This window comes from Chryseobacterium sp. CFS15 (genome assembly GCF_031118795.1).
Classification (GTDB): domain Bacteria; phylum Bacteroidota; class Bacteroidia; order Flavobacteriales; family Weeksellaceae; genus Chryseobacterium; species Chryseobacterium indoltheticum.
Genome location: NZ_JAVHYL010000009.1, coordinates 57672 through 173014, shown reverse-complemented (window position 1 = coordinate 173014; position 115343 = coordinate 57672). Strand labels below are relative to the sequence as shown.

At 34.4% G+C, this 115343-nt stretch carries 124 protein-coding genes (2 of these 124 cut by a window edge); 68 read left to right on the top strand and 56 right to left on the bottom strand.

Annotated elements, in window-relative coordinates; genetic code table 11:
* The 8 genes from OH814_RS15095 to OH814_RS15065 all read right to left on the bottom strand — a co-directional run.
* A protein-coding gene (locus OH814_RS15095; protein WP_308828731.1) for a porin crosses the window boundary here: on the bottom strand, positions 1 to 788 show its 5' portion. 292 nt of this gene lie to the left of the window's left edge; only the first 788 of its 1080 coding nucleotides appear in the window; it begins with the start codon at positions 786 to 788; its stop codon lies off the left edge, out of view.
* 326 nt (positions 789 to 1114) lie between these two features.
* Positions 1115 to 1681 (bottom strand): K(+)-transporting ATPase subunit C, encoded by a 567-nt coding sequence (locus OH814_RS15090; RefSeq protein ID WP_308828730.1) that lies wholly within the window; start codon positions 1679 to 1681, stop codon positions 1115 to 1117.
* Positions 1682 to 1786: 105 nt separating this feature from the next.
* Positions 1787 to 3796, bottom strand: a complete 2010-nt coding sequence (kdpB, locus tag OH814_RS15085) for a potassium-transporting ATPase subunit KdpB (RefSeq protein ID WP_308828729.1) — start codon at positions 3794 to 3796, stop codon at positions 1787 to 1789.
* 15 nt (positions 3797 to 3811) lie between these two features.
* Complete coding sequence (gene kdpA, locus OH814_RS15080) at positions 3812 to 5503, bottom strand: potassium-transporting ATPase subunit KdpA (RefSeq protein ID WP_308828728.1); 1692 nt, start codon at positions 5501 to 5503, stop codon at positions 3812 to 3814.
* A gap of 143 nt (positions 5504 to 5646) precedes the next feature.
* Positions 5647 to 5724, bottom strand: a complete 78-nt coding sequence (locus OH814_RS20680) for a potassium-transporting ATPase subunit F (RefSeq protein ID WP_374990583.1) — start codon at positions 5722 to 5724, stop codon at positions 5647 to 5649.
* Between the two features lie 106 nt (positions 5725 to 5830).
* Positions 5831 to 5971 carry a hypothetical protein gene (locus OH814_RS15075; RefSeq protein WP_308828727.1) on the bottom strand — a complete coding sequence of 47 codons (141 nt, stop codon included), beginning with the start codon at positions 5969 to 5971 and terminating at the stop codon, positions 5831 to 5833.
* Between the two features lie 100 nt (positions 5972 to 6071).
* Positions 6072 to 6431: a hypothetical protein gene (locus tag OH814_RS15070; RefSeq protein ID WP_308828726.1), complete on the bottom strand. Its 360-nt coding sequence runs from the start codon at positions 6429 to 6431 to the stop codon at positions 6072 to 6074.
* A 160-nt stretch (positions 6432 to 6591) separates the two neighbouring features.
* Complete coding sequence (locus OH814_RS15065; RefSeq protein WP_308828725.1) at positions 6592 to 7944, bottom strand: sigma-54 dependent transcriptional regulator; 1353 nt, start codon at positions 7942 to 7944, stop codon at positions 6592 to 6594.
* Positions 7945 to 8313: 369 nt separating this feature from the next.
* Here OH814_RS15065 and OH814_RS15060 point away from each other — a divergent pair, with 369 nt between their 5' ends.
* The gene (locus tag OH814_RS15060; RefSeq protein ID WP_308828724.1) at positions 8314 to 9336 is read left to right on the top strand and encodes a YncE family protein; all 1023 of its coding nucleotides are present in this window, start codon (positions 8314 to 8316) and stop codon (positions 9334 to 9336) included.
* Positions 9337 to 9495: 159 nt separating this feature from the next.
* Here OH814_RS15060 and OH814_RS15055 read toward each other — a convergent pair whose 3' ends face one another.
* From OH814_RS15055 to OH814_RS15045, 3 genes are all read right to left on the bottom strand, one after another.
* A complete protein-coding gene (locus tag OH814_RS15055) occupies positions 9496 to 10953 on the bottom strand; it encodes an OmpA family protein (protein ID WP_308828723.1) in 1458 nt (485 codons plus the stop codon).
* Positions 10954 to 11616: 663 nt separating this feature from the next.
* Positions 11617 to 12000, bottom strand: a complete 384-nt coding sequence (locus tag OH814_RS15050) for a hypothetical protein (protein WP_201134551.1) — start codon at positions 11998 to 12000, stop codon at positions 11617 to 11619.
* A 180-nt stretch (positions 12001 to 12180) separates the two neighbouring features.
* A complete protein-coding gene (locus tag OH814_RS15045) occupies positions 12181 to 12366 on the bottom strand; it encodes a hypothetical protein (RefSeq protein WP_115619208.1) in 186 nt (61 codons plus the stop codon).
* Between the two features lie 197 nt (positions 12367 to 12563).
* Here OH814_RS15045 and OH814_RS15040 point away from each other — a divergent pair, with 197 nt between their 5' ends.
* Positions 12564 to 15593: a hypothetical protein gene (locus tag OH814_RS15040; protein ID WP_308828722.1), complete on the top strand. Its 3030-nt coding sequence runs from the start codon at positions 12564 to 12566 to the stop codon at positions 15591 to 15593.
* Positions 15594 to 15600: 7 nt separating this feature from the next.
* On the opposite strand, the gene OH814_RS15035 is transcribed toward OH814_RS15040, so the two are convergent.
* Positions 15601 to 15936, bottom strand: a complete 336-nt coding sequence (locus OH814_RS15035; RefSeq protein WP_308828721.1) for a helix-turn-helix domain-containing protein — start codon at positions 15934 to 15936, stop codon at positions 15601 to 15603.
* Positions 15937 to 16095: 159 nt separating this feature from the next.
* Here OH814_RS15035 and OH814_RS15030 point away from each other — a divergent pair, with 159 nt between their 5' ends.
* The 17 genes from OH814_RS15030 to OH814_RS14950 all read left to right on the top strand — a co-directional run bounded on the left by OH814_RS15030 (position 16096) and on the right by OH814_RS14950 (position 32787).
* Positions 16096 to 16899, top strand: a complete 804-nt coding sequence (locus OH814_RS15030; RefSeq protein ID WP_308828720.1) for a DNA alkylation repair protein — start codon at positions 16096 to 16098, stop codon at positions 16897 to 16899.
* 213 nt (positions 16900 to 17112) lie between these two features.
* Positions 17113 to 17400 (top strand): DUF3817 domain-containing protein, encoded by a 288-nt coding sequence (locus OH814_RS15025; protein ID WP_115619212.1) that lies wholly within the window; start codon positions 17113 to 17115, stop codon positions 17398 to 17400.
* A gap of 193 nt (positions 17401 to 17593) precedes the next feature.
* On the top strand, positions 17594 to 19684 hold the full coding sequence (locus OH814_RS15020; RefSeq protein WP_308828719.1) for an outer membrane beta-barrel protein: 2091 nt from the start codon (positions 17594 to 17596) through the stop codon (positions 19682 to 19684).
* Between the two features lie 168 nt (positions 19685 to 19852).
* Positions 19853 to 20602: an AraC family transcriptional regulator gene (locus OH814_RS15015; protein ID WP_308828718.1), complete on the top strand. Its 750-nt coding sequence runs from the start codon at positions 19853 to 19855 to the stop codon at positions 20600 to 20602.
* Between the two features lie 25 nt (positions 20603 to 20627).
* Positions 20628 to 21797 (top strand): NAD(P)/FAD-dependent oxidoreductase, encoded by a 1170-nt coding sequence (locus OH814_RS15010; protein ID WP_308828717.1) that lies wholly within the window; start codon positions 20628 to 20630, stop codon positions 21795 to 21797.
* Positions 21798 to 21883: 86 nt separating this feature from the next.
* Entirely contained in the window at positions 21884 to 22270 is a 387-nt protein-coding gene (locus OH814_RS15005; RefSeq protein ID WP_308828716.1) for a hypothetical protein, read from the top strand.
* 104 nt (positions 22271 to 22374) lie between these two features.
* On the top strand, positions 22375 to 23790 hold the full coding sequence (locus tag OH814_RS15000; RefSeq protein WP_308828715.1) for a PLP-dependent aminotransferase family protein: 1416 nt from the start codon (positions 22375 to 22377) through the stop codon (positions 23788 to 23790).
* Between the two features lie 170 nt (positions 23791 to 23960).
* The gene (locus OH814_RS14995; RefSeq protein ID WP_308828714.1) at positions 23961 to 24446 is read left to right on the top strand and encodes a hypothetical protein; all 486 of its coding nucleotides are present in this window, start codon (positions 23961 to 23963) and stop codon (positions 24444 to 24446) included.
* Between the two features lie 291 nt (positions 24447 to 24737).
* On the top strand, positions 24738 to 26576 hold the full coding sequence (locus OH814_RS14990; protein ID WP_201134561.1) for a chloride channel protein: 1839 nt from the start codon (positions 24738 to 24740) through the stop codon (positions 26574 to 26576).
* Positions 26577 to 26771: 195 nt separating this feature from the next.
* A complete protein-coding gene (locus OH814_RS14985) occupies positions 26772 to 27680 on the top strand; it encodes a universal stress protein (RefSeq protein WP_308828713.1) in 909 nt (302 codons plus the stop codon).
* 10 nt (positions 27681 to 27690) lie between these two features.
* The gene (locus tag OH814_RS14980) at positions 27691 to 28137 is read left to right on the top strand and encodes a GNAT family N-acetyltransferase (RefSeq protein WP_308828712.1); all 447 of its coding nucleotides are present in this window, start codon (positions 27691 to 27693) and stop codon (positions 28135 to 28137) included.
* Between the two features lies 1 nt (position 28138).
* Entirely contained in the window at positions 28139 to 29254 is a 1116-nt protein-coding gene (locus OH814_RS14975; protein ID WP_308828711.1) for an alanine/ornithine racemase family PLP-dependent enzyme, read from the top strand.
* A gap of 82 nt (positions 29255 to 29336) precedes the next feature.
* Complete coding sequence (locus OH814_RS14970; protein WP_308828710.1) at positions 29337 to 30233, top strand: helix-turn-helix domain-containing protein; 897 nt, start codon at positions 29337 to 29339, stop codon at positions 30231 to 30233.
* A 92-nt stretch (positions 30234 to 30325) separates the two neighbouring features.
* Positions 30326 to 30583, top strand: a complete 258-nt coding sequence (locus tag OH814_RS14965; protein WP_308828709.1) for a hypothetical protein — start codon at positions 30326 to 30328, stop codon at positions 30581 to 30583.
* Between the two features lie 320 nt (positions 30584 to 30903).
* Entirely contained in the window at positions 30904 to 31509 is a 606-nt protein-coding gene (locus tag OH814_RS14960; RefSeq protein WP_308828708.1) for a hypothetical protein, read from the top strand.
* 4 nt (positions 31510 to 31513) lie between these two features.
* The gene (locus OH814_RS14955) at positions 31514 to 32137 is read left to right on the top strand and encodes a hypothetical protein (RefSeq protein ID WP_308828707.1); all 624 of its coding nucleotides are present in this window, start codon (positions 31514 to 31516) and stop codon (positions 32135 to 32137) included.
* A gap of 5 nt (positions 32138 to 32142) precedes the next feature.
* Positions 32143 to 32787, top strand: coding sequence for a hypothetical protein (locus OH814_RS14950; RefSeq protein WP_308828706.1), 645 nt, complete (start codon positions 32143 to 32145; stop codon positions 32785 to 32787).
* A 72-nt stretch (positions 32788 to 32859) separates the two neighbouring features.
* On the opposite strand, the gene OH814_RS14945 is transcribed toward OH814_RS14950, so the two are convergent.
* Positions 32860 to 33456, bottom strand: coding sequence for a Crp/Fnr family transcriptional regulator (locus OH814_RS14945; RefSeq protein ID WP_308828705.1), 597 nt, complete (start codon positions 33454 to 33456; stop codon positions 32860 to 32862).
* A 616-nt stretch (positions 33457 to 34072) separates the two neighbouring features.
* Between OH814_RS14945 and OH814_RS14940 the strand changes: the two genes are divergently transcribed.
* A complete protein-coding gene (locus OH814_RS14940) occupies positions 34073 to 34666 on the top strand; it encodes a Crp/Fnr family transcriptional regulator (RefSeq protein WP_308828704.1) in 594 nt (197 codons plus the stop codon).
* Positions 34667 to 34815: 149 nt separating this feature from the next.
* Here the strand turns inward: OH814_RS14940 and OH814_RS14935 are convergent, their stop codons facing one another.
* The 3 genes from OH814_RS14935 to OH814_RS14925 form a co-directional block, all read right to left on the bottom strand.
* Positions 34816 to 35982 carry a zinc-dependent alcohol dehydrogenase gene (locus tag OH814_RS14935; protein WP_308828703.1) on the bottom strand — a complete coding sequence of 389 codons (1167 nt, stop codon included), beginning with the start codon at positions 35980 to 35982 and terminating at the stop codon, positions 34816 to 34818.
* An 11-nt stretch (positions 35983 to 35993) separates the two neighbouring features.
* Positions 35994 to 38153: a catalase gene (locus OH814_RS14930; RefSeq protein ID WP_308828702.1), complete on the bottom strand. Its 2160-nt coding sequence runs from the start codon at positions 38151 to 38153 to the stop codon at positions 35994 to 35996.
* A gap of 160 nt (positions 38154 to 38313) precedes the next feature.
* The gene (locus tag OH814_RS14925; RefSeq protein WP_308828701.1) at positions 38314 to 38535 is read right to left on the bottom strand and encodes a hypothetical protein; all 222 of its coding nucleotides are present in this window, start codon (positions 38533 to 38535) and stop codon (positions 38314 to 38316) included.
* A gap of 175 nt (positions 38536 to 38710) precedes the next feature.
* Between OH814_RS14925 and OH814_RS14920 the strand changes: the two genes are divergently transcribed.
* Positions 38711 to 39985: an NAD(P)/FAD-dependent oxidoreductase gene (locus OH814_RS14920; RefSeq protein ID WP_308828700.1), complete on the top strand. Its 1275-nt coding sequence runs from the start codon at positions 38711 to 38713 to the stop codon at positions 39983 to 39985.
* Between the two features lie 18 nt (positions 39986 to 40003).
* Positions 40004 to 40411 carry a hypothetical protein gene (locus OH814_RS14915; protein WP_308828699.1) on the top strand — a complete coding sequence of 136 codons (408 nt, stop codon included), beginning with the start codon at positions 40004 to 40006 and terminating at the stop codon, positions 40409 to 40411.
* A 36-nt stretch (positions 40412 to 40447) separates the two neighbouring features.
* On the opposite strand, the gene OH814_RS14910 is transcribed toward OH814_RS14915, so the two are convergent.
* Positions 40448 to 41044 (bottom strand): Crp/Fnr family transcriptional regulator, encoded by a 597-nt coding sequence (locus tag OH814_RS14910; RefSeq protein ID WP_115619233.1) that lies wholly within the window; start codon positions 41042 to 41044, stop codon positions 40448 to 40450.
* 299 nt (positions 41045 to 41343) lie between these two features.
* Here OH814_RS14910 and OH814_RS14905 point away from each other — a divergent pair, with 299 nt between their 5' ends.
* From OH814_RS14905 to OH814_RS14895, 3 genes are all read left to right on the top strand, one after another.
* Entirely contained in the window at positions 41344 to 41811 is a 468-nt protein-coding gene (locus OH814_RS14905; RefSeq protein WP_308828698.1) for a PA2169 family four-helix-bundle protein, read from the top strand.
* Between the two features lie 17 nt (positions 41812 to 41828).
* A complete protein-coding gene (locus OH814_RS14900) occupies positions 41829 to 42056 on the top strand; it encodes a hypothetical protein (RefSeq protein ID WP_115619235.1) in 228 nt (75 codons plus the stop codon).
* Between the two features lie 123 nt (positions 42057 to 42179).
* Positions 42180 to 42761 carry a ferritin-like domain-containing protein gene (locus OH814_RS14895; protein WP_201134578.1) on the top strand — a complete coding sequence of 194 codons (582 nt, stop codon included), beginning with the start codon at positions 42180 to 42182 and terminating at the stop codon, positions 42759 to 42761.
* Between the two features lie 98 nt (positions 42762 to 42859).
* On the opposite strand, the gene OH814_RS14890 is transcribed toward OH814_RS14895, so the two are convergent.
* From OH814_RS14890 to OH814_RS14870, 5 genes are all read right to left on the bottom strand, one after another.
* A complete protein-coding gene (locus OH814_RS14890) occupies positions 42860 to 43462 on the bottom strand; it encodes a hypothetical protein (protein WP_308828697.1) in 603 nt (200 codons plus the stop codon).
* 25 nt (positions 43463 to 43487) lie between these two features.
* Complete coding sequence (locus tag OH814_RS14885) at positions 43488 to 44153, bottom strand: DUF6766 family protein (RefSeq protein WP_308828696.1); 666 nt, start codon at positions 44151 to 44153, stop codon at positions 43488 to 43490.
* 394 nt (positions 44154 to 44547) lie between these two features.
* Complete coding sequence (locus tag OH814_RS14880; protein ID WP_308828695.1) at positions 44548 to 44919, bottom strand: response regulator; 372 nt, start codon at positions 44917 to 44919, stop codon at positions 44548 to 44550.
* A gap of 221 nt (positions 44920 to 45140) precedes the next feature.
* On the bottom strand, positions 45141 to 45593 hold the full coding sequence (locus tag OH814_RS14875; RefSeq protein ID WP_115622028.1) for a PA2169 family four-helix-bundle protein: 453 nt from the start codon (positions 45591 to 45593) through the stop codon (positions 45141 to 45143).
* A 119-nt stretch (positions 45594 to 45712) separates the two neighbouring features.
* On the bottom strand, positions 45713 to 46681 hold the full coding sequence (locus tag OH814_RS14870; RefSeq protein ID WP_308828694.1) for an SDR family oxidoreductase: 969 nt from the start codon (positions 46679 to 46681) through the stop codon (positions 45713 to 45715).
* 277 nt (positions 46682 to 46958) lie between these two features.
* Here OH814_RS14870 and OH814_RS14865 point away from each other — a divergent pair, with 277 nt between their 5' ends.
* On the top strand, positions 46959 to 48095 hold the full coding sequence (locus OH814_RS14865) for a serine hydrolase (RefSeq protein ID WP_308828693.1): 1137 nt from the start codon (positions 46959 to 46961) through the stop codon (positions 48093 to 48095).
* 22 nt (positions 48096 to 48117) lie between these two features.
* Here the strand turns inward: OH814_RS14865 and OH814_RS14860 are convergent, their stop codons facing one another.
* From OH814_RS14860 to OH814_RS14835, 6 genes are read right to left on the bottom strand one after another with little or no spacing between them, the layout of a single operon-like run.
* Positions 48118 to 48819, bottom strand: coding sequence for a lycopene cyclase domain-containing protein (locus OH814_RS14860; protein WP_308828692.1), 702 nt, complete (start codon positions 48817 to 48819; stop codon positions 48118 to 48120).
* Entirely contained in the window at positions 48820 to 49281 is a 462-nt protein-coding gene (locus tag OH814_RS14855; RefSeq protein WP_115619242.1) for a sterol desaturase family protein, read from the bottom strand.
* Complete coding sequence (locus tag OH814_RS14850; protein ID WP_115619243.1) at positions 49281 to 49748, bottom strand: SRPBCC family protein; 468 nt, start codon at positions 49746 to 49748, stop codon at positions 49281 to 49283. Before OH814_RS14850 ends, OH814_RS14855 begins: the two co-directional genes overlap by 1 nt.
* Before the next feature lie 24 nt (positions 49749 to 49772).
* Positions 49773 to 50609, bottom strand: coding sequence for a phytoene/squalene synthase family protein (locus OH814_RS14845; RefSeq protein WP_115619244.1), 837 nt, complete (start codon positions 50607 to 50609; stop codon positions 49773 to 49775).
* A 1-nt stretch (position 50610) separates the two neighbouring features.
* The gene (locus OH814_RS14840; protein WP_308828691.1) at positions 50611 to 52083 is read right to left on the bottom strand and encodes a phytoene desaturase family protein; all 1473 of its coding nucleotides are present in this window, start codon (positions 52081 to 52083) and stop codon (positions 50611 to 50613) included.
* A gap of 2 nt (positions 52084 to 52085) precedes the next feature.
* Complete coding sequence (locus OH814_RS14835) at positions 52086 to 52760, bottom strand: MarR family transcriptional regulator (RefSeq protein WP_308828690.1); 675 nt, start codon at positions 52758 to 52760, stop codon at positions 52086 to 52088.
* A 330-nt stretch (positions 52761 to 53090) separates the two neighbouring features.
* Between OH814_RS14835 and OH814_RS20675 the strand changes: the two genes are divergently transcribed.
* From OH814_RS20675 to ccoG, 6 genes are all read left to right on the top strand, one after another.
* Positions 53091 to 53279: a low affinity iron permease family protein gene (locus OH814_RS20675; protein WP_374990580.1), complete on the top strand. Its 189-nt coding sequence runs from the start codon at positions 53091 to 53093 to the stop codon at positions 53277 to 53279.
* Between the two features lie 185 nt (positions 53280 to 53464).
* Positions 53465 to 54040: a CinA family protein gene (locus OH814_RS14830; protein WP_201134590.1), complete on the top strand. Its 576-nt coding sequence runs from the start codon at positions 53465 to 53467 to the stop codon at positions 54038 to 54040.
* A 24-nt stretch (positions 54041 to 54064) separates the two neighbouring features.
* A complete protein-coding gene (locus OH814_RS14825) occupies positions 54065 to 54817 on the top strand; it encodes an SDR family oxidoreductase (RefSeq protein WP_115619249.1) in 753 nt (250 codons plus the stop codon).
* A gap of 15 nt (positions 54818 to 54832) precedes the next feature.
* Positions 54833 to 56290 (top strand): alpha-amylase, encoded by a 1458-nt coding sequence (locus tag OH814_RS14820; protein ID WP_308828689.1) that lies wholly within the window; start codon positions 54833 to 54835, stop codon positions 56288 to 56290.
* 101 nt (positions 56291 to 56391) lie between these two features.
* Complete coding sequence (locus OH814_RS14815) at positions 56392 to 57903, top strand: FAD-dependent oxidoreductase (protein ID WP_308828688.1); 1512 nt, start codon at positions 56392 to 56394, stop codon at positions 57901 to 57903.
* Positions 57904 to 57968: 65 nt separating this feature from the next.
* A complete protein-coding gene (gene ccoG / locus OH814_RS14810) occupies positions 57969 to 59423 on the top strand; it encodes a cytochrome c oxidase accessory protein CcoG (RefSeq protein WP_115619252.1) in 1455 nt (484 codons plus the stop codon).
* A gap of 18 nt (positions 59424 to 59441) precedes the next feature.
* Here ccoG and OH814_RS14805 read toward each other — a convergent pair whose 3' ends face one another.
* On the bottom strand, positions 59442 to 59996 hold the full coding sequence (locus OH814_RS14805) for an HD domain-containing protein (protein WP_308828687.1): 555 nt from the start codon (positions 59994 to 59996) through the stop codon (positions 59442 to 59444).
* Positions 59997 to 60552: 556 nt separating this feature from the next.
* Between OH814_RS14805 and OH814_RS14800 the strand changes: the two genes are divergently transcribed.
* Together OH814_RS14800 and OH814_RS14795 are read left to right on the top strand one after the other, a co-directional pair.
* Entirely contained in the window at positions 60553 to 61149 is a 597-nt protein-coding gene (locus tag OH814_RS14800; RefSeq protein ID WP_115619254.1) for a Crp/Fnr family transcriptional regulator, read from the top strand.
* Between the two features lie 96 nt (positions 61150 to 61245).
* Positions 61246 to 62319: an NAD-dependent epimerase/dehydratase family protein gene (locus OH814_RS14795; RefSeq protein WP_115619255.1), complete on the top strand. Its 1074-nt coding sequence runs from the start codon at positions 61246 to 61248 to the stop codon at positions 62317 to 62319.
* 372 nt (positions 62320 to 62691) lie between these two features.
* On the opposite strand, the gene OH814_RS14790 is transcribed toward OH814_RS14795, so the two are convergent.
* The 9 genes from OH814_RS14790 to OH814_RS14750 all read right to left on the bottom strand — a co-directional run bounded on the left by OH814_RS14790 (position 62692) and on the right by OH814_RS14750 (position 68351).
* Entirely contained in the window at positions 62692 to 62868 is a 177-nt protein-coding gene (locus tag OH814_RS14790) for a hypothetical protein (RefSeq protein WP_181898818.1), read from the bottom strand.
* A gap of 67 nt (positions 62869 to 62935) precedes the next feature.
* Positions 62936 to 63700 (bottom strand): succinate dehydrogenase/fumarate reductase iron-sulfur subunit, encoded by a 765-nt coding sequence (locus OH814_RS14785; RefSeq protein ID WP_201134599.1) that lies wholly within the window; start codon positions 63698 to 63700, stop codon positions 62936 to 62938.
* Between the two features lie 126 nt (positions 63701 to 63826).
* The gene (locus tag OH814_RS14780) at positions 63827 to 64348 is read right to left on the bottom strand and encodes a CinA family protein (RefSeq protein WP_115622029.1); all 522 of its coding nucleotides are present in this window, start codon (positions 64346 to 64348) and stop codon (positions 63827 to 63829) included.
* 45 nt (positions 64349 to 64393) lie between these two features.
* Positions 64394 to 64732, bottom strand: a complete 339-nt coding sequence (locus tag OH814_RS14775) for a CCC motif membrane protein (RefSeq protein WP_115619257.1) — start codon at positions 64730 to 64732, stop codon at positions 64394 to 64396.
* A gap of 47 nt (positions 64733 to 64779) precedes the next feature.
* On the bottom strand, positions 64780 to 65193 hold the full coding sequence (locus OH814_RS14770) for a DCC1-like thiol-disulfide oxidoreductase family protein (protein ID WP_308828686.1): 414 nt from the start codon (positions 65191 to 65193) through the stop codon (positions 64780 to 64782).
* Between the two features lie 106 nt (positions 65194 to 65299).
* A complete protein-coding gene (locus OH814_RS14765; RefSeq protein WP_181898819.1) occupies positions 65300 to 65470 on the bottom strand; it encodes a hypothetical protein in 171 nt (56 codons plus the stop codon).
* Between the two features lie 229 nt (positions 65471 to 65699).
* Complete coding sequence (locus OH814_RS14760; protein ID WP_308828685.1) at positions 65700 to 66314, bottom strand: DUF4142 domain-containing protein; 615 nt, start codon at positions 66312 to 66314, stop codon at positions 65700 to 65702.
* A 121-nt stretch (positions 66315 to 66435) separates the two neighbouring features.
* The gene (locus OH814_RS14755; RefSeq protein WP_201134605.1) at positions 66436 to 67239 is read right to left on the bottom strand and encodes an SDR family oxidoreductase; all 804 of its coding nucleotides are present in this window, start codon (positions 67237 to 67239) and stop codon (positions 66436 to 66438) included.
* A gap of 515 nt (positions 67240 to 67754) precedes the next feature.
* The gene (locus tag OH814_RS14750; protein WP_308828684.1) at positions 67755 to 68351 is read right to left on the bottom strand and encodes a Crp/Fnr family transcriptional regulator; all 597 of its coding nucleotides are present in this window, start codon (positions 68349 to 68351) and stop codon (positions 67755 to 67757) included.
* Positions 68352 to 68679: 328 nt separating this feature from the next.
* Between OH814_RS14750 and OH814_RS14745 the strand changes: the two genes are divergently transcribed.
* From OH814_RS14745 to OH814_RS14730, 4 genes are all read left to right on the top strand, one after another.
* A complete protein-coding gene (locus OH814_RS14745) occupies positions 68680 to 69279 on the top strand; it encodes a Crp/Fnr family transcriptional regulator (protein ID WP_115619262.1) in 600 nt (199 codons plus the stop codon).
* Between the two features lie 43 nt (positions 69280 to 69322).
* The gene (locus OH814_RS14740; RefSeq protein WP_115619263.1) at positions 69323 to 69544 is read left to right on the top strand and encodes a hypothetical protein; all 222 of its coding nucleotides are present in this window, start codon (positions 69323 to 69325) and stop codon (positions 69542 to 69544) included.
* A gap of 263 nt (positions 69545 to 69807) precedes the next feature.
* Positions 69808 to 70191 (top strand): hypothetical protein, encoded by a 384-nt coding sequence (locus OH814_RS14735; RefSeq protein ID WP_115619264.1) that lies wholly within the window; start codon positions 69808 to 69810, stop codon positions 70189 to 70191.
* 86 nt (positions 70192 to 70277) lie between these two features.
* Positions 70278 to 70874, top strand: a complete 597-nt coding sequence (locus OH814_RS14730) for a Crp/Fnr family transcriptional regulator (protein ID WP_115619265.1) — start codon at positions 70278 to 70280, stop codon at positions 70872 to 70874.
* A gap of 114 nt (positions 70875 to 70988) precedes the next feature.
* Here OH814_RS14730 and OH814_RS14725 read toward each other — a convergent pair whose 3' ends face one another.
* The 7 genes from OH814_RS14725 to OH814_RS14695 form a co-directional block, all read right to left on the bottom strand.
* Positions 70989 to 71993: an SDR family oxidoreductase gene (locus OH814_RS14725; RefSeq protein WP_115619266.1), complete on the bottom strand. Its 1005-nt coding sequence runs from the start codon at positions 71991 to 71993 to the stop codon at positions 70989 to 70991.
* Between the two features lie 66 nt (positions 71994 to 72059).
* The gene (locus tag OH814_RS14720) at positions 72060 to 72314 is read right to left on the bottom strand and encodes a GlsB/YeaQ/YmgE family stress response membrane protein (protein ID WP_115619267.1); all 255 of its coding nucleotides are present in this window, start codon (positions 72312 to 72314) and stop codon (positions 72060 to 72062) included.
* Between the two features lie 43 nt (positions 72315 to 72357).
* A complete protein-coding gene (locus OH814_RS14715; protein ID WP_308828683.1) occupies positions 72358 to 72813 on the bottom strand; it encodes a hypothetical protein in 456 nt (151 codons plus the stop codon).
* Between the two features lie 160 nt (positions 72814 to 72973).
* Positions 72974 to 73561, bottom strand: coding sequence for a ferritin-like domain-containing protein (locus OH814_RS14710; RefSeq protein ID WP_115619269.1), 588 nt, complete (start codon positions 73559 to 73561; stop codon positions 72974 to 72976).
* Positions 73562 to 73631: 70 nt separating this feature from the next.
* Positions 73632 to 74471 carry a KGG domain-containing protein gene (locus OH814_RS14705; protein ID WP_308828682.1) on the bottom strand — a complete coding sequence of 280 codons (840 nt, stop codon included), beginning with the start codon at positions 74469 to 74471 and terminating at the stop codon, positions 73632 to 73634.
* Between the two features lie 172 nt (positions 74472 to 74643).
* Complete coding sequence (locus OH814_RS14700; protein WP_308828681.1) at positions 74644 to 74844, bottom strand: hypothetical protein; 201 nt, start codon at positions 74842 to 74844, stop codon at positions 74644 to 74646.
* 614 nt (positions 74845 to 75458) lie between these two features.
* A complete protein-coding gene (locus OH814_RS14695) occupies positions 75459 to 76199 on the bottom strand; it encodes a sulfite exporter TauE/SafE family protein (RefSeq protein ID WP_308828680.1) in 741 nt (246 codons plus the stop codon).
* Positions 76200 to 76448: 249 nt separating this feature from the next.
* Between OH814_RS14695 and OH814_RS14690 the strand changes: the two genes are divergently transcribed.
* Genes OH814_RS14690 through uraH form a run of 3 tightly spaced genes read left to right on the top strand, consistent with a single transcriptional unit; the run spans position 76449 to position 78037 of the window.
* Positions 76449 to 77018 (top strand): Crp/Fnr family transcriptional regulator, encoded by a 570-nt coding sequence (locus tag OH814_RS14690; protein WP_308828679.1) that lies wholly within the window; start codon positions 76449 to 76451, stop codon positions 77016 to 77018.
* Positions 77019 to 77068: 50 nt separating this feature from the next.
* Positions 77069 to 77611 (top strand): heme-binding protein, encoded by a 543-nt coding sequence (locus tag OH814_RS14685; RefSeq protein WP_308828678.1) that lies wholly within the window; start codon positions 77069 to 77071, stop codon positions 77609 to 77611.
* Positions 77612 to 77629: 18 nt separating this feature from the next.
* Complete coding sequence (gene uraH / locus OH814_RS14680; protein ID WP_308828677.1) at positions 77630 to 78037, top strand: hydroxyisourate hydrolase; 408 nt, start codon at positions 77630 to 77632, stop codon at positions 78035 to 78037.
* Between the two features lie 111 nt (positions 78038 to 78148).
* Here the strand turns inward: uraH and OH814_RS14675 are convergent, their stop codons facing one another.
* Positions 78149 to 78985, bottom strand: coding sequence for a GNAT family N-acetyltransferase (locus OH814_RS14675; RefSeq protein WP_308828676.1), 837 nt, complete (start codon positions 78983 to 78985; stop codon positions 78149 to 78151).
* Between the two features lie 153 nt (positions 78986 to 79138).
* Positions 79139 to 79834, bottom strand: a complete 696-nt coding sequence (locus tag OH814_RS14670) for an NAD(P)-binding domain-containing protein (protein WP_308828753.1) — start codon at positions 79832 to 79834, stop codon at positions 79139 to 79141.
* A 209-nt stretch (positions 79835 to 80043) separates the two neighbouring features.
* Here OH814_RS14670 and OH814_RS14665 point away from each other — a divergent pair, with 209 nt between their 5' ends.
* From OH814_RS14665 to OH814_RS14630, 8 genes are all read left to right on the top strand, one after another.
* On the top strand, positions 80044 to 80391 hold the full coding sequence (locus OH814_RS14665; protein ID WP_308828675.1) for a helix-turn-helix domain-containing protein: 348 nt from the start codon (positions 80044 to 80046) through the stop codon (positions 80389 to 80391).
* Positions 80392 to 80451: 60 nt separating this feature from the next.
* Positions 80452 to 81321, top strand: coding sequence for a helix-turn-helix transcriptional regulator (locus tag OH814_RS14660; protein ID WP_308828674.1), 870 nt, complete (start codon positions 80452 to 80454; stop codon positions 81319 to 81321).
* A gap of 66 nt (positions 81322 to 81387) precedes the next feature.
* Positions 81388 to 81933, top strand: a complete 546-nt coding sequence (locus OH814_RS14655) for a cysteine hydrolase family protein (RefSeq protein WP_308828673.1) — start codon at positions 81388 to 81390, stop codon at positions 81931 to 81933.
* 175 nt (positions 81934 to 82108) lie between these two features.
* Positions 82109 to 82876, top strand: a complete 768-nt coding sequence (locus OH814_RS14650) for a LexA family transcriptional regulator (RefSeq protein WP_308828672.1) — start codon at positions 82109 to 82111, stop codon at positions 82874 to 82876.
* Positions 82877 to 82936: 60 nt separating this feature from the next.
* Positions 82937 to 83548: an alpha-ketoglutarate-dependent dioxygenase AlkB gene (locus OH814_RS14645; RefSeq protein WP_308828671.1), complete on the top strand. Its 612-nt coding sequence runs from the start codon at positions 82937 to 82939 to the stop codon at positions 83546 to 83548.
* A 140-nt stretch (positions 83549 to 83688) separates the two neighbouring features.
* Complete coding sequence (locus OH814_RS14640) at positions 83689 to 83859, top strand: lmo0937 family membrane protein (RefSeq protein ID WP_115619281.1); 171 nt, start codon at positions 83689 to 83691, stop codon at positions 83857 to 83859.
* Between the two features lie 75 nt (positions 83860 to 83934).
* Positions 83935 to 84708: an exodeoxyribonuclease III gene (xth, locus tag OH814_RS14635; protein WP_308828670.1), complete on the top strand. Its 774-nt coding sequence runs from the start codon at positions 83935 to 83937 to the stop codon at positions 84706 to 84708.
* A 49-nt stretch (positions 84709 to 84757) separates the two neighbouring features.
* Positions 84758 to 85444, top strand: a complete 687-nt coding sequence (locus OH814_RS14630) for a YetF domain-containing protein (RefSeq protein WP_308828669.1) — start codon at positions 84758 to 84760, stop codon at positions 85442 to 85444.
* Positions 85445 to 85523: 79 nt separating this feature from the next.
* On the opposite strand, the gene OH814_RS14625 is transcribed toward OH814_RS14630, so the two are convergent.
* Positions 85524 to 85940: a hypothetical protein gene (locus tag OH814_RS14625; RefSeq protein WP_308828668.1), complete on the bottom strand. Its 417-nt coding sequence runs from the start codon at positions 85938 to 85940 to the stop codon at positions 85524 to 85526.
* Positions 85941 to 86212: 272 nt separating this feature from the next.
* Between OH814_RS14625 and OH814_RS14620 the strand changes: the two genes are divergently transcribed.
* Together OH814_RS14620 and OH814_RS14615 are read left to right on the top strand one after the other, a co-directional pair.
* A complete protein-coding gene (locus OH814_RS14620; RefSeq protein WP_308828667.1) occupies positions 86213 to 87988 on the top strand; it encodes an FAD/NAD(P)-binding protein in 1776 nt (591 codons plus the stop codon).
* 164 nt (positions 87989 to 88152) lie between these two features.
* Positions 88153 to 88509, top strand: a complete 357-nt coding sequence (locus OH814_RS14615) for a two-component system response regulator (RefSeq protein ID WP_115619286.1) — start codon at positions 88153 to 88155, stop codon at positions 88507 to 88509.
* A gap of 301 nt (positions 88510 to 88810) precedes the next feature.
* On the opposite strand, the gene OH814_RS14610 is transcribed toward OH814_RS14615, so the two are convergent.
* The gene (locus OH814_RS14610; RefSeq protein ID WP_308828666.1) at positions 88811 to 89488 is read right to left on the bottom strand and encodes a type 1 glutamine amidotransferase domain-containing protein; all 678 of its coding nucleotides are present in this window, start codon (positions 89486 to 89488) and stop codon (positions 88811 to 88813) included.
* A gap of 502 nt (positions 89489 to 89990) precedes the next feature.
* Between OH814_RS14610 and OH814_RS14605 the strand changes: the two genes are divergently transcribed.
* The gene (locus OH814_RS14605) at positions 89991 to 90380 is read left to right on the top strand and encodes a response regulator transcription factor (protein ID WP_181898821.1); all 390 of its coding nucleotides are present in this window, start codon (positions 89991 to 89993) and stop codon (positions 90378 to 90380) included.
* Between the two features lie 646 nt (positions 90381 to 91026).
* Positions 91027 to 92559, top strand: a complete 1533-nt coding sequence (locus tag OH814_RS14600; protein ID WP_308828665.1) for an ATP-binding protein — start codon at positions 91027 to 91029, stop codon at positions 92557 to 92559.
* Between the two features lie 428 nt (positions 92560 to 92987).
* On the opposite strand, the gene OH814_RS14595 is transcribed toward OH814_RS14600, so the two are convergent.
* Positions 92988 to 93212: a hypothetical protein gene (locus tag OH814_RS14595; RefSeq protein ID WP_115619290.1), complete on the bottom strand. Its 225-nt coding sequence runs from the start codon at positions 93210 to 93212 to the stop codon at positions 92988 to 92990.
* Positions 93213 to 93686: 474 nt separating this feature from the next.
* Here OH814_RS14595 and OH814_RS14590 point away from each other — a divergent pair, with 474 nt between their 5' ends.
* On the top strand, positions 93687 to 94100 hold the full coding sequence (locus tag OH814_RS14590; RefSeq protein WP_308828664.1) for a cupin domain-containing protein: 414 nt from the start codon (positions 93687 to 93689) through the stop codon (positions 94098 to 94100).
* 10 nt (positions 94101 to 94110) lie between these two features.
* Here the strand turns inward: OH814_RS14590 and OH814_RS14585 are convergent, their stop codons facing one another.
* Complete coding sequence (locus OH814_RS14585; RefSeq protein ID WP_181898822.1) at positions 94111 to 94272, bottom strand: hypothetical protein; 162 nt, start codon at positions 94270 to 94272, stop codon at positions 94111 to 94113.
* 576 nt (positions 94273 to 94848) lie between these two features.
* On the opposite strand from OH814_RS14585, the gene OH814_RS14580 reads away from it, so the two are divergent.
* Together OH814_RS14580 and OH814_RS14575 are read left to right on the top strand one after the other, a co-directional pair.
* Positions 94849 to 95022 carry a hypothetical protein gene (locus OH814_RS14580; RefSeq protein ID WP_181898823.1) on the top strand — a complete coding sequence of 58 codons (174 nt, stop codon included), beginning with the start codon at positions 94849 to 94851 and terminating at the stop codon, positions 95020 to 95022.
* The gene (locus OH814_RS14575) at positions 94997 to 95464 is read left to right on the top strand and encodes a response regulator transcription factor (RefSeq protein WP_308828663.1); all 468 of its coding nucleotides are present in this window, start codon (positions 94997 to 94999) and stop codon (positions 95462 to 95464) included. The genes OH814_RS14580 and OH814_RS14575 overlap by 26 nt, the downstream gene beginning before the upstream one ends.
* Before the next feature lie 114 nt (positions 95465 to 95578).
* Here OH814_RS14575 and OH814_RS14570 read toward each other — a convergent pair whose 3' ends face one another.
* Positions 95579 to 96127: an NAD(P)H-dependent oxidoreductase gene (locus tag OH814_RS14570; protein ID WP_308828662.1), complete on the bottom strand. Its 549-nt coding sequence runs from the start codon at positions 96125 to 96127 to the stop codon at positions 95579 to 95581.
* A gap of 95 nt (positions 96128 to 96222) precedes the next feature.
* Here OH814_RS14570 and OH814_RS14565 point away from each other — a divergent pair, with 95 nt between their 5' ends.
* Positions 96223 to 96600: a helix-turn-helix domain-containing protein gene (locus tag OH814_RS14565; protein WP_115619293.1), complete on the top strand. Its 378-nt coding sequence runs from the start codon at positions 96223 to 96225 to the stop codon at positions 96598 to 96600.
* A gap of 200 nt (positions 96601 to 96800) precedes the next feature.
* Here OH814_RS14565 and OH814_RS14560 read toward each other — a convergent pair whose 3' ends face one another.
* On the bottom strand, positions 96801 to 97397 hold the full coding sequence (locus tag OH814_RS14560) for a HEAT repeat domain-containing protein (RefSeq protein ID WP_115619294.1): 597 nt from the start codon (positions 97395 to 97397) through the stop codon (positions 96801 to 96803).
* Positions 97398 to 98028: 631 nt separating this feature from the next.
* On the opposite strand from OH814_RS14560, the gene OH814_RS14555 reads away from it, so the two are divergent.
* From OH814_RS14555 to OH814_RS14545, 3 genes are all read left to right on the top strand, one after another.
* Positions 98029 to 98835, top strand: a complete 807-nt coding sequence (locus OH814_RS14555) for a phosphatase PAP2 family protein (protein WP_308828661.1) — start codon at positions 98029 to 98031, stop codon at positions 98833 to 98835.
* A 163-nt stretch (positions 98836 to 98998) separates the two neighbouring features.
* Entirely contained in the window at positions 98999 to 99376 is a 378-nt protein-coding gene (locus OH814_RS14550) for an STAS/SEC14 domain-containing protein (RefSeq protein ID WP_308828660.1), read from the top strand.
* 304 nt (positions 99377 to 99680) lie between these two features.
* The gene (locus OH814_RS14545; protein ID WP_308828659.1) at positions 99681 to 100241 is read left to right on the top strand and encodes a sugar O-acetyltransferase; all 561 of its coding nucleotides are present in this window, start codon (positions 99681 to 99683) and stop codon (positions 100239 to 100241) included.
* A 259-nt stretch (positions 100242 to 100500) separates the two neighbouring features.
* Here the strand turns inward: OH814_RS14545 and OH814_RS14540 are convergent, their stop codons facing one another.
* Together OH814_RS14540 and OH814_RS14535 are read right to left on the bottom strand one after the other, a co-directional pair.
* The gene (locus OH814_RS14540; protein WP_308828658.1) at positions 100501 to 101208 is read right to left on the bottom strand and encodes a hypothetical protein; all 708 of its coding nucleotides are present in this window, start codon (positions 101206 to 101208) and stop codon (positions 100501 to 100503) included.
* The gene (locus OH814_RS14535; RefSeq protein ID WP_308828657.1) at positions 101201 to 101896 is read right to left on the bottom strand and encodes a hypothetical protein; all 696 of its coding nucleotides are present in this window, start codon (positions 101894 to 101896) and stop codon (positions 101201 to 101203) included. Before OH814_RS14535 ends, OH814_RS14540 begins: the two co-directional genes overlap by 8 nt.
* 367 nt (positions 101897 to 102263) lie before the next feature.
* Between OH814_RS14535 and OH814_RS14530 the strand changes: the two genes are divergently transcribed.
* The 3 genes from OH814_RS14530 (at position 102264) to OH814_RS14520 (ending at position 105010) form a co-directional block, all read left to right on the top strand.
* Positions 102264 to 103688: an SDR family oxidoreductase gene (locus tag OH814_RS14530; protein ID WP_308828656.1), complete on the top strand. Its 1425-nt coding sequence runs from the start codon at positions 102264 to 102266 to the stop codon at positions 103686 to 103688.
* Positions 103689 to 104156: 468 nt separating this feature from the next.
* Positions 104157 to 104615 (top strand): Hsp20/alpha crystallin family protein, encoded by a 459-nt coding sequence (locus OH814_RS14525; protein WP_308828655.1) that lies wholly within the window; start codon positions 104157 to 104159, stop codon positions 104613 to 104615.
* A gap of 137 nt (positions 104616 to 104752) precedes the next feature.
* Positions 104753 to 105010: a hypothetical protein gene (locus OH814_RS14520; protein WP_308828654.1), complete on the top strand. Its 258-nt coding sequence runs from the start codon at positions 104753 to 104755 to the stop codon at positions 105008 to 105010.
* A 705-nt stretch (positions 105011 to 105715) separates the two neighbouring features.
* On the opposite strand, the gene OH814_RS14515 is transcribed toward OH814_RS14520, so the two are convergent.
* Positions 105716 to 107308, bottom strand: a complete 1593-nt coding sequence (locus OH814_RS14515; RefSeq protein WP_308828653.1) for a helix-turn-helix domain-containing protein — start codon at positions 107306 to 107308, stop codon at positions 105716 to 105718.
* A 465-nt stretch (positions 107309 to 107773) separates the two neighbouring features.
* On the opposite strand from OH814_RS14515, the gene OH814_RS14510 reads away from it, so the two are divergent.
* From OH814_RS14510 to OH814_RS14490, 5 genes are all read left to right on the top strand, one after another.
* The gene (locus tag OH814_RS14510; protein ID WP_308828652.1) at positions 107774 to 110032 is read left to right on the top strand and encodes a hypothetical protein; all 2259 of its coding nucleotides are present in this window, start codon (positions 107774 to 107776) and stop codon (positions 110030 to 110032) included.
* A gap of 22 nt (positions 110033 to 110054) precedes the next feature.
* Positions 110055 to 110585, top strand: a complete 531-nt coding sequence (locus OH814_RS14505) for a hypothetical protein (RefSeq protein ID WP_308828651.1) — start codon at positions 110055 to 110057, stop codon at positions 110583 to 110585.
* Between the two features lie 583 nt (positions 110586 to 111168).
* Positions 111169 to 111657 carry an RNA polymerase sigma factor gene (locus tag OH814_RS14500; protein WP_076562903.1) on the top strand — a complete coding sequence of 163 codons (489 nt, stop codon included), beginning with the start codon at positions 111169 to 111171 and terminating at the stop codon, positions 111655 to 111657.
* Positions 111658 to 111740: 83 nt separating this feature from the next.
* On the top strand, positions 111741 to 112571 hold the full coding sequence (locus OH814_RS14495) for a FecR family protein (RefSeq protein ID WP_308828650.1): 831 nt from the start codon (positions 111741 to 111743) through the stop codon (positions 112569 to 112571).
* Between the two features lie 89 nt (positions 112572 to 112660).
* Positions 112661 to 115343 carry the 5' portion of a TonB-dependent receptor gene (locus tag OH814_RS14490; RefSeq protein WP_308828649.1) on the top strand. It continues 443 nt past the right edge of the window, so the window shows 2683 of its 3126 coding nt (coding positions 1–2683); the start codon lies at positions 112661 to 112663; its stop codon lies off the right edge, out of view.

Sequence of the window (115343 nt, the reverse complement as noted above, 5' to 3'; positions counted from 1 at the left end):
ATATTATATTGTTCGCTCCCTTTTGATTTTTGTTCGGCTCCAATGTCGAAACCTGCAGTAATTCCCAACTTTTTATTGATTTGATAGACCGCATACAGATTGTGGAAATATCGCATCTGGCGAATACTGTCGGGTTTGTCATTTCCTATAAACGAACTGCTGTTAATGGTTAATTTTTCGTTTGGTTTAAATATTAACTGATGTCCAAATGCAGGCGTAGAATTTCCATCAACTCTCTGTATGCGTTGCCAACCGTTGAGGACCAAACCACTTACAAACCACTTTCCACTTTCTGAAGTATAAGAAATTTTCGCACCGGTTTCGAAATATGGAGAATTATCGGCAAAAAGACTTCTGGTAAGTGTCCAATTGTCCTTTCCGATAGCACTTTCAAATCCTAAATGGGAAGGAAAAATTCCGGCATCAATCCACAAATTATGTTTTTTGGAGATTTTCAAACCTGCATTGGCTTCATAAACATTTTTCATCACGCCTTGTTCGGCCGCATAATTGGCATTCATATAAGTTCCTGCTGCTAAAGCCAGATTTACTCTGACATTTTCTGTATTGTACGCCGTTTTTATATAAGCTAAATTGACATTAATTTCATTATTTCTATTGTGACTGTACACAAATCCCGGTCGGTTATTATTTTTAGGATTATTAAAATCTGCTGTATAATAAACTTCAGCGTATCCGCTTATTGTAAGTGGTTTATTGATTGAATCGTTTTGTGCAGATGCAGTAATTCCGCATACAGCCAACAAAACAAAAAGTATTTTTTTCATTTATTTTAAATTTAAAAAGTGTGGGAGAATTTCATTAAGAAAAATCATTGTTGTCCGATGAAAAACATAAACAAATTGATGAATAATATATTCATAGATAAATTAACAGCACGCTCCTCCGGAGCTTCGTTTTTTAGGAAATTCATTTTGTCTATTTACAGTAAATCCCGATGGGATAAAATACAGCTCCAATAGGAGCGAACTGTTAATAGCAAATATTAGTTTATAGAATTAGAGCTCCAGTGGAGCGACCTGCTAATTGCATTTAATTTTTATCAGACAAATTTTAAAAAAAATTCACGTTGATAATACGATTTTTTTTAAAATTATTTTCTACTCAATTGGTCGAGCGCTACATTCAATTTTAGAACATTTATTTTTTCAGGACCAAACAAGCCAATCAAAGGTGTTTCTGTATTTTGATCGATCAGGTTATTGATTTCTCTTTCATACAGATTTCTGTTTTTAGCAATTCTTTTTGTCTGAATTTTTGCAGCCTGTACTGAGATATTAGGATCTAGTCCACTTCCACTTGCCGTCACCAGATCTGCAGGAATTTCTAACTTTGTTATTCCCGGATTTTTCATCATAAAAGTGTCGATACGAGCTTCAACTTGTTTTAAATATTCTTCATTTGACGGACCTTTGTTACTTCCTCCCGAGCCTGTAGCATTGTAATCTACCGCAGAAGGTCTAGACCAAAAATATCTATCGCTGGTAAACGACTGCCCAACATTTGCATAAAAGGTTTTGTTATTGTGTTTGATTAAATCTCCCTTTCCTTGATTGGTCGAAAATTGAGCAATTCCTAAAATTGATATTGGATAAACAATTGCAAGAAGGATGATGCATAAAGCTGTCAGTTTTATTGCGGGCAAAATATGTGTTTTCATTTGTAATGATTTTATTAAGGCAAATGGCAAGAAGAATTATAATTGTTAAAAAAGGAATAAATGTGAGTTGATGATAAAGTTTCTTCTTGCCAAGCCATTAGATATTTAGAAAAATAATGAAACGATAATGTCTATAATTTTAATTCCGACAAATGGAATCAGTACTCCACCCAATCCGAAGATGAATAAATTACGTCTCAGCAAAGCAGATGCACCGATAGGTTTATAAGCAACCCCTTTCAATGCCAACGGAATTAATATCGGAATGATGATCGCGTTGAAAATGACCGCCGATAAAATTGCACTTTCGGGACTGTGAAGATTCATAATATTTAAACCTTGCAACGCAGGAACTGCGGTGATAAACAATGCCGGAATAATGGCAAAATATTTGGCAACATCATTGGCGATACTGAATGTCGTCAGCGTTCCTCTTGTCATCAGCAGCTGTTTACCGATTTCCACAACTTCAATTAATTTCGTAGGATCATTGTCAAGGTCGACCATATTTCCGGCTTCTTTAGCAGCCTGAGTTCCACTGTTCATTGCAACACCTACATCTGCCTGAGCTAAAGCCGGAGCATCATTAGTCCCGTCACCCATCATGGCAACCAGACGACCATCCTGCTGTTCTTTTTTGATGTAATTCATTTTATCTTCCGGTTTTGCTTCGGCAATAAAATCATCAACTCCAGCTTTTTCGGCAATAAATTTTGCAGTAAGCGGATTATCTCCTGTAACCATTACGGTTTTAATACCCATTTTTCTTAGACGATCAAAACGCTCACTAATCCCGGGTTTAATAATATCCTGAAGCTCAATAACTCCTAAAACTTTTTCATTTTCTGAAACTACCAAAGGAGTTCCTCCGTTTTGAGAAATTTCTTTTACTTTTAAATCTATTTCTTGTGGGAAAATATTTCCAGCAGCTTCAGATATTTTTCTGATGGCGTCGGTTGCTCCTTTTCGGATGCGGTTTCCGTCGTAATCAATTCCTGAACTTCTGGTTTCTGCGGTAAATTTGATAAACTGAGGATTACTAATTTCATAGCTTAAAGGATTGATTCCGGCAAGCTCAATGATTGATTTTCCTTCAGGAGTTTCATCTGCCATTGAACTTAAAACCGCTGCTTTTATCAATTGCTTTTCATCAATTTGATGAGCCGGATAAAAACTTGTTGCCTTACGGTTTCCGATGGTAATTGTCCCTGTTTTATCTAAAAGTAAAACATCGATATCACCAGCCGTTTCCACTGCTCTACCGCTTTTTGTGATGACATTGGCTCGTAATGCTCTATCCATTCCGGCAATACCAATTGCAGATAATAATCCGCCAATCGTTGTTGGAATTAAACAAACAAAAAGCGATATAAATGAAGCAATCGTAATGGTTACATTAGAATAATCTGCAAATGGTTTTAAGGTCACACAAACGATGATGAAAACCAATGTAAAACCTGCCAATAAAATCGTTAAGGCAATTTCGTTCGGTGTTTTCTGTCTGGAAGCACCTTCTACCAAAGCAATCATTTTATCTAAAAAGCTTTCGCCGGGTTGTGTCGTAACCTGTACAACAATTTTATCCGACAAAACTTTTGTACCTCCAGTAACCGAACTTTTATCGCCGCCCGCTTCACGGATGACAGGAGCAGATTCTCCGGTAATTGCACTTTCATCTATTGTGGCAAGACCTTCAATGATTTCTCCATCAGAAGGAATAATGTCTCCGGCTTCACAAACAAAAACATCTCCTTTTTGTAATTTTGATGAAGAAATTGTTTCACCATTTTGAAGTTTTGCAGGCGTTTCTTCTCTGGTTTTACGCAAGCTGTCTGCCTGCGCCTTTCCTCTTGCTTCGGCGATTGCTTCAGCAAAGTTCCCGAATAAAACGGTGAGTAAAAGAATGATGAAAACCGTGAAATTGTATGCAAAACTTCCCTGAGATTTCTCTCCAGTCAGCGTCCAGATGCTCACGAAAAACATCACTAATGTACCGAGCCATACAAGAAACATGACCGGGTTTTTAAACATCAGTTTAGGATTCAGTTTCACAAAAGACTGTTTCAATGCTTCCTGAACCAATTCTTTTTGAAACAAAGATTTATTTTGAGTCATTTTAATTTCTTTTATTTAAATTTTCATTGAAAAATATTCTGCGATCGGACCCAATGCCAATGCCGGGAAGAAAGCCAATGCTGCAATAATTGCAATCACCGCAAAAGTCATCAGTCCAAACGTGGAAGTATCTGTTTTCAGCGTTCCTTCACCTTCCGGAATGTATTTTTTCTTGGCCAGTAACCCTGCAATTGCTAACGGACCTATTATTGGTAAGAATCGACCGAGCAACAAAACAATTCCTGTAGAAATATTCCAGAAAAGATTATTATCACCCAAACCTTCGAAACCGCTTCCGTTGTTGGCCGCTGACGAAGTATATTCATACAAAACTTCACTGAAACCGTGGAATCCGGGATTATTGAGTGTAGAAGTTCCTACTTCCGGGAAATAAGTAGCTATTGCAGCTCCAACCAAAATAAGAAACGGATGGAAAAGTGCTACGATCATTGCAATTTTCATTTCGCGGGCTTCGATCTTTTTACCCATAAATTCGGGCGTACGGCCAACCATTAATCCGCTGATGAAAACGGCAAGGATGATGTAGATAAAAATATTGAGAATTCCCACACCGTCACCGCCATAGAAAGCGTTCACCATCATGGCAAGCATTTGAGTCATTCCTGAAAGCGGCATTGCGCTGTCATGCATAGAATTGACAGATCCGGTAGAAATTACAGTCGTTACAATACTCCAAAAACCTGATGCGGCAGATCCGAAACGTATTTCTTTGCCTTCCATTGCGCCCAATGACTGATCAATTCCCAGCTGGCTGATGGCAGGATTACCATTCATTTCCATGATAACAGTTGGTACTGCGAGCAATAGAAAACCAATAGTCATGACTCCAAAAATCATATATCCGAATTTCTTTCTTCGTATAAAATATCCGAATGCAAAAACCATCGCCATTGGAATGATCAATTGAGCAAACATTTCAACCATATTGATAAAGTATGTTGGGTTTTCTAACGGATGCGCAGAATTTACTCCGAAGAAACCTCCACCATTGGTTCCCACATGTTTTATAGGTACAAATGCGGCAACCGGTCCTGTAGAAATTTCTACATTTTTTCCTTCAAGGGTTATCATTTTATCTTTTCCGGTGAAAGTCATTGGCATCCCCTGAAAAACCAATACTGTAGCCATTAAAAATGAAAGTGGCAATAGAATTCTGGTTGTAGATTTAAGGAAATAGTCGTAAAAATTCCCTAATTTTTCTGTAGATTTTTCTCTGAAAGCTTTAAAAATAACAATTGCAGCAGCTATTCCCGTTGCAGCGGAAACGAACTGAAGAAACATCAGCCACATTTGCCCCAAATAACTCAGCCCTGTTTCACCTGAATAATGCTGTAAATTACAGTTGACAAGGAAAGAAATTGTTGTATTAAAAGCTAAATCCGGTGACATGTCGGGATTTCCGTCGGGATTGAGCGGAAGCCAGCTCATATTCATCAAAATCAGCATACTGATAAAAAACCACAGGAAATTGATGGTTAAAAGTGCTGTCAAATGCTGCTTCCAGTTCATTTCATTATCAGAATCGATTCCTGATATTTTGTAGAAGAGTTTTTCTAAGGGTTTGAAAACAGGATCCAAAAATGTTTTTTCTCCTGTGAAGACTTTTGAAATATACTTTCCAAAAGGTATCGCCAACAGCAATGTTATGACAAACATCGCTACAACGCCTAAAATTTCAGTGTTCATAGTTTGTTTAATGAATTAATGCAAATTCTTTTACGGTAATTATCAGGTACAAAAAAGCGATGATGAAGCTGATCCAAAAAATCAGGATTCCCCACTCTTTTACTTGATGCATTATCTTACGGTTCATTTGCTTATTAAATATTTTAAAATTTTTCCGGCTTTACGAGCACATAGCAGATATAAACGAATATGGCTATTGAAATAAGAAATAGTATGGTCATCTTTTTTAATTTAAATTTTATCGAAATATTCAACGGCACGGTAAAACAAAACGAAAAGCACAATTGCCGTGATTAATAGAATAATTGTTATCATTTTTTATTTTTTTTAATTAACCTGCAACATTGCAGCGGCTACGAACACACCAAAGATTACAGCAATATTGATGGTGATTACTTCAAGATTATGCTTTTCACGGGTAGACTTGAGAAGTTTCCAGTCTCCTATTTTTCTGATTTTTGATTTCATATGTAGATTTTTATTGTTTTTTAAAGGTCTATGCAATCGCTGAATCTTCAATACAATTTTGTATTTCCAAATCATGGCGATTTTCATTTCTTTTAATTTTTTAAATTCCGGATTTATAAACCTGGCGTAAGTAATTGTTCTGAAGACTTGGTGACATTTTAGAAAAAATCAAATCTTTGTAGGAAGGTTCACAACAAAACGTAAGACTGTCTAAAGAGTAAATGAAGATGTTTTCTATAGCATTTTTTAATGCCTGATCTCCTTTGCTGTAAAGCAAATTCATCTTGGTAATCGACATCATCAGAATTTTCTGATCGTGATTTTTAATTAGCTTTTTGATCTGTTTGGTGAAAACACTGATCACCATAAACGGTGTTTTTGTTTTGTAAGATTCTTTAAATTCTTCCTGAGACTCAGGAATCACTTTTACGATTTCTCTTACAGCATCTGTATGATTCATTTTAATTTGTTTTGAATCATTAATGCCAAGATTTGTTCCCTTCAAAAAAACAAACAAATAATATACTGAAAAACAGTTATTTAAATGAAATTTAAAACATTTCAAAACACAAAAAACCCTATCAAAATGATAGGGTCTTTATCAGAATGGAAATTATTTTCTAAGAAATTTTGTACTCTTCCACCTTTCTATATAAAGTGGCAATGCCAATTTCGAGTAATCGGGCAGCTTCGGCTTTATTGCCTTTGGTATGATTAAGAACTTTCTGAATCTGCATTTTCTCGGCACTCGCCATAGAGAAAGCCGACATTATTTTCGTTTGCGAAGAATCTTTTTCGCTATTGTAAACCGAAATATCTAGAGGAAGGCTTTCTATTCCCAATTCAGAGGAATCTGTAAGAATAACACTTCGTTCAATTACATTTCTAAGTTCACGGATGTTGCCTTTCCAGGGATGATTTTTTAAAGCTTTTAAATAATCCGGCGACACTGAAATAATATTTTTACCTGTTTTAAGGGAAAAACTTTTCAGAAAAAAATTAACCAGTAATTCAATATCCGCAACTCTCTCCCGCAATGACGGAAGTTTTATTTGAAAAATATTGATTCTATAATAAAGATCTTCACGGAAGTTTCCTTTTTCAATTTCTGTTTCCAAATCTCTGTTGGTTGCTGCAATGATTCTGACATCGGTTTTAATAGGTTTACTATCTCCTACTTTAAGAAATTCTCCAGATTCTAAAACACGCAACAGCTTTGCCTGCAAATCTAAAGGCATCTCACCAATTTCATCCAAGAAAACAGTTCCCAAATTGGCTTCTTCAAAAATTCCCTTGCTGTCTTTCAATGCTCCGGTAAAAGCACCTGCTTTGTGGCCAAACAATTCGTTTTCAAGCAGATCTTTTCCGAAAGCCGAACAATTGATGGCAATAAAATTATTTTTATTTCTGTTACTTGCATGATGAATAGCTTGTGCAAAAACTTCTTTTCCTGTACCTGTCTCACCAGTTAAAAGAACGGTAGCATCGGTATTTGCGACCTTTCTTGCAGAATCTACAACTGTGGTAATAACTGTTGATTTCCCTATAATGCTATCGAAAGACTGTTTCCTGTTGAGCTGTTTTTCAAGATGCAGAACACGTTTATTTAACGCAACTTTTTCAGATGCCTTATAAATTAAAGGAAGAATCCGGGTGTTGTCGTCTCCTTTGGTAATATAATCGAAAGCACCATTTTTTATCGCAAGAACGCCATCGGGAATATTCCCAAATGCTGTTAAGAGAATAATTTCTACGGTAGGAAATTTATCTTTTATAATCTTTGAAAACTCTACTCCGTTTCCGTCGGGAAGTTTCACGTCGCAGATGACAATGTCGATCTCTGTGGTTTCGAGTTTTTTTAATCCGCTCTTCAGATTGCTTGCTTCGAAGACTTCAAAGCCTTCGAGACTGATAATGCGTGACAGAAGCGATCTTATTTTGGCTTCATCATCGATAATTAAAATAGTATTCAATCGTGTAAATTATAAAATTCAAAATTATAACTAAAATTGAGTTATTGATCAAATAATTTTTGTCTTTATAAAAAATTCAGATAAAATGAGGCTGAATATTTATGTTTAAACTTCAACAAAAAGACTTATTTAAAATATTAAATCGAGTGATAATAGTTTTAAAATTAAGAAAAAGGATTTGCTTCATTATTTAGATAGTTGAATATTAGCTCATTCCGTCGAATTGTTGTAGATTAGTAAAAAGGCTTATGTCTTTTAGTTAAAAACACAATCTAACAGAAATCTTAATTCCCTATTTCATCAATCATCATTAACGATATTAATAAATGTAAAGCATAATTCTATTTTTTTAACTTAAAAACAATACAAATGAAAAAATTAAATCTAATTTTCGGTCTACCAATCGCCTTATTGGTTACTTTCACAAGTTGTGGAAATGACAACTACTATTACCCCGAAGCTCCTAAAGTCTACGAAGAAAAAGTAGTGGTCGCAAACAGGGGTGGAGGAAGTGTAAGCTTTATCGATGCTGTCACTAACCAGGTAAGCAATGTCGCAATTTCCGGTTCTGAACCAATGTATGTGGTTTATGTTCCTGCCAAAGACAAAATATTTGTTGGTGACAGAGCAGGAAAGAAAATTCATATCATCAATCCTCAAACTAAAGCAGTTGAAAGCTCTATAAATGTTGGGAACGGGGTTTTCCATATGTGGGCAGATGGATTAGGAAAGCAACTTTGGGTGAGTAACGATATCGATAATACTATCTCCGTAATCGATCTAAACACGAATACTGTTGTTAAAACAATTAATGTCGGCATGAAACCACATGATGTATTTGTAACCAAGGATGCAACAAAAGCTTATGTTTCGGTTTTTAATGCTGATGCAGCAATGCCCGATAAAGTTTATATGTATTCTACTTCAGATTATTCGAAAACGGGAGAAGCAAATGTAGGGAAAGATCCACATTTGTATCATTTATCTACGAGTAACAAATTGTTTGTTGCTTGTCAGTCTGGTCAAGTATATGCACTGAACGGCAGTAATCTGAGTCTGATTTCTAATAATGCATTTACTGGTGCACACGGCATATTTCCTTCTCCCGATCTGAATACAGTTTTTGTAACCAATATTACCGGACAGCAATTATATTCTATCAATGCTACAACAGGAATGCAAAACGGAATGCCATTAATGGCCTTAAATGCAACACCACATAATATTGTGGTAAATGAAGACGGCAAAAAAATGTATGTCACCCATTCAGGTGGTGCTGCAACAGCTGTATCAACTTATACAATTAACGGAACTACTTTAACTGCAGGTACAACGATTACAGCCGGAACCAATCCTTTTGGTTTAGCTTATTACAAAAGAGAGGTTAAATAAATAACGATTAGTTTTTTAAATATCATAAGCTCTTTTCATCAATTTAAAAGAGCTTATTTTACTCTTTAAATACGTTAAATAGCTGAATTAGTTTGACTATAGTGCACAAAAAAAGACTGCCATTAGATGACAGTCTCGGATAAAAAGAAGTTATTATTTTTATTTTGCTTTAAAATACACTCTTCTATTTGCTTTATTTTTCCATTCTGGACATTTTGAAGCTGGGTCACACTCAGGATATTTCAAATCTGTTTTTCCATTTCCTTGTGCATCAAGTTTGTTTGATTCTACTCCATTTTTGATCAAATACTGTTTTACATTATTTGCTCTTTTTTCAGATAGTCTTTTGTTGTACTCTTCGCTTCCTCTTGCATCAGCAGCACCTACAACAGTATAAGATCCATTTGAAGAATTGATATAGCTTACAGCATTATTCAAAATCGGAGTGTTGTTTGATAAGATTTTATCTGAATTTAATTCAAATTCAATTCCATCTAATTTAGTTTCAGATTCTGCAACTACACCAGATTCCTGAGTAGCAACCGGACAACCGTTGTTTTCTACAGGACCAGGAACTGTTACACATTTATCTAAAAGATCAATTACTCCGTCTAAATCAACATCAAGTGCAACACCTGAACCATCAACTCTTGCTCCTGCAGGAGTATCTAATTGTCTGTCCCAGTCATCGCAAACACCATCATTATCGGCATCTCCGCTCTTACAAACTTCAAGATCATTTACTTTTGATTCTAAAACCTCAGTTCTGTAATAGATTTCCTGCATTGGGTCATGCCACATCAAGTGAGATTCGTGTTTTCCTAAGTTAACTGTCAAACCTAAAGTTGCATTAAAGAAGTTATCTGAAGTCTGGTCTGATTTCTTGTTAATGTCGCTATACTGCGCTCCACCTCCATCAAATTCGTCATCAGTAGTAACTACATACATCAATCTACCTTCAAGATCCAATCTGTTAGATAATTTGTATTTTAAACCTGCACCAGCCTGTCCGAAGAATGACTGTAGTTTGAATGGTTTTACCTCAGTCATTAACCTTTGGCCTGCATCGTCTTTCAGGTAAGCTCTATACGCCAATGTACCAATCCCAGCATAACCGTGTAAAGCCCATCTGTAAGGAGATTTGTTATCTACACGTCTCATAAGATTTGAGAAGTTGATATCTCCCAAAATAGAGATTGCATCGTATTGAGTTCTAGCCCCAACTTGCATATTAGCTGCAGCATTTGCAGGTGCAGGATCTTTGGTATTAAACCAACCTTGTCTTGTTTCGCCACGATCGTACTGTAACTTAAGTCCGAAAGCGTGTGTTATCGCTTTATCAACACTGAAATAAGCTGAATAACCAATTAAATTTTTTCCGCCTCCATTTTTAATAGAAGTTAAGTCAGCAGACTGCATCAAAGGAACACCTCCACCAAAGGATATTGACCAATCATTAAATCTCTTTGCAGATTGAGTAAAAGGCTGCACATTAGCAGATCCTGAAGAAAATGTGTTAGGATACTCACCATTGTTTGTAACCTGAAGTGAATCCTGTGCAAATGCAGTAGCTGGTAACGCTATCGCCAGCGATAAAATTGCTAGTTTTGATTTCATATAAAAATTTTAATTTATTGTTTAAAAATAGTAGAATAAGTAAAGGATTATTGATCCCTTAAAACTTATCCATTTTCCCAAAGCACTTACCAGTGCGGGTTTTCAGCTGTGTGATCTTACATTCAATTACTGTACCAAAAAATAAAATTCTTGTGTTGTAATTGGTGATTTAATTTGTAACCAATTGATATATAGTAAACTTAAAACAGTAATTTATTTTAAAAACAAATAAGAAATATTCCTTTTTTATCCAAAAATTTAGAAGCATTATGTTAAATTTAAGATGAAAAAAATTCATTTTAAAACGTTCAAAATAAACGATAAAACAACAATTCTAAATGATAATTCATAATATTAAATTAGATTACAAATTGTAGTACTATTTTCGCAAAAGAATTTTCTGTTTAGCATTAATTTATCATTTAGTGTAATAATTCAGGAAAATATTCATTTTTGTGACTGGTTTTTTGTTCAAAATAGTGTAAACTCAATTGCTTTTTGACATCAATTTCTAGAAGAATATGAATTTTGCTTATGCTGAGATAAGTCTAAACTTTTTGGCACGGGGAAATCAAATGAATTATGTGAAATAAATGATATAAAAAAGAAAAAGGAACCGAATATTATTCAGTTCCTTTTTTAAAAGTTTTTTTCATCAGTATATTAATGAAAATTATAAGAAAGACGATAAACATCTCTAAAATAAATTTCAACTTCTGAAACTTCTTCATATTTGGGTACCTGCGTTGATGACTCAGAGAAACTTATATTTTGAGTCACTAAAGGTGATTTTAGTTTTTTCTTGCATCCGCAATAGTTAAGATCATTTTTCCTGTGCTCATTCAGCTGAACTGTTTTTATGGTAGTATATTCAAGTTGCTCAGCTTTACTAAAACTAGATTGGTTTAAGGTAAAGAAAGGTTCACCATGATAAAAGTAATGATCAATAATTTCCGGATTATTTTTTTGAGACGCATCCGCATAGGTTGAAGCATGATATCCGCTACACTTTTGGCAAAAAGCCACCTTGATAAAAATCTGTTCCATACATTAATTTTGCTGTTTGTTGTATTACAGATAGTATGCCATAATCCTATACAGAAGATATTTTTTGTTCTTTTATTTTTTATCTATAACTTAAACAAAATGAACTGATCAAACATATCATATAAAAACAAAAAAAAATTGAAATAATACTATTATTTCAATTTTATATAAGATAAAAGATTAACCTTCGTCTTTAGTATTTTTGACCAAACTTATCCCCGAGGAAAAGAAAATCAAGCCAATGATACCTGCGACGGCAAGTGTAGTATATGCAGTGCTTTTATTAATTAATTCATATCCTGCATAAATTAAACCAACAATTCCTAATACAGTAAGAATAGTTCCAAAAATTCTTTTAATGTTCATGATAATATTATTTTGATGACTACAAATCAAGATATGTGCCTTAAAATATTTTAAAAATAAAAAAAGATTATTTACCCATAAAATCAGCCTTATTTTTAATTATTCAAAAATAAAATTACCTGTAATCTATTGAGATAAGAAATTCTATTATTTGGAACATGTTTTGTTTATCATTGAATATGACACATTTATAAATGATGGAAAAAAAACTTTTAAAAAAGAGGATACCAAGGAAAAAAATAATTCTTTGGATTTTTCTGGGATTTGTGACATTAATGGCCATATTTCCATTTGCATTAGATTTTTATCTGCAAAAAAAACTTCCCGATCTCATCAATGAAAAAACACCATACAAAGTGGTGCTTAAAGATTTCAAATTAAGTTTACTTAAAGGTAATCTTACTGTGAACGACCTTGCAATTACCACAAAAAACCCTAAAGATCAATACGTTACTCAAATCAATGGAAAAATAAAAAATCTTAATATTACAGATTTAAGTATTTGGAAAGCAATTTTCAGGAAGAAATATCATGCAGATCAGTTTACACTTACTGATTCTGATATTAAAATAAAGCTTGCCGCTTCGAAGAAAGACCAAAAGCGTAGCAATAAAAAAATTGATCTTCAAATCAATAATATTGCAATACATAACGTAAACGCAGCTATTGAAAATGGCCGTGGCAAAACGGTTTTTAAAGGACAAAACATCAATGTATTGCTAAAAGATATTAAACAAAGCGCCAGCGGAAACAAAATTCCGATTGCATTTTCAGAATTTAAAATTGATGCAGAAAATGTACAGATTGGCGTTAATGATTTTTATGAAATTGATGCTAAGAAAATTAATGCAGCCAATAAAACACTGCAGCTCGTTCAATTTCATTTAAAACCAATCCAGGCAGTAGCTCAATATAATTCTAAAAATGTTTTTGATTTTTCAACACAAAATCTGGCTGCAAAAGACTTTAATATCAGTCAGGATTCGTTGATCGTTTCTGATATTACCTTTATCCAACCTGATCTGAAAGTATATTCTACCGGAAAAAACACAGTTGACAAAAGTAATAATTCAAAAGAGATCGACTTGAAAATTGGTTTAAAAAATATTACTTTTCAAAAAGGGAAAATCAATGTTTTTCAGGTCAATAAAGAAAAGACAGCCTCCGTTGAAAATTTTAATTTTAAGATGAGTGATATCGTCTTTGACAAAAATACCGTTAAGGAAAAAATCCCTTTCCGATTTACCAAACACGATATTGAGGCCGAGAATATTTATTTTAAGGCAGATCAACTACAGGCTGTGAAAATTAAAAGTATTGCTTCGCATAATGCCAATATTACTATCAATGGTTTTCAGGTTTTAGCACTGGGGACAAGCAGTACAAAAGATGTATTTTCCGTAAGCACAGATCAAATAAAAATTTTAAATAACAAAAGCAGATATATAGGTCAGAATCTTGAGATAAAACTTGATGGAATAGAAGTAAATAATCCTTCAGTACAGATTATAACGGCAACAAAAAATAAGAAAAAAACTCAAAAAGCCGCTACGCCGCCACCGTTTACCGCTCATATTGGTTTTATCCGTGTCAATAACGGGAAAGTTTTACAAAATACGCAGAATGTAGAAAAACTTGCCGTTGGAAAACCAGATATTAAAGTAGATAAAGTATTTAGAAATACTGAGCGTTTTAAAGAAAAAACGGCCTCCGTTGAAAATTTTAATTTTAAGATGAGTAATATCATCTTTGACAAAAATACCGTTAAGGAAAAAATCCCTTTCCGCTTTACCAAACACGATATTGAGGCTGACAATATTTACTTTAAGGCAGATGAGCTACAGGCTGTGAAAATTAAAAGTATTGCTTCGCGTAATGCCAATATTACGATTGATGGCTTTCAGGTTTTAGCATTGGGGAAAAGCAGTACAAAAGATGTATTTTCCGTAAGCACAGATCAAATAAAAATTTTAAATAACAAAAGCAGATATATAGGTCAGAATCTTGAGATAAAACTTGACGGAATAGAAGTAAATAACCCCTCGGTACAAATTATATCGGCATCAAAAAATAAGAAAAAAAGCCAAAAAGCTACTACTCCACCAACGTTTACCGCTCATATTGGTTTTATCCGTGTCAATAACGGGAAAATTTCACAAAAAAAGCAGAATGTAGAAAAGCTTGCCATTGGAAAACTGGATATTAAAGTTGATAAAGTATTTAGCAATACTGAGCTTTTTAAAAAAGACATTCCTTTCAAAACAGAAAAAAATTATGTTAATGCAAAGAATATTCGTCTGGATGCGGGCAAATATTATTATTTGAAAGTTGCAGAAATAAAAACTACCGGAAAAAATACGGACATCAGCGAATTCAATTATCTTCCAAAATATTCGAGAGCAGGTTTCAGTAAAGTAATTGCCAAAGAGAGCGATTTGTATACCATTAAAGTAAAAAAGATCAACATCAAAGATCACAATACACAACTGGGTAAAAACAGCAGTATCGATCTCAGCAAAATAAGCATTGATGGTCTACACTGCAATATTTACCACGATCTTGCCCCACCTGATGATATTGCGGTAAGATATCTATTCAGTAAGAAATTACGTGATGTGAAAATTCCATTATTCATTAAAGAAATATCTATTAAAAACTCAGATCTGGAATATGAAGAAGATGCTGAAAAAAGCAATATTCCGGGAAAACTGACTTTCAATAATTTCCAGGCAGTGATTACGAATGTAAATAATGCAAAAATAAAAGGTCGTTCTACTATAATCAATACTGATGCATCTTTTGATTTTTACGGAAAAGCAGAAACTAAAGTCAACTGGAAATTTGATGTTAAAGATCTCGCCGACAAGTTCACCATCAAAGGAGACATACAAAAGCTTTCTGCTGAGAATGTCAATTTGTTTGTGCGCCCGTATTTAAATATTACTTTGGATGGAAATATTGACTATTTAAAATTTGACTATTATGGATCTCAAGAAGGTATTGCAGGAAAGTTTTATTTCAAATACAATGACATGTACGTAAACTTCCTGAATAAAAAAGGAAACGAAAGAAAATTCTTAAATACGATTGCCAATTGGTTTGTGAAAAACGAATCTAAAGGAGAACCGGGCCATGTGGTTATTGATAAAAAACGAGAACCCGAAAGAAGCTTTTTCAGTATGCTTTGGCAGGGAATTATGGAAGGTCTCAAGAAATATCTTATATAAATTTAAATTATTCTTTTTCCGGGATTAATAACTTTCCCCAATCGTTTAGTTGCCAAAGAATTTCAATGAGCTTTTCGCCAATTTCGGTTAAAGAATATTCCACTCTTGGCGGCAGTTCGTTGAAACTTTCTTTGGTTAAAATGCCATCCTCAATCATTTCATTGAGCTGTTTGTTTAAAACACGCCTGTCAACATTGGCAATTCCTCTCAAAAATTCGCTTGGTCGTTTTTTGCCCTCATTAATTTGCCAGACAATAGGAATTTTCCATTTTCCGCTGATTGAATTTACAGCGATTTCCAACGGACAAATTTTATTTTCAGCGACTTTTTCCTCTATTTTCATATGATTGAGTTTTTTATCCCTATGTGCTAAAAATATGCGGTATTGCCAGTATTAAAAAGCTTTTCGAGATTTGCAAAATTAATCATAATATAAGGATATAAATACATTCTATACATTTGTGGATGTAAAAACTTAATATAAAAAAAATGCTAGAATGCTATGACAGAAATAAAACGTAAAGGTTCTCGTTCCACAAAAGATATTCCTAAAGACATTCTGGAACAGTTGAATCGTGGAGAAATTGAAACAGCAAATTTAGTGGAATGGTTAGCTGTTGACCAGCGTCTTTTGCTGAAAAATTTATTGAAACAATTGGAAAGAACTGCATATTTAAAACCCATATTAACCGGTATTGAAAACCTGAAAAAACAAACTGTAAACACCATTAATAAAGCAATCGGAACCGGACTTTTTGAGCAGTCATTAAAAAATGATGACACCGAAATATTGACAATTATGGCAAACCATGCGTCAGATTTAATCCGTTGTTGGGCGACTTATACAATTGGTAAAAATCAAACATTAGACATCGGTCAAAAGCTTGAACAAATTCAATGTTTTGCAGCTGATAAGCATTTTGGGGTAAGAGAAATTTGTTGGTTAGCCGTAAGGTCAAGCATTGCAAAAGACTTAACAAAAAGTATCGAAATATTATCAAACTGGACAAATCACAAAGATGAAAACGTGAGACGGTTTGCCAGCGAAGCAACAAGACCGAGAGGCGTTTGGTGCGAACATATTGAAGAATTGAAACATAATCCTGGATTGGGTTTAGCAATTTTGGAACCTTTGAAATCTGACAAATCAAAATATGTACAAGACAGCGTTGGTAATTGGCTAAATGATGCAAGCAAAACACACCCGGATTTTGTGAAACATCTTTGCGAAAAATGGAAGCAAGAAAGCCCCACAAAAGAAACCGCTTATATTATCAAAAAGGCATTGCGGACACTTGAAAAGTAATGGAGCTAACTTAAAAACTCAAAATTATTTCGATATTTGAGTACTCTTGCCAATTATTCCAAATAATTCTAAAAAAAGACTTTCCTATGCTTTATCAAAAAGATAACATTAGCGATATAATTTAATTTTGAATATTAAAAACTTACCGTAAATTGTAAAACCGTATAAACAAAAATTCCCGACATAAAATCAACATTTAACCACTCATTTTTTATGATTAATCTATACCGCAAAACAGCAATTATCGAAGGGATATCTTATTTAATTCTCCTTTTTATTGCAATGCCCATCAAATACATACTTGATATATCGGAGCCTGTAAAATATTTTGGCTGGATTCACGGGATTTTATTTTTGTTTTATATGGCAATTCTCATTATCACTTCTCTGAAATACCGATGGAGCATTAAAAGAATTATTATCTACATCGTAGGATCTGTACTGCCTTTCGTACCTTTTATTTTAGACAAAAATTTAAAAAAGGAATATCCCAATACTTAAGAGCAAAGAACGAAAAGTCAATTTTTTAAACTTTCACAATACAATAAACTAATAGTTTTATTAATTATTTTTAGCGTTTACAGAACTTTCTTGAGAAAACACAATAAGATTATTCCAATTAATGTGAAATTTACTTTGCTAAGACAATCAGTTGTTTTAAATTTGACGCTGATAATATTTGCAAAAAAACTACATGAAAAAACAAATAAGTTTAGCCTTCTTAATAATAGGCAGCTTAGCCTTTGCCCAGGAAAATAGTACTTCGACAGTTAAAGATACAGTTCAAAATACCAAAGATATACAGGAAGTTCTGATAAAATCGCAGCGTAAAAAACAATTCATAGACAAAGCAGTTTACAGTTTCGACGAGGAAGCTTTAAAAAAAGCCAGATATGCAAATGATTTACTCCAGACTTTACCTGAGCTTCAGTTTGATCCTATTTCCAGCAGCATTACAAGTATTAAAGGCGGTAAATTTTTATTGTTAATCAATGGGGTTGAATCTACAGAATTACAGGCTCGAGGCATACGACCGGAAAATGTAGTACGAGTTGAGTATTATGACAATCCTCCTACCCGATGGGCAACAAGAGCAGATACTGTGGTTAATATTATTACGAGAAATCCGGAAGTTGGTTTTGCAGCAGGAACTTCTGTGAGCTCTGCATTAACGACCGGTTTCGTCAACGGACAGGCCTACGCAAATTACACAAACGGAAGAAATAATATCGGTCTCGAATATTCACTCAATTTCAGAGATTATGATAATCGTGCTGTCAATAGAGTCTACGATTACACCTTGCAGAATTCTCATTACAATACCAATGAAAATAAAATAGATCATTTCGGATATACTTATCAGGATATTGCTTTAAGATACACCAATTCTTTAATGGATAATTATGTGTTTCAGGCAAAATTTTCAATGAATATTTTCAATTATTTCTCTAAAGGAAACGGGCAAAGTATTTTCACTAAAGATAACAGCTCAGAATTGCACGGAACTTCACAATACAGCGGAGAAAATTACAATCCGCCAAAGCTCGATCTTTATTTTTCTAAAAAACTAAGTAAGACAGATGAAATTAGTTTCAATATTGTAGGTTCTTCCTATACCAGCGAAAGTTTTGAAGTTGATAAAGAATGGGTAATTGGCTCCGGAAATATTGTTTTTGATAATGATATGAATCTGAAAGCCAAGCAAAACAGCATTGTAGGTGAAGTTGCCTATACACACGATTTCAAAGCAGGAAAGCTAAGCACAGGATATAGAATCGATAATAATAACGTTGATAACAAACTTGAAAATTTAGCTGGAAATTTTGATTATTCTGTTAATTATTTAACTCAATACCTTTATTCGGAATTTGCAGGGAAAAGTAAAAAACTGATGTATCGGATCGGTTTAGGTTTAACAAATATTCATAATAAAACCGCAGCAACAACAGATGATGACTGGACAATTACTCCTAAAATTATCTTAGGCTACGAACTCAAAAAAAATCAGAGTCTAAGATTCACAAGCAGCTATACGCCGTACAGCCCGGGAAGCGCATCATTAAGCCCGAATATCAATCAGGCTGTTCCCAATATTTTATCTACAGGAAATCCTTATCTTAATATACAAAAAGCATGGAATAATAATTTAAATTATTCTTACAACAATAAGTTTTTTGATTTTAATGCCAATTTATTCTACAATTATGTAGACGATGCGATCAACAGTATCTATGTTTTGTACAATAACAATACTCAATATGCATTAACATATGAAAATGCTCAGTTTAGTTCTCGAGCGGGAGTTCAGTTTATAGGATCTGTAAAGCCTTTTGGAAACAGGTTATTGGTTATTAAAGCCAATATTTATCCTACAATGCAACGTGTAAAAACAAACTCGGGTGCTTTGCTTAAAAACAATTATTTCGGAAACAATTTTACCATTTCTTCAGAATATAAAAATTTAAGCCTTACTTATATGTTCAATATTCCTGTTTATACTTTAAGCGGCGCTTTTTTGAGTACCAACGAAAATCAAAATCACATTTTTGCCAATTATAAAATGAAAGACTGGACCTTCACTACCGGAATGTACTGGTTGGGAATGCCATCAAGATATAAAACCAAGACCCTTGACGAAAGTTTGGTAAACTACTCTGCAACAACCAATATTTACAACAACAGGAATATGTTTATTCTGGGAATCGGTTATGATTTTGCCAAAGGAAAAAAGAATGAAGTCAACCGTAAATTGAATAATGATACCGCTCCTGCATCAACATTCTGATTTTTTCATCAAAAAATAAATAATGTAGCCATGGCCAAGACTTTCGAGCCTTGGTTTTTATTTTAGTACGTACTTGATTATTTTTGTGAAAATTTTCTACGCTTAATAAAAATAAAATGTAATTTGTCAATAACAAAGATCTGTTTGGTGCAATGATAAACATACAACATGCAAGAAAAACTTACTTTTAAACTGGTTGAGCCTGATCGGTCTTTAGCAGATTTTGTCTATTGTTTTTCTTCGTTGCAGAATATTTCACATCAAAATAATGCTGTTGTTATTCCTAATGGAAAAGTTGATTTGATATTTTCAAAGTTAAATGATAATACATTTACTGTTGCATTATTGGGGCTGGAAACAAAGCCTAAATCCATTAATCACGAAGTTTCAAACTTTTTTGCCGTTAGTTTTAATCCTTTCGCTATTGAGTATATTTTTAATGATTCAATTGCTGATATTCTGAATTCAGGAAAAAAACTGGAGAGTAATTTTTGGGGAATCACTGCTGACGATCTGAATGACTTTGATAATTTCTGCGAAAAAATTACACAAAAAATCTCTGAGATATTGCCGAATAAAACAGATGAAAGAAAACGCAGATTATTTCAGTTAATTTTTGAATCAAATGGCGAGATTCCTATTAAAGAAATCTCCGAAAAAATATCGTGGAGCCCAAGACAAATCAACCGTTATTTTAATAAGCAATTTGGGCTTTCCTTAAAGGCATATTGTAAAATACTTCGCTTCCAGGGGTCACTCAGCCATATTAAAGATGGTGAACTCTATCCACAACTTAATTTCACAGATCAATCTCACTTCATCAAAGAGATAAAACAACTTTCCGGTGTTTCGCCAAAAGAATTACACAAAAACGAAAACGACCGATTTTTACAATTTTTAGTGTACAGCCAGAAGTAATTTTGCAGTATAAAATTTAAAAATAATGTTGTTAAAAAATAAGAAAATAGCTATCGTAGGCGGAGGTCCGGGTGGGCTGACATTGGCAAAACTTCTACAACTGAAAGGTGTTGACGTAAAAGTATATGAAAGAGATTTAAATAAAAATGCAAGAGTACAAGGCTCCCCTCTCGACCTGCATGATGAATCGGGTTTGGCGGCATTGCGAAAAGCAGGTTTGTTGGATGATTTTAAAAACAATTTTATGGTGGGCGCAGATCAATCGACCATTACAAACCATAAAGCAGAAATATTCTTCAGCGATCACGGTCAAAAACAAGAGGGAAATTTTGGAGATGAGCATTTTCGTCCGGAAATTGACAGAGGTGTTTTAAGAAAAATTTTACTGGAATCTTTAGATCCTGAAACCATCATTTGGAACAGTCATTTTCTTTCCATGACAAAGCAAAATGAAGGTTGGCTGCTACATTTTAAAAACAAGGAAAGTATATATGCAGATATTGTGATCGGGGCTGATGGAGCCAACTCAAAGATACGGCCATTTCTTACTGATATAAAACCATTCTATTCGGGTATTACCATGCTTGAAGGCAACGTTTATGAAGCAGAAAAAAAGGTTCCAAACATTTCTGAAATACTTCGTGGCGGAAAAATAATGGCTTTTGGGAACAAGCAGGATATTTTGATGGGGCAAAAAGCAAATAGCGAGATTGGTTTTTATGCCAGTTTTAAAACTGAGGAAAATTGGGCGAAAACATGTGGCATCGATTTTTCGGATAAATATGAAGTTCTAACATGGTTTAAAAAAGAGTATCCTGAATGGAGCTCTGTTTGGTATGAATTATTTGAAAACAGCTCTACTCCATTTATCCCAAGACCAATTTATTGCATGCCTCTCGACCAAACATGGAAAACTGTTGAAAATCTTACCATCATTGGCGATGCTGCACATCTCATGCCTCCGTTTGCAGGTGAAGGCGTAAATATGGCAATGCTTGATGCGTTAGAACTAAGCGAAGCTTTAATTTCTTCCCAATTTAATTCTATAGAAAGCGCTATTGCTGAATATGAAATGAATATGTTTAAAAGAGCATCCCAAATGGCGCAAGAATCACTCGAAAATGGAGAACGCATGCACAGTGAAAATGCATTAGAAACAATGCTTGATTTTTTTGCAGGACACAAGGGCGAATAACAAAAACTGTATCCATCAAATAACTCATTTCTGTATCTGTAATTATTGTGCTGTTGTAAATAAATTTGTTTACAGAATACAACAATATGCCAACAATAATAAAAGAGAAAACAGACTTGAAATTTGAACCCGTCCATCTTTCCGATTTAACTGAAATAACAGATCTTTATTTTGCTCGATCAGAAAAAGAAAACAAAAATTTTGAACAGTGTAAACTTACAGAAGCATTCGGTTTCCCAATCTATAAGCTGGTTGAAGGAAATCTCATCATCGGTTATTCCTATTTTACGATTGATGTTTCTGATAAAATTGTTTTCAAAGCAATCATCAACCCTGAATATTCTTTTGGAGACCTGGAAAATAGATTTATTAATAATTCAAGGCAAAAGTATTTTTCACAAAAAGAACCGGACTGTAAAGGCATGAAAAATTCGATCAACAGAATAGTAGATTGGCTGAATTGGTCAAGATAAATGCAAAAAAAAAGATTAATATTTGATCCCGAATTTCTATTATTCATTATTTGAGATTTAGAAATAGAATTTTAATAAATTTACTGAAAACAGAGCAGACTATAATGACGAAGGAAATCCTATACATAAAAATTGCAAAGATCTTAGAAGATCAAATTCTATCGGAAACTTTAAGGATCGGTGATAAATTGCCTTCGATACGTTCTGTTCAGAAAATATACGATGTAAGTCTAAATACCGTAAAATTGGCTTTTTTAGAATTAGAAAGCAAATCTCTTATTGAATCTAGACCAAAGTCGGGCTATTATGTAAGTAAAACGTCACAAAGAAAATTTGCGCTTCCTTCGATCAGCAAGCCGGAAGTTTCAGATAAAGAATGTGAACCGGACGATCTTATCAGTAAAGTATTCAACACACTTCATTACAAAAACATCCGTCAATTTTCTTTAGGAGTTCCCGATGCCAGTTTACTGCCTATTGCAAAATTAAATAAGGGAGTTATTAAAACAATAAGAAATTTGGAAGGTAGCGGAACTGCTTATGAACCTTTGGAAGGCAGTCTGAACTTAAGAAGAAATATTGCAAAATGGTCTCTCGTTTTAGAAGGAAAAATTACTGAAGACGATCTTGTAACTACTTCAGGGGCGATGAATGCGATCTTTAATTGTCTGATGGCCGTCACAAAACGAGGCGATACAATTGCGATTGAAAGCCCTGTTTATTTTGGAATTATACAAATTGCAAAAGCAATGGGTCTGAATGTGATTGAATTGCCGACTCATCCCGTTACGGGAGTTGATATAGATGCATTAAGAAAAATTATTCATAAAGTTGACGCTTGCTGTTTTATCAGCAATTTCAGTAATCCTTTAGGCTCATTAATGCCTGAAGAAAGAAAAAAAGAATTGGTAGAATTGCTTACCTATCACAATATTCCGTTAATAGAAGATGATTTGTATGGCAACTTGTTTTTCGGGACGAGCAGACCGAAACCCTGCAAAGCATTTGATGATGCAGGAATCGTCATGTGGTGCGGCTCTGTTTCTAAGACTTTAGCGCCGGGCTACAGAGTCGGTTGGGTTGCACCGGGAAAGTATAAAGAAAAGATTTTGAGACAAAAGCTTATTCAAACAATATCGACACCGCCTCTTTACCAGGAAGTAATAGCAGATTTTTTGGAAAACGGAAGATATGACCATCATTTGAGGGGCTTTAGACAGACACTTCATACAAACTGCCTGAAATATCAAAGAGCGGTTGAAGAATATTTTCCTGAAAACACCAAAATATCTCAGCCACAGGGAGGATTTGTACTTTGGCTGGAACTAGACAACAGAATTGATACGGCACAACTGTACGATATTGCCCTAAAACAAAACATAAGTTTCGCACCCGGTCGGATTTTTACGCAACACGATCAGTTTAATAATTGCATGAGACTGAATTTTGCTTTAAAATGGGACGATAGTCTTGATAATGATTTGAAAAGATTGGGAACGATCGTTAAGAATGCACTGTAACTTTATCTAATTTATTTCTAAAGTTGTTGATAATAATGTTTGAATAAAGCATTAAAAATAATGATTCAACAGTAATAATAAAAAAGCAAAAAGCTAACGTAAATCATTAAACAATGACATCCTGATACGACCTTTTTTAATTATTTTTACTTGAAAATATATAAATAATCATGAGGAAAATAATATTTGCAGGATTGATTGCTTTTGGAGGATTAGTAACCGTAAACGCACAATGCAAAACAGTATCAACACTTACAGAAAATTTTGACTCCTGGAAAGAAATTAACAAATGCTGGACTGCAAAGCCAGGAAAAGCAATGCTTTACAGCAGTGAAAAAAGAATCGTATTTTACTCGATGAACAGCCCGAGAGAAAATATGTATTTGGTAACTCCAAAAATCAAAGCCGGGAAATATACATTAACGCTTGATGCTTCAGACAACGGCGGAGAAACTACAATAGAATTGTTCTCAATCAACAATGCATCTGATGCTAAATCGTACGTTTCAATAGCTAAATCTTCAAAAATAACGGGAGCTAAAAAAACATTTGATATTTCTTTAAAGAAAGATTCAAACTTGGGAGTGAAAGTTATGTTGAATGGAATACATCAAGCGGTGTATGTAGATAATTTTTCTTTGACACCAAAAAAATAGTCGATTAAGACAAATTGATTAGAGATAAAAGAATATTTCCAGAAAGGTTTAGATTCTTTTTTTCCAGCTTATCATCACAATTCTGCTACATCTTAAACATAAAACTGAGCGCTTTATTCTTTGTTTTATGTCCTTTTATATCTGTCATTTTGGTCAACAGCACTTGTTGGCCAAAGTGACTTTTTATATTCTTTTAATTGACAAGTTTTTCATATCGGTTACACGTTGTCGATACATTTTAATACCTTTGCATGAAAGTATTTAAATAATTACTTCATTTTTTATTTCAAAGTGAATTTCCACAACAAAAAAAAATTCGTAAGTTTTCTTAAGTTTAGAAGAGATTTTCAGCAATACGGCCTCAAAAAAGCACGCAGCTACGAAATCATTCTTCATTGGCTCAAGAATCATCTAAGCAGAAATCAGTTTCTCATCCTGTCAGGTATCTTGGTAGGATGTACCGCAGGCTTGGCTGGGGTTATTTTAAAAACATTTGTACACAATATTCATCATTTTATCACCCACAGGGTACATTTTGAATATCAGATTATCTTTTATATTGTCTTTCCGTTTCTTGGGATTGTCTTAACTGCTGCTATTGTAATTGCATTATTCAAAGGACAAGATAAGAAAGGAATTGGGGCTATATTATACGAAATTGCGCAAAACTCCAGCATTGTATCTAATGTAAAGATGTATTCGCAAGTCATACAAAGTGCCGTTACTGTGGGGCTTGGTGGCTCTGCAGGGATCGAAAGTCCTATTGCAGTTACCGGTGCAGCGATCGGGTCAAACTATGCGCGTACCTACCGATTAAGCTACAAAGAAAGAACGCTTTTGCTGGCTGCAGGCGCCACTGCCGGAATTGCATCAGCATTCAACGCTCCGATTGCAGGCATCATGTTTGCCTTTGAGATTTTGCTTACAGGAGTTGTCTTTACAGATTTTATTCCTTTGGTGGTTGCAGCGGTATGCGGAAGTTTACTGTCAAGAATATTACTTCAGGAAGATGTCTTATTCAGGTTTTATACCCGAGAAGCCTTTAATTATTATAACGTTCCTTATTATCTGATTCTTGGTCTAATTACAGGTCTTTATGCAAGATATTTTGTTGTTGTATCTCAAAAGGTAGAGCATTTTATCAATGGTTTACAGCTTTCACGACTTCGGAAAGCAATGTTTGGTGGTGCTGTACTTTCTTTATTATGTGTGCTTTTTCCTCCATTATTTGGTGAAGGATATGATACGGTGAAAGATTTTACCAACGGAAATATCAATTCGGTAATCAATAACAGTCTTTTCAGATATTTTGAAATAAAAGAATGGACGGTTATTCTATTTCTCGTTTTAGTTTGCCTTTTAAAAGCTTTTGCCACCTCATTTACCATTTTTAGCGGTGGAAATGGCGGAAACTTTGCTCCTTCACTTTTTGCAGGAGGCTCTGTAGGGTTTTTATTTGCAATTATCTGTCAAAATTTAGGCTTCACTGATGTTCCGGTAACGAATCTAATTCTGGTAGGAATGGCCGGTGCGATGAGCGGCGTACTGTATGCTCCTCTTACTGCGATTTTCCTGATTGCAGAGTCTAGCTTTGGTTATGATCTTTTTATTCCTCTGATGATTGTTGCGGTAATGTCTTATCTTATCGCTAAATGGTTTGCTCCTATTTCTCCTGAATTAAAAAATCTGGCAGACCAAGGAAAGATATTTACACACAAACACGATAATAATCTTCTGTCTTCGCTTCAAACCAAAGACTTTATTGATTTTAATTCTCAAATAATTAATGAAAATTCATCATTAAAAGAACTTTATTACCTCATAAGCAATGGACGGAAGAATAATTTTGCAGTGGTAAATGATGAGTATAAACTTAAAGGAATTGTTACATTGGATGATATCCGTCCTTACTTATTTAATGAAGATCAACAACTGAATATTTCTAAGTTGATAAAAATTCCTGAAAGTCTTGTTCATTTAAATGATAAACCGGTAACAATTATCCAGATGTTTGACGATACAGACACGTGGCACCTTCCGGTTGTTGACGATGAAAACAGATTTATCGGTTTTATTTCAAAATCTGCAATTCTTACCAGCTACAGACAATTATTGAAAGATTATTCTTAATAAAGCTATATTTTTTCTAGATTCTCATCTACAATACTACCCTATTTTTAAGACGTAGATATCTACTTATTTTCTATTACTAATTCATTATTGAAAGATAAATTATACCATAACCGCATTCATTCTTAACATGAATTAAAACCGCTGCTCTTTACCTTTGTATATTAATTTTTGAACTAATATTCCTAAACTATCATGCAAAATTTAATCAGTACACTTTTAGTGGCGGTCGATTTCACCGAGAAATCAAATAATGCAGTCAGAATGTCTGTACACATTGCCGCACGTCATGAAGCGAGAGTTATATTATTCCATAATATTACAAATCACACCATCATCGACAGAACCGGAAAACAGGTTATCGGTGCAGATATAATCGATGAAAATTATAAGAAAACCGAGCAGGCTTTAGCAGATATTGAAACATCTTTACAAACACAATATCCTGATCTCGAATTTAAAACAATTATAAAAAATGACAGTCTGGTTCATGGCATCAACAATATTATTGGTAATGAAGATGTAGATCTTGTGATATGTGGAAGCTCGGGACAACAAAATTTCGCACAGTTACTTTTAGGCTCCTTATCCTATCAGATTTTAACCGAAGTAAATTGCTCTGTTTTACTGGTACCCGAAAAATGCAGTAAATATTCATTCGACAAAATACTAGTTCCGGTAAGGGTTTTGGAGGATTTAACTGATAAAATTGAACTTTCAGTTGCAATTGCCAAAAAAAACAAAGGCATCATCAGCCTGCTTGGGATAAGCAATGAGGATGATATACTGAAGATCAGAGAGGCATATCAAAGAATCAAGAAAAATCTTGCCATAAGATCACAGGAATATGACTCGCAGTTTTTACTGACTCATGACAAAGCAACGCAAATTTCGAAGTTTTCGCAGGATGATAATGCCGATATTATTATTCTGAATTATAAAGATGAAGACAGCTGGAAGTCTTTTTTCTTAGAAAATTTTTTCAAACAAATTATTAACTATACCGATATTCCTTTGCTTTTCTTAAAGAACAGGCAAATGGTGAGCAATATAAATTCAGACGACAGTACTGCTTTTGATATCACTCTTCCATGTCCGGGATAAAATAAAATTTATGATAACAATACAAAAATATTCAGATAAAAACAGAACCAATGCAAACCAAAAACAGGAAATCGTTCAGTTCCTTTTTACCCATTTGGAACAATACGGTGATCCGGAAAAAGATATTTCTGATGCCATAGACTACGCATTAGGATTAGACAATAAACCAGGCGGTCACATCATAACAGCAAGAGACAAAGAAACCCAACATTTGGTTGGTGCTGTAGTCGTCAATAAAACCGGAATGAGTGGATATATTCCTGAAAATATACTTGTCTATATTGCTACCGACAAAGAGGTGCGAGGAAAAGGAATAGGAAAAAGCCTCATGCAAGAAGCTATTGATTCGTCACAGGGAGACATCGCACTCCATTGTGAACCGGAAAATCCGGCATTCCATTTATACAAAAAACTGGGATTTACCAGTAAATATCTCGAAATGCGATTAAAAAAATAAAATGTCACATATTACTTTAAACACCAATAAATTACTTCACAATTACAATTATCTAAATCAGCTTTTTGAAGAAAATCATATCGAATGGGCTGTCGTAGCAAAACTGCTCTGCGGAAATGAAAAGTTTCTGAAATGTCTGTTAGATATTTCTGACAAAGAAGTCTGCGATTCGCGTTTAACGAATTTACGACACATCAAAGAACTGTCGCCCAAAACACAAACGGTTTACATTAAGCCTCCTGCAAAAAGATTAGCCCGAAGCATTGTAAAATATGCAGACGTAAGTTTTAATACAGAGCTTGAAACAATTAAAGCGCTTTCCGATGAAGCCATACAACAAAATAAGATACATAAAATTGTAATTATGGTTGAGATGGGAGAATTACGGGAAGGCATTATGGTAAAAAATCTATCCCACTTTTATGGTGAAGTTATGAATATACCAAACATCGAAATTGTAGGAATAGGAACCAACCTAAAATGCCTAAACGGTATACTTCCTGATGAGAAAAAACTGGTTAAACTCAATCGTTTTAAAGAGATTGTTGAAGAATCTTATCATACTGCAATCCCTTTTATATCAGCAGGTTCATCAGTTACCATCCCTCTACTTCTTAAAAATGAAATACCTTCAGGAATTAATCATTTCAGAGTGGGAGAAACATTGTTTTTTGGCACCGATGTTTATAATGATTCGACGATCAAAGGTATGCATCAAAATGTCTTTCAACTCACTGCAGAGATTATAGAAATTGCAGAAAAACCAATGATTCCTGCAGGAGATGCTGGAACTAATTTGACTGGTGAAACTCCTATTCATGATGAAAAAAACATCGGTAAGACATCTGTAAGAGCAATCGTTGATATTGGCGTTCTTGATATTGATCCTAAAAATATAAATCCACTTTCCTTAGGAATTGAGATTATAGGAGCGAGCTCAGATATGATGATTCTCGATCTTGGCGATAACGTACATGATTATCATGTGGGAGATACCGTTGATTTCAGTATGAATTATATGGCTGTTCTTCGTGCAATGAGCTCTGAATATGTCGATAAAATAGTCGATAATAAAATTAAGGTTCAGCATCATAAAGTATTAGAATATATTAACTAATCTTTTCTTTAATAAAATAGAAATACTGCAATAAAAATTGTGGTATTTTTTTATATTTATATCTGCTCAAAAACGTACAATCTTGAATCATAAAATTCAGTCTATTACCTTAAGTAAACTTAAAAATCATTCTGCTCTGAGAAATGAGTTTGTCATTATGCCGTTTGACGAATTCACCACAAAAATGCAGTGTGATTCAGATTCACATTTTAAGAATAAATTTTATACGGTTTTCCTATTTAAAAACGCAGAAGGCTCATTGGTTATAGATGATCAGGAATTTGACATGAAGCCTTTGAAGTTTTTCTTTATTAATTACAATCAGGTGTATCATTTTAAAGATTTTCTGTCAAGCAAAGGGGATGTTCTCATGTTTACCAAATCATTTTACAACTATGTGTATACCGGGAATAAAATGATAAAAAGCGATACCGCGCTTAATGATGTTGCTCCTTATCTTTTGCTTTCAAAGGAAAGCACCACAGATCTTTTTCAGACTTTTGAAGAACTGAAACATGAATATTCTAAAAATAAATTACTTCGAAAAGAAATTATCTGTCTTTTGTTAAAAGTTTTTGTGCTAAAATATATTCGGAATTCAAATAAAAAGAATCGTATCGATCGGTCTGTTGATCATAAAAAAGAAATTGTAGAGAAATTTAGTTACTTGGTCAATCAGCATTATAAAGATTTAAAAACAACGTCAAAATATGCAGAAAAACTGAATCTAAGCGCAAATTATCTGAATGCACTGATTAAAGAAAGCCTCGATATTTCTGCCGGTCAGATGATTAAAAATCGGGTTATCCTTGAGGCTCAGCGCCTGCTTCTGCATACTACTTTAACGGTTACCGAAATTTCTTACGAATTGGGTTTTAATGATAATTCTCATTTCGGAAAATATTTTAAATCGGCCACGAAATATTCTCCTAATGAATATAGAATACTGAAAACGAAAGATTCTTATAATGATATATGAAGCCTGTTTAATTCTTAATTTTAAAAGCTAAAATGTCTGCTTAATGGCTTACTATTTGTAAAATATTTTACACAATAATAAATCAGCAAAGCATGGATATTACTAGCGATTTGAAGGACGACATCTTGAATCATACAAAATCTATAGAAAATATTGAGGTCGTTTATAAAAAGAAAAATAAATACAGCGGAACACTGGCAAGGATGCAACAAACGCCATTTGAGATTACCATTTTCGATAATAATCATACAGAGGAAACAGAGCACACAGTTGATTTTGATCTTGCTCAGGAAATTACAATTAAACTTTTTGATGGTACAATAAAAACCTTCAAAGATGTTGTTTTATAAATATTTTGGCAATAATATTTGCTTTAATTACTAAATGTTATTCTAAATTAAAATTGATATTAATAAACTTTATTAAATATTTTTTTATTTTTTTTAATAATTGAAATTAATATAATCGCAAACACATTCTTGTAAGTTACTGTATTTCAATTAATTAATTCAGTCATTTGTTTTTAACAATAATATTTTCATATTACGTATCTTCTTGTAAATTGAAAATTTTTGATGATAAATATCATTAAAACCATTTATTTATAGAAAAATATATAGTTTTGCATTTATTAAGTGGTATTCTAATTACTGCTGAAAACTGAAAACGAATGAAAAACCTATTTATTTGCTCCTGCTTATTGCTGGGGAGCGCTTCCCTCTACTCCCAACACGGCAAGGTAGGGATTAACACCGTAACGCCAAGAGTTGAATTGGATGTAAACGGTTCTTACAAATCTTCCAAGATCATCACCGGAACGCTACCTTTCATCACTTCGAATGAAAAAGACCGCTATCTACTTCTGAATCAGAGTACTGTAGACAACCGTGTAAGGAAAATTGATCCTACTCAGCCTGCATCGCCCGGTTTGGCAAGTATAATTACCTACAAACTTACTAATGCAAAGTTAGATTGGGTTGAAAGCTTCAATACCAAGATCAATTCGCAAGATTATTCTGTAATGGTACTGTCTGCTTATTTTGACAGAGATGTAAAAGGCAACACAACCGCAATACCTTCTTACGGAGTAAAAAGCTTTAATAATGAATGGATACTATACGCAGATTATTCTGAAGTAGCTGCCGATACCAACGGAACATGGACTCTAGTGTGTGCTATTTATCCTAAAACCTACGTTAAAATTTTTCCCGAACGCGGTCCTTTTGATGTAAATTCGACCTCTTCCGGTAGTGATAACAACCCAATACTTCAATAAACACATGATAAAAAAGTTATTATTAATAAGCATTTTTTCCACTGCTGTTCAAGTACGTGCGCAAGTTGGGATAGGTACAACCACTCCTACAGAAAAATTAGAAGTTGTAGGATCTACTTCAATAGGTACATCTGTCACCATAGATCCGACTAATTACGTCAACAACCCTTCAGGTTTTACCATTGTAGGTACAGATCCTCAATCTGCGACTGTCAATGGACAAGTAGTGGCTCTTGAGAATCTTTACACTCCTGTAACCATACAACCATACAACATCACAAATGTATATAGAGATGATCTTAATGATCTTAATCTAAATATCCCTACCGACAAATATTTTATTACTATTGCTAATTTCGAAGCAATTCCAAGTTCAGGAAATAAAGGCATTTATACAAGTAATGACAATAAGGGACATTTTGTATTTGATGCTTTCCAATCAGGAGCAACCTGGCATGTAAAAATAGGCTATCCTACATTAAATACAGAAAATACAACCGATAAATACACTTACAAATTTGATGTTATCTTATATTCTAGGAGATTTTTTAAAAATCTGGGTGAAGTAACGTATAATTTGAATGGAAGTAACTCAGGAAGTGCTGGTACAGCTCCTATAGGAATATAACAATTATGAAAAATATACTATTTTTAGCTGTACTGTTAATAAGCACAGCAATCTATAAAGCACAAGGCGTAGGAATAGGAAACACCAATCCTACGCAGACACTCGACGTAACAGGTAATACAAAACTAAGCGGAGATTTGTATTTTGAAAATCCCGGAACATTTACAGGACCTTCCACAAACTCCTATTTAATTGTAAGAGACAACAGTGATAAAGCGCTTAAAAGATATGTACCGGCTACATCAGACTACAGTGCCATTAACAGTACAGTGTATCATATTACCAACATTACACCCGGTGGAATTTCAAATTTCGATACTAAAATCCCTACAAGCAAATACTATCTTGTAATCGGAGGCTTTATCGTAAGAGGAGTAAATGATAATTCTAACATCAGAATTACGCAAGATACTACTACACAGAACTATATTCCTCAATATTCTGCGCGATCTTTCGAGCTGAATGGGACATGGCGTATACAATTTGTACCAAATAATAATCGAGTATTTTTCCAAAACCCTGAGATAAGACTGAGTGTAAGTGTATACCGAAAAGATATGCTTACTACAGTAAATCCGACTATTACTTATGATATGAGCCCTACCGGAACTACAGGAATAGGAAACGCACCGACGCCTGCACTTCCGTAAGTAGTTTTTTGTATAAATTTATGTATAGGAATATATAAAATAAGGCTCAGATAGTTGTATCTGAGCCTGTTTTTAATAAAATATTTTGCCGTTTTTAATCATTAGAATTTCATTCTTTTCCATTCTTTTGATCACTCTGATGGTAGTTTCCAGAGACAAGCCTGTTAATGAAGCCAATTGTTGTCTCGTATGAGGAATTTCAAATGAATATTTATCTTTATTTTCTTTTGAATCTTTCATTTGATTCATCAGTTCTACCAAACGTTCTTCAGCATTTTGGCTCGATATTTTTTGCATCAATACCAATTTCTCAGAAGTTTTTTCTGAAAGTGTAGTGTACATATCAATAAAAATATCAGGATTTTCCTGCAACAGCTGAAAAAACTGTTCTCTGCCGATTTTTAGAACAATACATTTGGAAAGAGAAATAGCATTTACCGTATAAGGTTTACCGAGAATAAGCATCGACTCTCCGAAGCAAGAATTCTCCGAAAGAATATCCTGTATAAATTCTTTACCATCTTCTTTATAACTGTTAAGCTTTACTTCGCCTGTAACTATCTGATAATAAAACTGCGGTGTAGCCCCTTCACGAAAAATATAATCACCAGCATTGTAATGCTCTTCAATTGCTTGTACGGAATGCAAAAGACTTTCCTGGATCGACATAATGTAATTTTTAAAGTTTGCTTTATTCTGCGTTATTGCAGTAGAAGGCTTATGAAATTTTCGGAACGTACTTATTTTACTTGCAACTATTGCCGGTACTACCTATTACTATAACAATTTATGATTCAAAATAAAATTGTTCCTGTTATCTGCCTTCCAAATAATTAACAATCGATGGAAGGATTTACTTTAAAAGGAAACTTCATATTCAAAACTTTAGATTTCTCAACTTGCCTAAGTATTGCATTCATATTTTTCTTAAATAGTATAGTTCAAAGGTAGCCTATCAATAAAGTATAAAATATGACATAGGTCATATTTGAAAATCTTTGAACAAAAACTGAATGTACGAGACCCAAATACAATTTAATATTTGATTTTCAATAACTTAAAGTTACGCATAAAAAGATTGGCAGTTGCTCACTTTAAAAAATTCTGTAATAATAACATGCCGCTACCATGATCGCAATAATTTTATGACAAGTACAATGCTTCTGTAAAAGGATAAGTGTAAAAATATTTTGATCCAAATCATATCCAAAGAAATTTTAAATTGATATATTTGTGGTAAGTCTATTCACAAACAAGCTATGTGAAAGTCGTATAATTAGGAGTTATGGTCATACAAGAAGACTTGCTCATTACTTTTGGAGCAGACATTATTCAACTACAAAAATCTCAACTGCTCTTTGAAGAGAATAACTCGCCTACTTATTATTTTCAGATTAAAACAGGTAAAATAAAACTCACAAATTTTCAGACAGAAAATAGAGAGTTTATTCAGAGTATTCACGGAGATGGTGATTCTATAGGAGAGATATTTTTATTTTCTAAATACAAATATCCCGTTAATGCTGTTTTGATGGAAGATTGTACGATATTCAGACTTGAGCACTCCCAACTTTTAAAATTGCTGGCCTCTGATTTTGAAATTCAGATGAAATTTCTTCATTACTTGGCAGAAAGATCCTATCACAGCTGTATTTTTCTCAATAGTTTAACATCAGAAGATGCAACTCATCAACTGCTTACGGTGCTCAATCATCTCAAAGGCAGTCAGAATAAGGAACAATATTCCTATAAAATACCTTACACAAGAAAAGAACTTGCTTTTTTAACAGGCTTAAGAATTGAAACCGTGATCAGAACTTTTAAGAAAATGGAAAACGAAAGCCTTATCAAAATAGTTAAGGGAAGAGTGTATTATTAAAGGAAAACTATTGATACATTTAATTTTCAGATTCAATAACCATAAAAAAATTCTTTTAATTATAAAAACAACGCCAATGAAATCATTAGCGTTGCTTATTAATGTAATGTAGTTATCTACTTTAATTTATACAATCGATTTTAAATAAATTATGACCAAGGATCTAGTACTACTTTCACGCAGCCATCTTCTTTTTTATCAAAAATTTCATACCCTTTTGCAACATCATTTAGTGATAATCGATGGGTGATAATATCATCAAGACGCACCTGCCCGGTCTCTACATATTTTAATAATTTATCGATAATTGCATGAACAGGAGATTGTCCGGCTCTTAGAATTATGCCTTTATCAAAAATTTGTCCGAGCCTGAAATTATCATAATTCACGGCATAAACTCCTAAAACAGAAACCGTTCCGCCTCTTCTTACGCCACTCATACATGCTTCAAGAACCTTCATAGAGCCTTTTTCAAAATTAATTACCGCTTTTGCTCTATCAAGCAAAGACCGTTCAGGTTCAAAACCGACAGCGTCAATACAAAGATCGGCGCCTCTTCCGTGTGTAAGTGCTCTGATTTTCTCAACCGTACTTTCGGCATCTTCCCAAAGAATGGTTTCGCAGCCTGTAAGATTCTTGATCTGATCTAGTCTGTATTGTAACGTATCAATAACGATTACCTTTCCGGCATTATGAAGAATTGCACTTTTTACTGCCATCGAACCAACAGGGCCTGCTCCGAAAATTGCGACTGATTCGCCGCCTTTAAGGTCTCCCCACATTACCCCCGTATATCCGGTTGGGAATATATCGGTAAGAAATAATGCCTGTTCGTCTGTAAGCAGATCCGGAACTTTTCGCGGTCCAAAATTGGCGTAAGGAACTCTTACATACTGAGCCTGGCCGCCGTTATAGCCTCCATATAAATCTGTATATCCAAACATTCCGCCCCCTTTTTCGGTCATTATTCCTCCTTCTGGACCGTAATTTTCAGGATTTGATTTTTCGCATCCGCTGGGAAGATCATTTTCACAAAAATAACAACATCCACAGGCAATTGGGAATGGTACCACTACCCGATCGCCTTGGTGTAAATGGGTAATATTTTTACCTTTTTCTACGACTTCACCCATGAATTCATGACCCATTACCATTGGTCTTGGTTGCGGAATACCTCCGGAATACATGTGTAAATCGCTCCCACAGATTGCTGTAGAGGTTACTTTAAGGATAATATCGTTTTCATCTTCAATAGTCGGATCTGGAACTGTATCACAGGTTATTTTTCCAGGTGCGTGAAAAACTGCTGCTTTCATATTTCAAATTTTTATGATTGGTGTTCTTTTTTGGTTATTCCGTTTCTCTCAAGTTCGAGGTGCCAAACTCTGTGCGATGCGATAGCTTTTACAAAGTTGTCATCACCTTTTTCGTTTTCAGCTAAAATCACCGCAGGATCTTTATGTTTCTTTTGATACATATCGGTACGGTCATAGATGATCTCTGTATTTTTACCAAAATAAATGGCTTTGCAATGTCTGTAAGCTTCATTTAAGAAATCAACAATTCCATTTTTGTAATCCGGTTGCATCCAATTATGGCTTGATTTTTCTCCTGACGCTACATAAACAGCATCAAAACAGACACTTGACGTACTGCTTATTGAATGTTTTGGAGTAAATAAAGTTCCATCTTCGGATTTTACAGGAGCCATCTCGGGAGCGACAACCTGTACGACAGCGCCTTCACTTTCCAGCTTGTCCTGTATTTGTTTTACCGCATCAGTATTGCATCCGTCTGCAAGTAAAAATGCAATAACTCTGCTTTTAATAGAATCTTTTACGGTATTTTCCATACTTAAAGCTTCAGATCTTTTTTGGCTTGGCTCACGCTCTGCACTTTGTAATGATAAACCATCATGATCAGCAGGAATACTTCCATTCGGTCGTTCTAAAACTTTTACTTCAACTCCCAGTTTATCAGCCACTTTTTTAGCAAGATCTTTATTAATAAAATTAAGCTGACCCACCATTCTTTCTCTAATTGCAGGAATAGTCACTTTAGAAAGTTCGAAAATAAGAGCCTTTTGCAAATGTCTTTTTTCTGCTTCAGACTGGCTGTTATAAAATAATTTGGCCTGCGAATAGTGATCTACAAAAGATTCGCTTCTTGCTCTGATCTTAGCACCACTTACTCTTTCACCGTACGATGCAAAACCTCCTTCCTTCATCATCGCCTGAAAAGGACACCCGCCTCCGATTGAATTTGGCTCATAACTTACTTTTCCTTTTACTATTTGCTGTCTCATATGGCCATCTCTTTGGTTATTATGTACAGTCTGAGTCGATCTGTTAATAGGAATTTCGTGAAAATTCGGCGATCCTAATCTTGAGAGCTGGGTATCTGTGTACGAAAATAATCTTCCTTGTAAAAGCGGATCGTTGGTAAAATCAATACCCGGAACCAAGTGTCCCGGATGGAATGCAATCTGCTCAGTTTCTGCAAAAAAGTTGTCCGGGTTTCTATTTAAAGTAAGCGTACCGATGATCTCAACCGGTACCAATTCTTCAGGTACAATTTTAGTAGGATCTAAAAGGTCAAAATCAAAATCGTGCTCATTTTCTTCAGGAATCAACTGAACCCCAAAATCCCATTCCGGAAAGGCACCATTTTCTATAGCTTCCCAAAGATCACGGCGGTGAAAATCGGGATCGTTACCGGATATTTTCTGAGCTTCCGGCCAGGCTACAGAATGAACTCCTAATTTGGGTTTCAAATGAAACTTTACAAAAAACGCATTCCCTTCACTGTTGATAAATCTAAATGAATGAACTCCAAACCCTTCCATCATTCTAAAGCTTCTTGGAATTGCCCGATCACTCATCAGCCACATAATCATGTGCATACTTTCCGGCATCAAAGAAATAAAATCCCAAAAAGTATCATGTGCGGATGCAGCCTGCGGAATTTCATTATCCGGCTCAGGTTTTACAGCATGTACAAGATCCGGGAATTTTATGGCATCCTGTATAAAGAAGACCGGCATGTTGTTGGCCACAAGATCATAATTGCCTTCTTCCGTATAAAATTTAATTGCAAAACCTCTCACATCACGAGCTAAATCTGTACTACCTCTACTTCCTGCAACTGTAGAAAATCTCACAAAGACCGGGGTTTCTTTTCCAATACCTGACAAGAATTTTGCTTGAGTATATTTTTCCATGCTTTTTGACAGCTTAAATACTCCATGAGCACCAGATCCTCTTGCATGAACAATACGTTCAGGAATTCTTTCATGATCAAAATGTGTAATTTTTTCTCGAAGTATAAAATCTTCTAATAAACTTGCGCCTCGCTCACCAGCCTTAAGAGAATCTTGGTTATTGTTGATCTTTAAGCCCTGATTAGTGGTCAATTTTTCATTAGAATTATCTGTGGTGTGATCTTTTAGCTGATCTAGCTTTTCATTTTTTTGAATGTTCTTATCCATAATAATTTTGTAATTTTTAGTGTTTAGATTGATTTGGTATTTATTGTTTTGATGTAAAATTCTAATGCTTTAAATAAAAAAGCATACCATTTTATTCAGATAACAGCATTAATTTAAAAATTAACGAATTATAATGCATGTAAGACTCCTCTGAAAAAATCTATCGCTGTGTTGATGTGGTATCAGAATCATTTGTATTTGCAGATTCGGCGTTTAGCGGAGCATTCAATGCAGTTGAATCTGATGGAGGAAGTGCCATTGAAGTATCAGAGGGTAATGTTCCAGTCGACATACTGTCATTTTGATTTACCTCTTTTTTCTCTTTTGCACAACTAATGAATGTAGCGCCTAAAAATAGGGCTGAAAGAAAATAAGTTTTCATAAAAGTAATTTTGTAATGTTTGGTAAAACCAAATTTAGTTTAATAATTCCCTAATGATTATGACCTCAATCATACTATTGAAGATAAATTATAAAAAGTACCACACCTTATTTTTTCTGTGACATTGGTCTTATTCTTGGATACGACTTAACGCACCAAATCAAAATATCCTGTTATGAAAAAACATATCGTTGTCGTAGGAGGAGGCTTTGCCGGTATTAATTTCATTAAAACAATTGCTAAATCAAATGATTTCATCGTTACATTGGTTGACCGAAATAATTACCACTTCTTCCCTCCCCTAATTTACCAGGTTGCGACTGCATTTATTGAACCGTCACACATTAGTTATCCCTTTAGAAAGCTATTTTCAAATTATGATAATGTGCATTATCACATGGGAAGTTTTCTTAGCATTGATACAGAACTACAAATCATTGAGACCGACACCGGTACCATAGGATACGATCATGCAATTCTTGCTTTGGGAACAGAAACCAATTTTTTTGGCTTAGAAAATGTTCAGCAGTGTGCGCTTCCAATGAAGACTATTCACCAGGCATTATACATTAAAAATCACTTGCTTTTAAACCTTGAAAAGGCATCAAGAAATGAAGACGAAAAAAAAGCAGAAAGATTACAGAATATTGTAATTGCAGGTGGTGGCCCTACCGGAGTGGAGCTTGCAGGTATGATTGCCGAGATGGGTGGTTATGTAGCAGAAAAAGAATATCCTGAAATAGAGCTTAACCTTTCTCATCTCTATCTTATAGATGCGCTGCCATCATTGCTGGCTCCGATGAGTGACGCAGCCAAAAAAACGGCATACGATAATTTAAAAAGATTGGGAGTAAATATTCTTTTGAATGTATCTGTAAAAGATTATGTGGAAGGAAATGTAATATTATCAGATGGAAGAAAAATAAAAACAGAAACACTGATCTGGACCTCCGGAGTTATAGGTCGCGAAATAAAGGGAATTCCCGAAACCAGTGTAGGAAAAGGCCGAAGATTATTAGTAGATGAATACAACCGGGTTTTAGGTTTTAATAATGTCTGGGCATTGGGTGATCTATGTTTACAGTTAACTGATAAAAATTTTCCCAAAGGGCATCCTCAGCTTGCGCAGGTTGCTATTCAACAGTCTAAATTAGCCGCAAAAAACGTTAGAAAACTTTATAATCAACAACCTTTGCAACCATTTGTATACAACGATAAAGGAAGCATGGCAATTATTTCAAAATATAAAGCCGTCGTTGATCTTCCACAGTTCTCGTACACGGGCTTTTTTGCATGGCTTACGTGGCTTTTTATACACATTATCCCGTTAACAGGGTTTAGAAACAGAATAAGGCTGGCATTGGAATGGTTTAGATTATTTATTACCAATAATCCTTCGATACGAATGATTTTGCAGCCTAAAAAGAATGAACAAAAAGATAAAAATTAACTTTAAAAATAAAATAATATGCTTAAAAAAATGTTAGCCGGATTAGGAGGAGCAATCGCGCTCAATCTACTCCATGAAGTTGTCAGAAAAAATTTTGATAATGTCCCGCACATTAATGAAGTTGGAGAAGAGGCTTTAAAAAAAGTAACCGATTCTACAGCTCTTGAAATCTCTGATCCCGATAAACTGTACGCTGCAACTTTGGCAGGCGATATTGTGAGCAATGCCATTTATTACGGAACTACAGCAACCAATTATAATCTCACAAGCGGAATTGCTGCCGGAATTGGTGCCATTGTTCTTCCTCAAAAGATGGGCTTAAATGATCAGCCGGTTGCCGAGAATAATAAAAAGAAACTTATGACCGTTGGCTACTATATTTTTGGTGCAATGGTTACCAAATTGATTTATGACAAAATTAAATAAAAATTTACCCCTGCAATGCGGGGGTATTTTTTTATACTACAAACATATTCTACCATTTGAAATGCATACCAGATTTTCCTGTTCCAGTTTTTTTACGGTTCGGATAACCGTTTCAACCCGGAGTCCGGTGATATTTGCAATTTGCTGCCTTGAAAGAGGAACTTCAAATTTGAAAGGTTCATTTACCTGATAATGCGTTTTTAAATATTCTAGAACTTTATAAATACGATGTGAAGGATTATTGATTGATAATGTAGTCAACATTTTATGTCGATAAAGCATTCTTTCAGCATTATGTCGTAAAAGATTTTGCATCAGATCTTTATTTTCATCAATCATTTTCATAAATTCCGGCTTCAGTAATTTAATAATTACGGAGTCATGAAGCGCTTCAGCATTGATGCAGTAAGAGGCATCACACCATAAGAATGTTTCGGCAAAACAATGACCTTCTGAAGGAAGACTATGAATGAATTCGGAACCATCGTCTCGATACGTATTCAATTTAACAAGTCCCGACCGTATCTGAAAGTAATATCTTGGGAGTGAATTTTCTAAAAAAATTGTTTCACCAGCTTGGTATTCCTGAATGACAGCACCATTTTTAAGAAGAATTTCTTCATTAATAACCATAAAATAAATAAAATATAAAAGATTATAAGCAGCCTGAATCTAAATTCTACTCTTGTGAATCATGTACAAAAATATAGATATTCGATCCCAAAGTTTATGATTAGTCGCATAAACGTAAGATTTAGTTGAGCTAGAGACCCCTACATTTTTTAGTTTATCCGTGAATCACACATTGTTACTTCTAAAATTATAAGTGTAATTAAGATCATTTTTAAATTAAATTAAATAAAAAATCGTATACATACCACAAAGCACTATTTGAAGGCATATTTATTGTTTAATCTTCCAAAAATATTAGTATGGAAAATTCAAAAACAATCTCGGTACTCAACGATTTGCTGCACATTACCAATGACAGAATTAAAGGTTTTGAAAGAGTGGAAGGAAAAGTTTGGGAAAGCTATTCTGATCTTAAAGGTGAATACGATAAAATGATTTCCCAATCAAAAATAATGAAAAATGAGATCATCAATCTGATTACGGAAAGAGGTGGAAAACCACACGAAGATACTTCATCATTAGCAGGAAACCTGCACCGTACCTGGATCGATATCAAAAATTCGCTACCGGTTACCAACAATGATCAGGAAACTCTTGAAAATGTAGTTTTTGGTGAGAAACATGCTATTGAAGCGTATGATAATGCCCTGAAAAGCGGTGATCTTTGTGCGGAGAGTTCAGAAGTAATTGCAGATCAACTGAAACAGTTGCGTGTCTCGTACAGCCAGTTCAGGAATATTGAGCGATATAAAAGTAAAGAAGATTAAATTTAAACAAATAAAAAATGAACTATAAAGAAGCTTTGGAGCACAAAAAAGAATCTCTGAAAACCGCAGACGAGTCGGTTCTAAAACAATATCATCTGGTGATTTCTCCTGCCAATAAAGATGAAAGTAAAGAATTCATCGATGCTTTTCTCGAAAACCCTGATCAGTTTGATGATGAAAGCTGTAAAAAATATTCATCCGACGGTCTGTATGAAGTGATCAGTTTTAAGAAAGAGGAAGAATAATATTGAATAAAAAGCTCAATATTGAGAGTTTTAATTCGGTAATTCCTACAACCTTTGAATACATCTTAATAATGGTCTGAAAATTGTAATTTTTAAACCTGAACCAATCAACAAAAAATATTTATGGAAACTAAAAATGCTAAAAAAAGCACAACAAAAAAAACAAGTACCACATCGTCAAAATCAACTCCTAAGACTCCTGCCAAAAAAGATGCAGCAAAAGATTTAAAGGATCTGTTTGAAGATTCTCTGAAAGACATCTACTGGGCAGAAAAAGCCCTGGCTAAAGCATTACCCAAAATGCAAAAAAACGCCACTCACCCAAAGTTGAAAAAAGCAATAGGTGATCATTTGGAAGAGACAAAAGAGCATGTAAAGAGACTTGAAGAATGTTTTAAATTATTAAAGAAAAAAGCACAGGCAAAAAAATGCGATGCGATGCAGGGACTTTTAGATGAGGGCAAAAGCATTATGGAAGAAACCGAACCGGGTGCTATCCGTGATGCAGGTATTATTGCAGCCGCTCAGAAAGTGGAACATTACGAAATCGCGACATATGGTACTTTAGCAGCTTTTGCAAAAGTTCTTAAAGAAAAAGATTGTCTTAAGCACTTAATTTCGACATTAGACGAAGAAAAAAACTGTGACAATTTACTGACGAGAATTGCAGATACCAATCTTAATTCAAAAGCAATAAACAGCTAAATTATTATTCTTATCAATAAAATAGATCCGATATTCTACATATCGGATCTATTTTTTTAGTATGCACTAGCACTTAAAACAACTTACAAAATGCAAGATTATTCAAAGTTTGTAAGTCCTTCTGTAAGGCATTTCCACTGTATTTTTGAAAATCCGAGCATACCGCCGATGGCAATCATAAGATTTCTGATGCAGTTAAAAAATCCTGATTTTAAATTTGGATATTCATTTCTACCATAAATTCCTGCCTTTACCAAATTCTTCTCTTTTGAAATTACAAAAGTTGATGTAGCGGCATTAGAATAGAAATGGGCAATTTTCCGACTGTTTTTTTTTATGGGATCTTTTGATGGTCTGCATTGAATCATGATGCGATCGTTAACATCCATATCGATCATAATAATCTGTACCCAATCATAAGACCGTCCTTCGCTTCCACCCGGACCCGGAATATCAATTCTGATGTAGTCTGAAATCTTTGGTAAGCGGTCTACAATTTCTCCTGAAGAATCACAAAGTTTAAATTCTGTAGTACTTTCGGGGCAATATTTCCGCCAGTTATTAATCGATAAAAATCGCTGTTTGAGTTGATCAAATTTGATGTCGACATCTTCATTATTTGTAATTTCTTTACTACTTTCTGTATCGTGAAAACTGCCTTTATAATGTTGCGGAACTCCGGGAATATTTTTTGGTTTCATAGTAATTAGCTTAAATTTAAATAAATTATGGTGTTTCATCATGCGCCATATCTACAGGTTTAGATTCAGGTGAGCCTTTTTCCCGAAGCCAAATCGATAAGATTACCAACGAGAAAACTGCCAGAAACTCGCTTTGCCAGTTTTGTAAAGATTCAAACCAGAATCTGGATTCTGAAAGATATTCATACCAGCGAATAGGTGGCAGACCTTTCATTGATTCTTCGAAATTGTGATCTTTAAAACTACCATAAAAGTGCAGTATAAAGCTGATCAGAAATAATATAGCAAATGCGAGAGATAACGAATGATTGTATATTTTCAGATAAATCCCACCCTTTTTTACCGGCCACGGAGCATCACGGTGAGGTTGCGGTTCTTTGTCTACATCTTCAGCTTCAGTTAAAGATTTAGATTCGCTTGATCCTTTTTGTCTTAGCGAAATGGTCAACAGAACATACAGCATCATTTGAAGAAATTCACTTTCCCAGTTTTCAAATGTTGCCTGAATAAAATGTCCGCTGTTAAAATATTCTGTAAAAGTCAATGGAGTCAATCCTTCTTCCGCAAGTTCTTTATTTTCAGTAGTAAAACCGGTGAAAAACTGACCAATAAGACAGATTATCATCAGGAATAAGAGAACGAGACTTAAGCTGTTTTTATAGAAAAAACTGTTTTTAAATTTCTTCTTCATTTTTATTAAATATAATCTTGAAACCTAAATAAAATACTCTTAAAAAAATATGTTATGCTTAAACAAGAATAGTTTATGGCAATGGAATATATGCTGAATTGAACTTTTAAAACCTATATTTAAATATTTTATAAAAATTCAAAAATACAATAAGCTTATTTTGGAAATAGCCTGTTATTTACTTACAGCTTTTCCCCACAAACGGGCATGCTGAAAGTACAGCGAGATTTCAAACTATATTCTTGTTTGGCGTTAACTAATTTAATGCTAAATCAAGACAATCATTATGACTTGAATCATAGCAATGCATATTTATGTAAATCCAAAAAATGCAGGCATTTGCATTCAGAATTACAGATCCTAATATATTATAGTATTTTGAGGAATAAAATTTCTAATAATTTGCTCCTAAAAATTTTTCAACCTTTTTCTCTAGAATTTGCAACTCAAATGGTTTTGCAAGATAATCATCTGCCTCGGCTTTTTTTGCCAAAGTATTGATGTCACTATTGGCACTGATATAAATTACCGGTATATCTTTAAACTCACGATGATTTCGCAGCAACTTTACGGCCTCTATCCCACCGATATCCGGAATCCAGTTATCCATTAAAATTAAATGCGGTCTGAAGTCGGCAACCCGTTCGATAATATTGTGTGAAGTTTCTGAAACCTCCACTTCATATCCATTTTCGCTAAAAATGATAGTAAAAACATCTAATATAGATTTATCATCATCAAAAATTAAGATTCTTTTGGTATTCATAAGTCTCTTTGTGATTAATCAATATCAAATATAACACAAAAAGATCTTAAGGTTTTATGATCACAGTAGACTACGTATCTACTTTTCCTTTTTATTTGCTGGAAAAACGATTGTACTATAAAAAACAAATAACAATAAAAAATCCCGGAAATTTCTTTCCGGGACTTATAATTTTACGATAATCAATTTTTCAGATGAATGAATTATTACTTTATCTGAAATTAATTTTTTAATTCGTTTAAGTTATTAAACTTATTGTACGATGACTTTAAATGATGTAGCTGATCGCTCACAACTCTTGAACTTTCCGGACAAAGATCTCCGCTGTCTAATGCATCCTGATAGGCATCAATAGCTGCTTCTTCTCCAAAAACTACATTTTCTAATGTTGCCTCTGTTTTATCTCCTGAGAAAGAATTTTTTACGTCAATCCATCCTCTATGAATAGCGCCTGCAGTAGTTCCTGAATCATCAGGATTACCTCCTCTTTCTGTAATTAATTTTACCAGCTCAGCTTTCATTACCTGAGACTGAGCGACCATTTGATCATAATCACCTTTCAATGGCGAATAAGTGTCCCAAACTTTGTCTTCAACCGTTGCAAATCCTTTAATTCTGTCATTTGTAATGTTTAGCAGATCGTTTAAAACTGCTACTGTTCTTTCGTTGTGCATAATAATATTTTTTGTGATGAGTCTAGTTTCTTACAACCACCATACCATTGATGGCCTTTAGGTAAACAATCGTTATAACTGTGGTACCTTTTTATTTTCTGTACTATATATTGACATAATTAAGGTTGACCACTTCCTCCCGCCGAACCATAAATCTGTCCTGTTGCAAAACTTGCATCTTCAGCAGCAAGCTGTACAAAAATAGAAGCCAGCTCTGCGGGTTGGCCCGGTCTTCCAAATGCTGTGTCCTGACCGAAAACTTCAATATTTTCCTGAGTCTGGCCACCACTGATTTCAAGAGCCGTCCATACAGGTCCCGGAGCAACGCCGTTTACCCTGATCCCTTTCGGACCCAACTGTTTGGCAAGTGATTTTACATAACTCGTTGTTGCCGCTTTTGTCTGAGCATAATCATAAAGATCAGCGGAAGGATCATACGCCTGAACTGATGATAAACCTATAATACTGGAGCCTGGTTTTAGAAAAGGTAACGCCGCCTTTATGATCCAGAACGGAGCATAGATATTGGTTTTCATTGTCCTGTCAAACGCTTCGGTACTGATGTCCAAAATTGATTCATTGGTTTTCTGATGTCCCGCATTATTGATCAGAATATCTAATCCTCCTAATTTCTCTGCAGCTTGCTCAACCAATTTTTTGCAAAATGATTCTTCCCGAAGATCACCGGGTATTCCAAATCCTTTAGTGCCTGCTTTTTCAATTAATGCAAGAACCTGATCAGCATCAGATTGTTCTTCGGGCAGATAATTGATGACAACATCTGCTCCTTCCCGTGCATATGCAATGGCAGCCGCTCTTCCTATTCCCGAATCTCCACCGGTAATCAAAGCTTTTCGACCTTTAAGCCTGCCCGAGCCCACGTAAGATTCCTCGCCATGATCAGGAACTGGATTCATCTTATGCGCCAAACCCGGAAAGGGCTGAAATTGTCTTTCAAATGGAGGTTTAGGGTATTTTTTTGTAGGATCATTGAGTCCTTTCGCATTTTGAGAACCTGATTTTTCATTTCCTGTAGAACCTTGTGTGCCTGATAAGGATGCAGCATCGGATGATGTTAATTTTTCCATAATAAATATTTTAAGTTTAGGTGTATTTAATAGTAACAGAAGTTACCTCTTGCCTGAAATCGGCTTTCTATGTTACGTGTTGATACAAGGACTATTCCATTTTAGGTTTAAATAATTCAATATTGAGTTGTTTTACATTTAAAATTTGGTCAACAAGCACTATTTACATGTATATTATTGAGGTTTACAGTTGCATTTTACATTTTCAGAATGCTGAGGAACGCTTTTTGAATATCCAATTCAACGGGAGTTTTTCTATAAATCATCACCATAACGTATGAAAAAATTATTAACGGGATTAACAGTTGGAATTTCAGCAATAACTGCACTTATTTACTTATCAGGTTATGGATATATTTTTAAAGCCATTGGTATTAACTTAAAAACAGGCCCACTTACCCCATCCATTGATGATGAAAAAAAATTCCCTTCCCGTATCATTTCGAGCTCAAAACCTAAAGCCTGGAAGAAAAGCGATGAGTATAATAAACATCAGTTATCAAAAAGGCTTACCGATGAATTGAAAAAGACCCGGGCGTCATCACTTTTAGTTATTAAAGACAATCAATTACTTTATGAAAAATATTGGAAAGACCATCAACCTTCTTCGTTGATGAATTCTTTTTCTATGGCTAAAGGATTTCTATCTATTCTAACAGGATGTGCAATTGATGACGGTTACCTGGAATCAGAAGATCAGTTGGTTTCAACTGTATTTCCTTGCTATAAAAAAAGTAGGTACGGAAAATATCTCACCTTTCGCCACCTGATGACCATGCAGGCCGGGTTTGACTGGGATGAAGAATATCGTCATCCCTTTGCCGAAAATTCAAAACAGTATTTTGTTGGTGATCTTGCCGAACAAACCTTTGGCATTACAATAAAAAAGATGCCTGGACAAAAATACGAGTACCAAAGTGTTTCGGCGCAGCTTTTAGGATTGGCTTTAACCCGCATAACAGGAAAAAGCTTATCAAATTATCTGTCAGAAAAAATATGGGAACCTTTAGGCATGGAATTCTCCGGTAAATGGAGCACCGATGAAAAAGGAATGGAAAAAGCATTTTGTTGCGTACATGCTACAGCCGGAGATCTCGCAAAAATAGGACAAATGGTTATGCAAAACGGAATGTGGGAAGGAAAGCAACTACTTAGTGCCGAATATTGCGAAAGAATGCTGAAACCAACTATTCAAAACGATGCGTTTTGCTACACTATTTGGGCTGGTGACAGTAATAATAATGATATAGAATGCCGTTTCTTCTATGGTTTTTTAGGTCAATTCATTATCATGATTCCAGAAAAAAACATGGTAATCGTTAAAACCGGATTGTACAACAGACTTGAAGTTGATCAAAAGAAAAGACCTTTACAGGTAAAAATTCTGATCGAAGAAGTTATGGGGATGCTTTAAATTGAGTTTAATACTCATTTTCTTACTCAGAAATCAGTTGATCCTCTTTTTTGAATTTTAGAAATAAATAAATATTCCATAAAATCATTTCGTATCCGTAAACGGTATCTTCTATCGGAATGGTAAGCATTCTTATTCCTAAAAAATTCTCGGGATTATAGTTTACAATTGGTGACTCCAGACCTGTACCGGTGAGAATTCCATTTACACCCAAAAAGCCAGGCATCAATATAAAATAAATAAATGATGCTTTGCCTATCCACCGTGATTTTAGCATAAAATAAAGAATAAACATGCTTATCGCTGTCGTTAAAAACGTGATGAAAGTATAGATTTTATCATGAAAGCAAACCGCAATTCCTAATGCAGAAACAATAGAGATGATTACAAATACTTTTTCAGGAAACGGTTTCCAGTCGAGTTTAAAAAATTTATCTAAACAGAAATAGGTAAAAATACATGAAAACGGAATGCAGAAGAAAAACAGTATTTCCTCAATCGGAAGGTTGTAAATCCGTATTCCTAAAAGGTACATATCATTGAACCACCACACCCCTCTTTTGGTAAACCAGATATCCCAAATAATAAATACAAGCGCTACAATGAATGATGCTTTAAAAAAAGCAGCAAAATGTCTGTTGAATTTTATTTTTGGATGAAATGAAAAAACAAAACAGATGATTACCGTGAAAAAATTAATCAATAGATAAGTATAATGCAGCATTTATCCGGTTTTATGTTTATTAAAATACATTTTAAAATATTTGATAGGCACCCAAAGAAAGCCAAAGCACTCGCCTCTTTCTTTCCCTGTATGTTTATGATGCTGCTTATGAGCACGTCTTATAGCCAGTAAGTAAGGATTTTCTGTATTGCGTAAAAACTTAAATCTTTGATGTATAAAAATGTCGTGCACAAAGAAATACGCCATCCCGTAAAGTGCTATTCCGATGGCAATATAAAACCAATGATTAAAATTCTGCATTGTTCCGTAATACATTAAGAGTATCGTTGGCAAGGCAAAAATGAGGAAAAAGTAATCATTCTTCTCCATCACTCCTTCATTGCTGTGATCATGATGATCCTTATGAAGCATCCAGAGAAAACCATGCATAATATATTTATGAATGAGCCACGTCATCCCTTCCATGATGAAAAATGTAGCTACTACAATCAGAAAATTCATTATTTTATTTTTTTATTGAAACGTTCTTCTAAAACCTTATACCTGTAGCTGAATACATGCTCAAGTTTTTTCTTGACAAATAATTTATGGGCTATTTCACCCAAGAAACCTAAAGGAAGTTCATAATCTACCGAATCTTTCATCAAAACCCCTTTATCATTGATAATAAATTCATGGTGATGATTCCAGAGTTTGTAAGGTCCTTTTTTTTGAAAATCTGTAAAACTTTTTTGAAAATCAACCTGAGTGATTTCTGTTTTCCATTTCATTTTTATGCCAAAAACAGGCGAAACATAGTAGTCAATAATCATCCCCTCAAAAATCTCATCCTCCGTCATTTCGGTAAGGACGATAAAATTCATTTCTTTCGGTGTAATCTTAGAAAGATTATTGGCAGAAGAAAAAAACTCCCATGCCGTTTGTATATCACAGTTTAGCTGTTGTTCTCTGTAAAGCTTGTGTATCATATTGTATGATTTATATTGTACTCTTTATAAAAGAGAAGTTTTGTATTGTAAATAGCTGCTCATCATTAACGATATTTTTCTGCCGTTTGAGATTCTTATTCTCTGATTAATGATTTTACTGGCCGACGTTCTTTTTATTTTTCTAAAGAGTGAAATATAATAGCGGTAAGCCAGATATACACCAAATCTAGCAGAAGGCGGTAATTTTTTAATTCCTTCTAAAGCAATTTTAAATTCTTCTTCTATTTCTTTTTCTATGTGAGATTTCACGGTATTGTCAAAATACGAAATATCAACATTCGGGAAATAACAGCGTCCTAAAATCTGATAGTCATCCTTCATGTCCCGAAGAAAATTAACCTTCTGAAATGCAGATCCCAGAATCATCGCATAAGGCTTCAGCTTTTCAAATTCTGTTATATTACCTTCTGTAAAGATATGAAGACACATTAAACCCACTACTTCTGCAGATCCCACAATATATTCTTTGTATAGATCTGAATTGTAATCTATTTTCTGCAGATCCATTTCCATACTTTTCAGAAATTGATGAATAAGGCTGTGATCGATTTTGTATCGGTGCACCGTTTCCTGAAATGACTGCAAAATAGGATTTAGAGAAATTCTATCTTCCAGCGCTTCGAAAGTTTCAGCTTTGTATCTTGATAAAAGCTTATGCTTATCATAGTCATGAAAACTGTCCACGATCTCATCAGCAAGACGTACATATCCGTATATCGCGTATATGGGATTTCTGATTTTCGGGGAAAGTGCTATGATTCCCAGAGAAAAACTCGTACTGTATTGCTTTGTGGTTTCTCTGCTTATTTTATAAGAAAGGTCGTCAAACAATTTTTTCATATTAATTTATTTTACTGGCTTCGTTTGCTGCTATTTTTCCTGAAATGATGGATGGCGGAACTCCCGGACCGGGAACAGTAAGCTGGCCCGTATACAGCAGATTTTTAATCTTTTTATTTCGGATAGAAGGCTTCAAAACAGCCGTTTGTGATAAGGTGTTGGCGAGACCATATGCATTTCCTTTATAGGCATTATAATCTTCTTTAAAATCATTAATGCAATAGCCTTTTTTATATTCAATTTTTGATATAAGATCTGAACTTCCTGTATGTTTTTCTAATCTTGCGATCATTTGTTTAAAGTACTTTTCCCTCATTTCCTCAGAATCTTCTATTCCTGGTGCAACAGGCATTAAGAGAAATATATTTTCACAGTTTTCGGGAGCAGTGCCTTTATCTGTTTTGGACGGGCAACATGTATAAAACAAAGGTTTTGTAGGCCATTTTTTATTTTCGTAGATCTCGTGGGTATGAAGTTCCAGATCATTTTCAAAGAAAAGAGTGTGATGTTTCAGGTTCGGTATTTTTTCTTTAATTCCAAGATAATAAATAAGACATGATGGAGCAAATGTCTTTTTCTCCCAATACGATGATTTGTAGTTTTTGTACTCTGCAGGAAGAAGCTTATCTTCTGTATGATGATAATCTGAAGAAGCAATTACTAAATCAAATTCTACAATTTCTCCATTTACCACCAAAGCGCGGGCTTTATCATTTTCAACCTTAATCTTTTCTACATTTGAATTAAAGTGAAATTGAGCTCCGTTTTCCACAGCAATCTGCATCATCGCATCGGTCACTTTTGAAAAACCGCCCATCGGATACCATGTCCCCAATTTATAACCACCATAATTCATGAGGCTGTATAATGCAGGGATATTTTTGGGTGCAGCACCAAGAAAGATCACCGGAAATTCCATCAGCATAATCAGCTTAGGATGCTTAAAGTAATTTCTTACAAATTTGCTGAAATTGGTAAGCAAATCTAGTTTTAGAGCGTTTTTTGCCATTTTAGGTGAAATAAACTCAAACCAAGAATGACAAGGTTTATTTACAAATTCTTTCATCCCAATTTCGTATTTGATCTGAGCATCTTTCATGAATTCTTCCAGCTTTTTGCCGGCTCCCTTTTCCATGCTTTCAAATAGAAGAATCATCTCATCATAGCTCTCGGGAATATTCATCACGCCATCCGAAAATACCATTTCAAACTGAGGATCAAGAGGAATAAGCTCATAAAAATCAGACGATTTTCTGCCAAAATCTTCAAAAAAAGATTCGATAATATCTGGCATCCAATACCAACTTGGCCCCATATCAAAAGTATAACCCTCATCGGTGCTAAATTTTCTTGCTCTGCCGCCTACCGAATTATTTTTTTCAAATACGTAGACTTCATTTCCTTCCTTTGCTAAATAGGAAGCTGCAGACAGACCCGAAAAACCAGACCCTATAATGGCTATTTTTTTACTCATAATTAATTTTTCATGAATGAATATTCTTTACTGACAACATCGATAAGTTTTTTAGAATCGATATTTCGGCTGAATATGGGATGGTGAAATTTTTCTAACTTGTCTAAAATACGTATTAATTCTATCTTTTCAGAATAATTAAGATCACCCGCTACAATATTTGTTGCTGTTCTTATCTTTTGCATCTGATTTTCTAAAGATAGCAATCCTGAATGGGTAATATTTATGACTTTGGTTCTTTTATCAATCTCCGAATCTGTCTGCTCAACCCATCCAAGCTTTATCAATCTGTTAATAATCAACATTCCGACAGGTTTTTCGTGAACATTTTTTTTGATAAGTTCCATCTTAGTCATTGCACCAAATGCCTTTAGATTGATGAGATAGATAAAATCTTCCTGTGTCGCAAAGTCTGACTCTGAAATCGCAGATTTTGAGTAGGATTTGGCATATCTGTTAAGATGCACCAACGATGTACTTATAGCACTTTCCAGACTTCTACCCTCTTCTTTGCCTTCCCAATAAGGTTCAGTACCTACGCTATTTAGTCGACCAGACTCTTTTATGCACAGCCAAGCTTTAAAACCATCAACATCTGAGGAGTACGTATTACTTTTATTTTCTGCATCAAATTCTTCAAGTAATTTGATGACATCTTTTACAATAGCATATTTCATTTGGTAAAAATAGTACACAAATATACTAAATTATTTAAATTAAATATATTTATAAACTATTAATTTGTTTTAAATTAAAGCTATATCATAAAGTCAAGAATTACCCAAAAATAAGTTTGGAAGAAAAAATTAATGAGCTACAAAATCAAAAGAAACAAAATATTGATAATCTTGCATTTAACTTTCCGAAAAAGAGGAATACAAAACTTTATGTTTTCTGAAGTGATCTGAATCATAAAGATTCACATTTAAAATTCGTTATTTCATATTGTTTTTAGCGGACTCATTAATTACCCGCTATCATAACAAACCACCATAATTACAATTTATATGAAAAAAAACTTTTTTGAAAGGTTTTCAGATCATTCTGTATGCTTTACCTTGACAATTCTTCTGGTCACAATCTCGGTATGTTTTTATTTCTTAGAAACATGGCAGCTCTTTATCAATACAATCTTAATGCTTGTAATGGTATTCATCATTCAGAAAACACAAAATAAATATCCGAAAGAAATTTAAATAAAACTCACTAATTTTTTATATCCAGTAAAAGAGCCACAAATAGTTTGGATAATATCAAAAATTTAACATCAAAAAAATTCAAGCTTCATAAGTTTTACGAAAGAATAAGTATGATTTCATAAAGAAGTGCTCTCACATTCCTTTCCATTGATAAATAACCTAATAACAAAGTACATATATACATGATAACGTCTTCAAATATCGATTTGTCTCCTGATCAATTATCAGTTAGATCTTTGATTCAGTTTTTAAAAGAATTAGAAAATTTGTATAACCACATCGGAGAATACCTGCTATCAGCTAACGAAACTGTCTCGACTGCCGAAAGTGTTACTTCAGGATTGTTACAGTTTTCTTTTTCGCAAATGAAAGATGCTTCAAAGTTTTTTAAGGGCGGGCTTACTGCATATACCCTTGAGGAAAAAGTAAGTCTTTTAAAAGTAGATCAGGCAGAAGCCTGGTACTGCGATTGTGTTTCACCCAATATTGCCGACAGCATGGCGGTTAATGTCTCCAAATTATTCAAAACAGACTGGTCGATTGCCGTTACGGGTTACGCAACTCCCGTGGAAGAATCTAAAGAAGAATTGTATGCCTTCTTTTCTATTGCATACAAAGGCGATATTGTTCTTTCACAAAAATTGGAGCTGCACTCCAGAACTCAATCAATAAATGCACAATTATATTACAGCGAATTTATTTTAAGCTGCTTCAAACTTGAATTAGAAAAGCAAAAAGAAAAAAAATCAGGCTATTAAACTATTACACCAAATATATATTTTATGGAAAGCTTACAATTATCAGGAAAGACTGTCCTAATAACAGGTGCAGACAGCGGAATTGGAAAGGCTGTTGCGCTATTGTTTGCCAAAGAAGGGGCAAACATATCTTTCATTCATTACAAAGACTATAAGGATGCAGAAAAAACCGAAAAGGAAATTACAGAATTAGGACGAAAAGCCATTTCATTTGGCGGAGATATTAATGATTCTAAATTTTGTAATGAAGCCGTATCAAAAACAATTGCAGAATTTGGAGCGATTGATATTTTAATAAATAACGCCGGAACACAGATTCCATGCGGTTATATTGCTGATCTGAAAGAAGAAGATATCAGAAAAACTTTCAACTCAAATATTATTGGGCTCATTTTATTGACAAAAGCGGCATTTCCACACCTGAAACAGGGAAGTTCAATCATTAACACCACTTCGGCAGTTGCTTATATGGGCCATGAAGAGTTGCTCGATTATTCTGCAACAAAAGGAGCCATTGTCTCATTCACTCGCTCGCTCGCTTTACAGTCAAAACCAAAAGGAATACGTGTAAATGCCGTAGCGCCGGGACCGGTAGCAACACCGCTTACAGAGAAAACTTTTGGAGAAGAAGAGGATGACCAGGACAAACCACCTCTTGAACGAAAAGCATCTACTGAAGAAGTCGCTGCCAGCTTTTTGTTTTTAGCAACTGAAGCTTCAGCACAGATTACTGGCCAGGTTTTACATCCAAACGGAGGATTAATTGTTAACGGATAAGATATGAACGGAGTGATGATTCAATTTTTCCATTGGTACCATCCGGGTGCTATCTGGAAAGAATTTGCAGAAAAAGCAGAACATTTGAAAGATTTGGGATTTACCGCTGCATGGCTTCCTCCCGCTACTAAATCCAGTATTGGTAAAAAAGGCAGAGGATATGAAGTCTATGATCCTTACGATCTAGGAGAATTTGACCAGAAAGGTGGTATTTCTACACGATATGGTACAAAAGATGAATACCTGAAAGCCATTAAAAAAGCTCACGATTTTGGGATCTCAGTATATGCAGATATAGTCTTGAATCACCGAATGGGTGGCGATGAAGAAGAAAATATAACCGTACATAAAGTAAATGATGAAGACCGTAATGAAATAATCAGTAAACCGATGGAAGTTTCAGCATTTACTAAGTTTACGTTTCCCGGAAGAAATAAAAAATACTCCAACTTCGTGTGGGATTACCATTGTTTCAGTGGAATTGATCATGTAAGAAAAAACGGAGAAAAACTGCAGGGAATTTTTAAAATTCATAATGAATACGGAAATGAATGGACGGAATCTGTAAGCCATCAATTCGGAAATTACGATTATTTAATGGGTGCAGACATCGAATATCGTAATCCAAACGTGGTTCAGGAGATGAAAGACTGGATAAAATGGTATGCAGAAACCACTCAGATTGACGGAATGAGACTTGATGCATTAAAACATATTTCATCCGACTTTTTAAAAGAATGGATCAATTACATTAAAAAAGAAATCAATCCTGATTGCTATATTCTGGGAGAATTCTGGAAGGATGAAGCAGAGAAGATTGTACATTTTTCTGATGAAATGAATGATCTTATTTCCTGTTTTGATGCACCGCTGCATTATAATTTCTTTAAAGCATCAACAGAAGGCAGCAGATATGATCTTACAAAAATTTTAGAAGGCAGCTTTCTGGAAAAGAAACCTATGTTCTCTGTCTCTTTTGTTGAAAATCATGATACGCAGAAATTACAGGCGCTCGAATCAGCCGTTGAAGATTGGTTTAAACCATTAGCTTATGCAGTGATATTGCTTATTGACAAAGGTTACCCGTGTGTTTTTTATCCCGATGTTTTTGGTGCAGAATACACCGATATTAAAGATGAGAAAGAAGTAAGGACTGTCATGCCCAAGATAGAAATTTTGCCTAAACTGCTAAAAGCAAGACAGCAATTTGCGTATGGCGAACAAATTAATTATTTCGATCACCAAAATTGTATTGCCTGGGTAAGAAAAGGCGATCAAAAGCATGCAGGATGTTTGGTTATGATTTCAAACCATGATGAAAATTCTAAAGAAATTGACTTTGGCAAAGAAAATGCAAATTCGATCTATATAGATTTTCTTGAACAAAGAAATGATATTATTCAAACAGATGAAAACGGAAAAGCCATTTTTCATGTAAATGCGCAATCTGTAAGTGTTTGGGTGAAAAAGTAATTATTAAAAATTAGAAATAAAGCGTTGCCAGATTATAGACGAATCATTGAATAGGAAATTTTCTGGCATTTTCCTTGAAGACCAATTACAAAACAATTATTATGAAAAGAGACGGAAAAAATGTAAGCTTTTGGGAAAGCCAAGCCCAGCAGGAAGTAATACAAAATTATAATGAGACGCACTTTGAGACCATCATCGTCGGCGCAGGAATTACCGGCGTAACATTGGCCAAAGAACTTCAGAACCGCGGTCACAATTGCCTTCTGATAGAAAAAGAAAATCCGGGTTTCGGAACGACAGGCGGAACTACGGCACATATTAACAATTTTTTTGATTCTTCCTATGATGAGATCGTTAAAAACTTCGGTGAAGAATCGGCTGTTTTGTTGGCTGATGCAGCAAAAGATACAATTCGTTACATTAAGCAAAATATTGTGCATCATCATATTTCGTGTGACTTTAACGAATGCAATTATTATCTATTTAGCGCTGATGAAAAACAGTCTAAAAAGCTTGATGACATCTTGGAGGCTCATCATAAAGTAGGAATTGATACAGAACAGACTTTCAGTATTCCATTTTCTCTGGAATTTAAAAAAGCAATAGAAATAAAAGGCCAGGCACAATTTCATCCGCTGCGTTACATCAACAAATTATTGAAAGAATATATTAAAAACGGCGGTGCAATCGCGACAGAAACGCACATTAAAGATTTTGAAAATAAAGACGGCATTGTTACTCTTACAACCGATAATGATTCTGTTTTTACTGCTAAAAATTTGGTCTGGGCGACGCATATTCCACCCGGAAACAACCGTTTCAGCGTACTTTTGGCACCTTACAGAAGTTATGCAGTGACCTTAAAACTGGCTAATCCAGTAAAATCAATGGCTCAGACTGCTGATTTATATGATCCTTATCACTATGCACGATACCATAAATCTGGCAATGATTACTTTTTAATTGTCGGTGGATTTGACCATAAAACCGGAGACGAAGACGATACCGAAAAACACTTTGATGAGCTCATGAAATATGTAGACGACAATTTTAAATACAAAGAAGTTGTTGCCAAATGGTCGTCGCAATTCTATCAATCGGCAGACGGTTTACCATACATCGGCAAGATGCCGGGTGAAGACAATATCTACATTTCTACAGGCTTCACCGGAAACGGAATGACTTTCGGGTCGATGACGTCATTAGTCATCCCGGATTTGCTTGAAGGCAAAGAGACTGAGCTCTCAAAATTACTTGAGCCAAGCCGTATAAAACCTTTAGCGAGTGCAAGAAATGTTTTCGACGAAGTAGTCAATGCGTCAGTACATTTTGTGAAAGATAAATTTACGGCAGATAAAATAGATGAACTTAATGAGCTCAATAAAGGTGAAGGCAGAATCATCAAGTATGACGGTAAAACCTACGCTGCTTACAGAGACGAAAAATCTGAGATTCACCTTTTAAGTCCAGTTTGCCCGCATACCGGCTGTACTGTAGCTTGGAATCCTTCGGAAGTTTCTTGGGATTGCCCTTGTCACGGTTCAAGATTTGATATTGAGGGAAAATTGCTGAATGGTCCTGCCATGACAGATTTAAGCAAAATAGAAGATTAGTACAAGTCCTTCAATGAGAATTACATGATGACAGTCATCTGAATTTCAATTTTAAATACAGTGAAATGCAAGATCAAAACAATCCTGAGTTTAAAGGCGGCCAAGGCCAAGTTTTAGAACCTGAAACGTATAGAGATTCCATTGGTACAATGGAGCAATCCGGTAAAAGAAAATGGGTGTTTCCCAAAAAACCGAAAGGAAGATATACCAACTACAGAAATATTGTAGCATATACATTGCTGGTCTTTTATTTTGCGCTGCCCTTTATACAGGTTAATGGTAATCCTGCCCTGTTATTAGATATTATCAACCGTCAGTTTTTTATTGCCGGGCAGCCTTTTTATCCTCAGGATTTTTTCATTCTCACATTCGGTGCTATCGTTTCGTTGGTTTGCATAATCATTTTTACAATTGCTTTCGGGAGAATTTTTTGCGGGTGGATCTGTCCTCAGACGATTTTCCTTGAAAATGTTTTCAGAAAGATAGAATATGCCATTGAAGGAGACAGAAACAAACAGATGAAATTGGATCGGCAAGAATGGAACACCGAGAAAATATGGAAAAGAAGCCTTAAATGGTCGATCTACATTATACTTTCATTGATTTTCACCCATTTCATGTTTATGTATATCGTTGGCTACAAAGAAGTTTTCAGAATTATTTCTGAAGGGCCATTTGAGCACTTTACAAATTTCATTGTCATGATTCTTTTAAGCGCCGCATTTTACTTTGTATTTGCGTGGTTCCGCGAACAGGTCTGTACATTGGTCTGTCCGTACGGAAGACTTCAGGGCGTACTTATTGATAAAGAAACCATTAATGTTTTCTATGATTTTAACAGGGGAGAAAACCGTTCAAAATGGAGAAAAGGAGAAGATCGGAAAGCCGCAGGAAAAGGAGACTGTATCGATTGTTACCAATGCGTTGTGGTCTGCCCTACCGGAATTGATATCCGAGATGGGCAACAGTTGGAATGTGTGAATTGTACCGCATGTATTGATGCCTGTGATGAGGTGATGGATAAAGTAGGTTTGCCAAAAGGGTTAATAAGATATGCCTCAGAAAAGGAAATCGAAACGGGACAGCCTACCGGGTTTAATGCAAGAATGAAAGGCTTTCTTATTTTACTGGTCGGTCTTCAGCTGCTGCTTGGCTATCTTCTTTACAGCCGTGCTGATATGGAAGTTAAATTTATAAAGCCCGCCGGAAGCACATTTTTTGTGAGCGAAGGAAAAATTACCAATACATATAATTTTACTTTCCTTAATAAAACCAATGAGAACAAAATCGTTACCATTAAAATTCTGGAACCTCAGCATGGTGAAATTTCTTACAGTGCATCAAGCAAAATAAAAGTAGAAAGAGACAAAATTACAAAAGGAACGATCAGCATAAGTTTCCCCGAAAAAGAGATAAAGCTATCCAAACAAAATATAAAATTAGGAGTTTACGATCAAGATGGTGAACTTCTGGATTCTTATGATTCTTATTTTGAAGGACCATTTAAGATACAGTTTTAACGATTTTCATCTTACTATTTATAGATTTTTCAGTATGGTAACCACTTGATTGATTGCTTCTTTGCGTAATTTTGGCAAACCTTTATCGAGTGCTAAAAGTATATCATTACATTCCTTCAAATACCGCTTCGCAAAAGAAGGATCGTGTTGTGGGATCTCTTTAGAATTGTCTATAATATCTGCATATTTTATAGTTTGTGCGCGTGCACTTATTTTCCGGAGTCTCTCCAACTCCATCCTTTTACGGGTGTCTCTGTTGAGCTTCGGAAAATCTTTTTTCACATACACATCGGTGAGTTCATTCACCAATTTAATAGTCAGGTTCCGGTCGTTTTCGTTCATTATATCTTTAAGAAAATGCAGAATATGATCTTCAGATGTTGCAGTATCTTCTAATACGTCATGCAGTATTGCCGTTGCCAAAACCGGAAGCTCTTCCGTATACTCTTTGCAAGTTTCCATAACCCGGATGGGATGTACAATATATTTATCAGCCGTATATTTTCTTGTCTGGTCGCCATGTGCATTATCAGCAAATTCAATGATTTTATTTATAATTTCTGAATGATTCATTGATGATATAATTAAGAATAATTGATGTAAAAACAGCAAGCCGCTTGCCACCTGATTGATTTGTTCCTCTTATTCCTATTTATTATAATATTGTGAGGCAAAAATCTGTGTTAAAGTGAATTATTTTATAATAAGACTATTTGTATTGAAATAAAAAAATCAAAAAAAAAGCTAATAAATAATAAATTTTATATTGTAATACGCATTTAAGCACATTTTAAAGCATTAATAAAATATTTTCTTTGCAAATGTGATCTAGATCATATATGAATGAACGGTGATATATATATCTTTGATATACCTTAAAACAAATATTTTATGATTACGCAAAAACACAATCCTAAACGATATGATGTTCTAAAAACATAGTGTTTTAGAAACACTTCATTGACAGATCAAGATTTTACTTTTCAGCAAAGCAGCCGCAAATAAAACGGTGAAATTTGCCCGTATCTCAAACTGCTTTATAAGCCTTTGCTTTTGTGATTTTTTGATCTTAGCACGAACTCCATCCACTTGGAGGTAAATAAATAAACCAAACCATAAAAATTATATTATGTCTATTACACCACGACTCCTGCATTCTGTAGGAGCAACTGAAGAATGCTTTAATGTCGGAGATTATATTTTTCGTGAAGACGGAACCCCACTCTTCTACTATCAGATTGAGGAAGGTGAGATCAAGCTCAACAGTTATAATGATGACGGTAAAGAATTTATCCAGAATATCCTGTCTCCCGGACAATGTTTTGGAGAATCAATGCTTTTTCTTGAAAAACCTTATCCCATCAACGCTATTGCACTTACCGAATGCAAAGTACTGAAAGTTTGCAGAGAAAAGTTTTTGACGCTCTTAGATATATATCCCAACATTGCCCTTGATATTTGTAATGCCTTATCGGAAACCACTTATAATAAGTTTGTGCTGATGAGGAAGATTTCAAGTAAGAATGCCGTAGAAAGGCTTACTGAAATTATGGATCTCATGAAAGAGCCACAACAAAACAAAGATAAATATACCTTCGAGATCAAGCACACCCGCCAGCAATTGGCTTCATTAACGGGCCTTTGCGTAGAGACTGCAATAAGAGCCATAAAAAAAATGGAGGGAAACAAAATGCTGAAAATCAGAAACAGAAAAATTTATTATTAACAATCACACACCTCATGGTATGCTATTATTTCGTGCGGTCATTCTTCTGAATTGAGCAATTCTGGCTCAAGGTAATTCTCATCTAAAAATATTCTTATGGTTTTAGTTACAGGTGCTACAGGACTTCTCGGAAGGTTGATTGTTCTGGAGCTTATCAAAAAAGGTGAAAAAGTAAGAGCCTGTAAAAGATCCGGAAGCAATCTTGCAGATGTAAAAAATTCGTATCGGTATTACAGTTCAAAAGCAGACGTCTATTTTGACCTTATCGATTGGGTAGATCTTGATTTCAGTAATCATCAGTCTCTTTACGATGCTTTAAAAGACATTACCGAGGTGTATCACTGCGCGGCAAAAATAAGTTTTGACCCGAAAGATTGGGAAGAAGTTTTGGAAACCGGAATTGTATACACGAGAAATCTTCTCCGTGCATGCCTGCAAATGCGTATAAAAAAATTTCTTTTTGTAAGCTCTGCAGCTACACTTCATATCGATAAAAAAGATATGGAATTACGGATCAATGAAAATCAATCGAAGAAGAAGTATTCGCCGTATGTTATTTCAAAATATTTTTGCGAAAAAATGGTTTGGAGCGCCCACAAGGATGGTCTTAATGCTGTTATTATTAATCCCGGGATGATTATTGGAAGCGGCAATTGGGAAAAGGAAAACAGCCAGTTGCTTGATGTTTTTCTGAAAAGCAGAATTACATTTCCCGGCGGCACTTCATGTGTTGATGTCCGGGACGTTTCTACTTTAGCCGTACGCCTTATGGAAGAAAATATTTTTGGAGAGCAGTTTTATATCTCGGCAGAAAATGCTCTTTACAAAGATTTAGCGTATGAACTCAGAAAAACAGCAGGTCTTTCAAAACCAATAATTATCAACAGAAAAATTCTTAACATCCTCAAATATCTTAGGCCAATTTTAAAAATAGTAGATAGAAAAGCAAGATTTCTTACTGATGAAAATATAGAATTTGTATGCGACCATCAATATCATTCTGGCAAGAAGATCAAAAGTAAAATGCAATATCATTTTTATTCGGCTTCAGAATCTATTCATTTTCATTATGGCAATTATCTGAATAAAAAATTTAATGAGAAAAATAGTATTAAAACTTTAAATAAAAACAAAATATACCGACAATATGACTCAAAGCATATGATATGATATTTTGATTTAATACTTTTGATTGTCCGTACAAACGGAACATTTTTTTTCATCATTTGTGTTTTTAGCCTTCTCATTGAGAGGGCTTTTTCGTATCTTAAATTTTAAGCTAAATATTATTAAGCTTTCTCTATAAAACCAGCAATATCTCGTTGAAATGATTTCGGCAAAAAAAAGAGTGCCAAATAAGCACTCTCTTCTCAAATAAATAACACTTGGGATGACCACATTTGCAATCAATTATAAAAACACTTTGGAAAACATTATGAGTCTGTTTAAATTTATCAAAACATCTTTTTGCCCTTTAGGGTTAGGGAAAAGGAAGAATGTATAAAATTTATTCTGAATAATTTTTAAGCAGACTCTAAGTAATTATTCTATCTGAGCTGTATCTTTTGCTGAAGGGCGTGTAACTTCAGGAAGTGTTTCAATGGTATCAGATTTTTTATCGTTAACCGTTGATCTCTTGTTGTCGTTATCAATATACTGGGTTTCAGATTTCTTGCAACCCATCAAAAACATAATGCTACATACGAATACATATTTCATGATATAAAAATTTAGATTAAAATTTAGAATGATCAATATACAATCGACAAGTAAAAAAGTCTAAAGTTTACTTATCAACCCAGGCTTTTATATATTCTCTGTTTAATCGGCCAATGGTATCCAGCGAAATATGTTTTGGGCACTCAACTTCGCATGCACCGATAACCGAGCAGTTACCAAACCCTTCATCATCCATTGCTTTTACCATATTCAGCACTCTTCTTTTCCGCTCTACCTGCCCTTGCGGCAAAAGTGCAAGATGAGAAACTTTTGCACCCACAAAAAGCATCGCAGCACCATTGGGACACGTCGCCACACAAGCGCCACAACTTATACACGCTGCAGCATCCATCGCTTCTTCGGCAGCTTCTTTATCAATGAGAATAGCATTTGCATCCAGAGGATTACCGGATGTATTTACAGAGATAAAACCACCCGCTGCCATAATTCTGTCGAAAGAGCTCCGGTCAACAATCAGATCTTTTATCACCGGAAAAGCAACACTGCGCCAAGGTTCTATAACGATTGTTTGATTGTTGGTAAACATCCGCATATGAAGCTGGCAGGTGGCAATTCCTGTATCGGGACCATGCGCCCGACCATTGATGTACAAAGAGCACATACCGCAAATACCTTCCCGGCAGTCGTGGTCAAAAGCGACAGGTTCTTTATTTTGTTCAATAAGCTGGGCATTAAGAATATCAAGCATTTCCAGGAATGAAGAGTCTGTGGATACATCTGATATTTTATAAATTTCGAAGCGTCCCTTTGTACGATTATTTTTTTGCCGCCATATTTTAAGGGTAAGATTTAAATTGCTTTTTGTACTCATATCTTTTATTTTTTTGAGTAGTTATGTATTGCTAATTTTTTAGTTCAGTTGTTGTTATTATTAATAACGGATTTGCATGGTTTCCGTTTCTAAATTTCACTTAATTAAGTCTAATTATTAATGAGTTTATTCATTAGTGTTTAATTCGGTTATTGAAAGCTGGTGAAGTCTCAGCTGATCAATAAATTTCTGAAGGATCTGGTCGGTATAAAACATTTTGATCTGTAAAGATTCTGTGCTGCTGTTTAATTCAAGCTTGTCTGAAAAGACCACTTTTCCTCTGTATGTAATCGAATAATAGGCAAAAACTTCGTAGGCCGAATGCCGTTCCGGAATGCAATATCCGGATGTAGCAATGCACCAGTCACTTTCAAAAAGTTCAGCGGCATGGCGCCCCATCGTATCTGCAACAAAGCTAGATACACAGTTACAGTTTTTTATCTCATCATGATCAACGTTAAGCAATTTCACTATCTTTTCGGGGGTATGCAATGTAATACCGCCTTTGTAAAACAACCTTGAATTGCTCATTTCCGAAAAAGCGACCTGAAGTAAACCTCCGGTTACACTTTCAGCAATCGAAATCGTTTCGTTGCAACTCATAAAGCTTTCGCTGATTTCCTGGAGCAGTGTTGTATTGAATATCATAGTATTGTATTTGGCGTTATTAATCATAATGTTGATCTTGACAATTCAGACAATCCAATCCCAGATAAATGTAGGATCAGAAACTACATCTTTGCCTGCAATGGCAGCAAAAATCAGGTAAAGCAGGTAAAGAGAACTTATACTAATCCCGATAATACTTAGGGTTTTGCCTGTTTTTAGATTTTCAAAATTATCATATCGCTGCCTATCTTTATCGTAGATCTTCTTATCTCTCCGATAAAGTATGAGCGCAATGGTGCCGGTCATGATCCCGGGCAGACCGTAACAACAGCATAATGCAATTGATGATATACCCAATACAAGAACTGCAGTACCATATGGTAATCTAGATTTTCGTACTTTTTCTTTAGTTAAAAATTTCATAGGACGATTATATAAAACGATAAGCATCAGCAATTTTAATCTCGACTTTATATCTCAATAAATTTCTTTCTCTGCTGCGGATCGGGAAGAAAACATTTTTGTGCAGAAATCTTCATTCGGTTACGCGAAACAATATCATATAATTTATCACTCAGCGAGGTTGGTAATAGGTTTCCTATTTTTAAAAGAGAGTATATTCCTCCCAAAAGTTGAGCTATTTTCATCACCGCCCGAGATTTCATTAAATATTGACCGTCAGATTTAAGGAGATACAGTGTATTAAACTCTTTCGTCTCAAGCCCTCTTTCTGAAAGAAATTTTTGCCCAAAATCAGATTGTAAAGAAGCAAATAAGAATTTATTTTTTCGGTCGCGTTCTAAGATCCATTGTACCCAGAAATTGCAAAAACCACATTCGCCATCAAAAAACACGACGTTTTTATCTTTCAATTTTTCATCCATCTTATTTAATTTTATGAATTGGTGAATTAGCTGCCCTATTTTGCCACTGAAAAAATCTTATACTTCTTAAAACTTTATTTGTATAAGTAAAAAGCATTGTAAAAGATTAGTTTATTTTCAAACTGTCGTTTTCATGCTTCACAGCTGATGTATTTACTTCTTTCTTTTCACTTTCATCGTCATCAAGATCACATTTACAAGAAACACTAGTGAGAAGTAACCCTAATGAAATACCCAGAATTGTAAAATTGAGTTTATGCTTAATTAATTTTTTCATGAAGATTATCTTTAAGTTATTGTTTTTAAAATTCTTTCTTTTTATAACGCTTATACGTCTCTAACAAATTTATTGTTGACTGCTGTTTTTTCCTATGATCATAGTCATAGACGCTGTTTTTCGTAAAATTTTATTGTGAATTTTAGTCAATTATGATTCGTGACTGATTATCTTAGAATAAAAACATACAAATAGAAAGTCCCACCTTTTAGTGGGACATTATCTTTAACTATTTTACTGCTTTCTGTGCTTTTTGAGATTCCATCAAATGATGTTCCAATGCAGGAAGCGTTTTTGAGGCGAAACTTTTTAAAGTACTTTCAGAGCCTTCAGCAGATTCTTTTTTAAAGTCAGTAATTGTTTTTTGATGATCAGCTACCATAAGATCTGTATACATTCGATCAAACTCAGCACCTTTTTTTGCTTTTAGTTCATCATATTTTTTCTGCTGATCGGCGTCTAATTTTGCCGGCAATGTGTATGCATTTTTTGATGCCCATTGTTTCAGCTCATCATTCGCTTTGGTGTGATCTTTCACCATCATTTCGCCAAGCGTCTTAACGGTTGTATTTGTAGAAAGATCAGCAGCTAACTTTCCTGCCATTACTTCCATCATTCCGCCTTTTGCAGCAGCATCGGCAAATTTCTTATCCTGGTCACTTAGCTGAGCAACTGATGTAGAATTATCAATGCTTGTAAGAGAATCTGTACCTGTTGTGGCAGATTCATCCTGAGCAGATGTTTCCATGTGATCGCTGGAATGATCTACAGTAGCTGACGTTTCTTTTTTGTTGCAGGCAACCAATAAGGCGGCTGCAAAAAGTGTTACAATTGTCTTTTTCATAATAAAAATTTAAGTGTTAGTATGTGATAAAATTTTGTTTGCTTATATAGATATGTTTCAAAGCGATCTATCAGAAGAATTTGTGAATTTAAGTTCTACAACAATATTCTTTACTTACATTTTAGCTGTAAGTTTCAGATTTTGGTTTTTGCATGTTACCCATTCTATACGCAGCCATGCTGTCGGTCGCAAGATTACTCATCGCAACGGTAAGCTTATTTTTTAGACCTGAGATTACGCTGTCTTTACCACTCATTAAAGCTTCATATCCGTCGATTGCTACTTCTTCGGCAGTAGAGAAACTATCTCTATCTTCCATAATCTTGCTGTCATTCATCATCGCCTTATTAAAGAAATCTGTGTCTGTAGGGCCGGGAAGCAATGCCGTAACGGTAATCCCTGAATCTTTAAGCTCTTCACGAATTGCTTCGGACCAGGAAAGTACAAAAGCTTTCGTGCCATGATATACAGAATGCCAAGGTCCTGGTGCTTTACTGGCAATCGATGCCAGGTTTAGAATTTTCCCTGAGCCTTTTTCAATTCTGTCTTTTAAAAACAGCTTGGTGATGAGTATTACCGAGGTGATGTTTAGATTAATTATATCGAGCTCTTTGTACAAATCTGTATTCTGAAATTCTCCATAACATCCCTGTCCTGCCGCATTGATCAAAATAGAAGGACTAATGCTCTGTTGCTGTAGTTCTGTATACACCGATAAGGCATCGTTAAGATAAAATAAATTCTTATTCATGGTGATTATCTTAACTCCATAGCTTATCAGTTTACATGCGGTTTGTGTGAGCGTTGCCTGGTTACGACCGATTATAACAAGGTTGTAGCCATCTTTTGCTAAAAGCTTTGCGAGCTCAAAACCTATTCCGCTTGTTGCTCCGGTAACGATTGCATATTCTTTATTCTGTTCCATAATGATATTGTTTTAATTTTTTTAAAAGCCGTCTGAACTGATAAAGAAATCGTGATTTCCTTATTTAAGTTTACGACAGATACCATATCCTTAGGTAAACAATAGATTAGAGTAAGAGCAATTGATAAATTGGCGATTTTTAACAGAAATAGAATCCTCGGCTGCATATTTATTATAGGTCCTTATACAGCAGATTGCCTCTTGCGACAGAAGTGTCGCCTTGTTAATCATTGTTTTCATACAACTAATTGGTTTGGTGTGTTTCAAAAATAACATAGTAAATAAATATTTCCTATGATCTGAATCATAATAGCTTATTTTACTGTCATTCAATTTATTAATGCTAATTATAGGAATTCAAGTAGCTATTAAATCTATTTTTAGAATACGAATTATTACGTTAAGATTATTTTGCGTGTCCAGTTCAGAGGGAAAAAAGTAGTTTTAAACACTTTTAAACATAGTGATTAAAGGTATTATTAAGATTAGGTGGCGGATGAAATAATCAAACCAATTCAGTAAAATATTTTTTTATCTTTAATCTTAACTACGTTATTTTCTTCCATCTTTTGAAGGGCTGCAGCTGTACTTTCGATTGAAAGCCCGGTAAGTGAAGCCAAAAGCTGTTTATTGTAAGGTATTTCTAATGAAAATTTGTCTCTGTTCGCATGCGATTCTTTCATCAGATCCATAATTTCAGTTAATCTTCCTTCAATATTTTCGGTGGTTATCGTACGCATTAATGCCTGTTTTTCAAAAGTATTATCTGCAAGTGCTGTATAAATTTCTGCAAAAAGATCGGGATGCTTCTGAAGTAACTGAAAGAACTGTGAACGGCTGACTTTAAGAATGGTACATTTTGATAAAGCTACGGCATTTACAGGATATGGTTTCCCCAATACAAGCATAGATTCGCCAAAACATGAGCCGTCAGTAAAAATATTCTGTATAAATTCTTTACCTTCATTGTTATAACTATTGAGCTTTAGCGTGCCTTCAATTATTTGATAATAATATTCAGGAATAGCGCCTTCACGGAACACATATTCTCCGGCATTATACTGCTCTTCTATTGCTTCTGCCGAATGCAAAAGTATCTCTTTTATAGCCATGATGAATTTTTATAAATAATTTTTCTTTTAAATAATCAATAAAATATCTAACAATTTAGTCAGTAAATAGTAATCTTTAGTACCATTTAAGCTTTAGCATTACCAAAGATAAAGATTGTAAAACACACAAAAATATGACCCATATCATAATTGAAAATTCATTTTACCCCTTTTTTTTAAATTATTTCATGGTTACAATTTATTTTAATGCTTAATGGAGCTGTGACTTAAATCATAAAATCTAATCTTTTTTGCTATTATATTTGTAATTAGTCCGTAGTATATTCACAAAGGATTCGCATTGTGAAATTTGATTAAATACAGAATTATGGCTATTAAAGAAGAATTGCTTATTACATTTGGAGCAGAAATTATCCACCTGCCACAATCTGAATTTCTTTTTAAAGAAAACACTGCTCCCGCCTATTATTTTCAGATAAAAGAAGGTAAAATAAAACTTACAAATATAAAACCGGGTGACGGTGAATTTATTCAGAATATTCATGAGAAAGGTGAATCTGTGGGCGAAGTTTTTTTATTCTGCAAACACCACAGATATCCGGTAAATGCTGTTGCATCAGATAATTGCACAATCTTTAAGCTAGAAAAATCTAAACTTTTAGAATTATTAAAATCAGATTTTAGTACCCAGTTAGAATTTCTTAACAGTTGCGCAAAAAGAACATATTACAGTTATGTATTTTTAAACAGCCTTACGCTTGAAGATGCTACGCACCAGTTACTTACCATTCTTGATCAGCTTAAAGAAAGCGAAAATAAAACAGAAAAATTCTCTTATAAAATACCTTATACCCGAAAAGAACTTTCTTCCTTAACAGGTTTGCGAATAGAAACCGTAATCAGGATTCTGAAGAGACTTCAAAGCGAAGAAGTTGTGAAGATTCTGAAAGGTCGAGTGTTTTATTAATAAAATGAATTATTACTTATTCTGAACCAAATTATATATTATTATGCAATTTATTGATTTTAAAAAAGAACATTTTACAAAAGATGAAGACGCTGACTTTTACTTTATAGATCTCTTCAAAGAGGAAATAGGATTTGGAGAAATAAAAGTGGAAGAAAAGAAAAGTGACGGGAATTCCGGCGATATGAAGTATGAGCTTGATGATGAAATCGATAAGATTACCATCAAAATACAAAAACCTTGCGATATAAGAGTTTATTTTTAAACAATTGCTGTAAACGTCAATACACAATATTTTCATCAACAATTTTAGGAGGCTGTCTCAAAAGTGAGACAGCCTCTTTCGCATGTTGGTTCTTATAAATAATTCATATTAAATTTTTAATCTTGTTCATAAAAAATCAATTATGACTTAATGAATGACATTAAAATATGATCTAAGTCATAAAAAATGAAATTTTCTTGCAATATCTTTAAAATGTTGAACATACTGTTTAATACACACTATCATCACTAAATCAAAACATTATGAAAATTACTGAGCTGAAAATAGAAAATTTAGTGCGATATAAAGATCAGGTTTATTCTCTTACAGAAGTTTATCAGCAAGAAAATGCAGAGTATTATGTTAAAATAAAAAATAGAAAAGAATCTTTATCCGTTTCTGCAAAGTTGATCAAGCCATTAAAAATAAACGAATTCTGGCTTCTGAAATTTGGCTTTATTAAAACGTTTGCTTCAAATCATATTGTACGGTTTGAAAGACCCAAAGAGTCTCTAAAATTTGACATCGATCACGATAATCTACATTCTATGAGCGGACTAAAACTTTATGGTAATAGTGTAAATTGTAAGTATGTACATCAGTTTCAAAATCTTTTTTGCTTTTTATTCGGAAGAGATATTATTTAAACGCCGAAATATTGAAAATCAATATTTTATGTAACCTTAAAACTAATCATCCTTTATAATAAAAGGATTAACTTAAAATAAATTGTATGCTTGTTGACACCCATTTACTGAAATCATACGGCGGAATCACAGAAACATTTTCTTCTTCTGACATCATTTTTGAAGAAGGGGAAACTCCCAAATATTACTTTCAGATCATCAGCGGTTCTGTGAAGCTCAATCATGTAGATGAAGATGCCAAAGAGCTTATTCAGAGTATTTTGTATAAAGGACAAAGCGTTTGTGAGCTTCTGCTTTTCATTGATGAAAGTTATCCGGTAAATGCTGTTGCTATTTCAGAATGTACGATCATGAAAATCCCTAAACCTAAATTTCTATTACTTTTGGATGAGCATCATCAGTCTGCAACAGATGTTCGGAAGTTTATTTCAGAAAGACTGTATCATAAATTTATTATGATGCAGAATAATGCATCAAAACATTCTCATGTAAGAATTAAAGGTATTCTGCTGTATTTTAAGAGTTTCAGCGATGACCAGACTCCATATTCTTACGAAGTACCGCTTACCCGCCAACAATTGGCCTCAATAACGGGACTGCGGATAGAAACCGTAATAAGAGCCGTAAAAAAAATGGAAAGCGAAAAATTTCTAAAAATTGAAAACAGAAAGATTTACTTTTAATATTGTTCAACTAAAAAGGAATAGAATTTAATTTTTTGGTAAGCGCAACCATAAATTATTATTAATAAAAAGAGACTGCCAAAAAACAGTCTCTTCCTCAAATAATCAATGGCATTACGGTTGACCGCTTCCTCCTGCAGCGCCGTAAATTTGTCCTGTTGCAAAACTTGCATCGTTAGCAGCCAGCTGCACAAAAATAGAGGCAAGCTCAGCCGGCTGACCCGGTCTTCCCAATGGAGTGTCGCCTCCGAATTTAACCAGATTCTCCTGTGTTTGCCCGCCACTTACCTGCAATGGCGTCCAGACGGGTCCCGGTGCTACTCCATTCACTCTTATGCCTTTCGGGCCAAGCTGTTTGGCAAGAGATTTTACATAATTTGTAGTTGCTGCTTTCGTTTGCGCATAATCATAAAGATCAGCAGACGGATCATAAGCCTGAACTGATGACAGACCAATGATGCTTGATCCTGGCTTCATGTGTGGCAAAGCAGCTTTTGTGATCCAAAAAGGAGCATATATATTTGTTTTGATCGTCCAGTCAAAATCTTCTGTACTGATGTCGAGTATAGATTCATTACTTTTCTGATGACCTGCATTGTTTACTAAAATGTCTAAACCTCCCAGCTGCTGTACTGCCTGGTCAACGAGTTTTTTACAGAATGCTTCGTTGCGGATATCTCCGGGAATAGCAATTGCTTTTCGGCCTTCTTTCTTCATAAGATCTATAACCTGCTGAGCATCTTCCTCCTCGGCCGGAAGATAATTGATCGCAACATCGGCACCTTCTCTTGCATAAGCAATCGCTGCTGCACGACCAATACCTGAATCTCCTCCTGTAATCAATGCCTTTCTTCCTGCTAATCTTCCTGAGCCTACATAACTTTTCTCTCCATGATCCGGAACGGGTGTCATTTTACTTGCTAATCCCGGAAATGGCTGAGACTGGCTCTTGAAAGGAGGTTTCGGGTATTTGGTTCTGGGATCAGTAAGATCCGGCGTTTTGGTATTTCTTGTTTTACTGCTTGATGACTGTGCCAAAGCAGCAGGAGCCACTGCAGCTACAGCGATTGTTGCGGCTATTTTACCGATCGCTTTTCTTCTTGTCATGTGATCTTCCATAGAATAAATATTTGGTGTTTATATAGTGTCTTTAAATTATTTCTACATTGAAATTTTGGTAAAAAACTATCTGTATCGATCAAAATCCCGATAAAGGACTAAAAATAAAACGGCTCCTGAAATAGGGGCAACAATGGTAAGAGAACTTCCTACATTTTCGTAATAAATAGCTGTTATGTTTAATAAAACTCCGGCAACAACGGCTCCGATAATCCCAAAAATTATGGTGAAATTATCATTGTTTTTTACAGCATTATTAGAAGTTAATTTTGCAATAATTCCTACAATTAAGCCAACAAAAATCCATGCTAAAATTTCCATATTAAATTATTTAAGAGATTGATATATTTTTAGATAAAGGCAATTATCTGCAAGTCAGTAATATTTGGTAAGCTCCGATTGCTGTTACATGATCTGTCACCGAAACCATCATATTTTCTTTCCTGAACTGAGAAACCAATATTTCTTCAGACATTTTCTTTTTGCCAATATACTGGTAGCCTTGTGTAGGCAATTCTTCCTTCAGTTTTGCAACGCTGTCTGCGGATCGGTTAACAATACTCAGAACATTTGAGCAGTTTTTGGGATGTTTAATCACCGTGATAACCACTAATTTTTCAGCATCATCACTGTCGCTGCTATACACTTTCTGGTTGATGTCTTCAACATCTTTTATCCTTTCAAATCCCAATTTAGAAACCATCACATGATCAAGCTCGGCAAATTCGTGCTTTGCAATTTCCGTTATGTGTGATACTTTCAGCTCCTGAGATTTGCTAAAATGTATAAAAAACAAAAAAAGGAGTATAACTAATTTCATATTTTAAAATTATTATGATCTGCAATTACCATTAAAAGCATTTAATAATATGCTGTTATTAAGGTTCTTGTATGATGAGATTTGAAGTAACTTCAGAACAGATTCTTTTTAAAAACAAGTCATACATTTTCTGTATGACTTGTTTGTATAAATTTGATTTTTAATCTTCCTGCTGTGCATCAAAATTGATGTGTGTCTCAGCAATTTCAGTAAGATTGTAATCTGTATCTTCTTCTTCCTGTAATGTTTTATCTAAAAGATCAGCCGCCTTGTCGTGTCCCATTGTGATGGCAAGCTGCACAAGACCACCATATGTTGCGATCTCATAATGTTCTACTTTCTGAGCCGCGATAATAAGTGCTGCATCTCTTGTCATAGAACCTTCTTCAGTTGATTTGATAATTTCTTCACCTTCTTTGATCAAACCATCCATCGCTGCACAGGTTTTTTGCTCCGGCGTTTCATCGATTGATTTGAAGACTTTATCAAGTCGACTGATGTGCTTTTTGGTCTGAAGCTGATGATCTTCAAAGGCATCTTTTAGCTCTTCTGTAGTGGCAGCATCGCACATTTTCTGCAATGCGTCAACCAGTTTGTGCTCGGCATAATAAATATCCTTTAGAGCGTCAACAAAGAACTTATGAAGAGGTGCATTTTTCATTTCACTTTCATTCACTTTTGCATTCTCTACCTGCATTTTTTTTTCTGTAGAAGCTGCTGTACTATTTTCTGTTGTTTTTGTAGCCATGCTGTGATTATTTTAATGTTAGTTAAAAGATTGCCTCTTAAAGATCTAAGAGGCAATCGAAAAAAAAGAATTATGAATTACGTCTACCTCCGAATCCTGATCTGCCCGATCCGGATGATCTGCCACCTCCGTGAGAAGCCTGACCGCCCATACGAGCTATTCTTGTACGTTCAGATTTACTCATTGAAGCAAAACCTCTTCTTGAAGTATCTCCTCCGCCTCTGTTGTTACCACCTGAGCCTGAGCCGGAACCAGAGTTTCTTCCTCTTCCTGAGCTGCTGTTTCCACCTCCTGAACGTGAACTATTGCTATTGTTAGAACCAGAAGATCTACCTCCTCCATGAGAAGCCTGGCCTCCCATACGAGCTATTCTGGTACGCTCAGACTGGCTCATCGAAGCAAAACCTCTTCTTGAAGTATCACCACCAGATGATCTGCCTCTTCCCTGTCCGGAAGAAGATCCACGGCCGCCTCCTCTTGATGAAGAACCGCCACGAGATCCTGAACTTGATCCTGATCCTGAACCGCCTGATCTGCCGCGACCGCCTGAAGTAAATCTTCCCTGGCTATCGCGCTGCTGATTGCCGTTACCTGAGCTTCTTCGGCCACGGCCACGGTTGTCGTCATCATCATCGTCATCATCATCATCATCGTCGTCGTCATAATCGTCGTCATCGTAATCGTCATCATCATAATCGTCGTCATAGTCATAGCTATTCTCATACGAATCGTCATCATTATCAAAATCATCCTCAAAATCTGAGAAATCATCATCGTAATCTTCGTCTTCGTTTGCATCGCTATAACCATGCTCGTAGCCTAGTTGATAAGCTTCTTCAAGATCATTGCTTGATGAATTTCTTCCTGAGTTTCTTCCTGAATTTCTGTTGTTTGAATTTCTAGTGTTCATAACATTTACTTTTTTGAAATTAATATTGAGTGAATTACCATAATCCGTGACTAGTATTGGATTATGGCAGGTTTGGTTTAAAAAATTAGGCACTAAAATACCGTCACGCCATCCATATGGCATGCACATAATTCAATCGATCGTAATCGATTTTAAGAATAGTGGATTTTTACTACTTAGGTGTAGTCATTGCAGAATCTCGGTTTCGAGTATTCATGGTATCCCCTGTTGCAGGTGGAACGGTGGTCATGGTATCTGATGGCATAGGTGTGGGATTCGTATTCATAGAATCCGTCGCAGGAAAAGTGGTGTCTGCATCAGATGGATTTGTTGTTTGTACTTCTTTTTTACAACTGATAACAGTAAGCCCCAACACAAGAGCTGTTGTGATAATTGATTTCATATAAAGTTTTTTAATTTGGTATTTCAAAGCTAAAAAATGCTCGAGAGCGATCCTATGATCATAATCATATTCAAAAAAAAATTGATAATTCTATTATTTTTAAGTGTTTTTTTACGAAAAAAAAAACTCAGTTAGCCTCCGTTAAAGCGATGATAAACTGGCAATATTAAAAACTTCTTTGGTAGGTTTTATTATTTCTCATTTATTTATTAGAATAATTTCATTGACATTTAATTTTTTTATTTTGGAAATTGTAGGCATTAAGTCAGATTAAAATTTCATCATTACTGAATTTATAATTTTGAATATCAATTTTGAATCATTGTTTTTCGAAAATAAGTAAACGGCTTTGTTTACCTTCATTCATCATTTTTTATTAAACTCTTTTTATATCCTGGCGTCTCTTATCGCAAGGAAATACAAATTTTTTATAAGAGATGTATTTTTCTAAGATAAACAAAGGCATTTGACTTCGTCGAATCTTCGATTTCATTTAGCAAAGTACTACAAAGGTTTAGTGATCAGTAATTTGATGCTATTTATAAAATGCCCAACGGGGAATTATAAAGTAAAATAATACAGCTTTACATTGTCAACAATGAATTGACGATTAAAAATACGCCAATGGCTATAAGCCCGAAATACACATATTTAAAAAAGGAATTATCTTTAATTTTATGGTTAAGATATCTACCCAGAAATATGGCAGGAAATACGGCAGGCAACGAGACTAAAAAGTACATTAAAACATCTGAAGTAATTAATCCTTTTGCAAAATATCCAGTCGCACCAATAAAGCTAGCCGGTAAAAAATAGGCCTGAAGCGTTGCTCTGAAATGCTTTGCACTCCAGTTTCTCATGTTACCGTAAACAACAAGAGGCGGCCCGTTTACACCATATGCACCGCCGAGTATACCAGACATGAAGCCGCAGACAAAAAGCCAGGCCATGTTATCAGTTTTTAGAGAAAGACGATTTTTCCCGGCAATTGCATACAATGAATATAAAATGATTAGGACTCCTAAACCGATTTTTACCCAAAATTCGTTTCCATAAATTAAAATTAATAACCCAATAGGTATTCCTAGAACAGCAAATATGATAAGCCACTTTGCACTATTAAAGTGAATTTGCTGATGATCCTGAACAACGACAACCAAGGCAACCAAAATTGAAATCAAAACAGAAAGCGGAACAGCGATCTCCAGCGGAATAAAAAGGATAAATAAAGGAACTGCAATTAATGATTCTCCAAAACCAAACGTTGAACGAACGAGTGTGGCAACGAAACTGACAACGAAAATGTATATATAAATTGACTCCATATCTACTTTAAATATACTGTATTTTATTGAAATAAAACCGCAATTACACTAGAAAAAATCAAAAAATGAAAGGCGCACTTTTTGATTATTGGCAAAGGGAAACTTTCTAATTCATTCTCCGAAAAAAACGTAAAAAAAGGTCTTTTTCAGATATAGATTTAGAAAAAATTCCAAGTATTATATTTTATACAAAAAAATGTAATTTAAACACTTATCTTATGTACTGCAAAATTTTAAACATGCCCAACAATGTATTCACTTCTTGAAAAATTTATCCGGAGTAAAAGTGATATTTCTACTGAAAAACTCGAGAAAATAAAATCTTATTTTTCATTAGTAACAACAAACCGAAATGAAATACTTGTACAGTATGATCAGGTATGCAAATATTATTATTTTATTAATAAAGGGTGTATTCGCTTATTTACAACAACTAAGGAAGGTGCAGACAGCTCCCGGTACTTTGCATTTGAAGGAAATTTTGCCACAGCTTTGCCTAGTTTTATAGATCAGAAGCCGGCTAACGAGTATCTTCAGACAATTGAGAAATCTGAACTGCTTTGTATTCACAGAAGAGATTTTTATCACCTCACCGAAACAATACCTGAATTTGCAAAAATATATACTGAAATTCTGGAGCTTGGGTTTATCATTGCACAAAAGAGAATTTATGGTTTTCAGGGGTTTGATGCGCTAGAAAAAGTAAAATGGTTGATTGAATATCAGCCAAAACTTTTACTTCGGGTCTCCAATAAAATGGTTGCTTCTTACTTGGGTGTTTCACCTTCCACCTTAAGCAGAATAAAATCAAAATTATAAAAACGTTGACATAGCACAACGTTTTTGATTTTTCATCCATCTAAATTTGTATGAAAATAAAGGATATGAAAATGAAATTTTTATTTGTACTTTTTAGTTCATGCTTGTGTTTCGGACAAAGCAAGCCGGAGCAAACACTACCACTCTATCCTGTTGATCACTATATAAAATCGGTCAGCAATTTAAATACTGCAGCAGCATTAGAATTGGCAAACCGGATGACAAAAGCAGCTTCTGTAAAAGATAAAAAAGTTTCTCTTGCAATACTAGACGCTTCGGGAAATACAATATTAATGCTTAGTGGTGATGGTGTCGGTCCGCACAATACAGAGGCAGCCCGTAGAAAAGCATATACAGCATTATCTACAAAGACACCCACACTTTTATTACTGCGAAATGCAGACAGCAACCCTGATACAAAAAATCTGAATTCACTTCCTGAGTTACTTTTATTAAGCGGCGGCGTACCCATTTGGTACAAAGGCAATATCATTGGCAGTGTGGGAGTTGCGGGCGGAGGCAGTCCCGAAAATGATGATTGGATTGCTAAGTCTGCATCAATACCAGAAATCGGAATCTCAACAACAAAATAATTTATAATTTAATAAAAAATGAAAAAATTTATCTTCACTACCCTTTTCACTCTTCTGTCAATAGTGACTTTTGCTCAAAAAAACACTTTTCAGCTGTCCAGCCATATCCTTGATGTGTCTAAAGGTCTGCCGGCCGCAGGAGTAAAAATAAAATTAGAAAAATATAATGATCAAACAAAAACCTGGTCTTTTGTTGATGAAAAAAATACAGATGCAAACGGCAGAATAGGAGATTTTTTACCTTCAGAAAAAAATAATTTGGGCACTTATAAACTTACTTTCTATACAAGCGATTACTTCAAAAAAAGCAATACTGAGAGTTTTTATCCTTTCATTGAAGTAGTATTTATAATTAAAGACAAAAATCATTATCATGTTCCTATAACACTCTCTGCGTATGGATACTCTACTTATCGAGGAAACTAAAACGCCTGATGTGCATTAATTTAGCAATAAATGAATTGATGCAACTTAAAATAAAACTCCAAAATCGGCGACTTTGGAGTTTTATTGTTTAAAATTGATGATCAGATTTCACTATAAATTCTTCGACATTTCAAATTGATTGATATTATTGGCTAAGCCAAGTTTCTCTAAAAATGATTTTAAATTCTCGGCAGCTTCATCGATGTTGTTAAATTGCAATTTCTCGTTCGGTAATTGCTTCTGTACTTCTGCGAGCAATTGTGTACCAATACCTTTTCGCCTGTATTGTGCAGCTACTGCAATGTGGCAGATGCGGTTGTTAACAGGATTAAAAAGAACGTAGCCAACCAATTCTGAATCTATAAATGCTCCGAAGGCAGTTGGCTGAGTAACATCCATACTTGGGATCGCAGTTTGCCAGCTTGGAGAAATATCCCAAAACAACTGAAGATCTTCCCACAAAAGTTCATGCAAAGCTTCAATAGATGCCGCATTTTGATGAGATATTGGTTTTAATTCGCCACCAAAACACAATAACTTGCGACGAATAGCAAATCCGTTTTTCTCATAAGCACGAATGGCAGATTGGTTTTTTTCTATTACTTCCAAAACAAGCTCGTTAACTTTATTTTCTTCAAAGAATGGCTGGATAAAATCGTACATTTTTCCCACCAAACCTTGTACGCGATACTCGGGCAGCACACCTGTTCCAGCGTTGTAGACTACGGTTTTACCGTTTTCTTTTCTTACGCCATGCATGATAAAAGCCACCAACCGTTCAGAATCAAAAACGCCTAACGACCAATGAGATACAATGTTTTCAGACTTTATTTTAAATTGCAGCTGTTCTGCATTCAGTTGAAAGGGTACAATATAATCTGCAAAAGCATGGTTGAGGGTATTTAATAAATCGGGAGTGTCCTGTTCTGTCAAATGACGTATAAGCATATCTGTTTCTTTAAAATCATAAAAATACTTATAATAATCGTTCTATATTCTACAATTCCTAACTGTTTTTCCAGTTGACTCACTTCAATTTTCTGAGCATGTACAAGCACTATCCGAAGCTATCATTTTTCCCTTAGACTTAGTAACTGGTTTTTAGAAATAAGGTCTTGCCATTTCGTCTGCAGCAGCGAGGTTTTCGGCACGTTTGCTGATATCTGCTTTCTGCAATGCATCGTTTAGTTTTTCTTTGTTCAAATCCTGACAATAAGCAGGTTCTCCCGGTTGCTGTCTCCACGATTCTGAAAGCAAGCCTCCGTCAATAGCGTCGAAGCCAATTTCATCAACAAGCTTCATTACTATCTTTTTTTGCTCGGCATCATCACCTGCAACTGATAGCGAAATTCTATCTGTATCACCTGCAGGAACTGCTTTTGAGGCTAAACTTGAAGCTACAATATTATTAAATGCTTTTATCACCGGATGGCCGATTACTTTTGAAACCCATTCGCTGTCTGTGGCTCCATTTTCAATCTCAGTAACGCTACCGTCACGGGATGGATAATAATTTCCTGCATCAACAATAATTGCTTTTGAAGAAGACAAAATATCGATCGGTAAATTGACCATTGCCTTTTGCGGAATGGCAATAATGACAAGATCTTTAGCACCTGCCGCTTGTTCTGATGTTGTTGCTGTTGCGCCAGTGTTTGCAGCAATATCGCTTAATGTTTCAGGGCCACGAGAGTTTGCAATCGACACATGATGCCCTAATGCTATTAAATATCCGGCAAGTGTACTTCCTATATTTCCGGATCCTATAATTCCTATTTCCATTGTATGTAGACTTATTTGTTGTATTTAATTGATATTATTTTTTAAAATAAATGTAATCTTTATTTATATCTGATTAATTGCTGACAACATGCAGACTGATAGACATCTGAAATTTTCCAATCAATAATATTTTAAAAGATTGTCTTACAAAATTAAATTAAAATTACTTTCCTTTGTATAGTAGTTTCCTAAAGGAAAGTGCATTTGTTTAAAAAGAACTTATTATGGCAACAAAAAAACCTTACTTATCTTGTCTGGATACCGTAAAACCAGTACGAGATGCATTGGATGTTATTAATGGAAAATGGAAATTACCAATTATTATTTCAGTTGGCGTAGGCAATGAGCGTTTTAGTGATATTCAGGAAAGTATTCCCGGCATTACACCAAAGGCGTTGGCAAAAGAATTAAAAGATTTGGAACAGCATAAATTAATAAAACGGACTGTTACCAATGATTATCCTGTGAAAATCACCTATAAATGGACACCATATGCTGATACATTAACACCCGTAATCGAGGCATTGAAACATTGGGGAATAAAACATCGTGAAGAAATAACAAAGAAGTAGACATCTATTGTAGAAGTCCACGTTTAGACTTTTATATTTAACTGCCATAATGGAATATATATGAGAATACTCAAATTTCACAAAACAGAATGTGGTGTAGATTTTCTACTGAATGTTTTGACATCAGAAGAAGTAAAAGGAAATTACATCAATTCTGGTGCGTACAATACAGACTTTTTCGAAATTATATTTTTTAAAAAAGGGAATGGAGCGTTGCTGCTAAACCAAGAGAAAATAACGATCTCGGATAACCAAATTCTTTTTATTTCACCTTTTCAAAAAAGACAATGGATCTTAGAAGCAGATCATTTGGACTTTACTGTTCTGGCTTTTCAGGAAGATTTTTTAAATGATTTTTTCACCGACAAATTATTCACTTTTCGTCTACTCTATTTCTACCAGTTATCTTATCCCCTACATCTTCCAGAAACAAAGGAAAGCATTGCCAAATTCTGCGAATTGCTTACGGAAATAAAAACAGAATTAATCGCTAAAAAAACAGATAGCGTACATATTATTCGGTCCTTACTCTACTACTTACTGCAGAAACTAAACCGTCGGTATGCAGAAATAAATGATTTGTCACTGAATAGAAGCGACAACAATTATGCTTTTCAATACAAAGAATTATTAGAAAAGCACATCAAAGAACAACAGCGTATCGACTATTATGCATCGTTACTAAATATCAGCAGGATATCATTAAATAAAGCTGTAAAAACCTATTTCAATGTAACAGCAACTCAATTACTAAAACATCGCTTGCTCTTCGAAATTAAAAATTATTTGATTTATTCCGGGCTTACTGTTTCAGAGATTGCCAGCGAATTGCACTTTTCAGAACCTAATCATTTAATGCGTTTCTTTAAGACACAAACAGGAATGACCACCGGCGAATTTCTGATTGATTATCAAAATGGTAGTAAATAAGCGCCAAGTGGTAGAGAAAAAAATACTGCTCAAGCCTAATTTTGTAATCATATTAAATATACATTTATGAGTAAAGCATTAATAATAGTAGACATTCAAAACGATTATTTTGAAAATGGAGCAATGGAGTTGGTTGGTTCTCTGCAAGCAAGCGAAAATGCAAAAAAGATTTTATCAAAATTCAGAAATGAAAAGTTGCCGATAGTACATATTCAGCACCTTTCAGTTGCACCGGGCTCCTTCTTTTTTTTGCCTGAAACAGAAGGTCAAAAAATACATGATCATGTAAAACCTTTGGAAAACGAAAAGGTAATTGAAAAATATTATCCGAATAGTTTCAGAGAAACAGAACTATTAGAATATCTACAATCGCATCAGGTTACCGACCTTGTTTTTGTTGGTATGATGACCCACATGTGCATCGATGCTACCGTAAGAGCAGCTAAAGATCTAGGCTTCAACTGCACTGTGATTGGCGATGCTACTGCAACTAAAGACTTAGAAATAAACGGATCAAACGCTATGGCTGCAGATGTACAAACTGCATTTTTAGCCGGATTGAATTTCTTTTATGCGGAAGTAAAAATGACGAAAGATTATATAGTCATATAAAATTCTATATTAGTAAAAAATAACAGGTTTAATCATTGGCTGAAGTATAGCGCTTCAGCCAATGTCGTTTAATTATTAGACTATAAATTCCAAGAGTTTAACAACTATTTTTTAACGTTATAAAATATTACTTTTTGTAACAAATATTGTATATTTGTTGCTATAATTTATAGCAATGTCCATTTTTTCAGAAAACATTAGGTTTTTAAGAGACAAAACGAAAGCTTCTCAGCAGAAAGTTGCAGATGATATTTCTATTACACGGGGAAGGTATGCGACCTATGAAGACGGAAGATCAGAACCTCCTATTGAGCTTCTGATAAAGCTATCAAACCATTATAAAGTAAGTATCGATCTGCTGGTTGGTGTCGACTTGCAGAAATATCCGTTGGATAATATGATTAATCTACCGAATAATAGAATATTGCTGCCGATGAAAGTTGATGAAGCCGGAGAAAATAAAATCGAAATCGTTCCGCAAAAAGCAAGTATGGGATACCTTAGCGGGTACAACGATCCTGAATTTGTGGAAGGCTTGCAACACCTCTCTCTTCCTTTTTTACGAAACGGAAAATTCCGTGCTTTTCCTGCAGATGGAGACTCTATGCCGCCTTACAATGACGGAACTTACATTGTAGGAAAATATCTGGAAGATAAAAAAGACCTAAAAAAAGGGAAAACATATATTTTCATCACCAAAGATGGCATCGTTTATAAAAGATATTCTAAGCAAAATGATTCCGGAAGTTTCGTGAGTTCTGATAATTCATTTTATGAGCCTTATGAAATCAAATGGTCAGAAGTGTATGAAATCTGGGAATTTGCATGCAGCATCAATACTCAGGAACTGAGAATAGAAAATTTGGAATATCAGGAGATTAAAAGCATGTTTGAAACGCTGCGATCTGAAATTCGGAGTTCAAAAAACAAAAGCGAGATATAATTATAATCCAGGCTTGAAAGAGGAAATTTTAAATATAATTTTAGTACAATATTAAAGATAATGGGACAACTCAGTTTATTTAGCGCAGAAGAATTCTACGATTTCCCAAAAAACATGTTAGAGTTTAGAGAACATTTCCTGACGTTGGAAGAGTCAGATTTACTGTTGTCTCAACTGCTCACAAACACTCCATGGAAACAGAGAACTCAGACCATGTATGATAAAAAAGTTTTAACTCCCCGTCTTACTGCCTGGTACGGCGATGCCGAAAAGTCTTACCGCTTGGGAGGAAGTGAGTTTGAAGTAAACGAATGGACTCCTGAACTCCTTTCTTTAAAAAATAGAATAGAAGAAGCTTTTGGGTACGAGTTTAATTCTGTTTTACTCAACCTTTATAGAGACAATAATGATTCGGTTGCATGGCACAGAGATAAGGAAAGCAGATATGGTGACCGCCCTGTAATTGCTTCGCTAAGTTTAGGACAAACCAGAAAATTTGATTTTCGAAGACTAGATCATCATCAGAGCAAACACAGTATACCACTTCCCCATGGGTCTTTGCTGATAATGAAAGGAGACCTTCAGACAAATTGGGAGCACCGTATTGCTAAATCCACAATGCACATGAAAGAACGTATCAATCTTACTTTTAGATTGGTGAATGAAATCTAGACGCATTTATATTTTTAGAACAGAAAATTCTTCTGATATGACAACCTAATTTTCAATAAAAATGTTGTTTTTCAACCTATCATCTTCAAAAAGGCACAAAAACTGTATATATAATATTACCAATCAAAAATTTTAATATTATGAGAAATATTTTGTGGCTCGTAGCAGTGATCTGTATCGTTGTGTGGCTGTTAGGATTATTAGGAATAATTCCGGGTATGGATACCGGAAATCTTGTACATACATTACTGGTTATTGCCATTATAGTGGTTATAATTAATCTGGTAATGGGAAGAAAACCTTTGAATTAATAAACTTTAAAGAATGTAAATAGCTGAAAATAACTTTCAGCTATTTTCTTTGTACCCTATCTCAAACACCACTTTATGAAAATTGCAACTTACAACGTAAATGGTATCAATGGCCGACTTCCTGTGCTTCTTAAATGGCTTTCACAAGCAAAACCTGATATTGTATGCCTGCAGGAATTAAAAGCGCCTCAGGAAAAATTTCCCATCGAAGAGATTAATGCTGCCGGATATCAGGCCATTTGGAAAGGACAAAAAAGTTGGAATGGCGTTGCCATACTTTCAAAAGGTCATGAAATTACAGAAGTTCAAAATTCACTTCCCGGAAATAAGGATGATGTACAAAGCAGATATATTGAGGCTATCGTCAATAAAATAGTTATATGCTGCCTGTATCTCCCAAACGGTAATCCTTACCCTGGTGAAAAATTTGAATATAAACTTGAATGGATCAAAAGGTTAAAGAAACGGGCGAACGAATTAATCAAAATGGAATTACCGGCAATCCTAATCGGAGATTTTAATATTATTCCTGAAGAGATTGATGTGTACAAACCGGAAAAATGGATTGATGACGCTTTGTTCCGAAAGGAAGTAAGAAAATCATTTGCCGACCTTCAGAAAAAAGGATGGATAGATTCTTTACGAATTCTTAATCCTGAGAAACAGGTTTTTACTTTTTGGGATTATATGTATCATTCATACGACAGAAATGCAGGAATGAGGCTTGACCATATTCTTATCAGTCCATATCTTGCTTCTTCACTTGAAAATAGCGGAGTCGACTCGTCAGTTCGAGGCTGGGGAAAAAGCAGTGACCATGCGCCGGTCTGGATTACATTAAAAGATTAAATTAATGTAATAATCACATCAATCAGCAGAAGAAAAATAAGCATGTATTATGAATTTAAATTGGAATGAAATTTTTATTGGAGACCTAAACATCAGCTATATCATTGAAATTTTTGTGCGTACGATCATTATGTTTCTTATGGTTTTACTCATCCTGAGACTTTCCGGTAAAAAAGGAGTAAGACAGCTTTCACTATTTGAAGTAGCGATCATAATCGCTCTTGGTTCGGCGGCAGGTGATCCTATGTTTAGTAAAGACATCTCAATTCTGCCTTCAGTTATTGTTTTTGCAGTTATTATCGCAGTATACAGAACGATCACTTATTTTGCCAGTAAGAGCGAAAAGTTTGAAAATGTAATCGAAGGCGAGCCGCTTTACGTTATTGAAAACGGACAGTTTGTTTTAGGAGTTAAAAATGATCATACTTTTGCTAAGGATGAATTTTTTGCAGAAATGCGTCAGGAATCTATTGAGCATGTAGGTCAGGTAAAAACAGCTATTCTGGAAACAACCGGAAATATAAGTTTCTACTATTTTACAAATAAGGAAGTCATGTACGGATTGCCCGTTCTACCAAAGCCGTACAGCAAGAAACTGCAAACAATTACAAATGAAGATGTCTATGCATGTACTTACTGTGGATATTCAGTGCTTCTGCAAACTAGGATCATTAAGTGCAAAAGGTGCGGCTACAGCGAATGGGTAAAGGCGATCAATACACTGAGGCTTACTTAATTTCGCATCCTGTATTACATTTACCATTTAATTAACAATAAGAGATTATGAATTAGCATTTAATGATGCTGTTTTTCAGCTATGGCAACCTCGGAGGTGGCGGCACATTGTTCTCATCTATTTCTTCTAATGTTGGAGGGATTACATGCTCAAATACTACCGTTTTCTTGAAAGGAATCTGTTTTTTTGAAATTTCTTCATAATAGCTCAGGTAATAGACATCTTTTTCATCATAAAAAGCCTGTATACCTAGCCAACCGTTTTTATCAAAGTATTTATCTGAAAGTTTTAGATTTAATACACCTTTACTGTCAGAAACTACCTCATCGATTACAACAGCGCCAGATTCTGTATTGATGTTTTTCAAGAAAGTGACTTTTACATTTGGAGCAATTGTTTTTTTATCAGTTATAAAACGTAGCTGCAAATCATACTTCTTCTGTGCCATGACAGTCGAAATACAGAAGAAAAATAATACAAAGTGAAAGTATTTCATAACAAGCATTTAGGATTAAAGATATAAAATTAAGATATTAAAGGCTAAATGATCTAAATATGATCGTTATTTCTTCCACTTTCCTTCAAACCATAATTCTTTCTGACCCGGGATAACTTTTACGTTAAAAACATTTGATATTTTTTTATAATGAAGTCACTAAAATTTTTAAACTATATGTTTACAATCATAATTGTATAATTTATTTTAGTTGTATAAAGAATATGATGAGGAACACTTTTTGAATATTCGCCTTGACCATACAATATAATATGAAATCAAATATAAAAGGTATTGCCCTTATCGGTGGTGGACCCGCTGCTCTACTTTCACTAAAACATATTTTAAAGTCTAACCTTTCAGTACATTCTATTTTCATTTTTGAGAAAAATGATAGACTTGGTGTTGGTATGCCGTATGGTGAAAAGGGTTCTTGTAAGGAACATGTTGCTAACGTATCGGCCAACGAACTTCCTGATCTTGCGAGCAGGTTTCAGGATTATCTACACAGGTTTCCTAGCAAGCAGTTTCCTGATTTTGCGGATGCAGAAAACTTTAACCCATATTTGGTGATTCCCAGACTGCTTCTTGGGGATTATCTTGAAGATCAGTTTGACCAATTGATGAATCTTGCCATAAAAAAAGGTATTCAAATCAATGTACTTAAAAATACGGCTGTAAAAGATATTATACCCGAAAATGGTAAAAATGCAAGGTTTAAAATAAAAGCAGATAATGAGAATGAATATCCTGTAGATCAGGTTATTTTGTGTACAGGTCACGTTTGGCCCATAAAATATGAAGGAACAGTAAAGGGATGGTACGATTCACCTTACCCGCCGTCAAAATTTAAGCAGTCTACAAACTTTCCGGTCGCTGTACGAGGAACATCACTCACCGCAATAGATGCTGTAAAAACTCTTGCCCGTCTGAATGGGAAATTCACAGAAATTGATGATAAAATAACATATGAACTAGATCCATCTTCTCAAGATTTCAGATTAGATTTGTTTTCTACAGGCGGTTTTCTCCCTGCTTTACGTTTTCATTCTGAGGATGATGCTTATTCTGAAGAATGGACGATGAGTCCTCAGGAGATATCCGAATATAAAAAAAACAACAATGGTTTTGTAGATCTTGACCATGTATTTGAAATCAACTTTAAACTTCCTTTACAAAAGAAAGATCCTGAATTTTATTCGTCCATAAAAGATTTGAGCATTGAAGCTTTTGTTGAAAAAATGATGGGTTCAAGAGAACGTGCAGATAGCTTTAAACTTTTCAAAGCCGAATACGAAGAAGCTGAAAAATCTATCGACCGTAGAAAATCTATAACCTGGAAAGAAAAACTTGCGGCATTCAGCTATGCAATGAATTATCCTGCGAAACATTTTTCGGCAGAAGACATGTTACGATTAAAAACCACATTACTCCCACTAATTTCCATTATCATAGCATCACTTCCGCAATCATCCTATAAGGAAATAATGGCTTTGCACGACGCCGGGCTTATTTCGCTCATTGAGGTCGATAAAGAAAGTACTGTTGAGCCCACTTTAGAAGGAGGAGGCAATTATTTTTATAAAGACAATAATGGTAAAGAGGTCAAAAAGTTTTATCAAGTTTTTGTCGATGCGATAGGTCAACAGCAAATGAATCCCGAAGATTTTCCTTTTAAAAGTCTGATTTTCGAAGAAATGGTTAGTCCGGCTTATCTTAAATTCAAGGATCAGGAAAAAGGAAAGGAATTGTATGCTAAAAGGGAAGAAAATGTAATAAAATCATCAGATGGAAATTATTACCTAAATGTACCTGGATTAAACATTAATGATTATTTTCAATCGATCAACAGTATGAATAAAAATATGGAAGGGCTATATATTATGGCTGTCCCATTCATAGGCGGATTAAACCCTGATTACTCAGGTCTTGATTTTTGTGATACTGCTGCGGCAAAGATTGTTGAATCTCTTGCTAATTGTGAATTTCCAATTAATAATGCAGAAACTGTAGATAAAGTTGAACAGAGCAAAATAAATATTTTATAATAACTATTTAATGGATATCAAATAACTTACATCATAGTAAATCACTATTTGTCAAATATTTAGAACCTCAAAAAACGACATAAACAAAACATTTAGTCAAGTTATAATCACATTAAATATTCGATTATAATTTTTCTTACCTTTGCATAAAATTTTATTACTTAATGAAGAAAAAGGTTGTTCTTATTCAGGATAATGAAGAAATTCTGGATATAATGGATGAGGTATTGAAAGACGAAGGTTTTGAAGTTACAGCATCATTAACAACGGAGCCTATTGAACAAATTGAGGATATCGACCCCGATGTGCTTATTGTAGATGATTATATCAAGGGCGACAAAAGAGGATCAGAAGTTATTGCAGAATTAAAATCTGAGCCTGAAACAGAAGACATACCTGCTGTTTTAACTTCTACATCAAGTGATCTACCCAATTTATCCAAAGATTGTAAAGCTGATGATTATATCGAAAAACCATTTGATATCGATCATATGATTGATGTGGTTAAGAATAATTCTTAGTGATACATTTTTGATAATTCTGTCATAAGATATAGTAAAGATAAAATTTTATAGTTGCTTTATCAATATTGCATTTGTCAGCAAAGCTAAATCTCGCTCTCTCCTATTTTCCATTTACTGGATACTAAAGAAATTTAATTGTTTAGGTTAAAGTCCATGAGCATCGTTAGCAACTGATTATCAAAATCAGTTTTTGCACGTTATAATTGATCTAAAGAATTTTCTATCGCTATAAAAATAAATATCCCCAAATAATATGGGGATATTTCTTATTTATATCAAGTTTTTTATTTAAAATATTCTATAGCAATTTCAATAACTCCTCTGCTACTTTCTCAGATGAGGCAGGGTTTTGTCCTGTAATCAGTCTTCCATCAACTACCGCATACGGCGACCAGTCTTCAATTTTTGTGTAAACTCCACCATTCTTTTTTAACATGTCTTCTACCAAAAACGGAACAATGTCAGTAAGCTGTACAGCTTCTTCCTCCGTATTTGTAAATCCTGTAACATTCTTATCCTTTACCAAATATTCACCTTCTATTTTCACGTCTTTCAAAACTCCGGGTGCGTGACAAACGAATGCTACAGGTTTTCCATCGGTATAGAAATCAACGATAAGCTGTTGTGACACCTTATCTTCAGCCAAGTCCCATAAAGGACCGTGACCACCCGGATAGAATACCGCATCAAAATCGTAACTTTTCACTTCTGAAAGCTGATGTGTGCTTTTTAATTTATTTTTTAAGGTTTCGTCCTCATCCATCCTGCGTGTGGCATCGGTTTGAGAAGATGGATCTTCACTTTTGGGGTCAATTGGCGGCAGACCACCTTTCGGAGAGGCAAGGGTTACCTCAACACCTTTATCAGATAAAGCATAATATGGAGCAGCTAATTCTTCTGTCCAGAAACCAGTCTTTAAACCGGTATCCCCTAACTCGTCGTGACTCGTAAGCACGAATAATACTTTTTTACTCATTTTGATATTTGTTAATTTAATAGTACAAAGTTGGATGTATAATTTTTTTTGAGGAAGGATCTAAATCACTATTTTAATGTGATCAAAATCACACTGAATTTTCACCTTACATTTATATGCATAAACTAAGCCACTAAAAATTTTTAAATCATCTGAGATCAACCAAGTCTAAATCAGTAATCAGAGACCAAATGTCTGAATTTATTTATGAAGGCAGTTTATCTTTAATAAAGACAGTCTTCACCTTAGTACAGATTTTTTTTGATCGCACAATTGCAATTTTCTCTGCATTTATAAACTTACTTACTTTTGATGCTTCCGATAAAACATATTGATTTTTAATAGTATACTTTTATTTCAGGATGATGATTTAATTAAGTTTACCTACAAAAGTATCAGGAGTAAATTCTGCATCACAAATAAACTTCAACAAAGTTGAGTAAATGGAATTATTTTTGCTGTGACAATTCGCATGTTGAATTGCAACACGAAAACTGATGATATGAATAATAAGCAAATCCTAATCTGTGATGATAATCAGGAAATATTGGATGTAATTGAGATGATGTTAACCATGCACGATTTCAGCGCAATCACTGAAATTGACAGTACAAAACTTATTGGTAAAATTCGGGAAAACAAGCCCGATCTTATCTTACTAGACCTCTGGATGCCCCTTCTTTCAGGCGAACAGATTCTTAGAACAATAAGATCTACAGATAGTATGAAAGATATTCCGGTCATCGTTTTCTCAGCCAGTGTACATGGAGATGACATTGCTTTTGAAGCCGGCGCTGATGATTTTATTGCTAAGCCTTTCGATATGAACGATCTTCTATTTAAAATCAATACTCATTTACAAATTTCTGAAGGTGACATTCTTACAAATTAACAGCAAAGCAATTTATGAATAGTAAATTTATTTTTCTTAATGCCAAAAGACTGCTTTTATCAGTCTATATCATTCGAAAGGAATTCATAGTTTAACCTAATTTATCATGAATCACTGAAGTTTTTATTATTTCACATACCACTAATTAGGCACAATAAAAACACTTTTATATATCTTTGTGACATTTATGAATACCCCAGAAACCCCCTCAGACAAAAGCTTCAGCATTGACTTAATCTTTCAGGCATTAGTTTCATCTCCGGCACCGACGTCTATTTACTCAGGCGAAGATATGATCATACGTTTTGCAAACGAAGGCATGCTAGCTCTATGGGGTAAAGACTCTTCGGTAATTGGTAAAACGTTAATGGAAGCAATTCCAGAACTGGAAGGTCAACCGTTTTTGGAGCTGTTGCGTGAAGTTTGGCGTTCCGGAAAGACGTATTCTGTATCTGAAGCCCCTGCAAAACTCATACGAAACGGACAAGAAGTACTTGATTACTTTGACTATGAATATAAAGCTCTCACTGATCACAACAATAAAACATGGTGCATACTCAATACAGCACTTAATGTAACTTCACGCCTAGAATTTTTAAGGCAAATAGAGCAAAAAGAAGCAAGGGAACAGGCTTTAAATGAGGAAATGGCCGCAACTCTCGAAGAACTCACCTGCACAAACGAAGAACTCAGCAATTCTATTAAACAGCTAGCAGACAGCAGGGAGTACATCAGGATGATTATTGAACAGGCTCCGGTTGGAATTGCTATGCTGAAAGGGTCTGAACATATTGTTGAAATCGCAAATCCAGCTATACTTACTATTTGGGGTCGTACAGAATCCGAAATAATTGGTTATCCACATGAAAAAGCCCGCCCGGAATTGAAGGGCCAGCCGGTAAATAAATGGATTAAAGAAGTCTACCAAAGCGGAAAACCCAAAATAAACACTGAATTTACAGTCAAACTGCGTCACAATGACGGACTACGAGAGGCTATCGTAAACTCCATCTATCAGCCTATATTTTCTGATGACGGAGATATTTCAGGTGTCCTGGTAATTCTTGAAGAGATCACACAGCAGGTTTTAGAGCGACGTAAGAATGAAAATGATCAGCAAATGTTAGCACTCGCCATCGACGCAGGTGAACTTGCAACTTTCTATTACCAGCCAGCGACAAATCTCTTCTCCGGAAACTCACTATTGAGGAATTGGTTTGGCCTGTCTTCCGACGAAAATCTAGATCTGTCTCTTGCATTAGCGGTTATCTTGCCTGAAGATCGTGACCGTGTAATAGATGCTATTACACATTCCTTAAGTAACAATTCTGACGGTCATTATTTTATAGAATACCGAATTAAAAATAATGTAGACAAAAAGATAAGGCTCCTACAGGCAAATGGTAGAGTTTTCTATGATCGTAAAGGAAATCCTCTTAGTTTAAATGGTACTTTAAGAGATATTACAGAACAAAAAAAAGAGGAACAGCGAAAAGATGATTTTATGGGAATGGTAAGCCATGAGCTTAAAACACCGCTCACATCACTGAAGGCATATCTCCAGATGCTGCAACGGATAGGACTGAAAACAGAAAGTCCGATGCCGCAAAACATGCTAGAGAAATCTTTGAAACAGGTAGATTATATGAACGGTATGATCAATGGTTTCCTTAATGTTTCAAGACTTGATTCGGGGCAAATGCATATTGATAAAACAGCCTTCGATTTCCAAGTATTATTCTCTGAAATTGAGGATGAAGTTCTTTCAACGATCTCAACACATAATTTTGTTTTCAAGCATTCGGGGCCAATAGAAATACTTGCAGACCGCGAAAAGATTTCGCAGGTACTCCATAACCTTATCGGAAATGCCATCAAGTACTCCCCTCTTAAAATGTCAATTATCATTGAGTATATAACAGTTGGCAACAACAGTTTAAAAGTTAGTGTGCATGATTATGGAATAGGAATATCCAATGATGATCAGCAACGCATATTTGAGCGCTATTACCGAGTAAAAGACATTAATAGTAAATCTATAGCCGGATTTGGGATAGGTCTTTATCTTTGTAAAGAAATTATTGAGCTTCACGGTGGTACCATCGAGGTCAATAGTTCTCAAAACGAAGGCACAATCTTCTCATTCGTGTTACCGATTAAAGGAGATAAACTTTCTTGATCAGTTATAGACAAGAACGTTCAGAAATTGTAATTAAACCTCACTTCGGGATAAGAGATTCTGATAATAGATCATTAGACGCTAAGATTTATAATCAAACTTTCTATTTTAGAAAGCAAAGGCAATAAATTTGCTTCGCAAAGCTTGAGCAAAAGATTTATAAAATCACCTTGTTGATTCTTCTTTATTATTAAAAAATAATTCGCCTTTGCATTAAATACATAATATCATAAAAGCTAGTGTTTTACAATTTTTGCTTAACCCAAACTCAGGTTAATCAAAGTTTTCGAAATATTAAATGACAATGGTTTTATCATCAAATAAAATCGAAAAACTATTGACTGCATTTAATACAATAGAGACTGGCTTATTGATATAAACCAGCCTCCAGATAAATATTGAGTCCAGATAACAGTAATACAGAAGAATTATCTTGGCGTTGATGCAGGATCAACATTTTGATTGTTGATTGTATCAGCGGTATTAGATCTTGCAGTATTTAAAGTGTCAGACGTATCTGATTCCGAGGTCATATCTGTTGAATTGATCGATGGTTTAGAGTCGGGGCCAGTCCCATCTTCTTTTTGGTTGTTTTTTCCACAGCTGATCATTGTAAGCCCAACAATAAGGCTCATTGTAATAAATAGTTTCATATCGTATATTTTAAAATGTTTTTCAAAACTATAATATGCTTTATATCCGTCCTATGATAATGATCATAATCTTATGGTAACACTATTTTTTAATCATTAATACGATAATGATAAAGATTCAAAATGCACAACGGTTTATTCAAATATTTTTTTTAGATGCTAATTACAGTTCATAACTATAAATATGATTACTATCATAAGAAGGATATGACCAGAGCTGTAAATTTGTTATAGAAATCCTATGATTTTGATTTAATGTATTTGCCTTCCCATAGTGGAAGGTTTTTAGTATCAGTCTATTTCTTTTATAATATTATTTCATCATCTGTTTAATATAATAACAGAAGATCTGAAGCTTATTTACGTCAGAATCAATACACAGCATGTAAGAAACAAAACAGTTTACCTATTTTAAAACCAGCAATGATATCATTGGAGATCTTAAATTATAAACAATTTTAGAATAAATAAAATATGGAATTAAAATCAAATGATGCCACTCCTCTTCGTCCGGAAGGCGATCGTATATTAGACTGTAAAGTTGTTGAAATGAATTTGAACGATTTTATTGAACAAATTAAAAGCGAAGTAACATGGAAAGAAAGTGACCGAAATTCTATCACGATCTACAAATCACAAGTGATGACTATTGTACTGGTCGGTCTTCACGAAAAAGCAGAACTAAAGCCTCATAAAGCTAATGGCTTAGCAACGATTCAGGTTCTGGAAGGTCGTATTGACTTTATGAGTGAACAGCAAAGTTTAAAAATGGAAAAAGGACAAGTAATTGCGCTAAAAGAAGATATTAAACACAGTGTCTTGGCATTGACGGATAGCTTTTTTTTATTAACACTTATAAATGATAACAACTCAGCGCAGAATTATTAAACATGGAATATCAGAAAAGGCTATTCGGATTTAAATTTCCAGATGCGCCTTTCGCCAAAAACACAACTTTTCTATTCAACAATTTTGCTTTTTCTAATGCTTTAAGAGCCTTTTGACGTTCTATTTCTTTATTGATGCCTGACACATTTTCTGGATTGTTCGAGTTTTTCATAATAGTAGATTATAATGTACTGTTTTGTACAGAGTTTGACAACATTCTAGCATAAAGTAGACCACTTATTTAAAATTAGAAATTACTTTCGCAGGTAAGATTTAATACAAAAACGCAACTGCTTGAATTAAAACTATTTATTGTCAATTTACAGCTGAAAAACTTGTTATTATTTAAAAATAATTTCTGAGATTTTTGAGATTCTACTGTTAAAAAAAACTTAGATCATTGTATTTAACCCATTGTGCATTTTGTGAATTGCATCAAGTTACTGACAATTAAAGCTTTGTATTTCTTTGCTAAATGAAATGCCTTCGTTTGGCAAAGAAAAAATACATTTTTTATAAAAACTTTGTCTTTCCTTGCGTTTTTTTATCGCAAGGAAAGACAAAGAATTGTAAATAAATACTCAGATTAAGCTAAACAAAGCCGTTTCACTTATTTTCGAAACACAATGATTTAAAATGCACAACGAGTAAATTAGTTTTTTATTATACCTTTATGACATCACATTTCGATGGGTTATTCTTCGTCATTTGTGTTTACCCAATAATATCAAGTATAAAATTTAGTATTATGAAAGATCAAGCTAAAAATAAGGTTCAAAAAGAATCTACCAATACATCATTATCCGAATCGCAAAAAGTGATTAAAAAAGATATGTCTGAAGTACAATTAATAGCAGGTGAAGATGACAAGCCTTCAAATATACGTACAATGGTAAGTGGCAGTGGGCGCAAAGGAGGTTAATTTATTTAGAATTCAATCAAAGAGCATTTTCTCTCACTTCAATTTTTTCTGTACAAATCAATCTATAGATCTCATTTTTCTTGATATTGAGATGCCGTACATGACAGGACTGGAATTTTTAAGTTCTATTGACAATTTCCAAAAGGTTATCATTGTCTCTGCTTATGAGCAATATGCGCTTAAAGGCTACGAATTTAATGTAGTAGAAAGTATGGAAAATTACGTCATCATTCATACATCAAATTCTAAAGAAATTGTAAATATTACTCTAAAAAAAATGATGGATAAGCTACCCGAGGATATTTTCCTACAGGTTCACCGATGCTACATTGGTAATTTAGATCATGTCGTTGCTATTGACGGGAATATTCTCAAAGTTAATTCTCATCAAATACCAATATCAAGAAATTTAAGGGAGATGGTGATTGATCGTTTTGTTTAAATTTGATTATAGATTACTAAATTTAATGTACTAAGGATAATTACATCTGTTGATAATGTCAAGTATTTGAAAAATAAAGATATTTTTAAGGATATTGTCAAATCAAAATTCATTTTAATCACAAGACCGTAGCAATTCAATTAATCTACCTGCATGAGTCTTTGCTTTGTTTCTAATCTCTTCTTCGGTATACCCTGCCGCTAATGAAGTTCCATGAAAATAAATGGGATCAACGTATTTCATCTGTGAATGATATGCAGTTTGCTCCAATGATTTGCAGAATTCTAAAACACGGAAGTGTTGAAATCCCAGTGCAGTATAGCTTTCTTCTGATGAGCCTACCGTAAAACTTGGTACAAAATTCTTGCCTTTTAGTTTATCACCTTTAGAACCGTACGCAAATTGATACAGAAAAACCTCGTCAAACCAATGTTTTAATATAGCTGGCAAACTATACCAGTAAAAAGGATATTGAAAAACTACAGTCTGATGCCTTAATAATGCCTGTTGCTCTTCTCGAACATCAATATTGAAATCAGGGTACATTTTTGCGATATTCCTCACTTCAATATTTAGATTTTTTTCCTTCTGCAATTCTTCAATAATAGTCTTGTTTGCTAAAGAAACTTCAATGTTCGGATGTGCTAAAATAATCAATGCCATATTTATTTTTTATACTATAATAATTATAGTTGCAAAACTAAGTTGAGTACGCTACATTTGCAATAACTATCTATAATGATAGGTTAAAATAGAGAATGAAATCAGAATGTAATGGAGAATATGTCAAACTGAAGGGAAAAGTATATCCCTGTACTGTAAGCCTGACAATGGATCTGGTAGGTGGAAAATGGAAAGCAGTTATACTCTATCATTTAAAAGATGAACCAAAAAGATACAGTGAGCTCCGGAGAGAAATGCCTGCTGTAACAGAGATGACATTGAGCCTGCAATTAAAGCAACTGGAAAAGGATGGTTTACTATCAAGAACGGTTTATGGTAAAAAACCGCCTGTAAAAGTTATTTATAGCCTGACTGAATTCGGCAAAAGTTTTGTTCCCGTGCTGGAAGCAATTACCAAATGGGGCAATCAGGTTGCCATCGAACAAGGTGAATTTTTGGATACTATTCTCTAAAATTTTAATAATTAAATATCGTAAAAAAGACAAGTCCGGCAATGTAATCAATGAAGAATTTTCTTTTTCAGATTACTGAATTAAATTTGTCGATTGCAATCATTATCGATCGTTTTATCTTACTTTATATACCGAAATTATTATAAGGAATTAAAATAATTATTTAAGTATCACCTATTAAACTAATTTTTTGAAATCCATTACTTGTAGATCAACTTCCGGATAAATATAACTTTTTTGTCTGCTAAATTCCAATTTGCAACTTCATTATCTACCAAAACTTTATGTTTTTTACTGATATCCCGCAATGAATTGCCGATAGACTTTCTCAAATATTCGCTGTCATCTGATCTGAATTTTGCAATCAGTCTAATTGCAACTTCGGGATTTTCTTTGAAATAAGGCCGGCTTGTCCAGATTCTTAATCCTTCAATAACAGCTCTTTTTACATTGGGGTTTTCATGATTGATCCATTTCTGAATGATAGGTAAACATTTTTCGTAACCAATTGCCTGACAATGATAGTCGAAAGCTTTAGCCAACATTTCCTGTACCCTCCAATTTCCATCTTTAGCAACTTTATTTTCCAGTATTTCAAGCGCATCTTTGTTTTCAAGTGATAATTGTCCTAAAAGATAGGTCGCTAACATTCTTACCTGATAACTCTCATCACCGAGCAGTGATTCTGCATATTCTAAATGATCGATCGAAGGATCTTTGATAATAATATTACCTGCTTCAATGATATGTCTGAAACCGTGTTCAATATTCTTGATTTTTTCTAATAATTTATTCATAAATTACTGATCACTGCGATTTATTGAGATAAATTCAAAATATGTTTCCCAATCCGCAAAATTATCATTATTATTTCTAAAACTTTCGTGGCTGATCGTCCGGACTGTAACAACCCTTTCCGTGGGATCGACAATAATAAAGTTGCCTAGATATCCATCGGTTCTATAAGTAACATTACCACTGGCGCAATCGAAAGCCAGATGCAAGATATGGATTAATATATTCATAGGGTTTGTTGCCAAAAACAGTTAGCACATTAGCTTTTTAAATTCGCTGATAATCTTATTATCAACAATTGAAATTTATTTTCAGAATCCAGCCACCATAACATTCTATAGCCTTTAAACTGCGGAGATGACTTGATAACATCAGCAATATGTTCTGATGTGATAATGTGATCATCATTAAATTTTCCGTGATTAGTAATAAAATACCAATTTAATAAGAAAACTTGGTTTTAGATAAACAAATACCACATATCAAAAATTTAACATGCAATGGTTTATTATTTGATTCTCTATCAACTTTTTAATTGTTTAATCATAAAACATAAGATTATGCTGACAAAGGAAGAACTTTTACCTATTCATGTTGGTTTATTGTTAAATATCAAGATATTAAGACTAACAAATGACTGAAAAGCAATTGAAAATTAGGCAGCAGGCATTTGCATTAACGCTCTGTACCATTGTATTCATGGCTGTTTACAATCTTTGCACATGGTATGCCTCTTCGTTAGATGAGGTGCCATCATTTACTTTTGACTTTGAAAGAATGATTCCATTCATACCCTTGTCGATCATTCCTTACATGGCGAGCGGTATTTTTTTCTGCGTTGTATTTTTCTCGTGTAAAAATAAACACCAACTAAAAATACTAACCTGGAGAATGCTTTTTGTAATTATTACGGCAGGCATATTTTTCATTATGGTTCCCTTACGATTTTCATTTCCAAAACCGGAAGTTTCAAATATTATTTTGAGACTGCCATTTTCGTTTTTAAAAAGATTTGATTCACCTTTCAATCAATCCCCTTCGTTGCATATTGCTTTTGCCTTTATATTCTGGTCTGTGTTTAAAGATCTTAGCAGGTGGCGGTTTTTTTATATGATCTGGTTGATTTTTTTAGGAATTTCTACCTTGACCACCTACCAACATCATCTAATTGATATTTTAACAGGAGCCATTCTTGCACATATTAGTTTTATAATCATTCCTTACCGCAAAAATGATCTTAAATATAAAAATCTCCGTTCTGCAAATTATTATTATCTGTCTGGTTGGATCTTAATTTCAGCTGCTTTATTGCTATATCACTATGTTGGTAATGAAGGATTAATACTTTTATTAGCTGCATTAGTAATGATTATTGTTGGTTTTGATCATCAAAAAAATAAAGCACTCATTTACTTGATTTTGCCGAATAAAAAAAACTAAATATTTTTGGTTTTATAATATCATTTTAGTTGCTCAATTATATATTTTTTTATGTAAAAGGTAAAATCTGATACATTTAAATATATTAGCATCTGACTTTACCACTGTCTGAATTTTTTGGTTTGATAATTGCTAAATTCTTTTCACACCAAAAATAAATCATATGATAACTTTACTCAACGATGCTCCGGAAAATGTTGCGGCATTTAACGCCAGTGGCGAAATCGATCAACAAGATTTTAAAAATATCATCATTCCCCATGTAAACAATAAGCTGGCAAGGTTTGATGAGCTTAATTATCTACTGTATTTGAATACAGATGTAGAACAAACTGACATAGCTTGGCTTACAACATTAGTTTCAGACCTTGAAAAAACAAAACAGTGTAATCGTGCTGCTATTGTAATCGACGATGCAGGGCTGCAAAAAATCAATAGTTTCAAAACTAAAGAAAATTTCAAGATATTTTCAAAAGACAATGTCTACAGTGCCATGTATTGGTGCAATAACGGCAATGAGCCCGAATATTCTGAAAAATAATTTCTACTGCTCAATACATCGTTTTGATAGCCAACATAAACACTTAATATATAATAAAACAGGTAATTACGTAATAACCATCACTTCATCAAACCAAAGCATATACATTTGTTTTGGTTTTTTTTTTAGTAATTCAAAGTTATGTATGTGTCCAGTCGAGAAATAATAACTTGCATCAATTAGATATGAGTTTACCATGAATGATAGGCTTACTTTCTATTTCCAAAAGATATTAAATGGTTATTTTTCAGTATTGACAGATAGTTCCCGAGCTTATACATTTGTTATTATAAAATAAAGGATAATGATTTACGACAACGAAAAAGAAAAAATGCTTGCTGGAAAATTATATAATGCAAATGATGAAAATTTAATCGTTGAAAGGCAGGCGGTTAAAGATCTCTGCTTTCAACACAATCAATTATTACCTTCAAAGATTACTGAGAGAAAAAATCTGATAAAAAAACTGTTTCATAAAACGGGTGAAAATTTTCACATCGAACAACCATTTTACTGTGACTACGGTTACAATATAGAGGTTGGTGAGAATTTCTATACCAATATGAATGTTGTTATTTTAGATTGTGCAAAAGTAACCTTTGGTGATAACGTTCTCATTGCTCCTAACTGTGGTTTTTATACAGCCGGACATCCCTTTGATATTGAGAAAAGAAATAATGCCTTAGAATATGCCTACCCTATTTCCATAGGGAATAATGTTTGGATCGGCGCCGGATGCACTATCTTACCGGGCGTAAATATCGGTGACAATACTGTTATTGGCGCAGGTAGCGTTGTTACCAAAGATATCCCTTCCAATGTTTTAGCATTTGGTAATCCTTGTCGTGTGATACGCAGTATTTAAAATAATACTTATTAAATGATATTTTTCTCGAAAATTAAACTTGATCAAGTCAACTTCACGAGAAATTAGTGGGATACTAATACATAAATTTTAAAGAAATTAAAAAATTGCTTATTCTTTGGTTTTAAGCTCTTTGTCTGCTCTATTTTTTTTACCAGAATAAAGCATGTTCAGAATTTCTGCTAACGGATAACAATTATAATGTTGTCTTCTTCAATGAAAATTGGAAAACATTGCTAAGAATGATTTTTATCAATAATTAGTTCAAAAAGCGTCCTAATATGGGGTCTTTATCAGGCACATGATAACCGAATATAATTCTGTCCTTAAATGCTTTAATATCAATCGCAACAATTTTACTGCTAACAACTTCACTTCCCTGTAAGAGTGTGAATTGACAAATCATACCGTTTCTTTTCCATATATAATGTTCTGGAAAAGATACCTGCTGATCGTCATATTCATCGGTGAAATATGTAATATCATCTTTGGGAAGGGTTTTCAATATGGGTGACAGCAATATGTTGGTCTTTCCCAAAGTATCAAGAACTACGCCACTTGGTTCACCGAGTTTTTGTTTAAGTTTTAAAAGAATTTCAGATGTTTTGGATCCTTCCGGATAGATACTATAAAAAGCAATTTTATTTTGATACTCTACAATCTCTATTCCCATCATCCCGATTGAAGGATAACCAAAAAAACTAAATTGGCTCTTATCAGACGGATCGTTAATATGATAGACTTTACTTACTTCTTCTTTTCCCACCAGCTTTAATTCCAAATCATCTTCTGCCGAATTATTTTTAACCAATTCCCAATGACCATATTGTATTTCACCCTTAGACGGAGATATATCTTTCAGATATTTCGAGGCTGGCTGACTAAAATCAATCGTACTCAAATCGAGCGTCGATTTATTACATCCGATACTGAGGAGTATTATTAATACTGCTGAAAGTCTATTCATGGTTGTTGTCTTTAGTAGATTTTTTGTACCTGTCATAATTTTTAAATGAAGCCCAGTCATCTGCATCATTGCTTCTGTCATTGAAAGCAGTAAGTTCGGCGAAAAGCAGTTTTTCAGAGCGTCTGTATTGTAGAAGATGATATGAAATTCCGCTCTTTTTATTTGTCCATAACTGGTATGTGATTTCGGTTCTGGGGCCATCCATCATATTTCCGTTTTTATCTATTGCAAGCCCCGGATGTTTCGAAGACGTATTTGTAAAGCCTGGCTGACCGAGTGTATGTATTAAGATTGAATCTACTTTTTGTAAAGCATCAGATGTATAAAGCTGTATCTCAAATGCAGAAATAACCTGTTTATTTAAGCTATAATGCAATACAACCTGATTTTGATTTTCGTCAACTTTACCAGTAAGTAACTGATGATTAAAGATCAATATATCGGGAGACGAACTTACAAAGGTGCCGTATCCTGTCAATGTTTGAGCAGATTGATTTTCTTTATTATAATGTAAACCCACATCTTTAAAGGTTTCTTTGAAGGTGATATTGAAAAGGTCAAATTTTTTCCCGGCAGTAACCTTTTGACGGGATCGACCAACCATATCAGCACTATGATCTTTTTTATCATCTGACGTACACGATAAAGATAAAAGTAGAATTATAACATAATGAACTTTCTGTTTCATAATGAATTTCACTTAATGTAAATATACATAAAAGGGTTCTGTTATAGATCCTCAACATATAAACATTTATCGAATGATATTTCATTTAAATGTCTTCATCATTTGACAATGAAAAAGAGTTTGAATTTAATGCTACAAAGAAATTAAAATTCAGACGGCTCGTCTTTTACAGATAAACGCCTTAAGTAGAGATAATTCATAATAAATATAGCTGGTTTCATTTTACAAAATTAAATTTCACCTGATCTCATAAAACAGGGCTAAAAATACTTGTCACAATACTTTTCTCTCCGTTAAGATTATTAATATTTTGGCCGGCTTCTTGCCATCTTTCATTTACAAAAACACCATCATCTACATTAAATTTATGAAAATATTTCTTACAGGCGCAACCGGCTATATTGGTAAAAGACTTCTCATTCAACTTCTTTCGGCCGGGCATGATGTAATCTGCTCTGTAAGGGACAAAAGAAGGTTTGATACCAGCCTTTACGCAAGCCACAAAAACCAACTTACAATCATCGAACAGGATTTCACTGATGAAAAAACGCTGGCAACATTGGATAAAGATATAGATATTGCGTATTATCTCATTCACTCTATGTCTGCAAATGAAGATTTTAGTAAGTCTGAAAAAATTTCTGCACAAAACTTTTCAAATATCGTTTCAGAAACCCGGTGCAGGCAGGTCATTTACCTTACCGGAATTGTAAACTCTGAAGCGTTATCTAAGCATTTGCAATCCAGAAAAGATGTAGAAGAACACCTGAGATCTCCAAACTACAAACTCACTGTTCTTCGCGCTGGTATTATCATTGGTTCGGGTTCTGCTTCCTTTGAAATCATCAGGGATCTTGTAGAGAAACTGCCTGTGATGGTAGCACCCAAATGGCTGAAAACACTTTGCCAACCGATAGCTGTTCGTAATGTTATTGAATTTTTAACGGGTGTAATTGATAAAGAATTTACCTTTAACCATCATTTTGATATTGCAGGACCTGACATTCTTTCTTACAAAGAAATGCTTTTGATATTCGCTGAGGAAAGAAAGTTAAAAAGAACCATTATTTCTGTTCCGGTTTTAAGTCCAAAAATATCTTCATATTGGCTGTATTTTATTACTTCTACAACCTACGCTCTTGCAAAAAATCTTGTAGACAGCATGAAAATCAATGTGGTTGCGGAGGATAATCAGCTTGCAAGCCAGCTAAATATTAAACTCCTCACCTACCGCGAAAGTTTAAAACTAAGCTTTGATAAAATTGAGCAAAATGACGTACTTTCTACGTGGTACGACTCATTTGGTGATTACCGATACTCAAAAAACGTCTGGACTTTTTTGGAGGTGCCGAATAAAGGAGTATTTAAAGACCGAAAAGAAAGGAATATCGTCAATGAGCAACATACTATCCAAAAGATCTTCGGAATAGGCGGTAAAAACGGGTGGTATCATGCAGATTATTTGTGGAGCATCAGAGGATGGATTGATAAACTATTCGGAGGTGTAGGTCTGAAAAGAGGCAGAAAAAATAAAGATATGATCTCAGCCGGTGATTCCCTTGATTTTTGGAGGGTATTGTATGCGAGCCGTGATGAAAAAAGATTACTCTTATTCGCAGAAATGAGATTGCCGGGAGAAGCATGGCTTGATTTCCAAATTAAGGATGGAAAACTGATACAGGAAGCAACATTTCGGCCTGTAGGCCTTCTTGGAAGACTATATTGGTATGCTGTTTTACCTTTTCACGGATATATTTTCAACGGAATGATTAAAAAATTAATTGATGGTTAACAATAAAGTTTTCTCCTCATTGATGATGACATTATTTCCCATCTCTTTGATGCTTGCAATTATTATAATAAATCCTGTTTATTTATGAGGATATTGGTACTTCTTTGTTTTTCTCCGGAATACTATGGTTTACTTTACACTCGCTTATTGTTGTGCTAATGTATTTTATATATCAAAGAAAATGTAAATATACATTAGACAATCTTATTTAATTTTCACAACTTAAAATAGAGCATATTTCAACCTCTTATATCATCTGCATATCAACGAGGAGGCTTTATTCCTTATCTAAAGCAAATAATAATTTATGACATTTTTTCACACAATAAAACTCTGAAAAATGACATTTTGAAATACTTTACAAGAATGAAAATGACATTTTTTCTTACTGAAGTTGGTGGTATATTGTTTGAGTTCTGAAAAGTGAGATCATTTAAAATATTGTTTAACTTTTAAATTTTGTTTGTTATGACAACAATCGTAAAAAGAACCAACGGCAGCCTACTCCCTGCCAATCAGCGTTCAATGTTCGACGATTTTTTCAACCGCGAACTGTTTAATTGGGGTAATAATAACTTTTCTGCTTCTCGCACCACACTTCCTTCCGTTAATATTAAAGAGCTTGAAAAAGCTTTTGAAGTGGAAGTTGCAGCACCGGGAATGAAGAAAGAAGATTTCAGCATTACTCTTGATGGCAACATGCTCACTATTTCATCTTCTAAAGAGGATCAGCAGGAAGAAAAAGACGGTAAATACACCCGAAGAGAATTCAGCTATCAGTCTTTTCAACGCAGCTTCGAGCTTTCAAAAGATGTTGTAGATGACGAAAACATTCAGGCCAGATATGAGAATGGTGTCTTAAGGCTTACCATTCCCAAAAAAGAGAGTGCTCTAGCCCAGTCACCAAGACTGATCGAAATTCAATAATACTTACAGGTTTTCCGGACTATCCGGAAAACCTTTTCATTTTAGATTACATATTATTTGATTAGAAATGTACAATACCAACCTGTGCTGGCTTAATATTTGTAAATCATTGTCGACAAATAATTATTTTTTACACTATGAAAATTACTCATAATATTAAAGATGACCTTCTTACACGTACAAAGTTGATTGATAACATTGAGGTAGTTTACAAGAAGAAAAAGAAATTCAATGGTGCCTTGTCTGCAGTAAAACATGATCCTTTTGAGGTAAGAATATTGGATGAGGAAACAAAGCAGAATCCTGAGCATCAAATTGATTTTGAAATTGCAGAACAAATTACAATTAAGTTCTTTGATGAAACAATAAAAACTTATCAGGATGAAGTGGAATAAAAACTAAATCCATCATCAACTACCTATAGAGAACTTGGATGTTGATAAGATCAAGTGTTTTAATAATTTTCAACATAAAACATTAGCTATTTACTCAACTGAAGCAGGATGTTCATGATTTTAGCATCTTGCTCTAAGTTCTCTTTTTTAATGGACTCAATTATTTTGGCGATAGAAATCACTTCATAATCGGTAAAACCCCACAATGAAATGGTAATATCATTTATCCCTCCGGAACCTTTATCAATTTGCAGAGTTAAATAGTATGTGAAAAATGTGTTGTAGATTACATAATCATGTATATAAATTTTGGGTATTTCAAGAGAATGTCTGATCGAGAGAAATTTGTAAAACGATAGTTTTTTTATCGTTAAACAGTCACTATTATTAGCAAATTCCGTATAGTTTGTAAAGAGCGCAAACACAAGAAGAATTATAATACTTCCAAGTACAGTTAATTTGAATTCAGTATTAAAATTTAAAAATAATGCTGCAATTAGTAAACAATTAATGCTACTAAAAAGGATTGTCAACAACCTAACTCTTGTTCTATTATTAAATTTCATGATTAAGATCCGGCTATTAAATCCAAGAATAACCATAACAAATTATCATATGGTTGATATTTTCATATAACCGCAAAATTAGAAAGCAAAAACTAAAGAAAAAAAATATGGTATTATCATTTTCGGGAATATAATAGCCCTAATGATTTTGCTGATCGATATTTTTTTGATCCTGAAGATATTTAATAAAAACAGAAGGAGATATTGAAGTTACTTTTTTAAAAATTGTTGCAAACTTATTCTGTGAAGAAAATCCTGCTTCCTCCGCAAGAGTAGCAATTTTATACTTCATATATTCAGGTTCGTTATTAAGTTTTTCTATTATATATTGAATCCGCAATTTATTGATGTAATTATTAAAATCCATCCCTTTGTGGATATTGATGATCCGGGATAAGTACTTTGTATTGGTTTTGCAATAAGCAGCAAGACCCGGCAATGAAATATCATTTTTTAGATATTGGTCTGATTTTTCAAACTTCTCAAGATAATCCAACAATTTTTCCTCCGTCCCACTTGTCATCATCGGAAGATCTTCCACATTCTCCGCAGTGCGATGAGGTGGCGCAGATTCTACTCCTGAATCCTTCAGATTATCACTTTCACTTTCTAAAGTCCGTCTTTTGTTAAGTTCAGCAATAATCGCTTTAAATCTTACATAAGTCCTTTTTTCCGCTTTTTTATAATACATAAAATAGATACAGAAAACAGCTAACAGTATAATAACAAATATAATGACCAAGTTTTTGGTACTACTATTATTATTCGCTACAGTGCTCTTTGTTTCAGCATCTTTTAGGGAAGCGTTATAAAATTGGCTCGTCCCAATATCTAGCTGGTCTTGCGCACGATCGTGTTTAGATTTGTATTCCTTTATCTTATCTAAGTCCATTTTAGCAAGATATAGACGCTGAGCGGTATCGTATATTTCAGTTTTTAAATTTAGATATTGCGTTTTATCAGCTATTACTCTTGCCTTCTGCAATTCTCGTTCGGCATCTTTAAAATTACCCATATCCATATATGTATTAGCGATTCCGTTATAAACGAGACCGATTAAAAAAGATTCGGGTAAATTTTTCAGTTGCCTTTCCGCCTCATTATAGTGCTGAAGTGAAGTTTTATAGTCCTTAAGATGATAAAAACAAAGACCCAGCAATTGTTCATTGTTTGCGGTGAAAAAATCATGATTTTTCTTTACATTTTTTAAAAGCTCTTGTGATGATTTCACATGCAATACAGCTTTCTTAAAATTTTTGTTTTGAATTTCAAAATACGCTTTTTCCTGCATCATCAAACCTCCTACCTGTTTTCTTGCAAGACTATCGCCCAACTTTTTACTGCTAGTCATAGCTTCGTCAATATACTTCTTTGAAAGGTCATATAATTTCAGGATGCGGTACTGCGATGCCAAAAAGCCATAAACTCTGACTTTCCAGGATATATCATCTGTTTCAGTAATCGTTTTTTCGGCTAACAGAGCAAAGTCAACAGCTTTTTTGTAATCACCCTTCTGCTGATATAAGGAAGCAGAAAGCATTAAACTTCTTGTTTTAAGTAAAGGATCTGCAGAATTAATGAATAGTGAATCTGCGATTTTTAAAGCTTTATTAAAATCCTTCTGTGAAGTTTCCAGATAGGTCTTTACATAAATCTTATCAAACTTTTCTTTATCCTGTGATTGTAAAATTAAAAATAGAAAAAATATAATTAGTGAAAATAGCTTTTTCATCAACTTCTCATTATTTGTGCGATAAAGTTAAAATTTTCCAGCCAAAAGATAAAATAATTCATATTAAATAAGAATCAATATTTACCGATATCGGGAAAGTTTATCATTATAAGGAAAAAAATTACAAGATATTGATATAATACACATTCTGTAATGGTTATTAAAGTATTCTGCAAGTAATTTCGACCACAATTTTAAATCTTATGTTACAAACGCATTCACATGATTTCGTAAAGTTTTTCAGCTAAAATATATTTAAGAATGCACATGCTATCATTACGATAAATCGAAGAAATCAACTTCACTATTTAAATAGACCATTACCACTTTCCTGAATATGGTAATACACAATCTTTGGCTTTTAGTACGCTAATAATAGATTTGCAGTCGTGATTAAATGATCAAAGCTAATAAAATCTACCGCTAAGGCTCAACTGAAAAATACTAAATAATAAACACAAAAACATGTCATTAAGAAATTCTCTTTATTTTTTATGTTTGAGCATAGGTTCACATTTACCTGCTCAAACTGCTTCTAATTATCTCGTTAATCAGACTCAGTCAGCAACAACAAGCAATGTAATAAGAGCCGGATATAATACAGGCACCACAGGATATTTGAGCTCTACAAATTACAATCTTAATTTTGGAAGAACCGGAGCTAATACGGTTGGTAATGTTCCCAAGCTGCAGGCATTTCAATTCAACAGTATGAATTATGTTCCTTTGTCTCAATCAGGATCCCTGCCCTATGACAGGATCGTTATTAATCGTAAAGTTAGTTCATCTACCCTTGCACAGAATAGTAACAAATTCACAGGTTTTTTTGAATACAGTCTGATCAATGGTAACAGCATCTATTTTAAAGCAGAATATATTGATAATTTAGAATCGCTAATCAACAGTTATGTAATTAATCGAGGGGTCGATAATATATTCTCAAATGCGACAAGCGGGACGTCTAATAATGTCGAAAGAGTTGATCTTATATTAAATGCCGGAGTTGTAATCCCATCTAATGTAAGTCTCAGTAAGCTTGGTGCATTGTTACTCGACAGGGGCGGAAACGACAATTATAAGATAGCTGTTATCACTTCTTTGGATTCAGCAGGAAAGGTTTCCGGAATTGGTAATCTCGTAAGCCGAAGCCAAAGTAATTTTAGCAGTACAGGATATACGCTTACCAGTGTAGTCTTTCAGAATGGAAACGGTGCAAACCCAACCGCAGCTGATAATCTTATAAAGCCGGTTGAAAATATAAGTTCACAAGCAATTTCAGGTGATTTTATTACGTTTTCAGAGATGGGAGTAACTGGCGGGCAGGTTATTTACGGAATTGCGGTATATCCGGGAGATGTTATTCAGGGAACAAATGATCTTATCAATCTTACTGATGTACCTGCCAACACCGATGGTACTGTAAATGGTGGTCTTGACTTCATGGGAGGTGGAGGCTTCTTTGTCGCTTCAGATGTAGCTTCGGGAACAATCACCGGAAATGTTTACCGGGATATTGATGGCAATGCTGCAATCAATGGTAATGGTATGGGATCGGTAATGGCGTTACCTCTTTATGCATATCTTCTTGCACCGAATAATACAATTTTATCGAAAGTACCTGTGAATTCTAATGGGTCTTTTGTTTTCCCATCTACGATTCTTGAAACCAGCAATACTTATAATGTTCTGATTGACACTAGAAACGTCAGTGGAACTTACAGTTTCTCGTCACCTATCTTACCGACCGGTTGGCAAATAGTAGGTGAAGATTTTGGAGTTAATAATCTTTCCGGTAACGGTGTAGAGGTTGGCACTCCCAATCTAAGGATTCCAATTAAATTTAATACCGCAAATCCGGTAATCTCAAATATTAAATTCGGGTTAGCCGCTGCTGAAGATATTTGTACAAAACCCGTCAATGGCTCAAGTTTTAGCTGGAGTTATAACAATAATGCACCTTCCAATCCAATAACACAAAGTTTCAATCAGCCAGCTGCGAATTATGGTTTCGTACTCGATATTACAAAACTTGACAATTCATTCAATATGGTGATCAACGGAACACCACTTGCCACGCAGGAAATGGAATTTCAATCTAATGGAACATCGGGTATCAATGTACAATTTACAGACAATAGTAGTTATGAAACAGCTACTCCTTTTATTTACAATATGACAGGAACCGAAACTAATCCGATTATCAGGGTAAATATTAGTCCTACCGGAACAATTACCATGTTTGGAAGCAAAACTTCCGGTGGTCCGCTATTTCCTTTAAAACTAATCAATGGAAACTCCTTTAACACAGTAACCTGGAATCCCACCGGAACAAACACCGTTGTAGCAACTCAAAACGTGGTAGGCGCGACGAATATGTCAGGAAGAGGTTATGGGCTGAACCAGACTTTATGTATTTGTGCTAAACCAGGTGCTGCAGGCACTCCTCTAGATTATACCAATTTCGGAATCACTACCAAATCAAATGTCACTGTACAAGATTGGCCGAAAACCATTCCCAACGGTCATTTGGCTTTAGATTCAGCAGATAAAGGATTGGTGATTACGCACATGACTACTTCACAGAGAGATGCTTTAGTTCCTCTTGAAGGAATGCTAATTTACAATACTGATTTTGGATGTGTACAACTATACAGAGGAAATAATCCCGCAGTCGACAATACAAGAAGAGGCTGGAACTGCATCACTAAAGGATGTAATGAATAAACCATACGTATTGACAAACATTATGAAAAAAATAATAAAAATAAGTTTATGTATCGCATTATTAAGCATGTCAAACATGATGCATTCTCAAATTGCGATCGGAAAAACATCGGTTACAAATAGCAGTGTTCTTCTTGAATTTGGAACAGGAAACAAAGGCATTATCCTCCCCTCTGTACAATCTATCAATGGAAATACTCCGGGAGCATTTGTCTTCAATACCATGAGTAAAGCTGTTCAGGTATGGGAGCAGCGAAATGCCAACGGAACCGGTGGATGGCTCAATCTAACCGAACTAAATGCCGGAGTTCTTCACTCATTTAGCAATTCGGCACCTGATAGTACTTCTAATGTTGGTGTTATAATCGGCGCATCCACAACAACAAAAGCGGGAACATTGGTACTAGAATCAACAACGCGAGCGCTGGTGCTCCCTATCGTTTCAAATCCGCAATCAACCATGATAGGATCTGTGGCCGGAACCATGGTCTACGACGCAACTTCATCTACTATGGCCGTTTATGACGGTGCACAGTGGAATTACTGGAAATAATTGATATATCATATCACTTGACTAAAAACACAATAATTACTATCCCTCAATCACTGCGCATAGCTTAATGCTATTTTTTCAACTTTGTGTTTTTTCCTTCTCTTCGGAGAGGGCTTTTTTTTGGCTGTATTTTCAGACAGTATGAGATATCGGTGTAATGTTTTTGGGTAAAACGCTTTTGAGGAACATTCCTCCGTGGGCATGGAGTAAATCGAGATTAATGAGCATATTGTACAGGTTAAATTCCAGCAAACTTACTGTTCAATTTCTGTTCAATTTTATAATTCAGATTTGTAATAAGCTAAAGATACTGCCTGACCCTTCCATTCCAAACTGTAATCTTTTCTAATCTTTTCATACGCTTAAAGTTAAAGAGTATAAGAATCGTGTTCTGACAAAGTTATTATATATTTTACCCTACAAAAGATCTAATTAATACTTGCGGATCGGCAATGATATTTAAGCAGCAATAAATCAACTGCTAAATTAACAACAACAACTTTATTATTTAATATATACTTGATATTAGCCTGACACGAATTGACTACTTTTGCCATGCATCAAAACCGTTTGGTGCTTTATAATGGAATATTTTAAAAAAATATATTTAGATTACAAACATCAGGTATACTTTTTTGTCAAAAAGTTTATTTCAAATATGGAAGATGTGGAAGACGTTGTACAGGAGATTTTCGTACATCTCTGGAAACATTCTTCGTCTCTTAAAAATCCTCATACTTTAGAAGCTATTATCTTCAAAACAGCTCAGCAGGAAGTTTCTAATTTTTATAGAAAAAATAAAATGCTCTTCTCTTTTTCAGATGAAAGTTTGATAAAAGATGAAGCCGATTCAGAAAAAACAGATAATGAATTTAAAGAAGAGCAATTGCAAAAAATACAAAATCTTCTTGAAAAAGTTCCCGAACGAAGCAAAACTTTTTTCTATAAAAACAAATTAGAAAAAATAAGCTATTCTCAAATTGCAAAAGAAAATAACATCTCAAAAACAGCTGTAGAAAAGCAAGTCAATAAAGTCATCCGACATATAAAGACCAACCTCAATCTGTTTTAACGAAATATTAACCAGTTTAAACAAATTATTAAATCCATCTCTTCGGGGTGGATATTTTTATTTTGCTGCGTAATTGTATTTGTATGAAAGATTCTCAAAAATATTTTGAAAAAATTTGGACAAAGGTTTCCGAAGAAAAACAGGAAATGGATTCTGCAACCGATTCCAGAATCTGGAGCGTAATAAACGGGAGAATTAAGCAAAATAATAAGCGAAAATATTATTGGATGGCTGCAGCGGCAGTTTTGGTTCCTTTATTTGGAATTTTGTTTTTTTATAAAGATTTTGAGCCAAAAGAAACCAAAACCAATTTATCAGCAATCGTATTGCAAACCAAAGAAGTTTCTAAAACTTTCAGATTGTCTGACAATAGCATTATCACCTTGGAGCCTTACAGTAAATTATCAATCAATAAAGATTTTGGTAAGAAATACAGAAATGTGAAGTTTCAGGGGAAAGGTTTTTTCTCAATTGCAAAAGATCGATCTAAACCTTTTATTGTAGACGCTGGTGGTTTCAGTGTTGAAGTTTTGGGAACAAAATTTTCGGTTGATCAGAAATCAGAAGAAAAAAAGGTAAAATTGTTTGAAGGAAAAGTAAAAGTAAATCACAACGGAAAACTGACTTATCTATTACCAAACGAAAACTGGAGCATCTCTCCTACAAATAATGACTATCATTATTATGCAGTAACTGCTGTAAAAACTTTCACTTTTGAAAACACAACTTTCGAAGATGCTATAGCTGAAATAGAAAATACATACGGAGCTAAAATTACCTATCCGAAAAACATTGCTAAAAACCGGGTATCGGGTTCATTTTCAGGAAATCTGAAAGAAATTCTTTCCATCATCAATTATCCGTTTAATCTAAAAACTACTATTAAAAATGAAAATGAAATAGTACTCCATTAAAAATAAAACAGCACCAATAATGTGGCGTTATCAGTGCTTGTATTTAATTCAAAACTCGCTTAAGAATAATAAATTAACTCTTCAAATTTATGAAAAAAACTGCAATTTCTATTGCTTTACTCGTCGCTATGGGACTTCCCGTGCAAAATTATGCACAAACCCAGACTAAAATGGCTGTCACCAATAATCAGGGGCAGGTTTCATTAGTCAAAATACTTAAAAAATTAGAGAAATCTACCAAAACAAAATTCTTTTATTCCGCCTCAGATTTTAAAAACATTTGGGTAGATGAAAGCAAAATCAATTATTCATCATTACAGCAAAGTTTAAACTATCTGAAAAAAAGTGTTCCGTTAGATTTTCAAATCCAGAATAATACGGTAAGCCTTAGAAAATTAGCTTCCACTAGGTCTTCTTTTGCAGAAAATAATTTAGAACCTAAAAAAGATACTTTAAGCAATCAGGAAAAACAGATAGAAGAAGTTGTAGTTGTCGGTTACGGTACACAGAAAAAATCTATTATCACAGGGTCCGTTTCCGTTGTGAAAGGTTCAACAGCAGAAGGACAACCTGTACTTTCAGCCGGAAATGCTTTACAGGGTCTTGCGCCTGGTGTTACGGTGACTACTCAAACTGGTGCACCGGGAGGTGATGCCGGGAATATCAGAATCAGAGGGATCAACAGTTTTGGAGGTTCAGACAGCAATCCTTTGGTAATTATTGACGGTGTTGCAGGAAATATGAATGATGTTGATGTGAACATGATCGAGTCTATTTCTGTCCTGAAAGATGCTGCTTCTGCTGCCATATATGGTTCCAGAGCAGCGGGTGGAGTTATTCTTGTTACTACAAAACGTGCGAAGGGTAATAAATTAACCGCTCAATACAGAATGTATACAGGGTGGCAAAGAGCTACAGCAATACCAAAAGTTACGGATGGTCTTACCTACATGAAAGTATTCAATGATGCAAGCATGAATGACAATGGTACAAAGATCTACAGTGACGAAGCCATCAATGATTTCAGAAACGAATACAACAAAAATCCAAGCAATTACGACTGGCAAAAAGCGATTCTTCAGGGAAGCGGATTCTTGCAGGATCATTATTTTTCGTTATCTGCAAAATCAGGAATTATAAGTGTATCGCCATCTTTTGGATATGCTAAACAGGAAGGTATTATTAAAAACACCGACTTTACGAGATTTGTTTTCCGTAATAACATGGATATTACCCCGAATGACCAATGGAATATCAGACTCGATATGTCATTCTTAAATAAAGACAGAACACAGATCGCCGATGAAGGTACAGTGTGGAATTATCTTGGAAGAATGCCTACCAACATTCCCATTTATTATGGTAAGAACTATTCTGACGGATGGGTAAAAATCAATCCGGTCGGTTATATCGAAAATGGTGGAAACCGTAAACAGAATAACCTGGAGTTTATAGGAAACATGAACATTTCTTACAAACCTACAGATTGGCTTACCTTAAAAGGTATGGTTGCTCCACGTTATCTTACGACCAATATTCATCTTTTCAGAAAAAGTGTTCCAACTTATTATGAAGACGGCACAGAAGCAGGTTCTGCCAACACTTTTACTGAACTTACAGAATCTGCAAGACGTCAGTTTTACGGAACCTATCAGTTTCAGGCAGACGCAAAAAAAGACTTTGGTAAACACGGTTTTGAGCTTCTTGCCGGAGCTTCAAGAGAAACATATAACGAAAAAATATTATCCGGTTACAGAAGAGATTTCCTTTATGACAACTACGAAGTGATTGATGCAGGTGCAGATAACGAAACCAAAGATAATGCAGGATCAGAATATGAGTGGTTATTGGTTTCTGCTTTTGGAAGATTTAATTATAATTTTGATCAAAAATATTTATTTGAAGCCAATGTAAGATACGACGGTACATCGAGGTTTATCGGCAAAAACCGTTGGGCAGTTTTTCCGTCATTTTCTGCGGGTTGGGTGGTTTCGAGAGAAAACTTTTTCGAAGGTTTAAGAGGAACGATCAGCCAATTGAAATTCAGAGGATCTTGGGGAAAACTGGGAAATCAGAATATCAGTTCTTCGTATTATCCATTTTCAGAACCGTTATCATTGGGAAGCACTTCTATGAACGGAGTTGTATATCAAACAATCCAGCAGTTAATCATGTCAAATCCTGATCTGAAATGGGAAGAAACTACAATGTCAGGTCTGGGTGTCGATTTATCTTTATGGAGAAAGTTAGACCTTACTTTTGATATTTACAATAAAAAAACTGACGGAATTCTTTTAAGATTAAATACTTCTCAGCTTACAGGTTTGGAAGCACCCGTACAAAATGCGGCAACAGTAAGCAACAAAGGTTGGGAAATCGGTGCGCAGTACAATGAAAGATGGGGAGACTTTAAAATGAATATTGGTTTTAATCTTTCTGACGTTAAAAATGAAATCGTTGACATGAAAGGTCAGTCTTCCGGAACGCTTCTTCGTCAACAGGTTGGATCTTCAGTAAATTCTATTTATGGATTTATTGCTGATGGATTGTATCAAAGTCAGGCAGAAATCGATGCCGGTCCTACACAATTCGGAACTTTGAAACCTGGAGACATCAGATACAAGGATATTGCCGGAGCTTTTGATGCCAACGGAAATCCAATCGGGGACGGAAAAATTACAGATGCCGACAGAACGATTATCGGAAGCACTGTTCCAAGATATACTTATGGGTTTAATATGGGTTTATCGTATAAAGGCTTTAAATTATCCG

Bases quoted from the DNA above. Each gene is read 5' to 3' on its own strand.
- OH814_RS15090 (WP_308828730.1), bottom strand. From the start codon at position 1,681: ATGAAAACACATATTTTGCCCGCAATAAAACTGACAGCTTTATGCATC.
- kdpB (WP_308828729.1), bottom strand. From the start codon at position 3,796: ATGACTCAAAATAAATCTTTGTTTCAAAAAGAATTGGTTCAGGAAGCA.
- kdpA (WP_308828728.1), bottom strand. From the start codon at position 5,503: ATGAACACTGAAATTTTAGGCGTTGTAGCGATGTTTGTCATAACATTG.
- OH814_RS20680 (WP_374990583.1), bottom strand. From the start codon at position 5,724: ATGACCATACTATTTCTTATTTCAATAGCCATATTCGTTTATATCTGC.
- OH814_RS15075 (WP_308828727.1), bottom strand. From the start codon at position 5,971: ATGAAATCAAAAATCAGAAAAATAGGAGACTGGAAACTTCTCAAGTCT.
- OH814_RS15070 (WP_308828726.1), bottom strand. From the start codon at position 6,431: ATGAATCATACAGATGCTGTAAGAGAAATCGTAAAAGTGATTCCTGAG.
- OH814_RS15060 (WP_308828724.1), top strand. From the start codon at position 8,314: ATGAAAAAATTAAATCTAATTTTCGGTCTACCAATCGCCTTATTGGTT.
- OH814_RS15055 (WP_308828723.1), bottom strand. From the start codon at position 10,953: ATGAAATCAAAACTAGCAATTTTATCGCTGGCGATAGCGTTACCAGCT.
- OH814_RS15050 (WP_201134551.1), bottom strand. From the start codon at position 12,000: ATGGAACAGATTTTTATCAAGGTGGCTTTTTGCCAAAAGTGTAGCGGA.
- OH814_RS15045 (WP_115619208.1), bottom strand. From the start codon at position 12,366: ATGAACATTAAAAGAATTTTTGGAACTATTCTTACTGTATTAGGAATT.
- OH814_RS15040 (WP_308828722.1), top strand. From the start codon at position 12,564: ATGGAAAAAAAACTTTTAAAAAAGAGGATACCAAGGAAAAAAATAATT.
- OH814_RS15035 (WP_308828721.1), bottom strand. From the start codon at position 15,936: ATGAAAATAGAGGAAAAAGTCGCTGAAAATAAAATTTGTCCGTTGGAA.
- OH814_RS15030 (WP_308828720.1), top strand. From the start codon at position 16,096: ATGACAGAAATAAAACGTAAAGGTTCTCGTTCCACAAAAGATATTCCT.
- OH814_RS15025 (WP_115619212.1), top strand. From the start codon at position 17,113: ATGATTAATCTATACCGCAAAACAGCAATTATCGAAGGGATATCTTAT.
- OH814_RS15020 (WP_308828719.1), top strand. From the start codon at position 17,594: ATGAAAAAACAAATAAGTTTAGCCTTCTTAATAATAGGCAGCTTAGCC.
- OH814_RS15015 (WP_308828718.1), top strand. From the start codon at position 19,853: ATGCAAGAAAAACTTACTTTTAAACTGGTTGAGCCTGATCGGTCTTTA.
- OH814_RS15010 (WP_308828717.1), top strand. From the start codon at position 20,628: ATGTTGTTAAAAAATAAGAAAATAGCTATCGTAGGCGGAGGTCCGGGT.
- OH814_RS15005 (WP_308828716.1), top strand. From the start codon at position 21,884: ATGCCAACAATAATAAAAGAGAAAACAGACTTGAAATTTGAACCCGTC.
- OH814_RS15000 (WP_308828715.1), top strand. From the start codon at position 22,375: ATGACGAAGGAAATCCTATACATAAAAATTGCAAAGATCTTAGAAGAT.
- OH814_RS14995 (WP_308828714.1), top strand. From the start codon at position 23,961: ATGAGGAAAATAATATTTGCAGGATTGATTGCTTTTGGAGGATTAGTA.
- OH814_RS14985 (WP_308828713.1), top strand. From the start codon at position 26,772: ATGCAAAATTTAATCAGTACACTTTTAGTGGCGGTCGATTTCACCGAG.
- OH814_RS14980 (WP_308828712.1), top strand. From the start codon at position 27,691: ATGATAACAATACAAAAATATTCAGATAAAAACAGAACCAATGCAAAC.
- OH814_RS14975 (WP_308828711.1), top strand. From the start codon at position 28,139: ATGTCACATATTACTTTAAACACCAATAAATTACTTCACAATTACAAT.
- OH814_RS14965 (WP_308828709.1), top strand. From the start codon at position 30,326: ATGGATATTACTAGCGATTTGAAGGACGACATCTTGAATCATACAAAA.
- OH814_RS14960 (WP_308828708.1), top strand. From the start codon at position 30,904: ATGAAAAACCTATTTATTTGCTCCTGCTTATTGCTGGGGAGCGCTTCC.
- OH814_RS14955 (WP_308828707.1), top strand. From the start codon at position 31,514: ATGATAAAAAAGTTATTATTAATAAGCATTTTTTCCACTGCTGTTCAA.
- OH814_RS14950 (WP_308828706.1), top strand. From the start codon at position 32,143: ATGAAAAATATACTATTTTTAGCTGTACTGTTAATAAGCACAGCAATC.
- OH814_RS14945 (WP_308828705.1), bottom strand. From the start codon at position 33,456: ATGTCGATCCAGGAAAGTCTTTTGCATTCCGTACAAGCAATTGAAGAG.
- OH814_RS14940 (WP_308828704.1), top strand. From the start codon at position 34,073: ATGGTCATACAAGAAGACTTGCTCATTACTTTTGGAGCAGACATTATT.
- OH814_RS14935 (WP_308828703.1), bottom strand. From the start codon at position 35,982: ATGAAAGCAGCAGTTTTTCACGCACCTGGAAAAATAACCTGTGATACA.
- OH814_RS14930 (WP_308828702.1), bottom strand. From the start codon at position 38,153: ATGGATAAGAACATTCAAAAAAATGAAAAGCTAGATCAGCTAAAAGAT.
- OH814_RS14925 (WP_308828701.1), bottom strand. From the start codon at position 38,535: ATGAAAACTTATTTTCTTTCAGCCCTATTTTTAGGCGCTACATTCATT.
- OH814_RS14920 (WP_308828700.1), top strand. From the start codon at position 38,711: ATGAAAAAACATATCGTTGTCGTAGGAGGAGGCTTTGCCGGTATTAAT.
- OH814_RS14915 (WP_308828699.1), top strand. From the start codon at position 40,004: ATGCTTAAAAAAATGTTAGCCGGATTAGGAGGAGCAATCGCGCTCAAT.
- OH814_RS14910 (WP_115619233.1), bottom strand. From the start codon at position 41,044: ATGGTTATTAATGAAGAAATTCTTCTTAAAAATGGTGCTGTCATTCAG.
- OH814_RS14905 (WP_308828698.1), top strand. From the start codon at position 41,344: ATGGAAAATTCAAAAACAATCTCGGTACTCAACGATTTGCTGCACATT.
- OH814_RS14900 (WP_115619235.1), top strand. From the start codon at position 41,829: ATGAACTATAAAGAAGCTTTGGAGCACAAAAAAGAATCTCTGAAAACC.
- OH814_RS14895 (WP_201134578.1), top strand. From the start codon at position 42,180: ATGGAAACTAAAAATGCTAAAAAAAGCACAACAAAAAAAACAAGTACC.
- OH814_RS14890 (WP_308828697.1), bottom strand. From the start codon at position 43,462: ATGAAACCAAAAAATATTCCCGGAGTTCCGCAACATTATAAAGGCAGT.
- OH814_RS14885 (WP_308828696.1), bottom strand. From the start codon at position 44,153: ATGAAGAAGAAATTTAAAAACAGTTTTTTCTATAAAAACAGCTTAAGT.
- OH814_RS14880 (WP_308828695.1), bottom strand. From the start codon at position 44,919: ATGAATACCAAAAGAATCTTAATTTTTGATGATGATAAATCTATATTA.
- OH814_RS14875 (WP_115622028.1), bottom strand. From the start codon at position 45,593: ATGCACAACGAAAGAACAGTAGCAGTTTTAAACGATCTGCTAAACATT.
- OH814_RS14870 (WP_308828694.1), bottom strand. From the start codon at position 46,681: ATGGAAAAATTAACATCATCCGATGCTGCATCCTTATCAGGCACACAA.
- OH814_RS14865 (WP_308828693.1), top strand. From the start codon at position 46,959: ATGAAAAAATTATTAACGGGATTAACAGTTGGAATTTCAGCAATAACT.
- OH814_RS14860 (WP_308828692.1), bottom strand. From the start codon at position 48,819: ATGCTGCATTATACTTATCTATTGATTAATTTTTTCACGGTAATCATC.
- OH814_RS14855 (WP_115619242.1), bottom strand. From the start codon at position 49,281: ATGAATTTTCTGATTGTAGTAGCTACATTTTTCATCATGGAAGGGATG.
- OH814_RS14850 (WP_115619243.1), bottom strand. From the start codon at position 49,748: ATGATACACAAGCTTTACAGAGAACAACAGCTAAACTGTGATATACAA.
- OH814_RS14845 (WP_115619244.1), bottom strand. From the start codon at position 50,609: ATGAAAAAATTGTTTGACGACCTTTCTTATAAAATAAGCAGAGAAACC.
- OH814_RS14840 (WP_308828691.1), bottom strand. From the start codon at position 52,083: ATGAGTAAAAAAATAGCCATTATAGGGTCTGGTTTTTCGGGTCTGTCT.
- OH814_RS14835 (WP_308828690.1), bottom strand. From the start codon at position 52,760: ATGAAATATGCTATTGTAAAAGATGTCATCAAATTACTTGAAGAATTT.
- OH814_RS20675 (WP_374990580.1), top strand. From the start codon at position 53,091: ATGAAAAAAAACTTTTTTGAAAGGTTTTCAGATCATTCTGTATGCTTT.
- OH814_RS14830 (WP_201134590.1), top strand. From the start codon at position 53,465: ATGATAACGTCTTCAAATATCGATTTGTCTCCTGATCAATTATCAGTT.
- OH814_RS14825 (WP_115619249.1), top strand. From the start codon at position 54,065: ATGGAAAGCTTACAATTATCAGGAAAGACTGTCCTAATAACAGGTGCA.
- OH814_RS14820 (WP_308828689.1), top strand. From the start codon at position 54,833: ATGATTCAATTTTTCCATTGGTACCATCCGGGTGCTATCTGGAAAGAA.
- OH814_RS14815 (WP_308828688.1), top strand. From the start codon at position 56,392: ATGAAAAGAGACGGAAAAAATGTAAGCTTTTGGGAAAGCCAAGCCCAG.
- ccoG (WP_115619252.1), top strand. From the start codon at position 57,969: ATGCAAGATCAAAACAATCCTGAGTTTAAAGGCGGCCAAGGCCAAGTT.
- OH814_RS14805 (WP_308828687.1), bottom strand. From the start codon at position 59,996: ATGAATCATTCAGAAATTATAAATAAAATCATTGAATTTGCTGATAAT.
- OH814_RS14800 (WP_115619254.1), top strand. From the start codon at position 60,553: ATGTCTATTACACCACGACTCCTGCATTCTGTAGGAGCAACTGAAGAA.
- OH814_RS14795 (WP_115619255.1), top strand. From the start codon at position 61,246: ATGGTTTTAGTTACAGGTGCTACAGGACTTCTCGGAAGGTTGATTGTT.
- OH814_RS14790 (WP_181898818.1), bottom strand. From the start codon at position 62,868: ATGAAATATGTATTCGTATGTAGCATTATGTTTTTGATGGGTTGCAAG.
- OH814_RS14785 (WP_201134599.1), bottom strand. From the start codon at position 63,700: ATGAGTACAAAAAGCAATTTAAATCTTACCCTTAAAATATGGCGGCAA.
- OH814_RS14780 (WP_115622029.1), bottom strand. From the start codon at position 64,348: ATGATATTCAATACAACACTGCTCCAGGAAATCAGCGAAAGCTTTATG.
- OH814_RS14775 (WP_115619257.1), bottom strand. From the start codon at position 64,732: ATGAAATTTTTAACTAAAGAAAAAGTACGAAAATCTAGATTACCATAT.
- OH814_RS14770 (WP_308828686.1), bottom strand. From the start codon at position 65,193: ATGGATGAAAAATTGAAAGATAAAAACGTCGTGTTTTTTGATGGCGAA.
- OH814_RS14765 (WP_181898819.1), bottom strand. From the start codon at position 65,470: ATGAAAAAATTAATTAAGCATAAACTCAATTTTACAATTCTGGGTATT.
- OH814_RS14760 (WP_308828685.1), bottom strand. From the start codon at position 66,314: ATGAAAAAGACAATTGTAACACTTTTTGCAGCCGCCTTATTGGTTGCC.
- OH814_RS14755 (WP_201134605.1), bottom strand. From the start codon at position 67,239: ATGGAACAGAATAAAGAATATGCAATCGTTACCGGAGCAACAAGCGGA.
- OH814_RS14750 (WP_308828684.1), bottom strand. From the start codon at position 68,351: ATGGCTATAAAAGAGATACTTTTGCATTCGGCAGAAGCAATAGAAGAG.
- OH814_RS14745 (WP_115619262.1), top strand. From the start codon at position 68,680: ATGGCTATTAAAGAAGAATTGCTTATTACATTTGGAGCAGAAATTATC.
- OH814_RS14740 (WP_115619263.1), top strand. From the start codon at position 69,323: ATGCAATTTATTGATTTTAAAAAAGAACATTTTACAAAAGATGAAGAC.
- OH814_RS14735 (WP_115619264.1), top strand. From the start codon at position 69,808: ATGAAAATTACTGAGCTGAAAATAGAAAATTTAGTGCGATATAAAGAT.
- OH814_RS14730 (WP_115619265.1), top strand. From the start codon at position 70,278: ATGCTTGTTGACACCCATTTACTGAAATCATACGGCGGAATCACAGAA.
- OH814_RS14725 (WP_115619266.1), bottom strand. From the start codon at position 71,993: ATGGAAGATCACATGACAAGAAGAAAAGCGATCGGTAAAATAGCCGCA.
- OH814_RS14720 (WP_115619267.1), bottom strand. From the start codon at position 72,314: ATGGAAATTTTAGCATGGATTTTTGTTGGCTTAATTGTAGGAATTATT.
- OH814_RS14715 (WP_308828683.1), bottom strand. From the start codon at position 72,813: ATGAAATTAGTTATACTCCTTTTTTTGTTTTTTATACATTTTAGCAAA.
- OH814_RS14710 (WP_115619269.1), bottom strand. From the start codon at position 73,561: ATGGCTACAAAAACAACAGAAAATAGTACAGCAGCTTCTACAGAAAAA.
- OH814_RS14705 (WP_308828682.1), bottom strand. From the start codon at position 74,471: ATGAACACTAGAAATTCAAACAACAGAAATTCAGGAAGAAACTCAGGA.
- OH814_RS14695 (WP_308828680.1), bottom strand. From the start codon at position 76,199: ATGGAGTCAATTTATATATACATTTTCGTTGTCAGTTTCGTTGCCACA.
- OH814_RS14690 (WP_308828679.1), top strand. From the start codon at position 76,449: ATGTATTCACTTCTTGAAAAATTTATCCGGAGTAAAAGTGATATTTCT.
- OH814_RS14685 (WP_308828678.1), top strand. From the start codon at position 77,069: ATGAAAATAAAGGATATGAAAATGAAATTTTTATTTGTACTTTTTAGT.
- uraH (WP_308828677.1), top strand. From the start codon at position 77,630: ATGAAAAAATTTATCTTCACTACCCTTTTCACTCTTCTGTCAATAGTG.
- OH814_RS14675 (WP_308828676.1), bottom strand. From the start codon at position 78,985: ATGCTTATACGTCATTTGACAGAACAGGACACTCCCGATTTATTAAAT.
- OH814_RS14665 (WP_308828675.1), top strand. From the start codon at position 80,044: ATGGCAACAAAAAAACCTTACTTATCTTGTCTGGATACCGTAAAACCA.
- OH814_RS14660 (WP_308828674.1), top strand. From the start codon at position 80,452: ATGAGAATACTCAAATTTCACAAAACAGAATGTGGTGTAGATTTTCTA.
- OH814_RS14655 (WP_308828673.1), top strand. From the start codon at position 81,388: ATGAGTAAAGCATTAATAATAGTAGACATTCAAAACGATTATTTTGAA.
- OH814_RS14650 (WP_308828672.1), top strand. From the start codon at position 82,109: ATGTCCATTTTTTCAGAAAACATTAGGTTTTTAAGAGACAAAACGAAA.
- OH814_RS14645 (WP_308828671.1), top strand. From the start codon at position 82,937: ATGGGACAACTCAGTTTATTTAGCGCAGAAGAATTCTACGATTTCCCA.
- OH814_RS14640 (WP_115619281.1), top strand. From the start codon at position 83,689: ATGAGAAATATTTTGTGGCTCGTAGCAGTGATCTGTATCGTTGTGTGG.
- xth (WP_308828670.1), top strand. From the start codon at position 83,935: ATGAAAATTGCAACTTACAACGTAAATGGTATCAATGGCCGACTTCCT.
- OH814_RS14630 (WP_308828669.1), top strand. From the start codon at position 84,758: ATGAATTTAAATTGGAATGAAATTTTTATTGGAGACCTAAACATCAGC.
- OH814_RS14625 (WP_308828668.1), bottom strand. From the start codon at position 85,940: ATGAAATACTTTCACTTTGTATTATTTTTCTTCTGTATTTCGACTGTC.
- OH814_RS14620 (WP_308828667.1), top strand. From the start codon at position 86,213: ATGAAATCAAATATAAAAGGTATTGCCCTTATCGGTGGTGGACCCGCT.
- OH814_RS14615 (WP_115619286.1), top strand. From the start codon at position 88,153: ATGAAGAAAAAGGTTGTTCTTATTCAGGATAATGAAGAAATTCTGGAT.
- OH814_RS14610 (WP_308828666.1), bottom strand. From the start codon at position 89,488: ATGAGTAAAAAAGTATTATTCGTGCTTACGAGTCACGACGAGTTAGGG.
- OH814_RS14605 (WP_181898821.1), top strand. From the start codon at position 89,991: ATGAATAATAAGCAAATCCTAATCTGTGATGATAATCAGGAAATATTG.
- OH814_RS14600 (WP_308828665.1), top strand. From the start codon at position 91,027: ATGGCCGCAACTCTCGAAGAACTCACCTGCACAAACGAAGAACTCAGC.
- OH814_RS14595 (WP_115619290.1), bottom strand. From the start codon at position 93,212: ATGAAACTATTTATTACAATGAGCCTTATTGTTGGGCTTACAATGATC.
- OH814_RS14590 (WP_308828664.1), top strand. From the start codon at position 93,687: ATGGAATTAAAATCAAATGATGCCACTCCTCTTCGTCCGGAAGGCGAT.
- OH814_RS14585 (WP_181898822.1), bottom strand. From the start codon at position 94,272: ATGAAAAACTCGAACAATCCAGAAAATGTGTCAGGCATCAATAAAGAA.
- OH814_RS14580 (WP_181898823.1), top strand. From the start codon at position 94,849: ATGAAAGATCAAGCTAAAAATAAGGTTCAAAAAGAATCTACCAATACA.
- OH814_RS14570 (WP_308828662.1), bottom strand. From the start codon at position 96,127: ATGGCATTGATTATTTTAGCACATCCGAACATTGAAGTTTCTTTAGCA.
- OH814_RS14565 (WP_115619293.1), top strand. From the start codon at position 96,223: ATGAAATCAGAATGTAATGGAGAATATGTCAAACTGAAGGGAAAAGTA.
- OH814_RS14560 (WP_115619294.1), bottom strand. From the start codon at position 97,397: ATGAATAAATTATTAGAAAAAATCAAGAATATTGAACACGGTTTCAGA.
- OH814_RS14555 (WP_308828661.1), top strand. From the start codon at position 98,029: ATGACTGAAAAGCAATTGAAAATTAGGCAGCAGGCATTTGCATTAACG.
- OH814_RS14550 (WP_308828660.1), top strand. From the start codon at position 98,999: ATGATAACTTTACTCAACGATGCTCCGGAAAATGTTGCGGCATTTAAC.
- OH814_RS14545 (WP_308828659.1), top strand. From the start codon at position 99,681: ATGATTTACGACAACGAAAAAGAAAAAATGCTTGCTGGAAAATTATAT.
- OH814_RS14540 (WP_308828658.1), bottom strand. From the start codon at position 101,208: ATGAATAGACTTTCAGCAGTATTAATAATACTCCTCAGTATCGGATGT.
- OH814_RS14535 (WP_308828657.1), bottom strand. From the start codon at position 101,896: ATGAAACAGAAAGTTCATTATGTTATAATTCTACTTTTATCTTTATCG.
- OH814_RS14530 (WP_308828656.1), top strand. From the start codon at position 102,264: ATGAAAATATTTCTTACAGGCGCAACCGGCTATATTGGTAAAAGACTT.
- OH814_RS14525 (WP_308828655.1), top strand. From the start codon at position 104,157: ATGACAACAATCGTAAAAAGAACCAACGGCAGCCTACTCCCTGCCAAT.
- OH814_RS14520 (WP_308828654.1), top strand. From the start codon at position 104,753: ATGAAAATTACTCATAATATTAAAGATGACCTTCTTACACGTACAAAG.
- OH814_RS14515 (WP_308828653.1), bottom strand. From the start codon at position 107,308: ATGAAAAAGCTATTTTCACTAATTATATTTTTTCTATTTTTAATTTTA.
- OH814_RS14510 (WP_308828652.1), top strand. From the start codon at position 107,774: ATGTCATTAAGAAATTCTCTTTATTTTTTATGTTTGAGCATAGGTTCA.
- OH814_RS14505 (WP_308828651.1), top strand. From the start codon at position 110,055: ATGAAAAAAATAATAAAAATAAGTTTATGTATCGCATTATTAAGCATG.
- OH814_RS14500 (WP_076562903.1), top strand. From the start codon at position 111,169: ATGGAATATTTTAAAAAAATATATTTAGATTACAAACATCAGGTATAC.
- OH814_RS14495 (WP_308828650.1), top strand. From the start codon at position 111,741: ATGAAAGATTCTCAAAAATATTTTGAAAAAATTTGGACAAAGGTTTCC.